We start from the raw sequence: 84,679 nt of genomic DNA on the forward strand, positions 1-84,679 counted from the left end.
CTTCCATGTCGAACCGAACAAAGCTGTAGCGTTTTCCCGGACTTACCTCCACAATCGGAAGCTCATCGACGGGCAATCCACCCGACACGTTGCTGTAGATCGGCATGGCGGGTAGTTTGCCGTTGTCTTTCGCTACGTAGCCCGCGTCCTGCGCCACTTTTTTAGCCAGTTCCTTACTATCCGAAATCGTGTTCCAGCGCCGGACAAACCGGGTGGTTGGTACACGAAATTGCCCCGATTCGCCGATTTTCGACAGGAAACCAATCAGATTGACAAACTCCTGCTTATCCAAACCAGCCGTTAAGCCGGGAGGCATCAGCGAACCAGGCGTTTTTTCAACGGTCGTAATCTGATTTTTCGGGATAGCGATTTCCGTACCCGATACGTCACGTACCACCAATTCCGACGTACCGTTGCTAACCAGATACGCCATCATTTCGGTGCCATCTTTTTTCACGATACGTTGCAACTCGTAGCCTTCTTTGATCGACACCGTGGGGTACAGCACCGACCGAATGATGGTTTCGATGGGCGAACTAGTACCCAAACTGCTTAAATCCGGCCCGATACGTCCGCCCGCTCCGCCAATGGCGTGGCAAGTTTGACAAATCAATTCCTGCTTCCGAAATACTTTTTCGCCCAGCATCGGATCGGCCGATTGCCGAACCTGCGTAGCTAGCGACGTAATTTCGTTATCGTTCAGTTGCTGCGGCATTCGCTCCATTGGCAACGTACCACCGGAGTTTTCGAGTGCTTTTTGCAGCGCTAATGTTTCGTCGGTTTTCTGCCGATTCCAGGGCATTCCCCGCACCATCAGTTGTCGGCCGGTTTTAGCAAATGACTCCGAAATCTTTTTGGCTGCTATGGCATCGGCCAACGCCTGCGTACCATTTTTCGACGCAAAAAACGCCTGAAATAGCTCAGTAGCGTCGGTTTCAGCGGGCACCGTACGTAGCAAATCCGAGCCGATACGGGCCGCTTCCGTTGCATCTGCCGACACCAGTTGGGCCGTTGCCAGCATCCGCAAATCGGCTGGGTTTTTCGGACCGCTCATGTCGACCAGCAGCTTGCGCGTTTTGTCGGTACCGATAGATGCCAGCGCGCTCAAGGCCGCTTTTTTGACGGGCTTTTCGCCTTGCCGAACCAACGTAACAAGTCGGTCGTTCAACTCTTCCATCTTCCACAAACCCACCAGTCGAATCGCGTTGGTAGCCACTTCCTGATCGCTGCTACTCAAAAAATTATCAATACGGTTCAGGTCGTTCGATGGTTTCAGTTTCCGTTGACGAGCGGCATCGGCCAGCGCACTCAACCGAGCAGCCGTTTGCTTATCCTGCGCGTTTTGAACGGTCATATCGAATACCGTATTCAGTTCAGCGACCTTGCCCCATTTCGCAATCGACGCCAGCACATCTTTCTGATATTCTTCGGGCACCTGCCCTTTCTGATAAAGTTGCGTCAACTGAGCAATGGCGTCGGCACTGCTCACCGATTTCAGCGCAAAAACGGTCTTTTTGCCGTCGCCCAAAAAGTTCGGTTCGCTTTTTAGCTTGCTGGCCCATTTCGGCTCCAGTTCGCGAACGGTTTCCCAGAGCGCAAAGTCCAGAAATTCATCCATCGGCTGATCGAGGGCTGTTAGTGCAGACTTAGCCGCTTCCGCCGAATTAACTTTCCGCAGAGCCACCACTGCTTCCAGACGAACGCGTGGGTGCGGGTCCTGAACCGCTTTCGAAATCAACGCAGCTTCGTCCTTGATTTTTCCGTGCCACAACTGGAAGGCACGTAACGCAGCGGCCCGCGCATTATGGTCTTTGGCATTGAGCAGCGAACGTAATACCGATTCATTGACGGCGTCGAGCGTTTGATACGTCCAAAGCCCTTCAAGCAATAAGTGTTCGTAATCAGCCGCGTTTTTGTCCAGATCACTCACCCATTTATCCAGCGCCGGAATAACCTCCTGCCAGGGCCGACGTTTCAGCGTTTGTTTGGCCTGCAAACGCGTCCAGTCTTCGGGCTGACGTAGTGCGTCGAGCAGTTCAGTAACGGATGCTTTTGCCAGATCTGGCTTTTTCACCAGTGGGCGGTTTTTCGCCACAATCCGCCAGATACGACCGTGCTGCTGGTCGCGACGTGGATCGTGGAAATCGACTTCGCCGTGCTGAATGATTGGGTTGTACCAGTCTGCTACGTAGATAGCGCCATCGGGTCCCATCGAAATATCGACCGGGCGAAACGCTACGTGGTTGGTCCACAGCAGATCGTCCTGCTGTTTCGAGACAAAGCCACTCCCCTGTTCTTCGAGCTTGAAACTATTGATGCGGTTGGCCCGGAAATCGTTAGTGATCAAGCGTTCCTGCCACGCATCCGGCATGTGTTTTCCGGTGATAATGTCTAGTCCGCTGTGCTTGGGCTGGCCGGGATTCAGACCACGAAGAATGCGCTCAGCATTGGGTGCGGTTACGAACGTAGCACCGGGAAACGCGTAGTTAATTCCCTCGCCACCAGCACCATCGGTCAGGAACGAACTGCCCCAGCGCGAAAACTGCAAACCCCACGGATTAATCAGCCCTTTGGCGTAGACATCGAGTTCAAGTTCTTTAGGCCGTAACTGCCAGACACCACCGCCCTCCAGCCGTTTGATACCCGACGGTGTTTCGACGTGGCTGTAGATGTAAATCGACTGGTTGAAATACAGACTACCTTCTGGCCCCCACCGGAATGTGTGAATCAGGTGGTGCGTATCGGCAGTCCCAAAACCGCTTAGAATCCGGCGTTTTTTGTCGGCTTTTCCGTCGCCGTCCGTATCCGCGAAATGCAGAATTTCGGTCGAGTTTGCTACGTATACACCCCCATCGCCGGGCAAAATTCCCGTTGGCGTGAGCAGACCTTCGGCAAAAATGGTCGACTTATCCGCCTTGCCGTCGCCGTTGGTATCTTCCAGTACAAAAATCTTATCGTTCGCCTGCTCGCCCGTTTTCAGGTGCGGATAGGCCGTACTGCTCACCACCCACAACCGACCTTCGGCGTCCCAGTTCATCTGAATGGGTTTAGCCACCAGCGGTTCGGCGGCAAACAACGTCACTTCAAACCCGTCGGCAATCTTGAACGATTCGAGTTCTTTCTGCACGTCAGGATCGGGCACGTCGGCCTTTTTGTCCTGATTGACCAGTGCCGTTGTGAGAACGAGCGCCGGAACGATCAGACTTTTGCGAAGAAAGGATAAGCTTTTTTTGAAACGGATGCGTTGCATAACGGTGGGTTACTTTAGCTGGGTAAGTTGATACGTTGCGGCTTTGGGTTGGTTGGTGGCGGCAATCTGCCCTTCGAGCCACGTAATGATGTAGCTCTGTTCTTCCAGCCCTTTTTTATGACGCCCCTGTTCGTAGGAGCGAAAACCGATTATATAAGTCTGATTCAACGGGCGATACTGAAAGAAATGCAGTTCGTTCTTTTTCTGAATGAGTGTCTGCAATTCGGCCGACCGCGTAAACGAAGGCCCCTGCCGGAGCGTAACCCCGTAGGCCCATTGTTTGGCCGATGCAGTCACTACTTCGTCGTTATCGACGGTCAGCGTATAAAATCCCTTTTTCAAACCCGTTATCGTCAGTTTTCGACCGTTATCAACTGGTATGACTTTTCCATCCTGCTCCGGCGCTGTCAGCGGCAGATACGATTCATCGACTACGAAACTCACGTTGTCAACCGCTTTGTCAACGTTCAGCAACTTCGTCGGCGTGGCCGATTCAGCCGTCTTTTTTGCTACGTCGATGGTAATCCCGGCGTTACGTGGTGACAATCCTAACCCTTTCTCCATCGCCGTAGCCAGGTAATAGTAACCCGTTCCGTTGAGGTGAATACCATCGTCGGTAATCACCGCCAGTTTAGCTGCTTCCTGAATCGGCTTAAACAGATCGACGTAGCGCTTTTTCCGTTCAGCCGCCGTTTGCGCAATAGCCGATGCGTAGGTCGCTAAAGCCGCGTTCCGTTGATTTACGTTGTCTGATATGGGCATTAACACCGGAATTGGCGAGACCAGCACCGTTTTAGCGCCCAGCGAATCAATCTTGTCCAGCAACCGGTTTAGCCCTTGTTTGAACCGACCCAATCCGGCTTCGCCATCCTGCGCTTCAACGCCACCATAGGCCAGAAAAACCACCGTTGGCCTGGCGTTGGCGATTTGCTGAATGAGCAGCTCATATGGCGAAGGTGGCGTTGTTACGTAGCTACGCGCTTCGCCAAATACGTTATCGCCCGACCAGCCAATGTTGCGAAATGTTACGTTCCGATTCGGGAAACGGGTGGTTAAGGCCAGTTCCAGATACCCGAACTGTACGTCATCTTCCATCAGCGAATTACCCAGGAAAATCAACCGATCACCCGATTTCAACTCAAATGCTTCGGCATTCTGGCCCAGCGCCATTCTGCTTAATACACTCGTTAGCAAAAAGAAAAGTAAGCCTAATGTGGTCGGTTTTCGCATGGGTAATTCGCTTGTGTGCTGTTGGTTTAGTAGCCCGGATTCTGCTTCACGACGGTTGGGTTCAGATCAACTTCGTTTTGCGGAATCGGGAAAATTAGTTCAAAATCATCCAGTTTGAACGAGAGCTTCAGGTTCGCGTAGTGCGCATTCATGACTGCCTGTGCCCGTCCGGTCCGAACCAGGTCGAACCAGCGATGGCCTTCGTACAGAAACTCAACCTGCCGTTCTTTTTCGAGTGCCAATCGGACATCGGCCTGACTGGAACTGGCCAGATTTGGGAGTTTTGCCCGCGTTCTTACCAAATTGATATAAGGCAAAGCATCGGCAGTTTTACCCTGTTCGTTGAGCACTTCGGCATACATTAACAACACATCGGCATACCGTAGTGGAATAAACGTAACGCTACCGTCGGACAGATCGATAGCTCTGAAATCGACAAACTTCAGGCCGTAGCGACTGTAGGATTTCCGTCCGCCAATCAACGTAACGGAATCATTGACCGAAACCGCCTTGCGGGCATCGCTGGTTTCGTAGGCCCTGAACAGATCGAGCGTGGGCGTAATCCGTCCCGACCCTTGCAGGTTGTTCGTGAAAATGGCCATGCTGGTGATAGCGGGCGTAAAAATGGCCGAATAGTTATTGCCCATGCTACGTCCCGATACGTACTGAATCTCGAAAATCGACTCGGCGAGGTTATTATTTCCGTTCGTAAACAGCGTCTGGTAGTTTGGTACCAGCGAATACGATTTGGCGTCGATCACTTCTTTCAATTTCGTAGCGGCCAGGTCGTAATTCTTCTGGGTCAGATACACTTTTCCAAGCAACGCTTTTACGGTTGCGGCCGAAGCACGGGTTTTGTCCGTATTTACCGTAGCGGGCAGCAGGGTTTCGGCTTCGGTCAGATCGGCCAATATAGCTTTATACACGTCGGCGGCTGGCTTCAAGGCCAAATCGGCCGACGATACCTGGGCCGGGCTGCTAAACGTCTGGGTAATGATGGGCACATTGCCGTACAGCCGAACCAGGTAAAAATAAGCGTAGGCCCGCAGGAATTTCGCTTCCCCTTTGATCCGATTTTTAGCGGTCTGGTCGAAATTGATAGCATCGATCCGATTCAGAATGGCGTTGCTGCGCGAAATAGTATAGAGGCAGTTGCTCCACACGCTCTGTACGAATCCGTTGGTCGACGTAACGGCATTCTGGTCCATCTGCATCTCATCGGTAGAGGGCGACGACCACTGAATTTCGGTATTATCGGTCGTGAGTTCAGTCATGTACAGCACGGGACTCGTACTGAACAATCCCCGGAACGTAGCGTACACCCCGGTGAGGGCGGTTTCAAAATCATTCTGGCTTTTGTAGAACGTTTGGTCACTGATCTGATAGTCGGGCGTCAATGCCAGAAAATCTTTACAGGAAAACGCTGACGTAGCCAGTAGCAGGAATAGAACTAGTTTCTTTTTCATGGCAATAGTCGATAATTATCGGGCAGTTATAGCGTTACGCGCAGGCCAAGCGTGAATGTTCGTGGGTTCGGATAAGCGAAGAAATCGATACCGCTACGGGCTACGTTATCGCCGGTTGTGCTTCCTTCTGGATCATAACCGGGATATTTCGTGAACGTATACAGATTCGTTACGTCGGCATAGACCGAAAGCGCCTGTAATTTCAGCTTGCTTGCCAATGGCTGCGGGAATGCGTACGACAGGTTGACGTTACGTATCCGGACGAACGAACCATCGAACAGATACTTGGTTGTTACGGAGCTAAAGCCGAATGCGTAATCGTTCCGAATTGCCCGCGAATACAAACCCGCTCCGGGATTTTCGACCGACCGCCAGCGATCGTTCATCGATGCCAGCTGATTTTGTACGCCCGCGCCGTTTAACGATACCTCGCCACCCTGGAAATAGATTTCGTTCCCCTGCGATCCGTTCAGGCTGATGTTCAGACTCAGGTTTTTGTAGGAGAAACGGTTGCCCAACCCCCAGGTAAAATCAGGCCAGGGGCTGCCAACAATGGTCCGGTCGGCAGCCGTGATGGTGCCATCACCGTTGACATCCTGATAGCGAAAATCGCCTGGTTGAACGCGTGGGTGCTGTTTGGGGCTGCTGTTCACTTCTTCCTGCGTCTGGAATACGCCCAGAATGTTCAGCAACCGGAAGCTCGAAATAGGCTGACCCACCTGGGCTACCTGAAAATCAGACGTTTGAATCCGCGACGATTCAGAGTTGAGCGCCAGGACTTTGTTCCGGTTCCAGCTAATGTTGAAGTCGGTGCTCCACTGGAACGGTCCTTTGGCGATGTTCTGCGAGTTGATGGTCAGCTCAAGTCCTTTGTTTTCCACTTCACCAATGTTCTGAACGGAGCTACCAAAACCCGATGCGGCTGGTAAGATGACATTCAGCAGCAGGTTCTTTTTGTAGGTGCGATACGCATCGAACACTAACGACAGCCGATTCTGAAACAATGACAAGTCGAGGCCGAGGTTGGTCTGCACCGATTGTTCCCAGGTCAGTACGTCGTTGGCCAGACTGTTTGGTACGACACCCGACACCACCTGTCCGCCCTGCACATTACGCAGAATGCCCAGCAATCCCTGACTGGCGTAGTTCGGAATCAGGTTGTTTCCGGCAATACCGTAGCTGGCCCGGATTTTCATATCGCTGATGAAACTCGCGGGCTTCATGAACGACTCATCCGACAACCGATACGCGACCGAAAACGACGGGAACGTACCCCAGCGATTCTGCGCGCCAAACCGTGAGCTTCCGTCGGACCGAACCGTAGCGGTAAACAAATATTTACCAGCCAGCGTATAATTGACCCGCGCCAGCCACGACATCATCGACCATTCACTCTTGTAGTTCGTTCCCGACGTAACGGCGCCAGCGGCCAGATACGGTACGTCGTCGGTAGGGAAATCGGTAGCTCCGGCCTGTAAAATCTCGTCGGTATTTTTCTGGATCGTGTAACCCACCAGCGCGTCCAGATCGTGCAGAGAACCGTATTTGTGGCGATAATTTAACGTGTTCTCATTCAACCAGTTCAGGCTTTTTATTTCGGTAACACCCGCCGTTGCGGCACCCGTGCGGCTGGTGGCTAACCCCACTTTCGAGGATTTCCACAACCGGGTAATGTTGTTCGAATAATTGACGCCGATCGACGATTTGAAGAGCAGTCCCGGTGCAAATTCGTATTGCAGGTAATTGTTCGTAAATACGTTGGTGTTGTTTCGTTTATCCGAAAACTCAGCGGCAATAACAACCGGGTTTTCTACCGGAATACCCGTCGGGCTGGAGAACTCCGAATAAGGCGTTCCGTCGGGGTTGTAGACCGGAATGGTTGGGTCGCTGGCGAGGGCTGCCGAAATCAGTCCCCGGAATTGCAGGTGACCTTCCGCGCGGGCAAAATCGCCGTAGGAATGCGCCCCCGAAAACGAAGCACCCAGTTTCAACCGCTCGGTCAGTTGCGCGTCGATGTTGGTACGTAGCGTGAATTTTTTAAAGTTCGACCCAATGATGATCCCTTTCTGATCGTAGAAACCGCCCGATACGTAGTACCCCACGTCTTTGCTGGTTCCAGCCGCCGACAACTGGTAATTCTGCACCAGGCCCTGCCGAAAAATAACGTCCTGCCAGTCGGTTCCCTGATTGGCAAACTGGGCTGGATTCCGAAATTCAGGTTTCACCTGCGTAGCGGTGCTACGTATGTTATTGGGATCGGTGGCTTTTCCGCCCGCAAAAATCCAGGCGTTATCGCGGCCTTCTGCTACGTATTCGGCATACTGCTGGGGCGAAAGCAGTTTGATTTTTTTCGCCAGCTCCTGAATACCTGTCGAATGCTCAAAACTGATGGTTGGCTTGCCCTGCTTACCGCGCTTGGTGGTGATAATGACAACGCCGTTCGCACCACGCGACCCATAAATAGCCGTTGCCGACGCATCTTTCAGAACCTGAATCGACTCAATATCAGCCGGATTGATCGTACTCAGCGGATTAATCCGGTTCGTGCTACTGCTATTGGCAATGCCGCTAGCCGAATACGAATTAGAAGCAAACGTCGACAGATCAGAACCGCCACCACCCGTACCAATGGCGTAACCGTCCACGACGTAAAGCGGTGAATTACCACCCGTAATGGAGCTAATACCGCGAATCACGACGTTGACGTTACCACCGGGAGCACCCGACGTTTGGGAGATTTGTACGCCCGCCACTTTTCCCTGCATCATCTGATCGACACTCGTTGCCGACGGAACCGGCACCAGATCTTTGCTGGTCAGGTTGACAATCGAGCCCGTGAGGTCTTTTTTACGTTGCGTTCCGTAACCGACAACCACTACGTCCTGTAGTTGCTGCTGGTCGGATTTCAGCGCTACGTTAATCGTTTTCCGATTGTTAACCGGTATTTCCTGGGCAGTATAGCCGATAAAACTGACAACCAGCGTAGCATTGCCCACTACGTTTAGCTTGAAGTTGCCATCGGCATCGGTTGTGGTTCCGTTGGTGGTTCCTTTTTCCGATACGGTGGCCCCCACCAGTGCTTCTCCATCGTCGGCCGTAGTGATTTTACCGCCAACTGGCCCTCGGGCCGACTGCGCCAGTACAACCTGAATACTGATGAGCAGCGTAAACAGGCTGCCAATCAGCCCGTGTCGTAGGCGATGCATTAAAAAAGGGTTCATACATACAGTAGGTTTAAGGAATTGGTAAACAGTTTATTATCAGCGAACAATAACAGATTCGACTTTGAGGTAGTCGGCAATCTGCTGTATCGTTTCGGCATGGTGACCCACGCCAAGCGCAAAATGGTGCGTTGGTCCTTCGCTGATCCAGCGTTTCAGGAATGTCCGCACATCGGGTTTGAAGAAGCCGCGCGTGTTGGTGTTGCCCGTTGGTGGAATTGGTCCCGCAATCGACTCCCCTTCGGCAATGACGAATTTCATTTTACCGTCGAAAGTTGAACTGATGCTTAGCATCGTTATCGGCCCTTCCTTGATTTTGAACTCCACCCCTGCCCCAAAACCGGGTTTGCCGTGGTATTTTTTCAGACTACGTAGCACCGGTTGTCCTTCGGCAATGGCGATGTTATGCGGGCCATCGTGCCCAACCAGCACAAAACCTTCTTTAAAATCGACCGGATGGAATTCAGCGAAACTGCCGCCGATACCCAGTCGTTCCATAATGAGCATGGCAATACAGGTTTTCAGATCCGACTCGCCACACATCGGAAAACCCGCACCCTGTAGCAAGGAGTTGCCCACAATCAGGTTCGACATCACGACGCGTGTGTCGCTGTTGTCAGGACCGTCGTAGTAATACGCCAGGCCGTCCAGTTTTTTGGCTTTGATGAATCGTTCCAGTGCCACAGCCGCCTGAGCCGCAATGTGCAGATCCGAATCCCGCAGTTTCTCCGAAATTGGATCAGAAACCGGGTCGGGCGTATCGAAATAAGCCAGAATCCGTTCTTTTACGGCGTCAATTTCTTCGTTGGTTGCCTGCTGGTACTGGGTCACAATTTCGTGCGCTTCGCACTGAACAATGTGCGCCCCAAAATGGGCCGTGAGCATGGTCGAATCGGAGTGCATGTCGAGCATGGCCTCGATGGGGTGGCCAATGTGGCCGATCCTCGACGTTTTCAGATCGTGCAATACAGCCGCAATCCGGCAGAATTTTTCGATTTCGGCATCAGCCGCTGGGTCGTCCTGCAACGTACCGATGATGGTTTCCGGTACTTTTTTACCCATCCGAACGGCTACACCCGCAAACTCAGGCAGCGAACAAATATCATCGTTGTACAACTGCATGTAGGTCGACGCCCGGCTGTAATCCATCGCCTGATCGGGCTGAAGGGCTACCAGCACAATCGGCACGTCGATGCTTTTGATGATGATGCCGAACGTACTGGACGTAGCGTAAGTGAGCATATCGCAGAAAATCAGGTCGAGGTTGGCCGCGTTGAGTTTTGGCACCATCTCGTAGGCTTTCGTTACGTCATCGACCAACCCAAAATCAACAATTTCGGCCGAATCCAGTGCTTCGATTTTCTGGATAAAAACAGCCTGTTTCTGCAGCATATCGTCAAGTAGCCCATCGAACTGTCCCCAGTATTTAAAATACCCTACGCCAAACACACCGATTCGAGGTCTTGTTTTTTTTCGTTTTACGGGATTGACCTGCTGATCGGCTAACCCATTTAGGGATTGATTTTCCATGTACGTATAGTTTATGTCTTATAGCAATTCAGTTAGTGCACTAAGTCAATTTTAGTACAAAAAAAATAGAACGCGGATTTGTATGATGGTTTATGCTTAATCCGTCAAATCATACTCATCCGTGTTCTATACTATCGGTAACCGGCTTCGGATCGCCTTCTAAATTCAGGGCTTTAATTCTGGGAATCAGCAGAATAAGAATCACGAAAGCAAGCGGATACAACAGGCCAGAAGCAATCCAGAGCGGTCGATAGGAATAATTTTGAATCACTACGCCCATCAACGGATTGAGTAACAGTCCAGAAACCGCCCCCGCCGTTCCCGATAATCCGACCACGGTCGATGTCGCTTTCTGGCCAAACATATCCGAGATCGACGTAATGTAATTGGTAATCCAGAAGCCGTGCGCGAACATAAATACAGCCATCAGCGCCACCGCTACGTTCACCGACGACACCCACTCAATGGCCGGAGCTGCCAGCGTCAACGCAGCCGCAATACCCATTACTGTTTTACGTGCTTTGTCGATGCTGAACTTTCGCGCAATCAGCTGACCGGAGAACCAGCCACCCACTACGTTGGCAATACCCAACGCCAGAAACGGTATCCAGAACAGATTTCCGATCTGCTCGAATGATACGTTACGTACTGAACTGAGGTATTTCGGAATCCAGAACATCATGAAATAGAAGACCGGATCGAGCAGAAACCGGATTATGATGAATACCCACGTAGCACGCTGTTTGAGCAACGTCAGAAACGGAACCGTTGCTTTTTCGGCCGACGCTTCTACTAAAAGATTTTCTTTTTCCCAGGGAATAACTAACCAGACAACAACCCAGGCAATGCCGATGAGGCCCGGAATCAGGAATCCACCACGCCAGCCATAATTCGCCGATAACCAGATGGTTAACGGTGGAGCAACAACCGCCCCGATTGCTGAGCCACCAATAGCAATACCATTGGCAAGTGCCCGCTCTTCTTTGTCGAACCACCGATAAACCGTCCAGGCAGCACCGGGAAAACAGCCCCCTTCGCCAATGCCCAGAAAAAAGCGAAACGTAACGAGTTGGGTAAAGTTCGTGATGATAGCGTGCAGACTATTGGCCACCGACCAGACACCCACCGAAAGAGCCAGTCCCAGTTTTCCCCCTACCCGATCAATCAGCCAGCCGCCCAGCGTAAACATCAGCGCGTAACTAATCAGAAAGCTGGTGTTTACCATACCGTATTGCACGTCGGTAATATGAAACTCTTCCTGAATCCGAATAATGGCTATCGATAGCACCTGCCGATCCAGAAAGCTCAGCCCTGTGGCAATGAAAAGCAGAAAAACAATGAACCAGCGTAAGGGTGTTCGCATAGTACTTAACGCACTAAGTTAGGATACGCAAAGATATAAGCATAGAAAACAGAAAAGCAACAGATTTGGTATTTTTTTCTAATAAAATTGAAATAAATCACCAGTACGCGTAGATAGCTATACTTCTCCGTACGAGATCAAGTATCAGCTCGTCAAAACCTACTGCATAGGTGTTTTTAAAAATCTTTCCAGAGTGGATTCCTTCTACAAACGCATGCTGCGGAGCTACGATGAAGTCTGAAGCTGTTAGGGCTGGCTACGGCTTTGTCATAAGATAAATAGATCACCGAAAACACATTAGGTCATTTTTGTCATGATGACGAAGCCGGGCGGTCGGTGCCGAAGCATGACAAAAAGGCCCTTGTAGGATACTCTATAATTTTTTTGCCTGAATACTTAACATTGTCAAGTTGTCTCGGCTGGGACTGTTGTGTTTCAGTAAATCAGTGTTGCCGATCTGGATCTTAAGGGCACTTTTCAAGCACCTGGCGGGGCTCATCCAGGACTAACTCGGTTGCTGTTATGGAACGGATGGGTCGTCGTCTGTCAGGCCGTGGAAATAAACCATTCGTAATTCCTGCGTATCGCATCACCAGTATATCGCCTTCTAACCAGTATGTAAAGAAATATGTGCTATTAACTGGCTGGCAAGCCTTTACGGTATCGTCTACTGTGTACACATACTCGGCATCGAATGTCCAGCGTATAAACGGTTTTCCAGTGGCTGAGGCCGACGCCGACAGGCTGTTCCAGGTACCCACCAATTGGCCAGGCCGAACGGATACTTCAGGTTCCTGATGACATCCGACCAACACCAGTAAGAATATCCCTAGAATCTTTTTCATGATCCAGCTTTCGAGAATAAACGATCTCTTTTTTGTTGCTGAAAGGACTCCCTTTCACCGGAAAAGGTTGTATTGGATCGAGTGACACGTATCACGACTACAAAAAACCCAGGCTCGTCCGCCCTCCTGGTGCGACCGAGCCTGGGTTTACCCTGTTAAAAGGAATTGTTCTCCTGGGCAGTGATCAGCGTTTACTGACGTTATAAATCTATGCCGTTTCAGGTAAGAAAACAGACTTATCCCGTAGGAACGTAGCCACCCAGATAAGAATCATTGGTAGCAGCGCGTTGAATGGTGTACCGTGGGAAAGTTCAGTAGCCAGCGCACCAGCAAAATAGCAACACAGGAGGATGAAGCCAATCTTCATGGTTTTAGAATAGAGAAAGAGAGCCGCGAAGCCGATTTCCATCAGCCCCAGAAACACTATGTAGTCGCCCACCCCCACTTTGCTTAACGTATCAACTATTTCTGGCGACTGGCTCAGCTTCATAATACCACTCAAAATGGTCATGCCAGCCGCGAGGGCTGTAAATATGATGGTAACGATACGCTTTGTTTTCGCATTCATTTTCGTAAACGGATTAAGTTCTCCCGAGATTTATTGACGGGACAAACGTACACGAACTTACTATCCATTTGGTAGCAGTTTCCCAAAGGATACCACTATCCTTTAGGAAATCGCATGGCTGATTCCGTGGCACCTAGTATCTTTATACTTAGTTAGTGTATGTAAGCTAACAGGCATACCAATATGGTCATCGACGAACCGAAAACTGTCTGGCGAAGACATGAGACTATTCAGGAGTGCACATCCAGCCTCAGGGGCGTACAGGATGCACTGTACGTACTGAATGGCAAATGGAAATTACTCATTATTATTTCCCTGAATGAAGGGCCAAAGCGATTTCGGGAGTTGCAGCGCCAGGTAAACGGCATCACGGCTAAAGTGCTGAGCAAAGAGCTGAAAGAACTGGAAATAAATGAATTCATTACCCGAAATGTCTATTTAACCACACCCGTTACTATTGAATACGAGTTGACTGAATACAGCGCGACTCTGCAGCCGGTGATCGATGCACTAAGTAACTGGGGGAATCAGCACCGGAAACGTATTACAGGAAAGGACTCGACAAAGAAAGAGGACGAAGTAGAAGTCAGTATGAGTATGTAATGCAAACGGTCCGAAACCTCATGGTTTCGGACCGTTTGCATTATGCACAATTAACAATGGCTTATGCCACCGGCTCCGACTCGTTTGGTTCCAGATTAACAGGTTGCATTTTGGGTGTAAGCAGGTGCATAACCACCCAGGCTACCAGGTAGGCAAATCCGCAAATCAGAAAGATAATACCATACCCAGTCTGCAAATCGCCCGCCTTTTTATAGCTATCCAGAATCCGTCCAACAATCTCGGGGAATATAATACTTCCAACTGACCCGGCCATACCGCCAATCCCGACAATGGAGCTAACCGTTCGCTTAGGGAACATATCTGAAGCCGTGGTGAAAATATTAGCACTCCAGGCCTGGTGAGCAGCGCCCGCCAACCCGATCAGCGCAACAGCCGTCCAGATACCGGGTCCAAACCGGACCGCAATCACCGGAAGCACCAGAATAGCAAACATCAGCATAGCGCCTTTCCGCGCTTTCCAGACGCTCCACCCTCGCCCTATCAACCAGGAAGACAGATAACCGCCACCAATACTACCGATGCTCACCAGCGTGTAGAGAACGGCCAGATATAGGTTTGGTTTCTTGGTATCGAGATTGAACGTAGTCGAGAAGTAATCCTGTAACCAGAACAGGAAGAACCACCAGATCGGATCGGTCAGCATTTTTCCGAATACAAACGCCCAGGTTTGACGGAAACTGAGCAGTTTACCCCAGGATACCGGCTTGCCGTGGTCGGCCACCTCATCGGGAGTGTGTTCGTTATCGCTGTGGATATAATCGTATTCTTCTTTCGAGAGTTTGCGTTGCTTCGACGGTATTTCGTAGCCAACGTACCAGAAGACCAACCAGATAAACCCAACCGCTCCCGTCGCCAGAAAGGCCATTTCCCAGCCGTACAGACCCAGAATCCAGGGCACAACGATGGGAGCAATTACGGCACCGATGTTAGCTCCTGAATTAAAAATACCGGTAGCCAGTGCCCGTTCTTTCTTTGGAAACCATTCGGCAACGGTTTTAATGGCTGCCGGGAAGTTACCAGCCTCCCCCAACCCCAGCCCGACTCGGGCAACAATAAAGCCTAACGTACTGGTAGCCAGCGCATGGGCCATAGCAGCAATGCTCCAGAAAATAATGGCAATGGTATACCCCATTTTGGTCCCTATCCGATCAATAAACCGCCCAAACAGGAGCAGGCCAATGGCATAGGCTGCCGAAAAAAACTGAACAATACGACTGTAATCCAGCTCCGACCAGTTAAACTCTTTTTCGAGGGTTGGTTTTAATAAACCGACAACCTGCCGGTCGAGATAGTTAATGGTGGTAGCAAAAAAGAGGAGTGCTACAATAGTCCAGCGGTAATTTCCAATGGGTTTGTTCATGCGAATTGGGTAAGAAATGCAGCAATGGTCGGGCTAAAAGAAGAAGCGTTTTCAGGTGGTTTACTTTTTCCTGACATACAGCTCAACAATCGCCAGTAGAAAGAGTCGAAAAGCACCGTTTCATACCCATCTACGGTCCTAAAAAACCGTTTTTTTGTCATGAATGGCCTTCACACCGTCTCTATACCGGATGGCGGCTAGTTCGATCGTCCTCTATCCGACCTTGGCACAGTAACCCTATCACACGGAATCCATACGGTATAACTGCGAATTCAGGCCCCAATTCCAGCAGTTCAGTATCAAACCCATAGCCTCCGGTTCGGCAGCGACCTAGGTTTGTTCTGACAACGTATACTAAACCAATACAGATCATGAATAAATTGCTGTACAGTACGGTGCTGAGCGTGTTGATGCTGGGATTTTCAAGCTGTAAGAAAACAGAAACCATCGATCCTCCACTGGGCACGACCTGCAAACTGACACAAATTGACCGGGGCAATGGTAACAAACATAGTTATGAATACAACGCCGATGGTTCTATAGCCAAAATGACCATTCATTTTAGGGGAGCTACCGCTACCGAGCCCGAAGAAGTCTATGAATACACTTTCTCCTACAATACGAACAAGCAGATTACCGGTGCTACGATCAAGCTCAATGGCCAGAAACCGACTCAGTTAACGAACTGGGGGGTGGGCGATGCCGTAAGCTTCACCTGGTCGAGTGGAAGGCAGCTGACCAAAGTAACCGACCTCCTCGGTTCGAAAGCCATGCTGACCACAACCGTTACGTATGATAGCCAAGGTCGAGTAACCAGTCTTAAAGGGACACCTGATCCAGAATGGGGAGAACCGTTTGAAAAAACGTTTACATACGACGCTCAAAATAATCTACGGTACGTATTTCTGGAAAACGATTCGCCGGTCTACTACGAAGATGTAACCGTCGATAACACCCTGAAAAGTGCGGAATCGCTGTTGATGGAACGTGGTCTACCTTACGATATTTTCAATACGGCAGCCTGGCGCACCCACGTAACCCGTGAATTGAAAGGCTATGAGGTTGATGAGGCAGGAAAAGCGACCCTCACCCGTACGCTTAAAGCAACCAATACAGTTACCAATTCACAGAAAATTGCCATCGAGCAAGTGTCTGACGACAATGGCAAACAGCGTACCATGACGTTTACGCTAACGGATTGCCAGTAGCAGTGTACGAGCATGATTTACAACGTTGAACAGGAAACGTCTCCGGCTTTTTTACAGCCGAAATGGCCAAAAGAATACTAATTGGCCCGGACAAAGGGAGCTACAGCACTTGATTACTCAAGTATTAATACTTATCTTTCTAAGATTTCTCTCATGTGTTTTCAATCCCTGCTGACTATGTCGGCAGGGATTATTTATTATGCTATGGGGGTGACGCTACGTCTATATCGGCAGTTCAACGGTTTTATGACCAGTGATGGCTATACGGTCTGTTCAATGATATGTTATCTACGGCAAGGCCCTCCCAATTAAGAATGAGTTACATTGGCAGTTGGTTGGATCATATCAACAAAAAACAATACAAAAGCACCATTGTAGCCAATTCGAGGTTATATCATCAAGCTCGTACTACAATCTCCGTTATTTTTGTCTAGCTGACCAGTTGCTACTGACGATTCATGAAGTCACAAAGGAAACATAGCTCGTTTATTCACAGGTTGTTTTGCCTGTTGATGGCGCTGCATGTCCTGAACGTCAGTATCGACTCGCCCGACCGAAACAGCTCGGTAACGCTGATCAGCAACCAATCGGAGGATCTGTCGATCAATGACATTGAAAGTCTGGGTGAGCTGTTGCTAGAAGAGTGTTTAGGTATTACCGTTCCTGAGCACGACGACCCCGACGAAGATTCTACCATTACCAAATTAGGGCAGGATTACTACTTCACGGCTACGTTTGTTTTTGCCCCGCTTCTCCCGCTTATTCGCTTTCTGCTGCCAGAATTTATGCTGTTCAACACAGTACGGATTCCCGCCCATGTGCTGGATATTCTATCTCCCCCTCCCCAACAGCTTGGTTAATAGCGCGACACGCATTGTGTTAAGCAAGTGATCAGGCGTTTTTTCACTGCCTGAGCAACTCCATTATTACTTCATTTTTTGCAGGTACGCTACCGAAGCCTTCCTAAAGGTTTCGTAATGGCCACTATTCGCCCTATTTCGCCCTTTTGGTCTGGTGGGGCGAATAGCTGCACGTTCACCTCTACTCCAACAGGTTATTTCTTAACCGCCTATGTTTAGCATATTCATCAAGCGACCGCTATTGTCGGCGGTCATATCTGTCCTTATAACATTACTGGGATTACTGGCGCTTAGTGGCCTGCCCGTTACGCAGTTTCCCGATATTGTGCCGCCTTCGGTCACGGTTACGGCTACCTACACGGGAGCGAACGCTGAAGTGTGTACGAAAGCTGTTGCCACACCCCTCGAACGGGCCATCAACGGCGTACCGGGCATGACCTACATGAACACGGTATCCAGTAACGACGGCACCACCCTAATTCAGGTCTTTTTTAACGTCGGGACCGACCCCGACCTGGCCGCCATGAACGTTCAGAACCGCGTTACGTCGGTGCTGGATGAATTGCCCGCGGAGGTCATTAAAGCGGGGGTCATTACCGAAAAAGAGGTAAACAGTATGCTGCTGTACCTCAATCTGGTCAGTAACGATCCCGATATGGACGAGAAGTTCATCTATAACTTCGCGGATATCAATATTCTGGCCGAATTGAAACGGATCGAAGGGGTCGGTTTTGCCGATATTATGGGCGCTCGGGAGTACTCGATGCGGGTCTGGCTCAAACCCGACCGCATGGCCTCGTACAATATATCGGCCGAAGAAGTGGTGGAAGCCATTCAGAAACAGAATGTCGAAGCAGCCCCCGGTAAAGCGGGCGAAAGTGCGGATCGTAGCCCCCAAGTTCTTCAGTACGTAATGCGCTATACGGGCAAATTCAACCAGCCCCAGCAGTACGAGAATCTGGTTTTACGGGCCAACCCGGATGGGTCGATGCTACGGCTCAAAGATGTGGCCACGGTCGAATTTGGGTCCGCCGATTATAGCGTTACGTCCAAAACGGATGGTAAGCCCTCGGCGTCCATTATGCTGAAGCAGCGACCTGGCTCTAATGCCCGCGACATCATCAATAACGTAAAGAAACGAATGGCCGAAATCAAGGAAACATCGTTTCCGCCCGGCATGACCTACAATTTTGCCTATGATGTTTCCCGCTTTCTGGATGCCTCTATTCATGAAGTTGTCAGAACCCTGCTGGAAGCATTCGTACTAGTGTTTCTCGTGGTGTTCCTATTCCTGCAGGATTGGCGGTCTACGCTGATTTGTGCGCTGGTGGTACCGGTAGCCCTGGTCGGCGCCTTTGGGTTTATGAGCCTGATTGGTTTCTCGATCAACCTGCTTACACTGTTTGCGCTGGTACTGGCGATTGGTATTGTGGTGGATGATGGCATTGTGGTGGTCGAAGCTGTTCACGCCAAAATGACGGAAGAAAATCTACCACCCGCTCAGGCGACCGTAGTGGCGATGCAGGAAATCAGCAGCGCACTAATTGCTATTACGTTGGTTATGTCGGCGGTGTTTGTCCCGGTAGCCTTTCTGTCGGGGCCCGTTGGCATATTTTACCGTCAGTTCTCCCTAACGCTGGCGGTGGCCATTCTGATCTCTGGTGTCAACGCGCTGACCCTAACACCCGCCCTTTGTGCCTTGCTGCTACGTCCAAATCATGACCACGCCCCTACAGGATTCCTGGGACGTTTTTTTGCGCGTTTTAACCACGCCTTCGACGCCATGACCGGTCGTTATCAGCGTGTACTTCGGCGCATTGCCCGACGTAGTGCCGTGACGATTGTCCTGTTGCTGGCGTTCTCGGCGGGCATCTGGGGCATCAATACCATGCTGCCCAGTGGTTTCATTCCTACTGAAGACCAGGGCATGATTTATGCCAACGTAACGACCCCGGCGGGTGCCACCGTCCAGCGCACCGAAAACGTACTGGATAAAATCGAACGCGTAGCATCGGGAATTGAGGGCGTTGAGAACGTATCGACCCTGTCCGGATTTAGCCTGATGACCGACGGGGCGGGTGCCTCCTACGGTATGGCCATGATCAACCTGAAAGACTGGAAAGATCGGAACGTATCGGTCGATGATGTAATTGGTCAGTTGGAGCAGAAAACGCGGACCATTCAGGATGCCAGCATCCAGTTCTTTTCGCCCCCAACCGTACCGGGGTTTGGTAATTCCAGCGGTTTCGAACTCCGAATGCTGGATCGAACCGGTTCGGGGGATTTACAGAAGACCAAGAAAGTGGCCGACACATTCATCGAAGCACTCAAAAAGCGGCCTGAAATTGGCGATGCCTTCACCAGCTTCAACCCCGACTATCCGCAGTATATGCTGCACGTCGATCAGGAGAAGGCGGCTCAGAAAGGCGTATCAATCGAGAATGCCATGAATACGTTACAGACGCTGATGGGTAGCCTATACGCCACCAACTTTATTCGTTTTGGGCAGATGTACCGGGTTTTTGTACAGGCTTCTCCCGAATACCGGGCTAAGCCGGAAGACGTACTGACGCTGCATGTCAAAAACGATAAGGGGGAAATGGTGCCGTATTCCAACTTTGTCAGGCTGGAGCGGGTATATGGGCCGGAGCAGTTGACTCGCTATAACATGTACACCTCGGCCCTCATCAACGGCGAAGCGGCCAAAGGATTTAGTAGTGGCGATGCCTTACGGGTTGTAGAGGAAGTAGCAAAACAAACCCTCCCTCGTGGCTACACCTACGAATGGTCGGGTATGTCGCGGGAAGAGGTGCTTTCGGGCGATCAGGCAATCTACATTTTTGCCATATGTCTGGTTTTCGTGTATCTGCTGCTGGTGGCTCAGTACGAAAGCTTATTCCTGCCCTTACCCGTATTACTGTCACTCCCGGCGGGTATTTTCGGTTCGTTCCTGTGTCTGCAACTAGCTGGCCTTCAGAACAACATTTATGCGCAGGTAGCGCTGGTTATGCTGATCGGCCTATTGGGTAAGAACGCCATTCTGATTGTGGAGTTTGCCAATCAGCGGCAGCAGGAAGGCTTATCGATCGTTAAAGCAGCCATCGAAGGGGCCGTCACGCGGCTACGTCCCATACTGATGACCTCCCTGGCCTTCATTGCCGGTTTGATTCCGCTTTGTATCGCTTCTGGCGCGGGGGCCCTGGGCAACCGATCGATCGGAACGGCCGCTGCGGGCGGTATGCTGATTGGCACCGTGTTCGGGCTATTTCTGGTACCCGGGCTTTACGTCATCTTCGCTAAACTAGCCCAACGCTTCCAATCCAAACGGCTCAAACTCGACGATGATCTGATTCTGAATGCCTTGTCGAAAAAAGTAAAAACCAGCGACTCGAACAACTAAGTAAACAGCCGCATCAATCTGCCATCTGGTGAAATCCATTGGGTGGCAGATTTTTATACAACAACTCTACCTTAATTAGCATAGACTCATCTGCTCATGGAGCTCCTTATCATTTTATTACTTACACTGCTCAATGGTATCTTTTCGATGTCGGAAATTGCCCTGGTTTCCGCCCGTAAATCGAGACTGGAAGTAGCCGCCAACAACGGCGACAAATCGGCCAGAGCCGCTTTGGAACTGGCTCGCTCTCCAAACCGGTTTTTATCGACCGTACAGATCGGCATTACGTTGATCGGTATTTTGCTTGGTATTTTCAGTGGCCAAAACCTAACCGACAACGTTCAGTCTATCCTTAACCAAATTCCTCTCCTTCAACCCTATAGCCACAGCATTGCCGTAGTAGCCATGCTTTTTGTGATAACGTACCTATCGCTGGTTCTGGGCGAACTGGTTCCTAAACAAATTGGTCTGCGTTATCCCGAAACAATCGCCAAGCTGGTCGTTACGCCCATGAGCTGGCTTTCCCGGCTAACATCGCCGTTTATCTGGTTATTAACGGTTTCGAGCGATGCGTTAATCAAACTGCTGGGTATCAGTTCAGCCCAGGAGCAGGTAACCGAAGATGAAATTAAGTCGGTAGTGCGCGAAGGAGCATCCGGCGGTGCTATCGACGCCATTGAGGAAGATATTGTCCAGAACGTATTTAGCCTCGGCGACCGTCGCATTGCCTCGTTGATGACGCATCGCGCCGATATTGACTGGCTGAATGCATTGTCTTCTGAAGAAGAAATTCGGGCAGAAATCACTACGTCCCATCATTCGGTCTATCCATTATGTCATGGTTCACTCGATACTGTGCTGGGATTGCTGCATGTGAAGGACTACTGGAGTGCGAAGCAAACCAATCCCAATGCCGATTTGCGTGCGTTAACGCGTAGGGGGCTAACCGTACATGAAAATACGCGTGCTTATCCCGTACTGGAGAAATTTAAGGAAAGCCGGATTCATATGGCCGTTGTGGTGGATGAATATGGCAATGTGGTTGGCGTGGTAACGATTAATGATATTCTGGATGCGCTGATTGGGGAATTTTCGCAGGAAGAAGACGATAAAGAGTTGGTTAAACAACCGGATGGAACTTACCTGGCTGATGCGCAATGGCCTTTTGACGAGTTTGTTCGTCAGTTCAATATTACACCTTCGGATCGGGGAAGTTACGCGAATTTCAATAGCATTGGCGGTTTTGCGCTTCAGATCCTGGAAGATATTCCGGTAGCCGGACAGGCGTTCGAGTGGCACGGTTTTCAGTTCAAAATTATCAGTATGGACAGAAATCGAATCGACAAAATCCTGATTCGTCCCTTGGGTCGTTAACCGTAGTGTTTATCGTCCTGCTTGCTGCGTTACTGTAGAACGTTTCAAATGAGGATTGGCAAATTGCGGGTTACGGATAAACGTAGTGTCGGTGAACAGCTGCATAAACGCGACGATGTCTGCCTTTTCCGTTTTCGTGAATTGAAAGCCTTGATGCTCCGACGCCAGTTCATGACTGAGCGTTGGAGCAGGCTGAATATGATCGCTGTAATGATCCAGTACGTCGCGCAGGTGCATAAAACCAGCAAAATTACACTCCAGCTACGCATCATTGGTTTATGGTCTATGGTTTATGGTTTGTAGAGCTTCGCGTTAGCCAACCATAAACCGAAAACAATGAACTATACACTACTTCTATTTCCCAAAACGAATCTCGATGGATTTTACCTCCCGAATCCAGCGGGCAGGCTTCTTTTCGCCGGGAACAACCAGTCGGTATGGCCCAACGCCTTGCGCCAGTGGTGCTCCATCGACGCTATCGGCCAGTAAAATAGTCTTTGTGGCAAAGTCAGGATCGATCTCTGGTAAAGCGAATAAGACCTCATAGCCGTCAATGGCTTTTACAACTACGTACTTCATCAGATTCTCTCCCCGCAGTTCTCCACTTAACGTAGTGCCTGCCTGTTTCAGCAGCTCAACGAGCGGCACACCCGAGTAGGTACGTTCTTTTCCGTCGCGGTCTTTACCCACAACCTGCGAATGAGGCATCGCTTTCAACTCAGCAGCCTGTAATGTCAATGGTTTTGTGACTTCGCCGGAGACGGTCAAAACGGTTTGTGCGCTGCTACTGACCGAAACGAGAACACTAGAAAATGCCAAAGCCAATACGAGCCGCTTGTGTGTGATAACTTTTTGCTTTAACCTGTCCATGAAAAAAGAGTGGTAAAGTGTAAATGGTTGAGATTATTTTGAAAGGCTTTCCTGTCGGCCTACGTATATAAAGTACTGATAATCACATTACCTAGGCAATTACGGCCCGGTTCGGGGAAACCTAACGTATTGGGGCCATACGTAACGGACGAGAACCCTTTCGCTACGTTCACCTCCGCCAGATCGAACGTCGTAAAACGCCCTAAATCGACATAGCCATCGTAGGGCACGTAAACGGGTATGCCATCAATAAACACGGGCACCTGCCGAAGATCGAAGCCACGAACGTACACCATCGTTTCATTACGGGCGCCGACGCTCGACAACGTAACGCCGGGCAATACATTCAGAGCACGGCCCACATCCAGGCGATTGAAAGCTTCAATCTGGCGACTAAACGCCGTGTTTGTTGAATCGACTCCCCTCCGCCCCAGTACCGTCACCTCCCCTAAACTAAACACCCGTGCTGAGTCAGCAGAAGCCGTTTGTTGGGCAAAAACAGGATTGATTGAATACGTAATGACTCCAAAAAGTACTAGTAATTGATACCGGGTAGTTGTTTTCATCAAAGGAAGAATCGTTATTTCCGTTCAAATATAACGCCTACTCAATAATACCGAATACTCAGAACTGAATTATTCGCTTTGTGTCTTGTTATTGGCTTGTTTTTCTGAAAAAACTCCGGTTTGGCGGTTTCTTTCACCTACCGTTTAATAAATAAATTGTCTACTCCCCAACAAACGAAGTCATAAGAATAGAACTCAATCAAAACTCTGCGTTGTGATGAACAACTTCTTTCTATTACTGGGAATTTGCTGCCAATTTCTCCTCGCTATTTATTTCGTAAGCCAGGCCATTTCGAACCAAACGACCAGCCGGTTACGTATCCAATACGCCACTACGGCCCTGTTTTTTGGGCTATTTGGTTCGTTTCTTGTCTATGGATGGCAAACGCTGGGCCTTGCAAAAACGCACCCGGAAAGCCAGGAGGCAATCACCAAACCAGTTAATTCGACCATCCAGAAGTCGGATAGCCTTGCTGCCTACAACGCGAAAGGTGAACTACTCGCCAGCGTTAATGAAGAGCCTGTTCTATTAAAATAACCCGTATTCAATTGCTTCTTATCTTTCAGCTTATCTGTTGAAAGCATATGAACGCACAGGACCTATACCAGCGGGCAATTCGGTTTGCCGCTGAAAAGCATCAGGAGCATCATCAGTATATACCCGGCACGAACCTCCCCTATGTTGTTCACCTGAGCAACGTAGCCATGGAGCTGTTGGTAGCCGCGCCCCATACTAAAGATTTTGATATCAATCTGGCTATCCATGTAGCTCTCCTCCACGATACGTTAGAGGATACAAGCACTACGACCGACGAACTCACCGAACAGTTTGGTCCTCAGATAAGTGATGCCGTTCTGGCCTTAACTAAAAATAAGCATCTGCCCAAAGAGGAACAGATGCCTGACTGTTTGTCCCGGATTAAAGAGCAACCAATGGAAGTATGGGCGGTTAAGCTCGCCGATCGAATCACGAATCTACAGGCCCCTCCTGCCCATTGGACTCTCCAGAAAAAGATCAGCTATCACCAGGAAGCGAACGTGATTCTGGAAACGCTGCAAGGAGCCAATGCGTATTTGGAACACCGATTGACCAATAAACTACTAGCGTACGAAGGTTATCTGGCAAGTTGATTCCTTAGGTCGTTTATTCCCCATTCCTGCATAACAGCAATAACCGGCATCAACGATTGCCCATACTCCGTAATCCTGTATTCAACACGCGGAGGAATTTCAGCGTAAATGATCCGGTCAATGATTTTATGCTCCTCCAGTTCCCGAAGCTGATTGACAAGCATTTGTTTGCTAATGTCGGGAATTGCCCGTTGAAGCGCACTGAAGCGGTTGCACTGTTTACTAATGGCATACATGATCAGGATTTTCCACTTCCCGCCAATCCTATTCAGGCAATGAGTAACGGGGCAATTGTTTGGGTTGAAATCTTTGTTTTTGCGCAAACTGGCCATTAGTCTAGAAAATTGTACTAGTACGCTTATTGGTGACTACTTTCAGAATCTGGACAAAGGTAACAACTTTGCCTTACCCAAATTCGAGAACAATGACACTAGACCAACTTAAACAACAACTAGCGGGCGAATGGATTAGCATCGCTCCCGAGCTACGTCCGAGCGGTAGCAAAAACGCGGATGGAAGCCTAAAGCCTTTCTACCTGACCAGGCGATTTACGTACTCAGCCGAGGATATATTTGCCCTGGAAATCATCAATTTTGCAGATGCCTATGGACAAATACCTTTGGCCAACATTAAACTCAAAGGCCATATAAGCTGGCAAGGTGAGCATCCAATCATAATGGGAGCGCAGCAGGTTGATTTTACAGCCAGCCAAGCCTACGATGTAACTCCCTTACATCCAGCGTTTATCGATATCCTGAACAAGGTAGCCACCGACGGTTACGACGCCTGGCAGTTGAACACGTCCCAGTCTGTTTTCCAAAAAGCATTTCTTCCTTTTGGGCTCACTCAGGGGCAGCTCTTTAAAGAGTATGATTTAATCTTTGTACAGAATAATCTGATGTTCTGGGGTGCCCGCCACGTTGATGGTCGTGGTTTCGATACGCCCGAAAACCGGCCAACTAACCTACAAATCCCATTAATCAGACGAGCTTAATTGGTTACAGAGTAACGTAACGTCCATTTGCCGATACGTTACGTTATTCTGCTACGTTTAGAAAGCTGTTTAGGTAGCATTCTATTGAACAGCCCTATTTTTTTGCCAGTATCCACTCCCGAATGGAGGGTTGGTTGGGTTGCCAGCCTAATAAACGTCTGGCATGTAAGGCATTCACGCGGCTGTTGGATCCCCAGGCAAACCGTGCCCAATCACCCAACTCGGCTATAGCTTCGGTACCATTCCACGAAACGGTTTTGCCGTTATAACCCAGTACGTCACTGACATACTCCGCCAGTTCTTTATACGATGCTTCGCCGTTTTCGACGTAGTAATACGAAGCCGAGGGTGCTTTCTCCAAGGCCAACTCATACAGTTCTACCAGATCGGCAATGTGTACGTTACTCCAGCGATTGATTCCCTTCCCTAAGTAAACACCCGCGCCCAACTCGCGGGATTTTTTAAACACTTTCGGTAACTGGTCACTCTCAACGGGCAGACCCAAACTATCGCCATAGATCATCGACGGCACCATAACAATGGTTCGTATGCCTTTGGTAATGCCCGCAATACGCACATCGTTGTTGATGTTTACCCGCTCCTGTCTTACATCCATCGGGCGGAAAAGTGTTTCTTCATCGTAGAGATTCGGATTTTCAATCTCGCCCAGCACATCATCGCTCACGACGCTGGACCCCGACGAATGGATAAAGACTTTTCCAGTCCCTTTAATTGCATCAATGATCGTTTCTACTGCCCGACGCTGGTCGGAGTCAGCGGTGTTAATAATGGCATCGGCTATTCTGGCATAGTCAGTAAGCGTCGCTACGTTGTCCAAGTCACCCAATACGGGTATTATTCCCAGTTTACGCAGATCGGCTTCTTTTGCTACGTTCCGATATAGTCCGTAAACCGTATGGCCTTTTTTAATGAGATGTGCGGCTAGTGAGCTACCGATGTAGCCGGTAGCCCCCGTAATAAATAGTTTCATAAAAAAATGAATCGTTAACTGGTTACCAATTAGTTGCTACGTTCTTTACTGAGCTACTGCGGCAAAACTTTCCGCATCAGTGAACGGATAATCGGTATATCCTGCCGCACCACCTCCAAAGAATTTTTCCCGAATCGGTTCATTTAAAGGTAGATCATGCTCAAGACGATAGGGCAAATCGGGGTTGGCAATAAACGGACGGCCAAAGGCGATTAAATCAGCCCAACCGTTTTGTAACGCTTCTTCAGCGCGCTCTTTTGTGTATTTTCCGGCATAGATCAACGTACCGCTGAAAGCCCGGCGATAGGCTTCTTTGAAAGCGATGTGCATAACGGGTGCATTCTCCCAGTCGGCTTCGGCAATGTGGATATAGGCAATCCCACTATCGTTCAGGAATTTAGCAGCTTCGATATAGGTTGTTTCCGGATCATCATCAATTGCGCCCATGAGCGTGGTTAAGGGTGCCTGTCGCACGCCAACCCGGTCTTTTCCGACCGCGTCAACAACCGCCGTCACAACGTCTCTCAGAAACCGTAGTCGGTTTTCCAGAGTCCCCCCGTATTCATCCGTGCGTCGGTTGGTCTGAGAATCCATGAACTGCTCAATCAAATAGCCGTTCGCTCCGTGTAATTCCACCCCGTCAAAACCGGCCGCGATGGCATTTTTAGCCGCCTGAGCATACTCCTGAATGATTTGTTTGATTTCGGGAATTGTCAGTTCCCGAGGCATTGAATGCTGAATCATTTCGCCAACACCGTCCTCCGGTCCCTTACCCGTCGGGTCAACAAACACCTTTACACCGTCGGCCAGAATGGCGGAAGCGGAAACCGGCGAAGCCCTATTTTCCTGGAGCAATACGTGCGAAACGCGACCCACATGCCAGAGTTGCGCAAAGATAACGCCACCCGATGCATGAACCGCGTCGGTAACTTTACGCCATCCGTCAATTTGTTCCTGCGAAAAAATGCCCGGTGTCCAGGCGTACCCCTGCCCCTGCCGACTAATCTGGGTGCCTTCCGAAATGATCAGCCCTGCACTGGCCCGCTGACCGTAATAGTCGGCCATTAGTTCCGTAGCCACTTCGCCTTTGGCCGCCCGAGAACGTGTCATGGGAGGCATGACAATACGATTTTTCAGGGATAAACCACCTAATTGATACGATTGAAACAACATGATTTTACTTTTTTTGAGTTACAGTTTTATGGTTCCAGCAGGCTTATTGAGGCAGTTGTTCCACGTAATGTCCTTATCCAGAAACACTACGTAGCCTGATCGGCCTCGCTTATGTACGCCTGATTACGTTCCAAGGCGCTCGGCTCATCTGCTTGACGGAGACAAAATTCAGGGGAAAAATATTATCTAAAAAATAATATAACTAATACCTTTGTATCAGAAATATTATAGATCATGATACTAAATCTGGAATGGTTCCGCACATTCAAGGCTATCTATGAAGCGGGTACCTTATCAGCCGCTGCAGACGTATTGTTTATTTCCCAACCCGGCGTGAGTCTGCATCTAAACTCGCTGGAGGCTTATACGGGCTATAAATTATTTGACCGGTCGGCCCGGAAAATGGTACCGACGGAACGGGGAAAAGTGCTCTATAACTTTATTGTAGAGCCTCTCTCGAAACTACAAACAGCCGAACAGCTTTTCCATAAGAGCTCAAAAGCGGATCGTCCGACGATTAGCGTGGGCATGTGTTTCGAAACATTTCAGTACACTCTTGAGGAACACATTGCCAAATTACCCTTCAATCTGATTATCAAATTTGGCGAGTACCCGCAAATGCAGCACGATTTAGATACGGGCTTACTCGACCTGATTATCACGCCCAGTAAAGGCGATCAAACGAATCTGGAGTATCGTCCTTTCTCAACGGAAAAGATTGTTCTGATTGCCGGGAGCCGGACCGATACCCGCCAGCTCAGTCAGCTACTGAAAGACCAGAAAATTGACGAAACCCGCGACTGGCTCAAACAGCAGATCTGGTATAGTACGGCCGCTGATATGGAGCATCTGAAAAATTTCTGGCTCAGGAATTTCAGAAAACATCCTGACTTTAAACCGAATTACATTGTTCCAAATATCAGTTCCATTGTCCGGTGCCTGAGCGACGGGGAAGGTTTCTCCATTATTCCCGATTTTTTATGCCGGGACTCCATTGAAGATGGCACCATTAAACTGGTATGGGAGGGCAGCCCTAAGCTGGAAAATACGCTGTATTTCGGCACCCGAAAAAAAACGATTTACGCCAACGAAATCGAAACCCTCGAAAAGATCTTTCGTCAGAAATGGGTTTAATCTCGAATGACTATCGCTAACCTGGGCCTGCTTTAACCTGGTTTACCGCCGAATCAACGTACCGGGTCGGACTCCTGTTGCTTTCTGATCTTGATAGACCATTTTTCCCGCGACCCAAACCGCATCGATTCCCGTCGAAAGCGCCTTATTGTTCCCAATACGGGCATTGTCCTGAACCGTGTCGGGGTTGAATAGTACCAGATCGGCATAATAACCCGGTGCAATCAGGCCACGGTTTTTCAAGCCCAGATGCTCAGCCGACAAGCTGGTCATTTTCTGGATAGCAGTTTCCAGTGGCATCAGTTTCTGATCACGAACGTAGCGGCCTAGCACCCGTGTAAAAGCACCGTATCCCCGAGGATGTCCTTCATCGGCTCCGTCGGAGCAAATATTGGTATGTGGCCAGGCCAGAAAATTCTTTACGTCGGCATCGTCCATCGATTTAGCCACAATCCCTTCCACACCATCAGCATCTGGATTTTTGGTGGAATAATCCGATGCCTCGGCGACCAATCCCATGAGCGTTTTGGCCGGACTTTCCCGGCGCATTGTTGCAATGTCGCCAACCGTTTTACCGGCATAGGCCGGGTTAGCCGCAAACCGTACCAATACCGATTGCGACGGATCAAACAATTGATTCACCGCAAACTCCGCACTGGCGGGATTGGTATAATCGCGTTTCGGGAATAGCACCCGAATCGTGGACATCCAGTACTCGTACGGATAGCAGTCGGCGGTTATGTTCACGCCTTCGGCACGAGCGCGTTCCAGTTGAGCCAGCATAGTAGCCGACTGCCCCCATTTATCCCTCAGGGCAATTTTCAGGTGCGAAATCTGTACCGGCATTTTCGTTGCCCGACCAATCTCGATGATTTCGTCGATAGCATCATCCAGCATGACGTCCTCGCTTCGTATATGGCTGATATAACGCCCGCCCGAATCAGCGGCAACCTGGGCCAGCTGCAGCACTTCATCCCGATTGGAGAAGAAAGCCGACTCATATTCTAAGCCCGTAGCCAGGCCCAGCGATCCATTCGCCAATTCAGTACGTAGCAGTTGTTTCATCCGCTCCACTTCTTCGGGTTTGGCGGTTCGATACAGCCCGTTGGCTCCCATTACCCGGTGACGTAGCATCGCATGGCCCGTATAGCTCGCCAGATTTACCGCCACAGGCTCCTGTTTTAACCGGGCCTGAATAGTATCCATCGGTACGCCACCCCCATCCTGTCCCACAACAATCGTCGTAATCCCCTGATTGACCATAGCCAGCGCTTCAGGGTGTTCGCGTAAACTCCAGTCGTGGTGGCTATGGCTATCGATGAAGCCAGGCGCCAGCACCCGACCTTTGCCATCCAGTACCGATTCATTGGGAAAAGGACTTAATTCGCCAATCTCCCAGATTTTATCCCCGCGCATCCGAACAGCGGCTGTACGAGCGGGTGTCCCCGTTCCATCAACCAACCGCACATTGGTAATTAGCTGGGTCTTGGGCAGTGAAACCGGATTACCTTCCAGCGTTCGACGTATCACCTGCCCGTTTCCATTCGATCCATTGGTAAGCACAATCAGCGTCTGCTTTTTATCGACGTAGCGAATAATAAGCGTCCGAAAGCCTACCCAACTGCCTGTATGCATCAGCACCTTGCCGTCCTCTTCCAGCATCCACCCAAAACCATACGGATACGTAGCGCCGGAATTAAGCCGGGCCGGTGTAAATGCCTCTCTTAACGTAGTGGCTTTAACCAGCTTTTCGGTATACAGCGCCTGGTCCCAGGTCAGCAGATCCTCCGCCGATGAGTACACATTACCATCGCCAATGACACCATCGATACGTATCAGATCGTTCGGTTTGTTTTTCCCATTTTCCCGCTGAAACCCATACACCCGATTCCAGGGCTTGGTCAGACTATGGTGGTAATAGATATACGTGTTCTTCAAGTTGAGCGGCCGAACGATGTTCTGCTCAAAAAAAGTCTCTACTGGCATACCGCTCACGTTGGTAATGACAGAGCCAAGCAGTACGTATCCCGTATTACAATATTCCCATTTCTCGCCCGGCTGAAACAGCAGCTTCGGTTTGTGATCGTGTACTAATTGAAGCATTCCCTCATTCGATAACGTATCGAGTGGCCCCAGGTATTTCTGCGCCAGATCAAAATACTCAGGCAAGCCCGACGTATGCGTCAGCAGGTGTCGCACCGTAATACCTGGATATGGAAAATCGGGCAGATAGGTTTGTACAGGTTCATCGTAACGCAGTTTGCTCCGTTCCTGCAACTGCATGATCATCATGGCGATAAACTGTTTCGAAACCGATGCCAGATTAAACGCGGAACTGGTCGACAAAAGCCCATTGGTTTCGCTACTACTGATTCCCAACGCTTTTTTATAGCTGATTTTCCCCCGATCAGCCACCAGCACTACCCCGCTAAACACGGCCTGATTATGAAGCACCGTCAGCGTGGAGTCCAGCGCTTTCAACCGGTTTTCGAACGAACCAGCAGCCGATTGAGCATTAACGACATAAGATACGATCAACTGGATCAATAGTAGCGTAAACGGTACTGGCTTCATAAAGATGTGATATGGCTATTGGTTGGCACAACGGTGGACTGTTTTACGGCATAGAGCGCAATGGCACTGCTGTGGACACGTACCATAGGCAGTTTAGCGATCAATTGCAGAAAGTTCGTATATTCTTTAATATCTTTCACCAACACTTTGAGCTGATAATCAATGGTCCCGGCCAGATGGTAAGCCTCCAGAACATCGGGCATTGTACGTATCGTTTCTTCAAATGCCGTAATATTTTCGGGGGTGTAGTCGGGCATGGCTACATTGCAGAAGACCACCTGAGGACGCCCGATTTTCTCCGCATTCACGATGGCTACGTAAGCCTGAATGATCCCCTCTCGCTCCAGCTTTTTAATTCGTTCAAAAACGGGCGTCGTCGTCATGTTCAACTGCTCGGCTAATTCTTTCATCGTTAGCTTAGCGTTCTGCTGTAGTAAGTTCAGCAACTGCAAATCAATGTCATCAGGCATAGTTTATTCCAGGACGGTTTTCTGATTATTGCCAGGCATATACAGCAAAAAAGAATATTATTCTAAAATAATAACAAAATTATAGATCTATGCATCTTTCAGTTCAATTATAAGAATTTATCAATAGTTTTATCGATAAAAATAGAACATTTTACGAATGGATAATCGAGCGCTGTTACTCACAGACGGTTTTCTTGCTACTCCGAATGCCAAAACTGCACACGGCTTAATTCGGGGATCAGAACGCTATACGGTTGTTGGGGTTCTCGACAAACCAACTGCCGGGCAGGACGCTGGCGTGGTATTAGACGGCCATAACCGAGGTATTCCTATTGTTGCTTCCGTGAGTGAAGCGCTCAACCAGCTGGCCCCGTTACAGTACGCCGTTGTCGCCATTGCTACCAATGGAGGAGTTTTGCCAGCCAGTATGCTCAACGACATAAAAGAATGCATCGAGCATGGACTCTCCATTGTCAACGGACTCCATGAATTTCTGAACGACAAACCCGACATCGTTACGTTAGCCCAGCGATATGGCGTTGAGTTGATCGATGTCCGACGCCCCAAACCCCGAAACGAGCTCCATTTCTGGACGGGCGAAGTAAACCAGATTACCGCCCCGATCATTGCCGTTATGGGCACCGATTGTGCGCTCGGAAAACGGACCACTGCCCGACTGATTCGGGAGGCCTGTCATCAACAACAGATCAATGCCCAGATGATTTATACGGGCCAAACAGGATGGCTGCAAGGCGGCCAATACGGCTTTGTGTTCGATTCGACGCTCAATGATTTCGTCTCTGGCGAATTGGAGCACGCTTTAGTGTCGTGTTGGCGCGAAACCAGCGCTGACGTCTTGTTGATTGAAGGGCAGGCCGCTCTTCGCAATCCCAGTGGCCCTTGTGGCTCTGAATTTCTGGTATCCGGGAATGCCCGCTACGTAGTGCTGGTACACGCTCCGAAACGAACGTATTATGACTACGACCAGGCCTGGGGAGCGATTCCATCCGTCGAGTCGGAGATTGCACTAATCAATGCATACAATTCAGAGGTAATAGCCCTGGCGATCAATACAGAAGACTGCACCGACGAAGAAGCCCTGGCCTACCAGAACGAGTATTCAGAACGCCTTGGCATTCCTGTTCTGCTTCCGTTGCAGCAAGGTGTTGCCGCCGTTGTTCCCATCATCCAGTCCTTACTCCAGAAAAACTAATGCGTATCAAATTAATCCGGCCTTATCTGCGCAATCTAGCCCTGACTAAGCCCTATACCATTGCCTATCAAACCACGTCCGACGTGGAGAATGTCTTCCTGGAAATCGAACTCGATAATGGCATCATCGGCATTGGTGCTGCCAATCCCTCACCCGACGTAGTAGGCGAATCGCCGGAACAAGCATTAGACAATCTGCAAAGCGACTGGATGACTAGACTAATCGGTCAGGATATTCGTCAGTTCAACGGGATACTTAACAGTGTTAATCAGCAATTTTCAGCCAGTCCGGGCACATTGGCAGCGGTCGACATTGCGTTACACGATGCCTTTGGTCAGTATCTGGATATACCTATTGTTGCATTTTATGGTCAGGCCATTCAGTCGTTACCAACCTCCGTGACGATTGGGATCATGGACGTAGCGGCTACGTTAGACGAAGCCGCCGAGTATTATAAACAGGGATTCCGCGTGCTGAAAGTCAAAACCGGCTTGAATGTTGAGGAAGATATTGAGCGTATTGTGAAGCTAAGAGAACTATACGGCCACGATCTAACGATTCGAGTCGATGCCAATCAAGGCTATTCTCTCCCTGATCTACAGCGCTTTTACTCAGTCTCAGATAAAGCTACGGTTGAACTGATCGAACAACCCCTTCCCGAAGGACAGGACTCAGACTTATTAACGTTACCTATTGAAACACGACGTATTTTAGCCGCCGATGAATCCCTGAAAGGGCCGAAAGCCGCGCTGGAACTGGCCAGTCAGCCGCAGCCCTTTGGCATTTATAACATAAAATTGATGAAATGTGGCGGTATTCGTTCCGCCCTGAACATTGCCACAATAGCCGAGCCTGCGGGAATTTCGCTATTCTGGGGTTGCAACGACGAAAGCCGGGTCAGCATTACGGCAGCTCTTCATGCTGCGTTTGCCTGTCGGCACACCCGCTATATCGATCTGGATGGTAGTTTTGATCTGGCCGAGGATATTGTTTCCGGGGGCTTTGTAGTCGAAAATGGCTATATGCGCCCGACGGGCGGCAGCGGCCTGGGTTTAGTTCGTCATCCGTAAACGCTACGTAGCATGCTCCCTTACTTCCCATTCGGCCAGCAATTCAACGACAAAATGGGCACAATGCCGTTGACCAATAGGGACCGCTTCATTGATGTTGACGACCATTATCAATCGGAAGTAGCCCTGAAACGGCAATTGCTACAAGAGCTGCCTGCTTATTATTTTCAATCAGCACCGGTTCAGGATCTGGCCCAATGGGAAGTGGTAGACTTAATTCTGAACAATCTGGCATCAGCTTATCCTGATACGTTCCGACTACAGTGCGAAGGCGATCAGTGGCTATGGCAAAATTCGTTACTGAACGAAGAGACTAGCTTTACGTTTGGTGATTCGGCTACACTTCCCTACGCACCGCTCGATTGGGTTGGTCGTCAGTTACAGGAAGACCTATTGCTACTGTCGGGCGATTCCGCCAATCTGGTGGCGGGCCAGCTCTGCTTCGGCAACGGCTGGTCGCTCGATGAAAAAATGGGGCTTCCTTTCTGGGAAATCCACGCCCCAATTAATCCGATTGTAGAGCCGATGATGCGGTCGGCGCAGAAACTCATGGAACGGTTGCCAGCGGGCAAACCAATCTGGCGCTTAAACTGGAGTATAAAAGCGTCCGATCAACTCGATATGACCAGTCGGCACACGCCAGCCCTGAACCAGCACCTGAACGATTGTTTACCGGATATAAACGCAGAGAACGCTGGCGACCATCTTTTTATCCGCATTGAACGGCAGATTCTTAGCCGTTTACGTGAGTCTAAAGCCATTTTATTCAGCATCCACACGTATCAAAATTTAGTGTCACGTGAACGTAGTGAACGTCCACAAAGTGCCAGCCTGATAAGCCAGGTATTACGTACTACGCCAGAAGCTATGTTAGCTTATAAAGGCATCACGCCTTATTTTAACCACTTAATCAACTACTTAAACACCGGTACAATAACCAATTAATAGTCAATATATTAACAAAATAAAATAAGTACAGACACACGACCAAACCTCCTTTTCTGATGACAGGATTCGCTCGCACTATATCCCTTCGCTCAGCTGTTTTACTAGTTGTAAGTGGCATTATTGGCTCAGGGGTATTCAAGAAAATAGCCCCCATGTCAGAACAGCTAGGTTCGCCGGTTTTAGTACTGGCTTGCTGGATACTGGCGGGATTGGTTAGCCTGGCCGGTGCGTTGACGTATGCGGAAATGGCAGGCATGTTTCCAGAATCGGGTGGCGAATATGTGTACTTCAAAAAAACATACGGTCGATTATTTGCCTTTCTGTATGGCTGGGGGGCTTTTACCGTTATGCGTACGGCAACCATTGCGGCCTTGGCCCATATTTTCGGACAATCGCTGGTCTCGTTACTCAACCCGATTGACGAAACGGCAGACACGCTGGTACAGTACATAGCCACGGCACTTATAGTCGTGTTAAGTGGAATCAATTACCGGGGGGTATCCTTCGCCGAAGGCGTTAGCCGGGCTTTAATTTATGTTACATTCGTGGCCATAGCCATCATTGTTTATCTGGGTTTCCAATCCGATTCAGGATCAATACGTCATTTGACCCAGTCCTTGCCAGCAACCAAAACGATAACCCAAAATGGTCTGCTGGGGGCTTTGGTGGCCGCATCGCTCGGTGCCTTCTGGGGTTATGAAGGCTGGAACCAGATCGGTTATATTGGTGAAGAAATCAAAAACCCTCAGCGTAACCTCCCCATCGCTTTGAGTGTGGGGACAAGCATTGTAGTGGCGATCTACGTACTGCTTAATGTGGTTTATTTGTACGTCTTACCCATTGACTCATTCGTTAAGCTAGCTAGTTATCCCAATCAGATAGCCGCCGTAGAAGTAATCCGGAACGTAGCAGGCTGGGCGGGTGCTACGTTTATTTCGGTTCTAATTTTGATCACTACGTCTAACTCCACCAATGCGTCGATTCTGATGCCCGCTCGTGTGTTCTACGCGATGGCTCGCGATGGTTTATTTTTTAAAGCAGCGGCTACCATTCATCCCCGCTACCAAACGCCCTCGGTTGCCATTCTTTTGCAGGCTGGCTGGTCAATTGCACTAGTCTGGTCAGGGAGTTTTGATCAGTTAACCGATATGCTGGTGTTTGCCTCGTTCATCTTTTATGGCGCTACAGCCCTAGGCGTTATTATTCTCCGACGCCAACAGCCTGACCTTTCCCGACCGTATCGCGTTATTGGTTATCCGTTCATTCCCGCTTTCTTTTGCGGCTGCTGTGCGTTACTGGTGATGATGACATTCATCAATCAACCTCGTGAAGCCCTAACGGGCCTGTTCCTGATCAGCACCGGACTTCCTTTCTATTGGTTCTGGCGTAAAAAGATGTAATGGCTAAACCAACTGAGCCACCCTCTGAAGAAGGTGGCTCAGTTGGTGCTTTTAATCAGTGTCGAAGTCTTTAGAGCGTTCTAAAAATCATTGGTTTGCTCCAGAACCTGATCCCTCCTGAATTGGCAATAAAAGCCCAAACTTTATAATTTGTGTTGGATTTCAGCCCGGTAATGGTGCCATTATAAGGACCTGGCAATGCGCCTGTATAAGGCCCCAGGCGGAGGGACTTATAGTCGGCAGATGGCCCTGCTGCTATGAATTTCCCATCTTCGCTTAATAAATCCTTGGAAGTACCTTCCAGATACACAAAGCCATGCTGTAAAATATCCGCACCTCCGTTGTTGTCAATCAGTGCCCCTACTTTTATCTGGTTGGCGGTCACTTCGGGTATAGCGGGGAACGCTGTTTCATAGGGAGGTTGGGGAAATGATGGTAACGCTACGTCTATACGTACTTGTATAGTTTTCCCATACACCGTATTAGTACCGTACGTAGCATAGGGTCTGATATAATAGGTTTTCCCCCGTTCCAGATTAGGAACCGTGCTGACGTAAATCTTAAGAGAGTCCCCACAATATTTCCCTAACTGCGATTTATTATCTGAGCTTTGTAGCGTAGGGTCTGGATTAGAAACGCTCCACGCATGCCCATGCTGATCAGCACAGACACCAGACTTTCCGGTTAATGTACTGGCAACCTGGGCCGATCCAGTACTTCCTGAACCAGAGCTGCCAGGATTGGTCACCGCTCGGACGTAGGATTGATTGGCAGGCGTCGTCGTATCGAACTGCGGCAACGTAGTGATGTCTGGCTCCGGCGTTTCCTTGCTGGAACTACTGCTGCATCCCCAAAAGGTCAACAGCGACAGGATTACGATAAAGAGGTTTTTCATGAATGGATTTTTTCTTTCAATTATAAACTGGTCCTAAGCTTTTTCTATCGCATCCCCGATTCAGGCATATAATAAAACGTTCCTTCCCTGGTTACTACGGAAAACGTTGTAGGCTCAGCCATACCAGCTCGACTAATTGACGACCGCCAAAGTTTATTACCTGTTGCGATATCATAGGTATTCATTTCTCCATCCCAGGCATAAACTTTATTGCCAGCGATCAGAATACCCGAAAGAGATGATTTAAGAAGCGGCTGTTTCCAGATAAGCTTGCCCGTTGTATTATCAACGACATGAACGGTTGCATCGCCCCCAAATGCACTGGTTCGTTTAACGACCATCATAGCTGCATAGCGACCCGATGCGCTCCAGGAACTGCTTTGAATATCGCCTTCAGCAGGTACATACTCCCACACTTTCACACCAGTTGACCGATTCAGTCCTCTCAGCGACTTACTTGTTGGATGAAATCCAATAACCAGGTTATTGCTTACCGTTACCGAGCCAGCAACTTCTTTATTTTTCCATAATAGCGTAGGCGACGGTCTTAGCGTCAATGCTTTCTGATCACCCGACCCGCTGTTATATATAAGCAGATTATCCTCAAAATAGGGATTAGAGATAGAGGACAAATAGTCGTTGTCTAGCACCGACACTCCTTTTCCTGTGGCCGGGTTATCGATTACATAAAGATTGGACAGACTGTTCGATGTAAAGTTGACCGTTGCTACCGCCAGCTTGTTTTGATTAGTTACACTCAGGCTTAACCCCTGAAAAACGTTTCTCCCCTGCACTAAACTGCTGGCCGTTAAGGACCATCTCAAAATTCCTGATTTCGCATCGATTGCATACAATGTCGACTCGGTCAGGTAATAAACGAGTTCACCAATTGTCACTAATCGCGCTATAGCACCGCTCACATCACTTTTCCGGAATACCCATTTTTCGGCTCCTGTCGATGCATCAACGCCGGTCAGTTGTGTATCGCCAAAGACATACATACCATTCGTATAGACTCCCCCTCGACCGCTATATGAATTAGTTGTCCTTTTCGACTGCCAGAGCAACGTTCCTGATTCAGCATTGAACCCATACGCAAAATCACCGCTGTCAAAAAACAGCGTATTTTGTTTCAAGGCACCGGTAGAACCACCCCGATTATTTAACACAATACGCATCGTATCGCCGTATACGGTCCCCGAAATAGTCTGCGCATAGGCTCTGTACCATACGGTATCAGCCGCCAGTTGCAGGGTTAGTTCGATAGGATAAGGCACTCGTTCGATTCCTTCTGTCCGAACACTTGATTTTACGTCAGGAAGGCTCCGAACATTCGAGACACAAAAGCCAATGCCTTGGATAGGCGCATCGCCAAGGCTAGTAATTCGTCCCGAGAAGGTGATTTTGCCATCACTTTCCAGCTTGGCTCCAACGGTCTGTACTTGTGGCGGTGTCCATATATTCTTGTCATCAACCACCATAACATAAGCCTCCCGGACTACTTCAGCGATAATATCATAAGAGAACCAGATAGACCCCTTATTAGCCCACGATTGGCCCCATGAATTTTGGACTTTAAATGCTTTTCGGCCATCGTCATACCCAACAATAACCATAGCATGCCCACTTGTACCATCGTTAGCAGTTTCTTTCCAGATATATTCATTTTGGGCATCTTTTTGCGTTAGCTGCTTAAAATTCCGATCGGGTATGATGCCGATGATTACTGGATGATCATAATACAGAAACTTTTTAATGGTAGTGGTATTGATATTTATCCTTCCCCAATCCTTAATCTTGAAATTACTGGCATTTTGTTTCTGGACTGCCGTTGGTTGCGTTAGAAAATCAGTTGCTTTATAGACCATATCAGCCATTGTGCATACCCCCATAGTTTTTATCAGATCCAGCGCCTTGTAGGTATATGATCCCTTGTCCTGCCCTCCATTCAGTTGATTATACACAAAAGCAGGACTAAAAACGCTGGACGGAAGCAATTGTCCATTGCTCCCTAGATAATTGCTCCTGGTCGATAGCGTATTGAAATAGCTACGGGCTGCATAAGCCGTGGCCCAGGCTGTGCAGGAACTCTGTTGGCCCTGGTTCTGTACTGGCGGCATTTTTGCAGAAAGATCATACGTAGCAGTCAACACAGGGTCCTTGGCAATCCGTCCATTTTTGGATGGAATCACAATCGGCTCCGCAATTAACGGCAATTTTTCGTAGGCGGACTGTTCCAGAAGCTCAACCCCGTAGCCAACGGTCTTTCCGGGTATCACTTCTTCGTCAACAGGCACCGTTGGCGTAACAGGCGTATCTTCCGCCTTTTTACACCCCCAAACTATCAACCAGACGAAACTTAGGACAACAAGCGATTTGAGTAGCGAGGAAACGTTTATGTTCATAGAGGTTATTAGGAAAATGAGGACATACGTAGCAAACCACTACGAATTACCTACCTCTACAGCTTGCATTCAACCTATATCCAATCAACAGCGCTTTTTTTCTAACCAGCTGGCTGATTTGTCTAACGATGAAGTGACCTTGGCTCAGGATCAAACTTTTATATATCCAGTAACGGCTACAGAGCCGAACATTTTGTTATTTTTGATTGTGAATGCCTTCCTCCACAACGTATGAAATGCCTGCTCTTTCCTCTTTTGATCGTTTTATGTTCCTATTCCGTTTTTGCGCAACCCCTTCCCGTCAATCAGCAGCGATTGGCAAAAGCCAGAAAAATGGAAGCGCAGGCCATTACTGCCAGTGACTCTGTTCTTTTAGCCCACTCCTATTATCAGTACGGCCGTACGTATTCATTTGCGGGTGATAATGTACAAGCAAAGCGATATTACGTCAAAGCCTTAAAAATTCTGGAGAATCGACCTGCTTCCTACGATTTAGGGCATCTCTATGTTCGTATTTGTGAATACAACAACGTCAGTATTGACTCAAGAGAAGACGTTGAGTACCTCAACAAGGCCATTGCTATTTTTAAAGAAATAAACTCTCCACAAGGGCTGGCCACAGCATACGGGATGTTACAGGGAGCTTATGGCTGGCGATGGGTCGGTACGTTTACGGAAGACAGCCCCCGTTTTGACTCATTGTTGGCGATTAACGATCTGGAGTTGAAATACGCTCAACTTGCCCGGGATACGTCCTTTATTGTTGATGCCTATGTCCGGTATGGAGGCCTTTATAACATAGTCCATAATACAAATGCCTCGCTCGCCAATCTTCAAAAAGCGCTTACGATTGCCAATAAATCCCAAAACGACACCTTACGAATCCGGTCATTGTTAGGCTTTTCAGACACATACATTGGTCTTAGGAAACCCGATCAGGCCCGACCGTATATTGCTGAGGTAGAGGCTATTTATAAACGGAACAACTACCAGCAATTTTTCATCCTGCGTCATCTGCTCTATAGCTGGAGAGATTATTACCAACAAAAGGGATACTGGAAACAGGCTTTTGAAAAACTCAACATCGTCAACCAACTGCTAAACGATTCTGAGCTGGCTAATTTCGACAAAACAACGAGTATTGTCAATCAGGAGCTGGACGCCCAAAAAACAGCGCTTGTGATGACAGCTCAAAAGAAAGAAATCGAGCTAACTAACCGACTTGTCAACACCCAACGAACCTTCATAATCGTCACCATTACGTTGCTGGCGGGCGCTCTGACGCTAAGTGCCTTCTTCTTCCGGCTATACCGAAAGCACCAGCGGATCAGTAAAGAAAACGCCCTAATCAGCTACAAAAATGAGCAGCTTGTCCGGGAGCAGAATCATCGGGTAAAAAATAATCTTCAGATGGTTTCCAGCCTGCTGAATATGCAGGCCCGGCAACTCGCCGATACCGATGCCCGACAGGCTATTCTGGAAAGCAAGCTACGGGTGCAGGCAATGGCTATTATTCAGCGAAAACTATATGATTCAACCCACCTGACAACGCTCAACCTGGCCGATTTTATACCTGAAATAGCCGAAAACGCCCTGGCGGCCTGTGGTTTTGCGGGAATTACAAAACGATTCGACATTGCCCCGATCCGGCTCAACGTCGATCAAACTATACCGGTGGGGCTGATCATTACGGAACTGATTGTCAATGCGTCTAAATATGCATTCCCCAACAATCACGCACCCATCCTGACAATTGACTGTACACAATCGGAACAGACTATTCGCTTACAGCTGGCCGACAACGGAAGCGAAGACTTCATGGAAGAGGGTCAGTTTGGACTGGCGATACGTCAACATCAACAAAACAGTACGTCGTTCGGCAGTCAATTAATTGCCCTTCAGGTACAGCAGTTATATGGAACTTACCAGTATAAACACCGTGAAAGTGGAACCGAATTTAGCATGGAATTCAGTGTTTAGTACGTATGACCAACCTCAACATCCTGTTAATTGAAGACGACTTAGTCATTGCTACCGATTTAAAAGCAGATCTGGAAGATGCTGGTCATCAGGTAATTGGCATAGCTCGTAATGCGACCGAGGCAATGAAACTTATCAAGGCGAATCCGCCCGATATTGCGGTTGTCGACATTACGTTAGGCCATATTGAGGACGGCGGCATTCAACTTGTCAGTGAGTTGTTAAATCACCATTGGATGCCAATCATTTATCTGACAGCTCACTCCGATGCGGTTATGGTTGACAAGGCATTTGCTACGTCGCCAGCGGCCTACATGCTCAAGCCTTTCAGAGTGACGGAGCTATTGGTTCAGATTAAACTGGCCTATGAGAATTTCAAAAAGAATGAATCAGGTAACGTAAACCGTCCATTTACACTTGGTGAAAATTTTTATTTTCCCAATAAGACCGGGCATGATCGTGTGAACACGAATGATATACTCTTCATGAAAGCTCAGGGTCACTGCACCGATCTTTACCTGAATGGCGAAAAAAAGCCCCGGATGATTGGTACGAATCTGGGGCATCTGGCCGACTATTTCACAACCAGTAACTTCTTACGCCTGTCTAAATCATTATTTATCAATCTGGATCATCTGGTCCAGATTGAACGTACCTGCATTTACCTGGGCCAGGAACGCTTTCAGGTAGACATTTCTGAAGCTAATCGGAAGGAACTGATGAAAAAGCTAAAAGTGATTCGAACCAAATAAACCTGACTGCTACGTCAATCAATAGCCGGGTAGCCTTTATCCAACCAATCTGTTTTAAGATTATTGGAAACGTTTAGCAGCTTATGATTGGTGAAACCCATCTCATTCAACTTCGTAAAGGCGGGGCGAACATTGGGGCATTTTTTGAATGGGCAGCACCCACAATAGATGACAATATCCCGGTTTTTAGGTTCTTTCTTCAGCAATTCTTCCAGCTTTACCAGATTTTCGGCTTCGCTGGCAGGTCCTACGCCTACTGACGTTTTGATAGTAGCTGCCGGCCCAATACTGATGATCAATGGCTTCTTCGCCCCATCGTCGGCAATGGTTGCGGCCAGTGCCGATGGCTCAAGTAGCTGTTCTGGCGTCCAGGGTTCAGCATTTTTCCAGCTGGTCTGAAAAATAGCCGCTACTATACATAAGGCCAGAATGGCAATCGAAAAAAGACCCGTTTTCTTCGTCATAATAAAAGTAAAAGTTCAGTTCGTACGCGTTCAATATGCTCATTCAGCTCCGCCCAAAAATGCTGAAAATGAGCATCAATCTCCTTGTAATACGTCACCAGATCCTCAACAGCCGAGTCAAGGCCCGACGGATACGTAGTACGTCTGGACAGGCCATTTAGCGACCGATCAATGCCTTCCAGATACTGGTAATTCGTTAACCAGTCCTGCCGAATCATATAATCGGCCATCCGTACTGCGTCAACAGGCAGGCTATTCTGTCGTAAGCGAATCGTGCGGTAAAAATACTGTATAAAATCGCCCAGTGGCTCGGTCGTTAGTGCTTCAAAGCCGACGGCCAGGAAATGATCAAAAAAAACATCGACCGCTACTCCCGCGTATTTATGGCATCTGGGCCTTAACAGCTCCCGAACAGCCGCTACATCGGGATGCGTATCGGTAAACGTATCGATAGCCCGATGCAGCCGGACCCCAGCAATGACACCCGCCAGCAGCTTGTGCCGTGGATGATCGGGGTCGCCCTTAATGAAATCGCCGATAAAGTTTCCAATCAATAAATCATCATTCCGCCCCGACAGATACCCATGCGCTAGAATATTCATGGTCTAGCGGTCAGGAATGTTGATTCTTGATTGGTCCCGCTAACGGAGGGTCAGCTAATAACGTAACACCATCACCGGGTTCATACCGCTCAACCGTAACCCCAAATCGGCGCAGGAACTCAACGCCTTCGTCGGTCGGAATGCCTTTGTATTCGGCATAGGAATGCAGATAAATGACCCGGGCAATTTTCATACTATAAATGATCCGGGCGCAGGCAATACAGGGTGAGAGTGTTACGTAGATGGTTGCTCCTTCAATTTCCGACCCATTTTTAGCTGCGTACAGAATAGCGTTTTCCTCAGCGTGCAACGCCAGCGAGCACGACCCTTTCGAATCGCGAGGGCAACCAACCCCCGGATATTCTTCGTCGCAGTTATGCGTGCCAGCCGGTGGTCCGTTATAGCCAATGGAAATGATCCGGGTGTCGCGCGTTAGCACAGCACCCACCTGCGCCTTAATACAGTGGGAACGCCGAGCCAGATTAACCGCCAGCTCCATAAAAATATCGTCGAAGCGGGGTTTAGGATATGGTTCAGGCGTATTCGTTGTCAGTAACATGAGCAATAACCGCTGCGCGGCATAATGAGATACCTATGATTACGCAAAGATTACCGATTTTATTTTGACAAATGGTATCGACGGAAGGCATCAAGACTACGCAACAACCTTTTTCGACCGCAACCAATCGGGCTTGGTGGTTGTTACGCGGGCCTTCAGTTCGTTAAGCATCGCATACAGACCGTAGTACGTTCGGTTCACATACAGGCCATCCTGTGAGCCACGGGCGACCTTTGAGTTTTTTATTTCGTCAACTTTCCCTAATCCTTCGGCAAAGGCATAGACTTTGCTAAAATACGCATCATCGCCAAAATCGAACGTATCGACAGCAAATGGTTCGGCCAGCATCAGCGTCATTTCTTTGAACAGGTCGGTGAAAAACTGGCGATCTTTAAGCGAATCGGCTGGTGTTAAAAACTCCAGATTCGTAAAAACCTCTTCCGTCAGAACGGGGTCTTCCAACGTATCGGGGTTGATGAGCCGGAAATAATTGTTGTAATAAAACTCCGGAATCACCTTCACGCAGCCAAAGTCAATAACACCCATCGTACCATCGTTCCGCATCAGAAAATTTCCCGGATGCGGATCGGCGTGGACCTGACGTAGCGTATGAATCTGATAATCATAAAAGTCCCACAACGCCTGGCCAATACGATCACGCACATCCTGCGAGGGGTTTGTTTTCAGAAAATCTTTTAAATGTAACCCGTCGAGCCAATCCATAGTCAGGATGCGCTTGGACGACAATTCTGGGTAATACGCTGGAAAGACAAGGCCCGGAATATGGGCGCAGGCCTCCGAAATTTCGATGGAGCGCTTCAACTCAAGCTCGTAATCTGTTTCTTCCAGCAACTTGGTTTCTACTTCGCCCATGTACCGATCAATATCGCGCTCGTTCAGGTTCAGCAACCGAACCGCCAAAGGCTTGGCAATCTTCAGATCCGAACTCACCGCGTCGGCCACACCCGGATATTGTACTTTTACGGCCAGTTTTTTCCCATTTTTCCAGGCTTGGTGCACCTGCCCGATACTGGCCGCATTGACCGAGTTGATGTCGAATTTATCGAACAGTTCCGACGGCGATTTACCGAAATAGGTCTTAAAGGTCTTCACAACCAGCGGACCCGATAGCGGTGGAGCTGAATACTGCGCCATCGTAAATTTATCGGTATACGCCACGGGCAATAAACCACGATCCATACTCAGCATCTGCGCCATTTTCAAGGCAGAACCTTTCAACTCGCTCAGGGCGTCATAAATATCGGCCGCATTGTCTTTATGAAGCTCTTCTTTCGACAGGCTGGGATCAATGAGCTTTTTACTGTAATGCTTAATATAATTCCCGCCGACTTTCACCCCCGCTTTCACAAACTGACTGGCGCGGGCCACTTTTGTCGTTGGAACAGAATTCTGGGTCTTCATCGATCAATGACTAAAACTTATTGAATGACAGAACGATTGACGTAACAACTGTTATTCTACCGCACGGGCGATAGTCAATCAATCCATCATCTATTCTGATAGATAAACTTGGCAAAATCAAACAACGTATCGAGTGGCGACCGCCCAATCAGATCAAAAGACGTATTGACTGCTTTTTCGATAGCCGTATCCGTCTTTTCAAAATTCTTACTGACATCGCGTACCCAGAAGTCGAGCAAATACAGCGTTTGGGCCCAAAGAGCATTCGGATACCGATCAGTCACAAAGGGACGCGGCTCAACCTCCTTACTTTCACGGCCTTCAGCCAGTAAATCGCGGGCGAAATCCATAAAAGCGTCTTTGAAGGGCGTTAAGATCGGGGGAGTTGCCCCCATACCCGCTACTTTCGCCTGAACACTACGTTCCCTGTGTTCGGTCCGCAGCCGTCCAAAACTGTAGACCACGAAACTACGCTGCGCTTTCAGCAGCTCAATCCAGGTGTAATAAAAAGCCAGTACTTTTTCACGTACCGAATAGGTCTGATACGTATCGTCGTTTTCGACAGTCGTTTTAGCATCGTTAAAAAATGCCAGCCACACATCGGCTTCAATGGCATCAAATGAACCGTAATAGGTATAAAATTCGGCTTCTGCTAGTTTTAACTTCTTGGCAAACTGGAATACCGAGGTGGGCTGTTTCCCATTGTCAAGGACGTATTCAGTGTAGGCCTTGCGGATTTTTTCGAGCGTTTCCATATAGCTTGCTAACGGTATGTAGAGGATAAAAGTTTATTGGTTTTAATGGTATACTAATCCATTTTTCAACGGACAAACTGTTAATTTTGCAGGATGCGTCATTGGCCAACAGGCTAGTCGTTTTACAGTTTTGACGCACTTCGTCGTTAAACGGAGAGACGTACTAACTACATCGTATTCATGAAAACCCGCTTTTCTCCCTTACTCCTTGCCTTCTGTCTGATAGCCGGTCTTCTGTCAGTCAATTCGTCCTTTGGTCAGTATTACCCAGGCGGTATGGGCTATGGCCGTGGTTACGGCGGTTATGGCCGAGGCATGAGCCAGGATATGACCAGTACACCACGTTCGATTCCGAACATTGCGGGTGATCTGGCGAATAAAGAAACGAAATGGCTGAAAGAAAACCTTTCATTGTCGAAAGATCAGCTGAAGGAAGTCAAAAATCTTAATAATGAGTACGCCCATCAACAGCAGGATGCCATTAAAGACATTCTGGGTAAAGGCGAAGGCCGCCCATCGCCCGAGCAGGTAAAATCGATTCAGGAAATGATGCTGATGCTGAACGAAGAAAAAGAAGATAAGCTAAAGCCGATCCTGACGGCTGACCAATGGAATCTGTATCAGTCAAAGAAAGAAGCCATGCAGAAGGAAGTCGGCGGCTTCCGGCCACCCGCTCCCAAAAAAGACTCCACCGCGAAAGCAACGAATTAAGCTTATAGTGCTTTTCCGGCAGGTTTTTTATGACAGGATTTACAGAATATGTTAATCCTGTCCTGAAAAACTACTTTCCATCCGACAACGTAACGGGTTTCATGGCCGGGGCAAACAGATGAATACATAACCAGGCCAATACGTAGGCGCTCCCGCACAGAATAAACAGGTAGTTGTAGCCGGTTGTGATATCGCCCAGTGCTTTATAATTGTCGAGCAGCGCCCCCACCACCATTGGGAATAGAAGCCCCCCAACAGACCCGGCCATCCCTCCTAATCCAACGACCGAGCTAACCGCATTTTTAGGGAACATATCGGACACCAAAGTAAATAGATTGGCGCTCCAGGCCTGATGGGCCGCTACAGCCAGACTCAACAAACCAACCACCTCCCAGATCGACGTAGCGTAGCGTGTTAACATGATCGGAACAATACATAACGCATAGAGCATCATAGCCGTCTTTCTCGACCGATTGATCGTCCAACCGCGACGGATGAAATAACCCGACAAATAGCCGCCCCCTACACTGCCGATGGTAGCGGCCGTGTAGACAACAATGAGCGGCATACTCGGCTTTTTCAGATCAAGATTAAACGACGACGCAAAATAAGACGGTAACCAGAACAGAAAAAACCACCATACCGGATCAGTTAGCAGTTTTCCCAGGATAAACGCCCAGGTCTGGCGAATCCGAATCAGATCAATCCAGCGTATCGCACCAGCGGCAGAAGCGTCATTATCATGCATGATATGAGCCAGTTCCTGAGCCGATACGTGTTTGTGTCGTTGTGGACTTTCGTAGCCCCACCACCAGAAAATCAGCCAGATAAATCCAACCATACCCGTGAGAATAAAAGCTACCTGCCAGCCGTAAGCGCCCAGCACCCAGGGCACCATGATTGGCGCGACAACCGCTCCGATATTGGTGCCAGAGTTGAAGATTCCGGTGGCCAGCGCCCGTTCCTGACGAGGAAACCACTCTGCTACTGATTTTACCGCTGCCGGGAAATTACCTCCCTCGCCAAGTCCTAACAGGGCACGATAGATGCCAAATCCGAACGTACTGGTGGCAACAGCATGAAGTACGGCCGCTACGCTCCAGAAACTAACGGCCACCAGATAGCCCACCTTAGCCCCGATTTTATCGATCAGCCGCCCAAACACGACGTAGCTGAGCGCATAGGCCGCCTGAAAAGCCATTACGATATGACTATAATCGGTTTCCGTCCAGTCGAAAACGGTTTCCAGGGTGGGTTTTAACAGACTGATTACCTGCCGATCCAGATAGTTAATGGTGGTGGCAACAAAGAGTAAGCCAACAATTCGCCAGCGGTAATTGGTCATAATTAATAGGTCAAGGTACGCTGAGATTGACTGCTTTCCTGGGCCAGATCGATCACGCGGGCCAGTCGCTGAATATCGGCGGGCGTTACGTATGGCGTTGCTCCATTGACGATTACGTCGTACAGATTATCGTAAAAAGGGGTATAATTTCCAGCTTCGCTGGCTATTACGTCAGTCTGGCCACTCCGATACAACGTTCCCCATCGATCCTGCGGTTCTGCTCCCCACTCAGCCTGATCGGGTAGTTCATTGATTCGAAGTCGCTCTTCCTGAACATCCAGGCCTCCTTTAATAAACGATCCGTCGGTTCCATGCAGGCTATACCGCAATTGGTTTTGATAAACCATCAGACTGGATTCCAGCCGAACGTTTTTATCGGCGTAGCCTAGCTTAATGTCAAAATAATCATGGACCTGACTACCTGGACGTATCATGCGCACGCTGGCCTGAACGGTTTCGGGCGTACCAAATAAATGCAGCGCCTGATCAAGAATATGCGGCCCCAGATTATACAAGTTTCCCCGACCAACCCCAGCCTGTTCTTTCCAGCTACGGGCATTTGGGTCGATGGGCGAAAACCGATCGTAACGGCCTTCATAATCGATCAGCGTACCGAGTACTCCCTCGGCCAACAATCGTTTAATGGTCAGAAAGTCCGAATCCCACCGTCGGTTCTGAAAGGCCGTTGCCAGTAAATGCTTATCCTCAGCCAACTGTAGCAGTTCCACGGCCTCTTTTTCAGTGAGCGCGAATGGTTTTTCGACAACCACGTTTTTACCCGCCCGCAGTGCCTTTCGGGCATAGTCTACATGGGTATCGTTGGGCGAACAGATAAAAACAAGGTCAATATCCGGATCGGCGAATAGTTCTTCGGCCGTTGCTACCCACTCAATCGATGGATCAAACGCCTGTACAGCTTCGGGCCGACTACTGGCAATTTTCTTCAGGTTAAACTTCGGATTGACTGATAGAAACGGTGTATGAAAATACCGACCCGACAACCCAAATCCCACAATACCGACATGTACGACTTTAGACATTCTTACTGTTTATAGTTTTCAATTATAGTTTTCAGTTTGTGTGGTATTACGCTATGAATCTCTCCCCTCTCCTGAATCTAATCTTGTATGGTTTTGACCTTACCACCCTCAACCCCTCCTAAAACAGGAGGGGTTGAGGGTGGTAAATAGCGTAAACACAAACCATATTTACCATCTACCAGAAACCCCAACCAAATTAGCTATTGAATGAAGAGATAGATTGTGGATTTACCTTTAGGGCAACGCAAACGCTACGTATTTATCACTCGATTTGGTGTTCAATTTACCTCCACCACAGGCGATTACTACGTACTGTTTACCACGTACTGAGTACGTACTGGGCGACGCATAGCCGGCCGCCGGAAGTTGCGTTTGCCAGATAATGTTGCCTGTTTTAGTGTCCATTACCCGGAACTGCTCATCCTTACTGGCGGCAATAAACAACAAGCCACTTCCAGTCACCAGGGGCCCGCCATAATTATCCGTTCCGGTCGGCGGGATTCCCTTAGCGGTCAATTCTTTATATTCGCCCAGCGGCACCTGCCAGCGGTGTTCTCCCGTATTCAGATCAATAGCTGTCAATGTTCCCCAGGGCGGATTACTCACGGGGTAGCCTTTGCTATCGTACCACCGATTATAACCCGTATGCTGATACGGCAATCCGCCCTTTTGCACACTTACGGTCTGTGGGGCAACGGTTTTGTTAAACAGGAAATCGACAATGGCGTTACGCTCCTTATCGGGCAGGTGCGAGAATGATGGCATCATGCCTCTTCCTTTTTGCAAGACCTGATGAACAGCACTGGCCGACAAGCGCTTGTCGATGGCCAACAGGGATGGATACGAGCCGTCGTGATTACCCCGGCGGTCGGCACCATGACAGGCCGCACATCGGAGGTTATACAGTTGCGCCCCCGTTACCGATGCATCACCAGTTGGTTGTTCTTTCTTCACTAATGACGAAAAGCAGGGGTTCTGTTTAGCCGGAATATACATCACCCCCGACGGGTCGGTAGCCGAACCGCCCCACTGCGCTCCGCCATCCGTACCCGGAAAAAAGATCGTCATCTCGGACGTAAGCGGAATATAGGCACTACCGGTGCGGGCTTTTTTTAACGTAGCAACCAGTTCCTCCCGGTTCGATGCCCACGTATTGATATCCGGTTCAGTAAATGTCTGTTTGGTAAACGGAGCGGGTTTCTGCGGAATGGGTTGTGTCTGACTTGGGAACTCGCCCGCGATTCCGTCGGTCGGAAATTTGGTTTCGACAATCGGGAACAGCGGTTTTCCCGTAACCCGATCAAACACAAAAACATGTCCCTGTTTGGTTGTCTGAGCTACCGCGTCGATCCGTTGAGGCCGACCATCAGGGCCTTTATGCGTAACGGTTAGCAGGTTGGGTGGAGCGGGTGGATCACGATCCCAGATGTCGTGATGCACAAACTGAAAATGCCAGAGTCGTTTACCGGTATTCGCATCCAGCGCGATGAGGCAATTGGCAAACAGATTATCACCTTTGCGATTACCGCCGTAAAAATCATAAGCTGCTGATCCGGTTGGTGCAAACACGATTCCCCGCTCGCGGTCGATCGCCATACCCATCCAGGCATTAGCCCCCCCCAGCCGTTCGCGCGGTTTGGCAGGAGCCCAGGTGTTGTACCCAAACTCACCCGGCTGTGGAATCGTGTGAAATGCCCACACCAGGCGACCCGTCCGAACGTCATACGCCCGAATATCGCCCAGCAACGCGGTTTCGCCTTCGGCCAGCCGTGCGCCTACAATGAGCAGGTTTTTGTAAATCGTATTGGGTGTATTGGGCTGTACGTAGTTATCGCCACCGGGCCGTTCGATACCTACTTTAAGATCGATACGTCCGTGCTGGCCGAAACTGTCGATCAACTGCCCAGTACGGGCATCGAGCGCATAAAGCCATTTACCCGCACCAAATAGTATTCGCGGGTTCGATTGGGCGCCCTGACTCTCATCGACCCAGTACGTCACCCCCCGGCTGGTGGTGCCCCCATTATCGGTCAAGTGAGTTTTCCAGATTTCTTTTCCCGTAGCGGCATCGACAGCAAACGCCTGTGTATTAGCCGATACGCCGTAAAGGACTCCGTTAATAACAATCGGATTGCATTGCATCTGGGTCCGGTTGTTGACAGTATCGGCCCCGCCCGACGAATACGTCCAGGCTACTGTCAACTGATTAATATTGTCGGCCGTAATCTGGTTTAACGGCGAATAATGACTCCGGGAACCGTCGCCGTTATATTCCGCCCAGTTCACATCAGCCGGAGTCGACAATTGCGAAAAGCCCAATCCTGCTAACAGACTCAATGTCCCTAACCCTATCAAATACTTCATCCTAAAACAATCCGTTACGTTAGGCAACGTATTTCATACTATCGGAAAAGTATTTGACCTGATCTTCATACTATTCAATAACTGACAAATGATACGTCAGGGCTCATTTTCTGACTATCAACGGATCAGAAAACGAGCCCTGACTGGGTAATCCGGTGCTTTGGAGAAACCTCAGTAGGCTACTTCTAGTAGCACATCCAGATGACAAGTCAACCTTGTCAATCCAGTTTTCGGTGGCAATTTATGGGTGAAGGCCTTTCGATGTTAACAACGTCAGCCACAGCGCTGGCTCATCGGTCTGGATTACATTGGCTCCATTAGCCAGTAGTTTTGTCATCACTTCCTGGCTCTGCCCCCTTTTCAGTAATTGATCGGGTTCGCCCAACGCGTTGATCCAGACTCGGGATCGGTGCTGTCTGATGAGCTGCGTAACGGCTGGGTTATAAAAGGTGAAATCAATATGGACAATGGCGGGGCTGAACCAACGCAGCAGCGAATCGGCATTAGCGTACGAATGAGCCCGTGGCATTAACCGATACGTAGCATCACGCTGTTGGATACGCTTCAGCATGGCAACGTCGTCATCGAAGAAAATGATCTGATCTTTCGTACCCGTTTTTCGGATTACGTCCAGCACCGGCTCGACATGGTCTGTTTTCATGTCCAGATCGATAAGGATTTTCCCTTTCGTGAGCCGAAGCAGTTCTTCGAGCGTCGGTATTTTTTCAGTGGTTAACTGGCCACTGGCATCTTTTAGAAAAAACTGACGTAGTTCGGCCAATGTTTGTTCCTCCGGGTTGCCCGTTCCGTTCGTGGTCCGGTTGATCGTTTTATCATGCATCAGCACCGGAATACCATCCTTTGTTACCTTGACGTCGGTTTCGATGATATCGACGCCTAAATCCAGGGCCGCCTGAAACGCAGGTATTGAATTCTCGGGATGCAGGTGATGAACGGAACGATGGGCGGCCACCAGAATGGTGGTTGAATCGGCCAGGTACTGATGCAGGGTTTGCAGTCGCTGCTGACCAAATGAAGGCAAAAAGGACCCACAGAGTAGTCCTGCTAATACTAGTACGGTACGCATTCGCTTAAAAATTCCAGCTACGCTAGACATAGCATTTACTGACTATTGGGGTGTTAATCACCTATGCCATGTCTTGAAGACATAGGTGAAAACGGTAAATTCTTATTTCAGTTGATGCGCGTCGGTCATAAACATCCGCGTACTTTCGGTATACGTACCGCCAGTCGGCGATTTATACTTGAGATCGACATAAAACGCACGATAACCCGATGCCGGAAAGGCTTCCGTAACGGTAAACTTGTTTTTATTCTTTATGCCGAGGCTTTTACCTTCCCACTTCTCATCCTGAAAAATCATATCGGTTGAATTCGCCGACCAAACCGTTACGTCCTCCAGTTTATCGGACGTAGCATTGATGGCAATGTCAAGTCCTTTTTTGGTAGACGTTACGTTCCATTTACAGGCCGGATACGGCTGTTTGGTCAGTGTGGCGCCGAAGAAGGCATTTAGCGCTTCCAGTGCCTGGCGTTTATCGCCAAGATCATGCCCTACGTTTGGTACGTAGTGGACGTAGTTGTCGCCCGGAATATCGCCGATGTAGTTTTTGATCGCATCAACTGTCCAGTACGGATCATTCGTCCCCATGAACAGCATTTTGGGCATGGTCAGCTTTTTCCGATACGAATACGGATCAATCATTTCCGTAATGGCATTGCCACCTTCGCTATGAACCGTCTGCGGAATACCCAGCTTCACGTAGTCGTCAATTTCGACGCTGTATTTATTCCAGCTTTTCATCTGGTAATCCAGATTGACGGGCATGTTCAGCACATCGATCACCATTGGCGCGATGGCTACAGCCCGTTTGTCGCTGGCCCCCGTCAGCCAGGTTGTCCAGCCCCGTTTTGACGCGCCCGACACTACAAATCGATTGATGTCTTTATGCAACGTTTGCTTTCCCAGCTCCTGAACAGCGTCCATCGCCCGAACCGCACTTTTCACCATTGGAAACAGCAACGGCCATGTATAGTCGCCGTCTTTCTTGAATTGATGCAGGGTGTACGAAATCAGCGCGTCTTCTTTCAGATCACCGTAGAGCGGTTGGTTGGGCGTTTGTCGAAGTACCGCAACAACGGCCTTATTTTTAGAAGCCAATGCACTGATCGCCTTGTTGAACGTATCATCGTGACCATTCCAGTTTGGCTCACCATTCTTCACCGATCCACCCGTTATAAAGAGCAGAGCACCATCGGTGTTGATCTCTTTCGGAACCAGCACCGTCAGCTGGTGCTTCCAGATGTGGTTTCGCCAGGTCTGCGACGTCAGTAACACCTCATGGGCCGTAATATCGCCAAAGCTATGCGTGTCTTTCACTTCCCACTTGAACGACTTATCATCGTTATGGAGGTAACTTTCCAGGGCGGTAGATGGCGTGACGCCATCCGTCTTCGGCTCATGCACCTCAAAGGCAAACAGGGCGCTTACCAACGTAGCAGCCACCATACCTTTCCAAACATATCGTTTCATACGTAGTGTATTTTTAGTGCATAGTTTATGGTTTGTGGTTTATGGCGCATCAGCAAGTCTCGCGCCAGCCACCATAAACAATAAACCACAAACCATAAACTATACACTCTAAATTAAAAACTTACCAAGGTTTACCTGTTCCCTGAACCAGCCAGCCTTTCGACCAGGCACTGTTCTTACCATCCGACTGCGAATTGGCGGTCGTTTCCAGCTTCTCGATGGCGGCTCCTGAGTTGGTTTTATTCAGATTCAACTCGTCGCGCATGTAATAGAAACGTAGCGGCAACGCCTTACGCTTGGCAGCCGGACCAGGCGTCAGCACCGGCAAACCCGTCCGACGATAATCGAACCAGGCTTCCGTAGCATTTGTCCAGCTGGCTATCCACTTCTGACCGATGAGCTGCGCTAGTGTTCCGTCATAAGCAACCCCTTTCTGAGCGATAAATGTATTGTAGCTACTAGTTAATCCCCAGGCCGTTAGCGACGCTTTGATAGCCGCTTCGTAATGTGTTTTGGCGTCGCCAGCCGCCCAACCTTTTTGTGCGGCTTCGGCCAGAATAAAATGAACCTCCGCTGCCGACATCAATCGTGCCTTCAGCAAAGTTCCTTTCGCCTGCATATAGATTTCGTTCAGGTACGAAACGTGCGGGTTGTACGATGTCTGTCCCGGTGTTGGGTTGAAATTGTACCCGGAAGGCAACTGCGACACACTCGGCGGCAGACCGACGTAGTTCGGATCGGTATCAATGGCTGTTGTACCTACTTTATCGGGCGACAAATAGCGGATTCCGTTCACAATTTTATCGGTTCCGGCGGGTAACGTAGCATCGACCGCCAACGGAATTTCGACTTTCTTGGCCCAGACTGCCAAACGAGGATCATTGGTAGCCTGCATCGGTTTAACCAACGTAGTACACATTTTAAGGCGTCGATAGTTACTACCACTCACGTCATAAACCGTATTCGACGGCCAGGAGTCGCCGGAATTATTGCCCGCATACGCCATCGTTGCATCGGCTGACGCATCGTCAATAATGGGGTATTGCGTTGGGTTGGCCATAATTTTTTCGATACCGGCTTTCGCCACGTCGGGCTGCTTGGCCGAAATACGCATCAGGTAGCGCAACTTCAATGAGTTAGCCAGCTTCTGCCATTTTGCCGGATCGCCGTTGTAGTAAAAATCAGTGTTTTCGACAATACTGGAATACGACGCTTTGGGCTTCGAGAGCAACGTAGCCGCTTTGTCCAGGTCCGACAGAATACCGGTGTAAATTGTCTGCTGATCATCGTATTTAGGCGTAATGAAGTCGGCTCCTCCCTGCTCTCCTTTCAGCCCATTCGTGTAAGGAGCATCGCCCCATATATCGGTTATGAGTCCAAAAATCATGGATTTCATCACCAGTGCAACCCCCTGATGGTATTCCAGATTCATCGCTACGGCCCGCTGATAGAGCAAGTCGTTGTTACGCAGCAGATCGTAATACGGCGTCCAGCTCTGATCGCCACCCCAATCGTAATCGTTATGACTACTAAACCAGGCATCTTTCTGCGTGTGCTGCACCACACCCGCAATATCCTGAAAACCCAGGTTAACGACGGCTTTGCCCGTTTCGCTGAGCACGGTAGGCAACACCAGATTCGGATTCACCAGCTCGGGCTGAACCCCATTCGGGTTTACATTTAATTCCGTCAGATCTTTACAGGAAAAGAACGAGAAAACCAGAACGGTCAGCACTGCGCTCTTTTTGAGTATATTGTTCATAGCTGAATAGTTTATGTTTCACCCCACGGCATCGTCGGACGTTGCCGTGGGTTTATGACTTTTTAAAACGTGAGACCAAGTTTGAAACCAACCGGAATAACCCAGGGCATTACGTTATAGCGCTCAATACCCTGTTTGAACTGCGTTCCGGCCTGCGGGCTAGACTGAGGCTGGAATGCCATTTCAGGGTCCACATTAATTTTAGCCTTTGTCCACAGAATGATATTCCGGCTGTAGACCGAGAAATTGGCGCTCTGCAACCCAATCGACTTAACGAACCTGGCCGGAATTTCGTAGCCCAGCGAAATCTCGCGAAGTTTCACAAAATCGGCATCGAACGTAGCAGCCCGTGTGAAACTCCACGGATAATTATCACCGTACGGAATGATCTTCGTACCAGAGCCGCCCAGATTTTCGGTGTACCCGGTAATGTTCCCCTGCGCATCATATTGCGCAATCACGCCTGGATTAAATACGCCATAGGCATAGGATTTACCCCCGAATTCGTAAGGAAATCCGCCGTATTCGGCCGTTGGGCCACCCACAATCGGGAAGCGGTTTCCGCTAATTTTGATATTTTCGTCGGCATTGGCGACCAGCCAGTTGCGAAGCTCATCACCCGAACGCCCACCCGGATTAATCAGGTTATCCAGGAATCGCTGTGAGCGCAGATCCGATTCCATATACCGATACGTCTGCGACACAAACTGACCACCCGACCGCCAGTCGAGGGAGAAGTTTAGCGTAAAGCCTTTATAAGAAAGTGTGCTCTGCGCGCCCAGCATGAAGTTCGGGTTGAAGTTTCCGATTTTGTTCTTCGAATTGGTGGCGCTTTTGCTCTGCCAGGACCCATCGTTGTCCAGGATCGGGTAACCGAAGTATTTAGACGATGGATCAGTTACCGTAATGATTTCGGCATCGTAAATATCACCAACCTTATCGCCAACGTAGGTCCACGCGCCCCCTTTGGCATCTGTCCACAACGTATAGAATGGAAGCCCATCGGCAAGCTCTTTGATCCGCGTTACGTTCTTGGTGAAGTTCCCGGTCAGGTCCCAACGGAGTCCGCCTTTGTCAACAATCGTTCCGCCCAGCGACAACTCAACACCCCGGCTTTCGAGCAATCCGGCGTTAATATTTTTGGTTGTAAATCCGGTAGATGGTGCAATCTGCGTTGGTAAAATCTGGTTGCGGTTTTCCGATACGTAGTACGTGCCTGAGAACCGAAGCCGATTTCGGAACATATTGTAGTCGATACCGACCTCGTAAGACGTAGCAATTTCAGGTTTTAGATTCGGCAGTAAGATACTGCCTGTCTTAGATAAGCGTGTTATACCGTTCCAGGCACCCGCATCGGCCAGCGTAGGATACAGGCTGTATGGATTAGCATCATTACCAACCTGCGCCCATCCGGCCCGGACCTTGAATAAATCGACCTGCTTCGGTAAATGAAACATTTCATTCAGCAGTACGCTCAACGATGCCGACGGATAGAAATAAGAACGGTTGTTGGCAGGTAACGTACTCGACCAATCGTTACGGGCCGTCAGATCCAGGTAAATCATGTCCTTATAGTCCAGATTTGCCGTACCGTATACGCTGTAGATAGCTCGTTTATAGAGATAGTTGTTATAAACCAGATTGTTAGGGGCAATATTCTGGATCGTATATAAACCAGGGATGATCAATCCTGCGCCATTTTTACTGCTGGTGCTAATATCGCTCGATTGCGAGTAGCGATTATTGCCGCCCGCCGAAATCACGACGCCCACGGCATTAAAACGCTTGGTATACGTAGCCAGGAAGTCGGCGTTACGTTCGTATCGTTTCAGATTAATTAACCCGTAAGCGCCGTTTGGTTCACCCGTGTAACTCTTGGCAATTTTCGTTTCGCGCTGCTCCTGATACGTATCGAGCGCGTAGCGTCCCATCAGTTTAATCTCAGGAGTTATCTGCCAATCAGCTTTCAGATTGCCAAACACCCGATCCCGCACAAAGCTGTTATTGACCTCATACGCCAGAAACCAGGGGTTGTTGTAATTACCAATACTTTGTGATTGTTGCTGCAAGCCTTCTTTACCCGGCACCCAATAGTTGCGTAAGTCATTGATATCGATGTGCGGGCTCACGGCATAAGCCCACTGCATTGGGTTGGTTCCGCGCTCGCCAGCAGGTCGGTTGTTTGAGTTGTTGCGGCTAAAATCGAGGTTGGTACTTAACGATAATTTGTCATTCACGCGAAGCAGCGTATTGATACCCAGCGTATTTTTAAACAAATCGGAGTTTGGAATAATACCCCGGCTGCTCATGTTCGAGTAGGATACCCGATACGTTATTTTGTCCGAATTGTTCGAAATAGAAACGCCGTTGGTGCTCGTAATGCCCGTACGGACAAAATCGCTGACGTTGTTGGGGTGCGACACCAGGGGTGTAGCTATTTTATTGCCGTTTGCATCAGTTGGGCTATTCCACTGGATGGCATTATAGCCTTTATCAAGTTCAGGGCCAACCCCACCGGACGAGCTTTCATTGATCTGTAAAATGCCGCCCGGATAAGGGTTATTGTCGGGTGTAAACGGCAGTTCGCCGGTAGCAAATTTTTTGTGCATTTTCAGGTAGCGATACGGCTGATCGAACACGGTATTCGACGTAACGGATACCGTCATACGTTGCGACCGGGAGCCGCTTTTTGTTGTAATCAGCACGACACCATTACCCGCGCGCGAACCATAGAGAGCCGCAGCACTGGGGCCTTTCAGAATGGAAATATTTTCGATGTCTTCCGGGTTAATATCCGAAATAGCGTTCCCGTAATCGACCCGGTTATCGCTACCGATCTGACTCACGTTATTCAACGTATTGGCAATAGGAACGCCATCGACCACAAATAATGGCTGATTATCGGTATTGAGCGATTTGGCACCGCGAATAATCATACTAACCGACGAACCCGTTGGGCCAGTCGTACTGATCTGAACACCTGGTACTCGGCCTGCCAGCGAGTTCAGTACGTTCTCCTGTGCCACCCGGCTCAGGTCTTTGCCCTGAACTTCGCCGACCGCGTAACCCAGCGAACGCGCTTCACGCTTGATTCCCAGCGCCGTAACCACCACTTCGTTCAGGACTTCATTATTTTCTTCCAGCGTTACGTTGATTATGGATTTAGTACCAACCACAACCTCCTGTGTTTTATGACCAATAAAGGAAAACACCAGCACCGCGTCGTTGTCGTTAACAGAAATGGAATAGGCTCCCCGTTTATCGGTAATAGCGCCCGTTTGTGTGCCTTTTATCAGGACGTTAGCGCCCGCAATGGGTTGCCCATCGGTTGCCAGCGTAACGGTGCCGGTGATGGTTCGGGGAGGTTTAGCATACGCGAGTCCTCCGGCTAGCAGATTCGTCAGGCACAGACCAACCAGCAGAGCCAGGGCCCGGGTGTGCTTGACCAGTAAGTGTTTGGTAGACATTGTGTTCATTCTCGCTAATAGTAAGCTGTACAACAGAGATTGACTTGAAATGGGTATTAGCATTGATCAGGGTCTGAACTTGATCTCGTTCAACAACCTCGATACGTTTTCTTCTGTGTTGAGTGGTGGTTGGTTTTGCTTCAGTAGTTCGTTGAAGTACGCTTCCAGACGATCGGAATAAGCCTGTAACTCGGCCTCCTGATGTAGTCCGGCCAGAAATTCGTCCAGCTCTTCCTGCGTCAGTCGACGATTGATCAGTTGATCGATTAAATACTTGCTGCGATGCATTGCCATCACATCTATCGTTTAGGCAGTTCGCATATAGTACGATTGAGCCCCAGAAAAGGACTATCACGTAACATTTATTTTATATTGGAAATGAGTGCCGTAGCGATTGGCTGACCGAAGGCTGGCCAGCCAAAGAATTCGATCAGAAAGAGGTTAAGCAAGTGTCAAATCGACTTTTTCGCGCAGCAGTTGTTTGGCTTTGACGAGTTGATTCTTAACCGTATTTTTTGAAATTCGCAGGAGTTCAGCAATTTCCTGGTACGACTTCCCACCTTCAATGCTCAATAATAGGATGAGCTTGCGCTTTTCAGACAACGTATTGATGGCCAGTTGCAGGCGTTCCATTCTGACTTCCTGATCGTCTTCTTCCTCTGGCTGTATGGGGTCGATACGTTCCAGATACCGCTGCCGTAACTGCTGATTTTTCTCCAGCTGTTTTAAATAATCAAAGGCCGTGTTGCGAAGACAGGTAAACAGATAGGAGCTAAAATTAAGCGTCGGATTAATCTGAGCTCGTTTATCCCATATTTTAATAAATACGTCGTGTACCATGTTCTCCGCGTCCTCCTGATCTTTCAGCAGATAGATACAAAATTTAAGCGCTGGCGTACGATAGTGCCTGTACAATGTACCAAAAGCCTCCTGATCGCCCTGAACAACTTTAGTAAGAATACTGTCGATTGAGTAGTTGATAGTCATACGTAAAAGGAGTGAGGTACGAAAAGTGGTGAGCAATTAAATTTTTCATTTAGTACAATACCAAGAATAATTATTGATATTGTGCCGCAAAAACCAAATATTATTTTTAAACCATGATTCAAAAAAATATTTGGCTCAACCCGGTTATTATATATATATAAGGAAGGACATGGCTATATAGCAAAATTTTATTCCGATATATCTACCATACAGAGACAAATTTAACTAGCTTATTTTCGAATTAATTTCGCACTTTGCGTAAAATAACCGTCAATTTGCGCAAAACGGTTGAATTTAATAATCAGGTAACCGGGATGAATAGTCCATGTCAATTGTGGGCTAACTATCAGTCAGTTACTAGAGCCAAGATTTTATCGATTTCACAATTACATAATACAATCTTGATCATTTATTAATCGTCAAACGGCTTGTCTTAGGTCTAACTACTAAATTTTACCCAACCCCGAATAGCCTGATCGCTTCTGAATGGCGTATATGAACTAAACACATGATGAGAACCGACAGCCAGCGTCGACCTTATCATGCTCCCGCCACTGACTTTTGAGTCCCTAACTGACTTTATAGGCTATGTCTCTTTTGCAACGAATACCCTGGCTGCTTTTCTGGCTCGTATATACCAGTACGTTAGTATCTGGTCAATCTCCGGAAAAGGCCAGTCTGCAAACACAATTAATTTTTCCGGTTCAGGAAAAACACGTCCATGGCAGCAGCCTTGTTCATTTGCCAAACGGCGATTTTCTGGCAGCCTGGTTTTGCGGTAGCGGAGAACGTAACGCCGACGATGTAAAAATTATGGGGGCCCGATTGAAAAAAGGCGACAAATCCTGGAGTGAGCCGTTTCTGATGGCCGATACCCCTGGCATTCCCGACTGCAACCCGGTTTTGTTTCTGAACCATTCCGGTAAGTTATTCCTGGTCTGGATTGCTGTTCAGGCCAATCGATGGGAGTCGTCGATACTACGGGTAAGAACCTCAACGGATTATCTGAAAACCGGGGCTCCCGTCTGGAACTGGCAGGACAATATTTTGCTTAAACCCGACAATCGGTTTGCCGAGGAACTAGCGGCCAAGTTAAAAAAATTACCCGACCATTCCGTTGGCTGGGCTGGCTACGCACCACGCTATGACGACCAGATCAAAGAAGCCAGCCTTGACCCGATGAAACGTAGTATTGGCTGGATGACACGAATCAAACCGATACTCCTGGGGACCAGCCGAATTGTTTTGCCCCTGTATTCGGATGGGTTCAATCTGTCGTTGATGGCCATTTCAGACGACGATGGCGCTACGTGGCACCCTGGTTTACCGGTAGTTGGTCGCGGGCCTATCCAACCAGCACTGGTCCAGAAAAAGAACGGTCATCTGGTCGCCTACATGCGCGACAGTGGCGACGGCCCCACCCGCGTCCACCAAAGCGAATCCAGCGATCAGGGCGAAACCTGGACAGCTACCATCAAGACCGATATTCCTAACACTGCCAGCGTAGAAGCGCTGGTTCTGCGGGATGGCCGATGGGCTTTTTTAGGCAACGACGTTGATGATGGCCGCTATCGTCTTAGTCTCTATGTATCGGACGATGAAGGCAAAACGTGGCCCTGGAAAACCCGTATTGAAGACCATTCGCCCGATCAGGGGGGCTACTCCTATCCGTCGTTGATTCAAACGCCCGACGGGCTGCTGCACATGACTTATTCGTACCATCCCAGCTCAACACAGAAATCGATTAACTACGTGGTCGTTGACCCGCGTAAACTCACCCGGAACTGAACATTCACCCCTATGCTACGTATTCGTACCTCATTCATTTGTGCTTTACTTTCGTTTTCCCTTAGTGCTGGGCAATTGGCGTTAGCTCAAACGGTTCATCAGGACAAGCCTTTTTTACAGGACTATAGCGTTAAATACTATCTCAACAAACCGAACGTAACACTTTCCGGCCTGGCATCCGACCGAAATGGTACGATTCAGCTACTGTCAAGCGAAGGGTTACTGCATCCATCCAGCGGGCAGTTTCTGGAGCCGGGCACGCTGGTTGCTGACCGTTCCTACCGACCCATGCAGGATATGCGGATTACAGCCATCGACAGCTACGACAATCAGCTTGTTTATCTCGACAATCGTGCCGTCCTGAGCAATGCCTGGGCCGGGAAACTATTTATCGAACACCAGCTACCGCAGGCCCGACTGCTGGCCACGGGCAACCAGTTTACTTTTCTGGTGTCGGATGGCAAGGCAATTCATTTTCTAAAAGACAACAAAATTGCCTGGAAAGGCGATTTCTCAGGCGACGAACTACTCGCTATCCGTTTCCAGCCCGAGGCTAATCAGTTCTGGTTGCTGGGCAAACAGTCACTACATACGTTTTCTCCGAAAGACAAAAAACTGACGAAGGTTATCAGCGGCTCAGGGTTTACGTCGTTTGCCTTAAGCCCTAGCCCGCAGAAAGTCATTATTGGTACGAACGATGGTTATCTGGAAGTTGATCCAGCCAGCAAAAAACAGGTTGGCAGTATCCATCAAAAACTACCCAGTACGGACATCACGACCGTAGCGACCGTTAATGGAAGACTATGGTTTGGCTCGTCGAAAGGGGCCTTTGCGCTACGTACTGATGGTAAGTTCGATTTCTACAACGGCGAACGCTGGTTACCGGGCAATCAAGTTGTACAGATTGTGGCTGGCCCCGAGAAAAGTGTGTTGGTACTCACTACCTCCGGACTTGCCCGGATCGAATATAAATCTATGACGCTGGCCGAAAAAGCAGCATTCTACGACAAACAGGTCCGTAGCCGCCATATCCGAAACGGATTTAACGCAACACTGAGCCAGATGACCAAAGGCGATCTGGCCACCGGCTACCTGGAAGATTCCGATAACGATGGTCTCTGGACATCCATGTACCTGGCCGGAGAAATATTCCGATACGCCGTTACAAAAGATAAAGACGCCCTGCAAAACTGCCGCGAATCGCTGGACGCGATGGAACGACTTTATAGCATTACGCCCGTTCCGGGTTTTCCGGCGCGCTCGTTCGAACGAGCGGGTTATATTGCCAAACTTAGCGACCCAGAGCGCTGGCAGCCCTCGCCACAACCGGGCTGGGACTGGAAATCGACTACCAGCAGCGACGAAGTTATTGGTCATGTCTTTGCCTACGGAGCCATGGCCGAACTGGTCGATGATACCGATTTAAAACGGCGGGCCGTTACGCTGATCGATACGCTGATGAGCCACATCATCACGCATGATATGTATTTAATTGATTTTGATGGCAAGCCAACCATGTGGGGTAAGTGGAATCCGACCTATGTCAATGCCTTCCCCATTAACGTGGGCGATCGGAAACTGAACTCGTCCAACATTATCGCCATGCTCCAGACGGCTTATCATTTTACCAAAAAAGAGAAGTATAAGGCGAAAGCGTACGAACTCATGAACAAACACGGCTATCTGGAAAACCTGATGCGCCCAATGAGTGTGATTGGGAAGGCGCCGGACGATGCCGACGAACACAGCAAACACATGTCGGACGGCTGGAACCACTCCGACGATGAGATGTATTTTGTGGGCTATTGGGGGCTGTATCGCTATGCCTTTACGCCCGAACTAAAAGCTAAATTCAAACAGGCGATTCTTGACCATTGGGAAGCCGAACGCCCCGAAAAAGAAGGTGCCTGGAATATTTTCACGGCACTGACGGGCACCAAAACGTTTGATCTACCCGAGGCTATCTGGTATTTGCAGGAACATCCGCTCGATTTGATCGACTGGGAGATTATCAACAGCGACCGGGAAGACATTGAGTTAGTACCGGAAAATTTCCGGAAGCAGACCACGAAAAACGTACTTCCGCCCGACGAAACACCAATCCAGCGACACAATGGCAATCGGTTCAGCTTAGACCGCAAAAAGGGCAACGGAACCTCAGAGCATAGTGCGGGTGATATATGGTTACTCCCCTACTGGATGGGTCGCTATCTGGGCGTCATCGGCGCACCCGTTGGTAAATGATAGCTTAACAACATACGTTTTTCGACAGGATTAATAGGATTATTGATGCGGGAACAAGTTTGTAAAGTCGGCTATCACCTTTACAAACTTGTTCCCGCATCAATAATCATGTTGATCATGTAAATCCTGTCGAAAAAGAAACCTCTATGACTTTTCTATCGCGATTGGGCTCTTATTGGCTAGTTGCCCTGTTGGTATGTTCCGTTGCTTCGGCTCAGTCGACAGTGTACCGGGACGTACCATACCTACAGGATTATAGCGTTAAATACTATTCGCCAGACACTACGTCTGCCCTCACAAATGCCGTTTCTGATCGAAATGGGCGGATTCAGATTCTTTCATCAACGGGATTATGGCGAACGAGTGGCGGCCAGCTTCAGTATCCCGGCACCCTCGTCCCGGATCAATCCTATCGACCCATGGCCGACCGGGTCATTAAGGTGATCAGACGCGTCGATAATCAATTCGTTTACCTCGACAACGTAGCCATTTTCAGCAATGCCTGGGCCGGAAAACTGTTTATTCAACACGGCATGCCCGACGCTACGTTGTTTTGTGAAACAACCAGCTCGACAGCCTTCGCGGTTTCCAATGGAACACAACTAAAGGCTTTTCAGGATGAGAAGGTATTATGGGAACTTTCACTACGTGATGATCAGGTCCGCATGCTACGTTTCGATAAGGTTCATAACCGCCTTTGGGTGCTGGGCAATCATTCATTGAATATCGTAAATTGGACCGATGGCAAACTCGACACCGTTTTTCGAGGAACTGACCTTACCTGCTTTGAACTTACTGGCCAACAAGCAATTATCGGCACAAAAAATGGCTATTACGTACTGGATACCAATTCATTCACACCCATTGGCGGTATCCAGCAAAAGTTACCGTGTCCACAGATAACAGCCATAGCATCCGTACATGGGAACTTGTGGTTTGGCTCCACGCAGGGCGCATTTATGCTACGTCCCGGTGGTAAATTCAACTACTATTACGGTGAGCGGTGGCTGCCCGGTAATACTGTCACGTCTATTTCGGACGGTCCAGACGGTTCTGTTTTACTTCTGACAAACAAAGGCTTGGGTTGTATTCAATTCGAGTTAATGACCCTTGAAGGAAAAGCGTTCCGGTATGAGCAGCAGGTACGTCAACGACATATCCGCTACGGCTTCAACTGCGACGAAGTGATGATACGTAACGGCGATTTATCCACCACTCAGCTAGGTATACGCGAGAGCGACAACCTCTGGACGTCTATGTATCTGGTCAGTCAGTTGTTTCGCTATAAAGTCACGGGCGATCAGCAAGCGCGGCAAAACTGCCTGGAATCCTTCGACGCGATGGAGCGGTTGTTCACGATTACAAGTATGGATGGCTTTTTTGGCCGGGGCATTGAACGCCGGGGGTATCAGAACAGTAAGAACGGTGGCCTGAACAAAGGCTGGAATCATGCCAACGACCCGGCCTGGGACTGGCGGGGCACTACCAGCAGCGACCAGACGGTGGGGCAGATGTTTACCCTCACGCTGATCGCCGAGTTGCTGGATGGCGACATCAGAAAACGGGCTATTACCCTGATGGACAAGCTCATGACCAACATCATAACGAATGACTGGTACCTGATCGATACTGACGGCAAACCAACACTCTGGGGAAAATGGAATCCCAGCTACGTGAATGGATTCCCGATTAATGTGGGCGACCGAAAGCTCAGTTCGTCCAATATCATCGGATTTCTACAGGCCGCTTACCATTTCACGAAAAAACCTATTTACAAACAGAAGGCTTATGAGCTGATGGAAAAACATGGTTATCTCGATAATCTGTTACGTCCAATGAAGGCGATTGGCTACGCCCCTACCGACGCCGACGCACACAGCAAGGAACTATCGGATGGCTGGAATCACTCCGACGATGAAATGTATTTTCTGGGCTATTGGTGCCTATATCCCTATGCGTTCACGCCCGAACTGAAAGCAAAGTATGCTGAAGCCATCAACGATCACTGGCAATTCGAGCGCCCCGAAAAAAACGGGCTCTGGAATCTTTGCTATGCTATGACAGGAGCTAAATCGTTCGACTTATCAGAAACAATCTGGTACCTACAGGAATTTCCGCTGGACATGATCGAATGGCCAGTCCTGAACAGCCACCGGCAGGACCTTGTCTTCATTCCCGACAATTTTCGAAGGCAAACCACTCAGGAAGTGCTTCCACCCGATGAACGCCCCGAGCTGAAACACAACCGGAATTTATTCAGACTGGATCGTCCCGACAAGGTCGTCAGCGAATTAAGTGCCGGTGATACGTTCCTGTTACCCTACTGGATGGGACGATATCTAGGCGTAATCAGCGCCCCAATTGTGAGATGATGTAACGATACTCCAAAAAATATATAAATGTAGGAGAGCGGCTGATTTCGCGGTAGTTTTGGCCATAGTTTTTCCTGTCGTTTATGCGCTTTCTTTACTGTTTTTTGGCCGTTTCCCTGACGGTTGTGTCTTCTATTTTTGGTCAATCGTACCCATCTTATTTTGCCCTTAACTCGAATAGTCCCGTGTGCGACGGGCAAACATTTAATTTCTCGGCGGCTTATACAGTCCCTCCATCCGGCACCCAGGTAAGTTTCCGATGGTCTGGCCCCAACGGACTAATCAACACGAGCGGTAATGCTTTAACGGTTCCTGCATCGGCAACTTCGACAGGTGTCTACTCAGTAACCATGACATTTACGGGCACGACTCAAGGTTCAGTGACTGCCTCAAAAACAGCTAGTCTTGGTACATCCAAACCAATGGCCCTTGTTTATGATGGTCAATACACGTACCCAAGTCGCTCAATTTGTGGTCCTACCAGTTTATCACTTGTCGCTTACCCGGATGAAGCCTATAGCGGGAATCAGGCAACTTATTTCTGGACAGGGCCTAATGGATTCACCAGTACCGAGCGTAATCCAGTCGTGTCGCAAGGGGCCACAGGACTGTATATACTCGAAGCCACTTATCCCAACAATTGTGGTGTTGGTAGGGACACAGTACGTATCTATGACACCTCACTCTTTGTTTATACTTCAGCCTCTTCGATAGGACCAAATCCTCAGATAGTTGGTTCTATTTGTCTGGGTGAGAGTATAGCAATACAGGCGATAACCTCCCTTCCAACAGGCACCTCCGCTACGTATCAATGGAGTGGGCCCAATGGGTTTACCAGTACAGCTCAAAGCTTCACGCTGGCCAATGCCACAACCAGCATGCAGGGCAGTTACACTGTAACAGCTACCTTTTCCGGCAATTGTACGGGTACGGCTACAGCAACGCAATTAATTAATGTTGGCTCACCATCCCTTTTTGCCTACAGTTCAGAACCGAATAGCTCGGGAGGCAGCTCCGTCAATACATTCTGTCCAGGCAGCGGCTTTCGAGTGGCTGTTTCAAGCGGTGGCGCCCCCACGAGTTACCAATGGAGTGGCCCCAACGGTTTCACCAGCCAGGCATCAAGTGTTACGTTTACCAATGCCACCTCAGCCATGACAGGCGCTTATAGCGTTACAGCTACGTTTTCTGGTGGATGCTCCAATACAGCTACCGCTCAGGTGACGATTGGCTTGCCTACTGCCTCCATAACAGCCTATGCCGCTGAAACCAACTCGCCAGGAAGCAGTTTTTGTCCTGGCACAGCAATCCGGATGGAGGCCTTTACACTTAACTCCACAAATGCTACGTATCAGTGGAGTGGCCCCAATGGATTTACCAGTTCAACCAAGAGCTTTACGCTTACCAGCGTAACTCCAGCCATGGCCGGAATCTATAGTGTTACCGTTACGTTATCAGGTAGTTGTACAAGCCCAATAATAGCCTCACAAACCATATCGGTTGGCACACCCTCCCTCTTTGTGTACAGCACCGACATAACTGGTTTGAGTGGTAACTCATTTAATACCTATTGCCCTGGCAGTAGTTTCCGACTTGTTGCATCCTCTTCTGCAGCAGGTATTAGTTACCAATGGAGTGGCCCCAACGGTTTCACCAGCCAGGCATCAAGTGTTACGTTTACCAATGCCACCTCAGCCATGACAGGTACTTACAGCGTAACGGCCACCTTTCCCGGAGGTTGCTCCAATATTGCCACCGCACAGGTAACGATTGGTAATGCTACAGTAGCGATAGGCAGTTATAATCTGGAAAATAACCAGCCAGCCCTTGCATTCTGTCCGGGGAATACCGTTCGGATGGCAATCCTTTCTTCCCCTCCCCCCTCTACTTCTTATCAGTGGCGTGGCCCGAATGGATTCACAAGTAATGCCGAAAGCTTTACGCTAACCAATGTAATACCCAGTATGGCTGGCACTTATAGTGTTACGGCCACGACGCCAACAGGCTGTTTGGCAACCGGCTCCCGAACCATAGCGATAGGTCCGCCATCGGTTTTTATATCAAGCGGCACATACGCCTGCGAAGGCGGCCAGCTTTCCTTAGAAGCTAGTCCAACTATTAATTACACGATTATAAACGTATACGCTACGTATCAGTGGAGTGGGCCCAACGGTTTCACCAGTTCAGCTAAGAGCTTTACCTTAACGAACGTAACACCCGCTTCAGCTGGTCTCTACAGCGTAACCGCAACGTTTTCAGGCGGATGCAGCGGTACGGTTACGGCAAGTAAGCAGATTCGACTTAGGAAACCGTCATTGAGTGTATTTAGCCAATCAACCGATCAGTCTATTCGGGGTGAATCGTACTGTCCAGGTACATCATTTGAGGTTTATCCACTTTTCTTCCAAAATCCAACCGATTTCCCCTCCAATCGATCCGCTGTTTCCTACCAATGGAGTGGCCCCAACGGTTTTACCAGCACAGAACAAAAGCCAACAATACCAACGGCTACATCATTAGCGTCAGGACTCTATAGTCTGACAGCAACCGCAACAGGGGAATGCAGTGGCGTATATACCGCCACACGAGAAATCAACGTCGGCTCCCCGTTTAGCTATGTCTCAGCTAGTCCAATCAGTGGCATTGCTCAAAACGAGACGTATTGTCCGGGCGCCAGTGTTCGAATAGCCGCGTCGAATAATCCGGCCAATGCTAACGTGGTTTCCTATCAATGGCGTGGCCCGAATGGTTTTACCAGTTCCGCTTCCAGTTTCACGCTTGATCATGTTTCAGCGGCAACCGCTGGCGTTTATAGTCTAACAACAATTTATGGCGGGAATTGCGCAGGAAAGCGCGTTAGTTTTGCGAACATCAAGGCCGAAACGCCACCCGTGTACATAGGCGTTTACCCAGTTATTGGTGGTGGTAGCGGAGGCCCTACGAATCCTCCCCCGCTGTGTCAGGGCAACGGTTATACCCTTAGCCCTAGTTGGTCTCCTTATAATACCGACTCGCTGGGCCTCAACACTACGTATGAATGGACATTACCAGACGGCTCCGTATCAAACGCTACGTCGCTATCCATCACCAACGCCAGTCAGGCCAATGCAGGGCGCTATATATTAACAACAACCCTGGGTGGCGTTTGTGCATCCGGCATATCCCGCGATACGGTTGACTTGGTCGTGGGAATTCCTGCTCCACGAGTCTGGTCCAGCAATTTATTCATAACGAACGGAGGCTCTACAACGTTGTTTGCGGATGAATGTGCCGGGCCTACAGTCCGATGGTCGGATGGACAGACGGGGCGTTCCATTGTCGTCAGTCCTGCTCAAACGACTCTTTATACGGCAACCTGTGAAAATTCGGAAGGATGCCTAAGCCCTCCATCAGCCTCCCTGACTGTTCGAGTGAGCAACCAGCCCGAAGCTGACCTTAGTCTACACATAGCGGTTAGTAACCGCACTCCCGTGTTGGGACAGCCCGTTTCGGTAACACTATCGGTAAAAAATGCCAGCAAACAGGAGGCCCGTAACATACAGCTTGAAAGTCGATTACCTAATTTCTTAGCGGTAGTTGATGGTGGAAATTTCCAGAACAATAGCGGGGTACTAACGACTACCTTGTCCAGCATCCCAGCCAGTGGTAGTGTCAATCAAACGATTCAGCTCGTTGCTACCTCTGAAGGTGTTTTTCGGTTGTCGGCTCAGATCATGGCCTCCGATAACCCCGATCCCGATTCGTATCCGGGAAGTGGTACTAATGACGGGCAGGACGATATGAGCTGGGTCGATCTTCGAACTACGAAATCGGGCATGTTGATCAATACGTCTCCGGAGCCTAACCCTGCCGTTCTACCCAATCCGACTACGGAAAAAATCGTTTTGCCATTTGATAAGGTTGATCTAAGTCTTAATCTGTCCGCCAGCAACGTAGCACCAACCCTAAACGAAGTAATTACGATAACGGTACAACTTGGTAACTACGACGATCGGCGCTTACTAAGCCCTGAAGTAACCTGCCAGTTGCCCTCCGGTTTGACCTTTGTGAGCGGCACAAATTTCGTAGCGGACGGCCAGACTATTGTGCTGACCGGTGGTCGCTACTACGAGTGTTGGCCACAATCGTTCAGTTTTCAGGCACGGGTTACGGGAGCTGTAGACGAACCGGTTAAAGCCCGAATCACCTACTGCGACTGGGAGGATGTCGATTCTGACCCAGGCAACGGCTTTGATACGGGCGAAGATGATACGGCTCAGATAAGCTTACGAGTTCGATAAACGTTGATCAAATACGCCGTACATTACGGCCAGTTAATTCAAATAAATTATGGACAATCGAAAATTTCCGATAGGCCCATTTGTCTGTCAGGACACCTATTCAAGGGACGAACTCGCCAAACTCATCGCTACAATCGAAACAAGTCCGGCAACGTACCGGCAAGTTGTTGAAAAACTATCGCCAGACGAACTAGCCAGAACGTATCGCGAAGGAAGCTGGAGTGTTCAGCAATTGGTACACCACGTAGCTGATATTCAGTTGCTGCATTTTTTCCGTATGAAGAAAGCACTGACAGAACCCGATTATGAAACCGTTACGCTCATCAACATGGACGGCTGGGCCGCAACTCCCGATGCGAATCAGGCCCCTATTGAGGATTCATTAGTTTTATTCGAAGGAGTGACCCAACGCTACGTTCGGTTAGGAAAATCCCTTACTGACGACCAGTTGGCCATTCGTTATTATCATCCCGTTCGGCAACGTAACTATACCCAGGCGCAGGCATTGGCTATGTCGGCCTGGCACGTACAGCATCATCTGGCCCATATCCGACTTGCGCTGGAATAATTCGGTACGTAGCCAATTAATCAGCGGCTCAATAGCCTGAAAAGGGAACTAGTCCGTACTACATACGGTGTCTAGTTCCCTTTTTTCATGATACGTTTGTTAGGTAGTATTTTATTCGTGTGTTGCATGACTCAATCCAATGCGCAAGGTCAGCCAGGCCACTCTCCGGATTCCATTGCCTATTACCGAAAACAACTACAATCCCATCATCAGCTCAGGGTGTCGGCTCACCGGGGCTCATCTGACCTGGCCCCGGAAAATACGCTCGCTACGTATCGCCGGGCACTGGCCATGCAGGTTGACTATATCGAAATCGATGTACGAACAACAAACGACGGAAAACTTGTTATTCTGCACGACGGTACGGTAAACCGGACAACCAACGGAACCGGCCCCGTGCGAAACCTGGCGCTGGCCGACGTCAAGAAACTGTCGGCCGGGAAGGGATTTAGCGGGACTTTCGCCCACGAATTAATTCCAACACTAGAGGAGGTCTGTCAACTGCTGGCCGACTGGAACGTCAATCATCCGGTTGCGTCCAATTTATACATCGACTGTAAAGACGTAGCGCCCGAACCGTTGGTTGCTACGCTAACGCACTACGGCTTGTTAACGAATGCTGTATTTTATGGCAGTGATACGTATCTAGCTGCCTTACAGAAGGTGGCTCCATCGGCAAGGCTTATGCCCGCTTTACAGAAGGCCGACGATATAGCCAACAAAATCCGTACGCTGCATCCATACGCGTTTGATGTAAACTATTCAGCGCTGAATGAGTCGCTTATCCAGCGGATTCATCAGCAGGGTATCCAGGTTTTCAGCGATTTGCTGGATACACTCGATCAACCTGTTCACTACAAACGGGCCGCCCGCATGGGTGTCGATGTGATTCAAACCGATCACGTCATGTCGGTCTACCGGACGCTCAGCACACAGAACTAATTATCTCCCAAACGATTCTCCTCTATGAGCCGGTTACTCTATACCCTCTTTTGCTCGCTAGTTGTCCTCGCCACAAAAGCCCAGACTCACAAAGAATACCCACCGTCGGTCTACCCTGATCGGGTTATTCTTGGCTGGCAGGGTAATCCATCTACGTCACAATCGGTCAACTGGCGCACCGACTCCACCGTGACGAGTGCCATTGGGGCCATTGCCGAAGCCGATCCATCACCCGATTTTGTCAGCAAGGCCAGTATGGTCCAGGCAACCACTGAACGCGTTGTACTGGATGGCAAAACCGTACATTACCACTCGGTGCACTTTACGAATCTGAAACCAGCCACCCAATATAGTTATCGCGTAGGCGATGGTACGCACTGGACCGAGTGGTTTCATTTTAAAACCGCAAAGGATCAACCGGCTCCTTTTTCATTCCTGTATTTTGGCGACGCTCAGAACGACATTCGTTCACTGTGGTCGCGGGCCATTCGTGGTGCTTATTCGACCATGCCAACCGCCAATCTGATCATTCACGCGGGCGACCTGATCACGACGTCAAACGCGGACTGGCAATGGGCTGAATGGTTTGAAGCGGGTGGCTGGATCAACGGTATGGTGCCAACGCTGGCCACGCCGGGCAATCATGAATACGCCAAAAATGCCCAGGGAAAGCCCAGACTATCCAACCACTGGCGTCCTTCATTCGTACTGCCCGAAAATGGACCAAAAGGATTGGAAGAAACGGCTTACTCCCTCGATTACCAGGGAACGCGATTTATTTCGTTGAATTCGCAGGCCGCTTTGCTGGATTCTGCTATATTGAATGCGCAAGCGGTATGGCTTGAAAAAACGCTCAGCAACAACCCCAACCGATGGACGGTCATTACGCACCACCATCCGATTTACTCAACAGCGAAAGGACGGAATAATGACGAATGGCAGGATAAAATGGAACCGATTTATAAAAAATTCAATGTCGATCTGGTCCTGCAGGGCCACGACCATACGTATGGTCGTGGATTAAATATGCCCGTGGGCAAGAGTCGTAAACACCCAGACGGGCCGATCTATGTCGTATCGGTCAGTGGACCAAAAATGTACGATATTGGCCTACAGGACTGGATGGACCGGGCGGCATCCAACACCCAATTGTATCAGACCGTAACGATCAACGGCGACAAGCTAACGTATCAGGCTTACACCGTAACGGGCGAGAAATATGACTCGTTCGACCTGATCAAAAACAGCAAAGGCAAGAATACGCTGATTGATCAGGCTCCTCTGCTGGCTCCCGAGCGCCTTGAGTTACCCGCCGATTACCAGAAACGGTATAAACCAGAGCAAATGCAGGAATACCGGAATCGCTTCCAGGAATACAAAGCCCGCAAACAGGCACAAAACGAATAACAACCCTGACTAGATGCAGACACCACTACTCTCAACTACAACGACGGGGGCCGATCCTGCTGTAGCACAGCCAGCTCCCATCAAACGGCTACTCTCGCTCGATACCCTGCGCGGTTTCGATATGTTCTGGATTATGGGTGGCGAGGAGATTTTTCAGGCCCTGGTCAAAACAACCAGTTGGTCCTGGGCTGTTGTGCTGGCCGATCAGTTTACACATCCCAAGTGGAATGGCTTCCGGGCCTACGACCTCATTTTTCCGCTGTTTCTGTTTATGGCGGGGGTTTCTACTCCATTTTCGGTCGGCTCCCGTATCGATAAAGGACATGACAAAACCCAGATTGCCCGCAAAATCATCGCACGTGGCCTTATTCTGGTTATTCTTGGCATCATTTACAACAATGGACTTTTTGTCAAAGCCTTTGAAGACACACGTTTCCCCAGTGTGCTAGGCCGAATCGGTCTGGCGGGCATGTTTGCTCAGCTGATTTACCTCTATACCCGTCCCCGTGGTCAATACATCTGGTTCGTGGGGTTGTTGCTAGGCTATTGGGCCGCCATGATGCTGATTCCCGTACCGGGTTGTGGAGCGGGTGTTTTAACCATGGAGTGCAATCTGGCCAGCTATATCGATCGCCAACTGGTGCCTGGCCATCTTTATAAAACCATCCACGACCCCGAGGGGCTATTTTCTACGATACCAGCTATCTGTAATGCCCTGCTTGGCATATTTGCCGGTACGTATCTACGAACGCAGCACAAACCGGGCAATAAAAAAGCGCTGCAGCTGCTTGGTGTAGGCGTTACGTTCGTGGTGCTGGGCTGGTTATGGAACTTCGTTTTCCCGGTTAACAAAAACCTGTGGACCAGCTCGTTCGTACTGGTTACCGGCGGACTAAGCCTGACGCTGCTCGCTACGTTCTATTGGATCATCGACGTAAAAGGATTTAAAGGCTGGACGTTCTTCTTCACCATTATTGGTATGAATTCCATTCTGATTTATCTGGCGGGCGAATTCATTGATTTTGGTTATGCAGGCCGGTTCTTCTTCGGTGGACTGCTCCATCTATCCTCGTCCGAAGCGGTGCATGAAGTGGGAGCCGTATTGGCCATGTTGGCGGCTAAATGGGCATTCCTGTATTTCCTCTATAAAAAGAAGACGTTTTTACGCGTTTGATACCCAACGTACTGAACGATCAACTCTGACAACGTTCAGTACGTTGGGTAGTTCTGTGGAAAGGGACGGTGCTGATTCGCCATATTCATAGTAACTCTTTCAACTCGGCTGACACATATTGGCCCCCTCGGTCGGAATGGATAATCAGGCCTGTAACCGGTTGACGCCACTGCAAAGCACGACGCAAGGGAAGGATAACCAGTTCGTCTTCCATAGTTTTACCTACCTGCCAACCGACCACTTTTCGCGAGTAAAGATCCATCCAAGTAGCCAGGTAGGTCCGTTCGCCATTGACCAGTGGCAGGTACGTAATGTCGCTGACCTAGACCAAATTAGGGGCTTGAGGTAGAGGCTGACTTAACAAAAAAATGGGCCAATATCCTCTGGCATGAGTGCTTTTAGTTGTAAGAGACGGTCGGCCGCTGCCGCACAAACGATTTGGGTTGAATAGCTTGTAGATCAGGTGCTTTCATCAACGCTCGTACTTGATGGCGTCCGATCAAATACCTTTCTGCTGTAACTCACTCGTAATCCGTCGACTGCCATAGCATCGTCTATGCTCAGCAAAGACCTGTTCCACTACGCGTTGGCAGGTTGTTTTCTCTGGCGTTAGTTGATAGCTGTCGCCCCGCAGATACCGATAATAGGCGGAACGACTCACCCCGATCACCAAACATAGTGTTTCAACGGCAAACTCATTGGCTAGTTATTGAATTAGCTCGTACCGTAATTGAAGGTTTGTCGCGGTTCCCCGCCGGGCCTGATAATGCTCAACGCTTTTTTTAAGATCTCGCGCTCAGTTTCCAACTGGCTGATCCGTTTTAGCAGCTGCTTGTTCTCAATCATCACATCAGAAGCCTAGCTCAAAAAGTGTTTTTTTTCTTCACTTGTACTGCACTGCTTCCAACGGTCTGCCGTCGCGGTTATAGATCAGCACTTCACTAATACCCAGTGTCTGAGCTACGTAAATCACGCTTTTCCCATTCGCAATCATTTTCAGCACATCAGTTTTGAAGGCTGTATCGTATTTGCGACGTTTAAGAGCTTTGTTTTTTGGCTGCATGTTCTTGCAAGTTAAGCAAGTTCAGTGTGCCGATTTATTAAACCATCTCAAACAACCACCTTATCTACCTATCAGTTTTTTCCAATCATATTGGGCTTTGGAGGCCGTGTTGCGTTTAGACAATTCTCTCAGCATTGCATGCAATTTAGTTTGAGGCAACCATTGGCCATTCACAAAGACACCCGAAATTTTCCGAGTATTGGCTACATCTTCTAGGGGATTGGCATTCAGCAAAACTAGGTCCGCTACTTTTCCGACTTCAATCGTACCTACTTCGCTAGCCATACCTAACCAAGTGGCTGATAAACGAGTCGTCGAAACTAATACTTCCTCAGGAGTCAATCCGGCTTTGGCTAACAGGGCTAGTTCATCATGCAACGAAAAACCCCAAACCACGCCCGAAACCCCCGCATCCGTACCGGCCACTATCGGAACACCAATCTCCTTGAAAGAACGTACTAATTGAAAATGAAACTGAACTAACTTATCAAAATAATCGACTCGTTCCGGGCTAGCGTTTTTGTTATAGCTATTAGCTGTTAGCCATTTACTTTGTAGCAAGGGGGGCACATATTGGAGCGTAGATAGGGCTTTTAGACTATCTAAAGACCGCACCTGCTCGGCAATACGAACGCTAGCAATCAAGGTAGGCGACAACCAGGTGCCGTTTTGTTTAGCTAGCTGAGCAAATCGCTGAGCCTCCTGTTCACTGAAATCCTTAGCGTGCTTTGAAAATTCTTCGGCATGGGCTACCATATCAAAATGAGGGATAAAGGCTTGCTCTAGTTTTCCTTGAAATGCGTTAGGGATGTGGCCAATTGTCTTTAGGCCCAGTTTATTAGCTTCATCAATGATGGCTACAAACGTTTCAACATTCAGTTGCGAATAGAGTTTGATGAATTCATAGCCTTCGTTTTTGGCATCCTGAACAGCTTGACGCCCTTCTTCCGCCGTATTCGCCGTTCGACCAGGTCCCACGCCCCCATTAATCAACGCAGCCATCGCTATACGAGGCCCAATTACGTAGCCTTTCTGAATCTCTTTTCGTTGGCAAAAGGCTTCCATGTTGGCATTCAGGTTAACGATTGTTGTCACGCCATTGGCAACATAAGGGGTCATCAGATCTTGGGTATTGAAGGTCACACTAGGTGGCTGGGTTGGCATACCCGGACGAAGCGATAAATCGGTTGGTGGATGGACATGCACATCAATAAGACCGGGAATAAGCCATTTATCGGTTCCATCAATGATGATCGCGTCCTTTTGTACCGCGCCGCTGAGTGATTCTATACGCCCGTTTCTGACGATTACGGTAGTATGATACAAAACTTTATTAGGTGAAGTCATGGCAATGACATTCACGTTTTTAATAATGAACGGGTGTTGTTGAACAGCCTGTTTAGGCGGATAACTAATCGGCAACATAGCAACTGCGTGGGACATGCAGGCCAGGAAAAGAGTTACCAGAAAAAAAAATGAAAGAAAGTTATTGCGCATAGCTGATAGCGTGCTGAATAGTCGAGACTTGTACTAATCCCAATAATAATGCCATTACCCTACAGCTCTTATCGTCAGCATATTAGACTAACTGTTATTTGTCCGAAATCGTACCCTAAGTGTCCGTTATCTAACTAGCCCCGTTTTACCGTAGAGACTGATTCTTATTTGGCAGCAAACGTTTGTTGTCTTTATCTCATTAATTGCTTCCAAATGAGAGGAGGTAGTATCTATAATTCGCGGGTAGTAATGACCTCATCAAAATGTCCGATTTGTCCAATTTATACCGATGTCATAAGACCAATTTTGTGGCACCATTTAATGACAAATCACATGAAACTCAATCATATCAATATTGTCGTCACCGACATTCCTGCGGCAATCAACTTGTTTGAAAAGCACTTTGGGTTTATCTGTATTCAGAATCGGAAAGATGTTATTGCGGTTTTAACTAATTCCGATGAATTTGCTTTAGTACTCTGGTCGTCAAAACTCAATAAGGACCACACCGCTCGCTATCCTGAAAATTTCCATATTGGTTTTTATCAACCTGATCGTGAATCGGTAGTGGCAATCTATGATAAGCTTCAGAGGGAAGAGGTAGTCTTTGAGAGTGAGCCCAGGAAAATAAGAAATACGTTTGGTTTCTATTTTCACGTGGGTAGCCTGATGATTGAAATTAGCGTTATTCCTGCTTCATTCGAATAAGTAGCAATCACAGTTTGCGTTTACACTGACCTCAAAACTGAGCCTAGTGTAGGAATCCATCACAAGCACTTACTGCCAGAGGTAATGTTGGCTCTTTCAAGCAAAATTACTCCTTGGCGTAGTGGCCTAATTGGACAAACCGGACAGCTCGTTGTTGATAGAGTTGCTTAGGCGTACTGTCGGTATGCTTTTTAATCTGGCGGATAAAATGGGATTGATCGTAGTAATTCTCCTGCGGGTAAAAATTACCTTCACTAATCTGTGGTAAAGACGAAAAAAAGCGGAGCTGTTCTAAGTACTCTTTCAGCGGTAAGCCAAACGTAGTGCTGAAATACCGATTGATCTGTCGAGCAGCCCAACCCGTTTCAAGAGCTAAGGAATGGACGGAAATAGCCCCCTTGGTGGTGTAGACGATATTCAAAAGCGTTCGTTTTCTTGGGTCAACTGTCATTGAATTGATTTGTGCATATAAATATGCATTCAGTGAATCAACAAAGACAGTCAGTGGCGTTTCAGCTTGCAGCTTGACACCCCCAAAACTGGTGGGCAGTTCCTGGATCGAATTGGTTGGGAGCGCGGTTTTCAGGAGGTACTCAACGGCTAAGAGTTTAAATCGAATACCGAATAAGACGGCCCCTGCCGGAATGGTGATATTGACGATATGAGTGGCAAGGCCGAACAAATGCGTTTGGGATGGTTTACCCGGCAAGATGGCAATGATCAATTCGATACCCGCATCGGGCATAACGGAGTAGTGGCATTCGGATACAGAGTTATTTTGCGTCTTCCAAAACGTAAAGATGAAGTCATTCAGTGGCTCGCTGGGAGGTTGCTGGTAATACTTGATGGCCATAAATGCTAGTTGGGTTGGGTTGCTTCATTCATCTCTTTGAGGGCTATTCTACTACAAAACCGTAATGGCGTAATAAACTCCCGCACGGCCAGATCTGCAACAGTCGTTTCTAGCTTGTTACTCTATGATATTTCGGCTCAACGAACACTCCCTCCTGAGACGTGGGAGTGTATATAATTCGGGCGTTTTTTTATCAGTATTCAACTCTTTAGAAAAGTACAAGTTAAGAAGCGTTGAAGATAAGAGTGACTGTAGTTCCTACATTGACCTTGCTTTGTATGTCGATCTTTCCCTGTTGTGCGGCCATTAGCTCATGGCTCAGCTTAAGGCCCAGGCCACTACCTTTTTCTCCCATTGTACCCTTGCGGCTGTTATAGTTTAAAAAAAGAGTATTCAGCTGAGCCTCTGTCATACCGATGCCATTATCCTGAATCTGAAGAATTAATTCGTCCTTTTCTATTCTGGATGATAGACTGATGGCTCCATGAACGGGAGTAAATTTGATTGCATTCGTAAGAATATTTCGGATAACAATCTCGGTCAAATTTCCATCAGCCAATACATAATCTTCCTCGACAGAAACGTTTACAGAAATAGATTTATAGTGAATTACGTGGCTTGACAACTCAAGAATATGCTCGACGGCTTCCAGTATATTTACTTTCTGAATTCTTGGTTTTATCCCCCCCATCTGGTTGATGGACCAGTTTAATAAATTATCTAAGGTATTACTAACTACACCAACTTGTACTTCCAAATTGGAAAATGTCTCAACTACTCTTTCCGGGTTTTTAGTCCTGTTTATACTTCCCAGAAAAGTTTGTAGGCTGACTACCGGGCTACGTAAATCATGACTAATTATGCCAAAAAGCTTGTTCTGCATATCATTTAACTTTTTCAATTCAATAGACTGTCCTTTTATTTTCCTTGTTTGAACAACTACAAAAAGAATAATAAAAACCAAAGAAATAATAATTAAGACCGAGAGCCATTGAATTTTTTTAGACTGCTCCAGACTTTCTCCTCTATATTGATTTTCCAGCTTTTGCAAATGAATTTGCTGAGTTAAACTATCCTCCTTCGTTTGAGTCTCAAATTGTACCTGACTGGCAGCTAACTCAAAGATGCGCTGATTTGCGTTGATACTATCTTTAAGAGCAGCTAACTTTTTGGAGGCTACCAAAGCTTCATGAAGGTTACCTTCGTGTTCTGACAAATCTATTTTAATTTTCAATAATTCGATGCTCAAATAAGAGGATATTTTTGTTTTTGATTCTAGCTCAAATTCGTTAGCAAAAGCTATACTTTTTAAGTAATCTTGTTTAGCTTGTTTATATTGATGCTCATGCAGATATGCATCAGATAGATAAGCAAAAAAAATAGACTTATCAAGCCTAGACATGCCTGACATAATTTCGGGCTTTTCCTGGACCTCACTGCCTACTCCAATCGCTTTCGAAAAAAAGCCGAATTTTACGAAAGTCATAATTATCGCTAAATGAGTAAAATAATTATAGGTTGTTGATTCCGCTCTGATTTTATCGAGCTCTCGTAAGTTACTATCAGCTTCTGCAAAATTTTTAAAAAAGAAATTAGTCTCAAGTTTTGTATGGACTATGTCAGGAGAATGGATATTAAGACTTTTGCCTTTATCGAATAAAGACATTTGCTTTTTTAAGAGTAAATATCCAAGGGAATCATTACCATTCAACTGGTAGAAATTAACTAAATGGCTGTAATTGGCAACTTCGTGACGTAGTAAATTGTGCTTATTTGCAAAGTGAATATTTTCATATATTTTCCGTAAAGCATCAGCAAGATCTAGCTTATTATTACTCCCTAGCGCTTTGTCTGAATAAAGCGTAGCTAAATGATAGTCAATGGTTGCAATTTGCCTTATCTGCTTATTTTTCAGTGCCCAGTATCTAGCTTTGTTAAAATAGTTTAAGGCTAATTCCGGCTGTTCTTTATTATTAAAAAATCGCCCACATAGTTTATAGAATTCTGCATGATAAGTTGTATTTTTAGTTCTTTTTACCAATTCTAGTCCTTGATTGATATATAATAAACAGCTATCCTTCTTAAGCGAGGTCTTATAGAATTGAATTAGCTTAATGCAGGCAGCTAAACGAGCGGTATCACTTTTTGCGTTATCGAATTGATATTTTAATGACGGAGATGCATAACTCGCAATAATAGGACAGCTTAGCAATATTATTAAAAAAAATAATGCCGACTTGAGACTCATAATTTACTAGTTTACCGTAAAAGAGGATTAAAGTGAAATACGCTAAAGAGCAGTAATTGTCAAACAAGTAGATTTCGTATTGCACATATTCATAAATTGCTATACTACATTGAAATAACTCAGCACGGCTTGTACCAAGCTATTTCAATGTAATATGATCTCATTAAAGCGCCCAACTGAGACGCACCAATGCTCATCATTCTGCTTTTCAAACAGGGCGTTTCATATCTAGGAAATACAAAGATAATTCCTATACAAAACGTCTCAATGGTAAATTCTAAGAAGGTTAGAAAGGCGTCCGAACCAAACCAATTTATAGGCAACATCACTTTATCATAAGAAGCGAAGAACTGGATGGTACCGTTGATAAACAGATTAGCTAATTCAGGGTACATCCAAATCAGAACTTACAGCTTGCTTCAAAATCGCATCCCGCAAATGGTCTTCGTGTTCATCGGCCCATTGCCCTAATGCGGCAATCAAAGGGATTAACGTCTTCCCAAATTCGGTAAGGCTGTATTCTACTTTGGGTGGTACAACCGCATAAATTTTTCTCCTAACCAGTTCGTGTTCTTCCAATTCTTTCAACTGAATATTCAAAACCCTGCGTGATGCATCCGGTATTTTACGTTGCAACTCACTGGGTCTTTTATAGCCCTCGTTAATAAACCAAAGCAAACGTATTTTCCATTTGCCGTACAGTACTTCACCGATTAGATCAAGGCCACAAGTTAAGTTCGGTATTGTTTTTCTCTCGTACATATTGCAAACTTAAACGTATGTTCCATTTTGTGCAATAGGGGAAAAATTTATCCCTATATGAATCGTAATACCGTACTTGTCTAAACTTCTTTTACACGCCAATTTTGCCCTATAGTTAATTCTCAAAAGTAGGGTAATAAAATGGACCAGTTTAATTTCAACAATGAGTTATCAGGCAAAATTGCCTTGGTAACAGGAGGTACAAAAGGAGCCGGAAGAGCCATTGCAGAAAGGCTTTTACTAGCAGGGGCAACGGTTATTATTACCGCAAGAAACGCACCGGAAACTGAAAACCACCATCTGCATTTTATCTCCGCCGATCTCAGCAAAGCAGAAGGCACCAAGAAAGTAATCAGCGAGGTGTTATCAACGTATGGGAGACTAGACATCCTGGTCAACAACCTCGGTGGATCATCTACACCTGCTGGCGGTTTTGTCGCTTCAACGGATGACGATTGGGAATCGACGCTACAGGCTAACCTGCTGGCTCCTGTCCGACTGGACAGAGGATTTCTGCCACAGATGATCAATCGAAAAAGTGGTGTCATCATTCATATCGCTTCGATCCAGGGCATATTACCGCTTTACGATTCTACGTTGCCGTATGCAGCTGCCAAAGCCGGATTGAGAAACTACAGTAAAAGTTTATCGAACGAAGTTACTCCTAAGGGTATCCGGGTGCTGACTGTTTCGCCAGGATGGATTAATACAACAGCATCAAAAGCGTGGCTGGGCGAAATTGCCAGAAACGCGAACAGTACTGTAGAAGAAGCGCAACAAGGTGTAATGGATGCCTTGGGTGGTATACCTTATGGCAGGCCTGCCGAATCGGAAGAAGTTGCTGAGTTAGTAGGTTTTCTTGTTTCACCAAGAGCCAGTTATTTAACAGGGACCGAATTTGTAATCGATGGCGGTACGGTACCAACAATTTAATAATCTTTAAAATTTAAACGAATGAACTTACCGAAAGTAATAGCCGATTTAGCGATAGCACAAAATAACTTTGATAGTGTCGCGTACGCCAATTGTTTTTCTGAAACCGCCGTAGTTTTCGATGAGGGAAAAACCCACCATGGACGAAAAGAAATACAGGATTGGATTACCGATTCCAATGAGCGATACCAGGCGACAATGCAGCCCGTTAGCTTTGAAGAAAAAGAAACGGAAAGTCTTTTAAAGGCGGAAACTTCAGGGAATTTTCCCGGAAGCCCTATTCTACTGAGTTATCATTTAGAAATAGCGGATGAATTAATACAGTCATTGAAAATTACAGGATAAATAGGGTTGACTACTTTAAACCATTCTCACAGGAACGACTACTTTTAGCCGTTCCTTTTTTCGCTCATATTAAAAAAAGGTAGCTAAAGGATGTCATATTTTGTGGCTATAAAAACCAGGCAATCCGAAGAGGCTTTGCTCAAAAACGATCTTGATGATACATCGGATCGGCCAACTTTTCAGAAAGGCTCAACAGCCAGGAAATCGGATCGTTTTCGGAGAGGACCCGCCAGTGATGCCCTACTAAAACAGTCTATAACTGACAAAAAAGGCACTATTCTGATTGTAGACATCAGCGGCTAATCCAGTTTGTACAACAAGCCGATAATACCGCAGGCGCTTGTGTGATAGCAAGCCTATTAGGCGCCATTATCAGGAATAATACACTTGATTTTCACATTTCAGAAATAGAAGGTGATGCCATTTTATTTTATAAATACGGGACAGCTCTACCGGTAACGGCGGTGCTATTGCAGTTTGAGCAGAGCATTTAACGAGCAAATTGGGCGACTAAAGATCAATTGTCCTCAGGTAGCGATGTTATCGATAAAAAATGGTCACCCCACTCACCTACCTATGCGCTAGTTACCCAACAATA

69 protein-coding genes (1 of these 69 only partly in view) are annotated in these 84,679 nt (G+C 48.4%); 29 read left to right on the plus strand and 40 right to left on the minus strand.

What is annotated here, in order from left to right:
• The 8 genes from GK108_RS20550 to GK108_RS20585 form a co-directional block, all read right to left on the minus strand.
• Positions 1 to 3,250, minus strand: partial view of a PVC-type heme-binding CxxCH protein gene (locus GK108_RS20550; RefSeq protein ID WP_163952591.1) — the 5' portion only. It extends 236 nt beyond the left edge of the window; the window shows 3,250 of its 3,486 coding nt (coding positions 1-3,250); it begins with the start codon at positions 3,248 to 3,250; the stop codon falls past the left edge of the window.
• 9 nt (positions 3,251 to 3,259) lie between these two features.
• A complete protein-coding gene (locus GK108_RS20555) occupies positions 3,260 to 4,480 on the minus strand; it encodes a GDSL-type esterase/lipase family protein (protein WP_163952593.1) in 1,221 nt (406 codons plus the stop codon).
• 26 nt (positions 4,481 to 4,506) lie between these two features.
• A complete protein-coding gene (locus GK108_RS20560) occupies positions 4,507 to 5,946 on the minus strand; it encodes a RagB/SusD family nutrient uptake outer membrane protein (protein WP_163952595.1) in 1,440 nt (479 codons plus the stop codon).
• A gap of 26 nt (positions 5,947 to 5,972) precedes the next feature.
• Positions 5,973 to 9,167 carry a SusC/RagA family TonB-linked outer membrane protein gene (locus GK108_RS20565; protein WP_163952597.1) on the minus strand — a complete coding sequence of 1,065 codons (3,195 nt, stop codon included), beginning with the start codon at positions 9,165 to 9,167 and terminating at the stop codon, positions 5,973 to 5,975.
• Positions 9,168 to 9,206: 39 nt separating this feature from the next.
• Positions 9,207 to 10,697, minus strand: coding sequence for an L-fucose/L-arabinose isomerase family protein (locus GK108_RS20570; RefSeq protein WP_163952599.1), 1,491 nt, complete (start codon positions 10,695 to 10,697; stop codon positions 9,207 to 9,209).
• Between the two features lie 115 nt (positions 10,698 to 10,812).
• Entirely contained in the window at positions 10,813 to 12,060 is a 1,248-nt protein-coding gene (locus GK108_RS20575) for an MFS transporter (protein ID WP_163952601.1), read from the minus strand.
• A 464-nt stretch (positions 12,061 to 12,524) separates the two neighbouring features.
• On the minus strand, positions 12,525 to 12,905 hold the full coding sequence (locus GK108_RS20580; RefSeq protein ID WP_163952603.1) for a lipocalin family protein: 381 nt from the start codon (positions 12,903 to 12,905) through the stop codon (positions 12,525 to 12,527).
• 208 nt (positions 12,906 to 13,113) lie between these two features.
• Positions 13,114 to 13,473, minus strand: a complete 360-nt coding sequence (locus GK108_RS20585; RefSeq protein WP_163952605.1) for a DoxX family protein — start codon at positions 13,471 to 13,473, stop codon at positions 13,114 to 13,116.
• Positions 13,474 to 13,656: 183 nt separating this feature from the next.
• Between GK108_RS20585 and GK108_RS20590 the strand changes: the two genes are divergently transcribed.
• Entirely contained in the window at positions 13,657 to 14,076 is a 420-nt protein-coding gene (locus GK108_RS20590; RefSeq protein WP_163952607.1) for a winged helix-turn-helix transcriptional regulator, read from the plus strand.
• A 61-nt stretch (positions 14,077 to 14,137) separates the two neighbouring features.
• Here GK108_RS20590 and GK108_RS20595 read toward each other — a convergent pair whose 3' ends face one another.
• A complete protein-coding gene (locus GK108_RS20595) occupies positions 14,138 to 15,457 on the minus strand; it encodes an MFS transporter (protein WP_163952609.1) in 1,320 nt (439 codons plus the stop codon).
• Between the two features lie 371 nt (positions 15,458 to 15,828).
• On the opposite strand from GK108_RS20595, the gene GK108_RS20600 reads away from it, so the two are divergent.
• The 4 genes from GK108_RS20600 to GK108_RS20615 all read left to right on the plus strand — a co-directional run bounded on the left by GK108_RS20600 (position 15,829) and on the right by GK108_RS20615 (position 22,299).
• On the plus strand, positions 15,829 to 16,665 hold the full coding sequence (locus GK108_RS20600) for a hypothetical protein (protein WP_163952611.1): 837 nt from the start codon (positions 15,829 to 15,831) through the stop codon (positions 16,663 to 16,665).
• 458 nt (positions 16,666 to 17,123) lie between these two features.
• Positions 17,124 to 17,525 carry a hypothetical protein gene (locus tag GK108_RS20605; protein WP_163952613.1) on the plus strand — a complete coding sequence of 134 codons (402 nt, stop codon included), beginning with the start codon at positions 17,124 to 17,126 and terminating at the stop codon, positions 17,523 to 17,525.
• A gap of 211 nt (positions 17,526 to 17,736) precedes the next feature.
• Positions 17,737 to 20,925, plus strand: coding sequence for an efflux RND transporter permease subunit (locus GK108_RS20610; RefSeq protein WP_163952615.1), 3,189 nt, complete (start codon positions 17,737 to 17,739; stop codon positions 20,923 to 20,925).
• A 96-nt stretch (positions 20,926 to 21,021) separates the two neighbouring features.
• Complete coding sequence (locus GK108_RS20615; protein WP_163952617.1) at positions 21,022 to 22,299, plus strand: hemolysin family protein; 1,278 nt, start codon at positions 21,022 to 21,024, stop codon at positions 22,297 to 22,299.
• Positions 22,300 to 22,308: 9 nt separating this feature from the next.
• Here the strand turns inward: GK108_RS20615 and GK108_RS20620 are convergent, their stop codons facing one another.
• From GK108_RS20620 to GK108_RS20630, 3 genes are all read right to left on the minus strand, one after another.
• Positions 22,309 to 22,536: a hypothetical protein gene (locus tag GK108_RS20620; protein WP_163952620.1), complete on the minus strand. Its 228-nt coding sequence runs from the start codon at positions 22,534 to 22,536 to the stop codon at positions 22,309 to 22,311.
• A gap of 117 nt (positions 22,537 to 22,653) precedes the next feature.
• Positions 22,654 to 23,169: a molybdopterin-dependent oxidoreductase gene (locus tag GK108_RS20625; protein WP_163952621.1), complete on the minus strand. Its 516-nt coding sequence runs from the start codon at positions 23,167 to 23,169 to the stop codon at positions 22,654 to 22,656.
• A 59-nt stretch (positions 23,170 to 23,228) separates the two neighbouring features.
• Positions 23,229 to 23,735 carry a TonB-dependent receptor plug domain-containing protein gene (locus GK108_RS20630; protein WP_163952623.1) on the minus strand — a complete coding sequence of 169 codons (507 nt, stop codon included), beginning with the start codon at positions 23,733 to 23,735 and terminating at the stop codon, positions 23,229 to 23,231.
• Positions 23,736 to 23,952: 217 nt separating this feature from the next.
• On the opposite strand from GK108_RS20630, the gene GK108_RS20635 reads away from it, so the two are divergent.
• Positions 23,953 to 24,273: a hypothetical protein gene (locus GK108_RS20635; protein WP_163952625.1), complete on the plus strand. Its 321-nt coding sequence runs from the start codon at positions 23,953 to 23,955 to the stop codon at positions 24,271 to 24,273.
• Positions 24,274 to 24,320: 47 nt separating this feature from the next.
• On the plus strand, positions 24,321 to 24,866 hold the full coding sequence (locus tag GK108_RS20640; protein WP_163952627.1) for an HD domain-containing protein: 546 nt from the start codon (positions 24,321 to 24,323) through the stop codon (positions 24,864 to 24,866).
• Here GK108_RS20640 and GK108_RS20645 read toward each other — a convergent pair.
• Positions 24,851 to 25,198 (minus strand): winged helix-turn-helix transcriptional regulator, encoded by a 348-nt coding sequence (locus tag GK108_RS20645; protein WP_163952629.1) that lies wholly within the window; start codon positions 25,196 to 25,198, stop codon positions 24,851 to 24,853. The two genes, GK108_RS20640 and GK108_RS20645, sit on opposite strands and share 16 nt — an antisense overlap.
• A 92-nt stretch (positions 25,199 to 25,290) precedes the next feature.
• Here GK108_RS20645 and GK108_RS20650 point away from each other — a divergent pair, with 92 nt between their 5' ends.
• A complete protein-coding gene (locus GK108_RS20650) occupies positions 25,291 to 25,860 on the plus strand; it encodes a hypothetical protein (protein ID WP_163952631.1) in 570 nt (189 codons plus the stop codon).
• 94 nt (positions 25,861 to 25,954) lie between these two features.
• Here the strand turns inward: GK108_RS20650 and GK108_RS20655 are convergent, their stop codons facing one another.
• Together GK108_RS20655 and GK108_RS20660 are read right to left on the minus strand one after the other, a co-directional pair.
• The gene (locus GK108_RS20655) at positions 25,955 to 26,851 is read right to left on the minus strand and encodes an NAD-dependent epimerase/dehydratase family protein (RefSeq protein ID WP_163952633.1); all 897 of its coding nucleotides are present in this window, start codon (positions 26,849 to 26,851) and stop codon (positions 25,955 to 25,957) included.
• A 45-nt stretch (positions 26,852 to 26,896) separates the two neighbouring features.
• Positions 26,897 to 28,024: an alkene reductase gene (locus GK108_RS20660; protein ID WP_163952635.1), complete on the minus strand. Its 1,128-nt coding sequence runs from the start codon at positions 28,022 to 28,024 to the stop codon at positions 26,897 to 26,899.
• 234 nt (positions 28,025 to 28,258) lie between these two features.
• Between GK108_RS20660 and GK108_RS20665 the strand changes: the two genes are divergently transcribed.
• On the plus strand, positions 28,259 to 29,158 hold the full coding sequence (locus GK108_RS20665) for a LysR family transcriptional regulator (protein ID WP_163952637.1): 900 nt from the start codon (positions 28,259 to 28,261) through the stop codon (positions 29,156 to 29,158).
• A gap of 42 nt (positions 29,159 to 29,200) precedes the next feature.
• On the opposite strand, the gene GK108_RS20670 is transcribed toward GK108_RS20665, so the two are convergent.
• Together GK108_RS20670 and GK108_RS20675 are read right to left on the minus strand one after the other, a co-directional pair.
• A complete protein-coding gene (locus GK108_RS20670) occupies positions 29,201 to 31,732 on the minus strand; it encodes a serine hydrolase (RefSeq protein WP_163952639.1) in 2,532 nt (843 codons plus the stop codon).
• Positions 31,729 to 32,202: an Lrp/AsnC family transcriptional regulator gene (locus GK108_RS20675; protein WP_163952641.1), complete on the minus strand. Its 474-nt coding sequence runs from the start codon at positions 32,200 to 32,202 to the stop codon at positions 31,729 to 31,731. The genes GK108_RS20670 and GK108_RS20675 overlap by 4 nt, the downstream gene beginning before the upstream one ends.
• Positions 32,203 to 32,359: 157 nt before the next feature.
• Between GK108_RS20675 and GK108_RS20680 the strand changes: the two genes are divergently transcribed.
• From GK108_RS20680 to GK108_RS20695, 4 genes are read left to right on the plus strand one after another with little or no spacing between them, the layout of a single operon-like run.
• Positions 32,360 to 33,415: a DUF1611 domain-containing protein gene (locus tag GK108_RS20680; RefSeq protein WP_163952643.1), complete on the plus strand. Its 1,056-nt coding sequence runs from the start codon at positions 32,360 to 32,362 to the stop codon at positions 33,413 to 33,415.
• Positions 33,415 to 34,485 carry a dipeptide epimerase gene (locus tag GK108_RS20685; protein WP_163952645.1) on the plus strand — a complete coding sequence of 357 codons (1,071 nt, stop codon included), beginning with the start codon at positions 33,415 to 33,417 and terminating at the stop codon, positions 34,483 to 34,485. The genes GK108_RS20680 and GK108_RS20685 overlap by 1 nt, the downstream gene beginning before the upstream one ends.
• Before the next feature lie 12 nt (positions 34,486 to 34,497).
• Complete coding sequence (locus GK108_RS20690) at positions 34,498 to 35,430, plus strand: heme-dependent oxidative N-demethylase family protein (RefSeq protein ID WP_163952647.1); 933 nt, start codon at positions 34,498 to 34,500, stop codon at positions 35,428 to 35,430.
• 59 nt (positions 35,431 to 35,489) lie between these two features.
• Positions 35,490 to 36,833, plus strand: coding sequence for an APC family permease (locus GK108_RS20695; RefSeq protein WP_163952649.1), 1,344 nt, complete (start codon positions 35,490 to 35,492; stop codon positions 36,831 to 36,833).
• Positions 36,834 to 36,903: 70 nt separating this feature from the next.
• On the opposite strand, the gene GK108_RS20700 is transcribed toward GK108_RS20695, so the two are convergent.
• Both GK108_RS20700 and GK108_RS20705 read right to left on the minus strand, forming a co-directional pair.
• Positions 36,904 to 37,728, minus strand: coding sequence for a hypothetical protein (locus GK108_RS20700; protein ID WP_163952651.1), 825 nt, complete (start codon positions 37,726 to 37,728; stop codon positions 36,904 to 36,906).
• A gap of 44 nt (positions 37,729 to 37,772) precedes the next feature.
• Complete coding sequence (locus tag GK108_RS20705) at positions 37,773 to 40,133, minus strand: outer membrane protein assembly factor BamB family protein (RefSeq protein ID WP_163952652.1); 2,361 nt, start codon at positions 40,131 to 40,133, stop codon at positions 37,773 to 37,775.
• 231 nt (positions 40,134 to 40,364) lie between these two features.
• Here GK108_RS20705 and GK108_RS20710 point away from each other — a divergent pair, with 231 nt between their 5' ends.
• Positions 40,365 to 42,113: a sensor histidine kinase gene (locus GK108_RS20710; RefSeq protein WP_163952654.1), complete on the plus strand. Its 1,749-nt coding sequence runs from the start codon at positions 40,365 to 40,367 to the stop codon at positions 42,111 to 42,113.
• Positions 42,114 to 42,118: 5 nt separating this feature from the next.
• Positions 42,119 to 42,865 (plus strand): response regulator transcription factor, encoded by a 747-nt coding sequence (locus tag GK108_RS20715; RefSeq protein ID WP_163952656.1) that lies wholly within the window; start codon positions 42,119 to 42,121, stop codon positions 42,863 to 42,865.
• A 14-nt stretch (positions 42,866 to 42,879) separates the two neighbouring features.
• Here GK108_RS20715 and GK108_RS20720 read toward each other — a convergent pair whose 3' ends face one another.
• From GK108_RS20720 to GK108_RS20740, 5 genes are all read right to left on the minus strand, one after another.
• A complete protein-coding gene (locus GK108_RS20720; RefSeq protein WP_163952658.1) occupies positions 42,880 to 43,329 on the minus strand; it encodes a rhodanese-like domain-containing protein in 450 nt (149 codons plus the stop codon).
• Positions 43,326 to 43,931 carry an acyl carrier protein phosphodiesterase gene (locus GK108_RS20725; protein WP_163952660.1) on the minus strand — a complete coding sequence of 202 codons (606 nt, stop codon included), beginning with the start codon at positions 43,929 to 43,931 and terminating at the stop codon, positions 43,326 to 43,328. Before GK108_RS20725 ends, GK108_RS20720 begins: the two co-directional genes overlap by 4 nt.
• A gap of 10 nt (positions 43,932 to 43,941) precedes the next feature.
• Positions 43,942 to 44,490, minus strand: a complete 549-nt coding sequence (locus tag GK108_RS20730) for a deoxycytidylate deaminase (protein WP_163952662.1) — start codon at positions 44,488 to 44,490, stop codon at positions 43,942 to 43,944.
• A 96-nt stretch (positions 44,491 to 44,586) separates the two neighbouring features.
• On the minus strand, positions 44,587 to 45,912 hold the full coding sequence (locus tag GK108_RS20735; protein ID WP_163952664.1) for an ABC1 kinase family protein: 1,326 nt from the start codon (positions 45,910 to 45,912) through the stop codon (positions 44,587 to 44,589).
• Positions 45,913 to 45,998: 86 nt separating this feature from the next.
• On the minus strand, positions 45,999 to 46,667 hold the full coding sequence (locus GK108_RS20740; protein ID WP_163952666.1) for a TetR/AcrR family transcriptional regulator: 669 nt from the start codon (positions 46,665 to 46,667) through the stop codon (positions 45,999 to 46,001).
• A 180-nt stretch (positions 46,668 to 46,847) separates the two neighbouring features.
• On the opposite strand from GK108_RS20740, the gene GK108_RS20745 reads away from it, so the two are divergent.
• The gene (locus tag GK108_RS20745; protein WP_163952668.1) at positions 46,848 to 47,378 is read left to right on the plus strand and encodes a hypothetical protein; all 531 of its coding nucleotides are present in this window, start codon (positions 46,848 to 46,850) and stop codon (positions 47,376 to 47,378) included.
• A 70-nt stretch (positions 47,379 to 47,448) separates the two neighbouring features.
• Here the strand turns inward: GK108_RS20745 and GK108_RS20750 are convergent, their stop codons facing one another.
• From GK108_RS20750 to GK108_RS20790, 9 genes are all read right to left on the minus strand, one after another.
• On the minus strand, positions 47,449 to 48,723 hold the full coding sequence (locus GK108_RS20750; RefSeq protein ID WP_163952670.1) for an MFS transporter: 1,275 nt from the start codon (positions 48,721 to 48,723) through the stop codon (positions 47,449 to 47,451).
• A 2-nt stretch (positions 48,724 to 48,725) separates the two neighbouring features.
• Positions 48,726 to 49,763, minus strand: coding sequence for a Gfo/Idh/MocA family oxidoreductase (locus tag GK108_RS20755; protein ID WP_163952672.1), 1,038 nt, complete (start codon positions 49,761 to 49,763; stop codon positions 48,726 to 48,728).
• A 234-nt stretch (positions 49,764 to 49,997) separates the two neighbouring features.
• Positions 49,998 to 52,127, minus strand: coding sequence for an outer membrane protein assembly factor BamB family protein (locus GK108_RS20760; protein WP_163952674.1), 2,130 nt, complete (start codon positions 52,125 to 52,127; stop codon positions 49,998 to 50,000).
• A 241-nt stretch (positions 52,128 to 52,368) separates the two neighbouring features.
• Positions 52,369 to 53,214, minus strand: a complete 846-nt coding sequence (locus GK108_RS20765; protein WP_163952676.1) for a glycerophosphodiester phosphodiesterase family protein — start codon at positions 53,212 to 53,214, stop codon at positions 52,369 to 52,371.
• 102 nt (positions 53,215 to 53,316) lie between these two features.
• Positions 53,317 to 54,681 (minus strand): PhoPQ-activated pathogenicity-related family protein, encoded by a 1,365-nt coding sequence (locus GK108_RS20770; protein WP_163952678.1) that lies wholly within the window; start codon positions 54,679 to 54,681, stop codon positions 53,317 to 53,319.
• A 121-nt stretch (positions 54,682 to 54,802) separates the two neighbouring features.
• Positions 54,803 to 56,443 (minus strand): SusD/RagB family nutrient-binding outer membrane lipoprotein, encoded by a 1,641-nt coding sequence (locus GK108_RS20775; RefSeq protein ID WP_163952680.1) that lies wholly within the window; start codon positions 56,441 to 56,443, stop codon positions 54,803 to 54,805.
• 62 nt (positions 56,444 to 56,505) lie between these two features.
• Complete coding sequence (locus GK108_RS20780; protein ID WP_394366284.1) at positions 56,506 to 59,910, minus strand: SusC/RagA family TonB-linked outer membrane protein; 3,405 nt, start codon at positions 59,908 to 59,910, stop codon at positions 56,506 to 56,508.
• Positions 59,911 to 59,976: 66 nt separating this feature from the next.
• Entirely contained in the window at positions 59,977 to 60,204 is a 228-nt protein-coding gene (locus GK108_RS20785) for an aminoacyltransferase (protein ID WP_163952684.1), read from the minus strand.
• Between the two features lie 147 nt (positions 60,205 to 60,351).
• The gene (locus GK108_RS20790; RefSeq protein ID WP_212592851.1) at positions 60,352 to 60,897 is read right to left on the minus strand and encodes an RNA polymerase sigma factor; all 546 of its coding nucleotides are present in this window, start codon (positions 60,895 to 60,897) and stop codon (positions 60,352 to 60,354) included.
• Positions 60,898 to 61,485: 588 nt separating this feature from the next.
• Between GK108_RS20790 and GK108_RS20795 the strand changes: the two genes are divergently transcribed.
• The 8 genes from GK108_RS20795 to GK108_RS20830 all read left to right on the plus strand — a co-directional run bounded on the left by GK108_RS20795 (position 61,486) and on the right by GK108_RS20830 (position 75,672).
• Positions 61,486 to 62,685 carry a sialidase family protein gene (locus GK108_RS20795; protein ID WP_163952686.1) on the plus strand — a complete coding sequence of 400 codons (1,200 nt, stop codon included), beginning with the start codon at positions 61,486 to 61,488 and terminating at the stop codon, positions 62,683 to 62,685.
• A 12-nt stretch (positions 62,686 to 62,697) separates the two neighbouring features.
• Positions 62,698 to 64,929, plus strand: coding sequence for a hypothetical protein (locus GK108_RS20800; protein ID WP_163952688.1), 2,232 nt, complete (start codon positions 62,698 to 62,700; stop codon positions 64,927 to 64,929).
• A gap of 146 nt (positions 64,930 to 65,075) precedes the next feature.
• The gene (locus tag GK108_RS20805) at positions 65,076 to 67,301 is read left to right on the plus strand and encodes a hypothetical protein (RefSeq protein ID WP_163952690.1); all 2,226 of its coding nucleotides are present in this window, start codon (positions 65,076 to 65,078) and stop codon (positions 67,299 to 67,301) included.
• Positions 67,302 to 67,384: 83 nt separating this feature from the next.
• A complete protein-coding gene (locus tag GK108_RS20810) occupies positions 67,385 to 71,581 on the plus strand; it encodes a DUF11 domain-containing protein (RefSeq protein WP_163952692.1) in 4,197 nt (1,398 codons plus the stop codon).
• A gap of 49 nt (positions 71,582 to 71,630) precedes the next feature.
• On the plus strand, positions 71,631 to 72,149 hold the full coding sequence (locus tag GK108_RS20815) for a YfiT family bacillithiol transferase (protein WP_163952694.1): 519 nt from the start codon (positions 71,631 to 71,633) through the stop codon (positions 72,147 to 72,149).
• Between the two features lie 87 nt (positions 72,150 to 72,236).
• Positions 72,237 to 73,091: a glycerophosphodiester phosphodiesterase gene (locus GK108_RS20820; protein WP_163952696.1), complete on the plus strand. Its 855-nt coding sequence runs from the start codon at positions 72,237 to 72,239 to the stop codon at positions 73,089 to 73,091.
• 24 nt (positions 73,092 to 73,115) lie between these two features.
• The gene (locus tag GK108_RS20825) at positions 73,116 to 74,498 is read left to right on the plus strand and encodes a purple acid phosphatase family protein (RefSeq protein WP_163952698.1); all 1,383 of its coding nucleotides are present in this window, start codon (positions 73,116 to 73,118) and stop codon (positions 74,496 to 74,498) included.
• Positions 74,499 to 74,511: 13 nt separating this feature from the next.
• Positions 74,512 to 75,672 (plus strand): acyltransferase family protein, encoded by a 1,161-nt coding sequence (locus tag GK108_RS20830; RefSeq protein ID WP_163952700.1) that lies wholly within the window; start codon positions 74,512 to 74,514, stop codon positions 75,670 to 75,672.
• 85 nt (positions 75,673 to 75,757) lie between these two features.
• Here GK108_RS20830 and GK108_RS20835 read toward each other — a convergent pair whose 3' ends face one another.
• The 4 genes from GK108_RS20835 to GK108_RS20845 form a co-directional block, all read right to left on the minus strand.
• Positions 75,758 to 75,985 (minus strand): DDE-type integrase/transposase/recombinase, encoded by a 228-nt coding sequence (locus GK108_RS20835; protein WP_163952735.1) that lies wholly within the window; start codon positions 75,983 to 75,985, stop codon positions 75,758 to 75,760.
• A gap of 186 nt (positions 75,986 to 76,171) precedes the next feature.
• Positions 76,172 to 76,342: an IS3 family transposase gene (locus tag GK108_RS31565; RefSeq protein ID WP_394366285.1), complete on the minus strand. Its 171-nt coding sequence runs from the start codon at positions 76,340 to 76,342 to the stop codon at positions 76,172 to 76,174.
• A 213-nt stretch (positions 76,343 to 76,555) separates the two neighbouring features.
• Complete coding sequence (locus GK108_RS20840) at positions 76,556 to 76,735, minus strand: transposase (RefSeq protein ID WP_163952702.1); 180 nt, start codon at positions 76,733 to 76,735, stop codon at positions 76,556 to 76,558.
• Between the two features lie 60 nt (positions 76,736 to 76,795).
• A complete protein-coding gene (locus GK108_RS20845; RefSeq protein ID WP_163952704.1) occupies positions 76,796 to 78,232 on the minus strand; it encodes an amidohydrolase family protein in 1,437 nt (478 codons plus the stop codon).
• A gap of 333 nt (positions 78,233 to 78,565) precedes the next feature.
• On the opposite strand from GK108_RS20845, the gene GK108_RS20850 reads away from it, so the two are divergent.
• Complete coding sequence (locus GK108_RS20850; RefSeq protein ID WP_163952706.1) at positions 78,566 to 78,940, plus strand: VOC family protein; 375 nt, start codon at positions 78,566 to 78,568, stop codon at positions 78,938 to 78,940.
• Between the two features lie 106 nt (positions 78,941 to 79,046).
• On the opposite strand, the gene GK108_RS20855 is transcribed toward GK108_RS20850, so the two are convergent.
• From GK108_RS20855 to GK108_RS20865, 3 genes are all read right to left on the minus strand, one after another.
• Positions 79,047 to 79,793 (minus strand): helix-turn-helix domain-containing protein, encoded by a 747-nt coding sequence (locus GK108_RS20855; RefSeq protein WP_163952707.1) that lies wholly within the window; start codon positions 79,791 to 79,793, stop codon positions 79,047 to 79,049.
• 223 nt (positions 79,794 to 80,016) lie between these two features.
• Entirely contained in the window at positions 80,017 to 82,041 is a 2,025-nt protein-coding gene (locus GK108_RS20860) for a sensor histidine kinase (RefSeq protein ID WP_163952709.1), read from the minus strand.
• 384 nt (positions 82,042 to 82,425) lie between these two features.
• A complete protein-coding gene (locus GK108_RS20865) occupies positions 82,426 to 82,803 on the minus strand; it encodes a winged helix-turn-helix transcriptional regulator (protein WP_163952711.1) in 378 nt (125 codons plus the stop codon).
• Positions 82,804 to 82,944: 141 nt separating this feature from the next.
• On the opposite strand from GK108_RS20865, the gene GK108_RS20870 reads away from it, so the two are divergent.
• The 4 genes from GK108_RS20870 (at position 82,945) to GK108_RS31570 (ending at position 84,575) form a co-directional block, all read left to right on the plus strand.
• Positions 82,945 to 83,736 (plus strand): SDR family oxidoreductase, encoded by a 792-nt coding sequence (locus tag GK108_RS20870; RefSeq protein ID WP_163952713.1) that lies wholly within the window; start codon positions 82,945 to 82,947, stop codon positions 83,734 to 83,736.
• Between the two features lie 21 nt (positions 83,737 to 83,757).
• Positions 83,758 to 84,081, plus strand: coding sequence for a cupin domain-containing protein (locus GK108_RS20875; protein WP_163952715.1), 324 nt, complete (start codon positions 83,758 to 83,760; stop codon positions 84,079 to 84,081).
• Positions 84,082 to 84,171: 90 nt separating this feature from the next.
• Positions 84,172 to 84,384, plus strand: a complete 213-nt coding sequence (locus tag GK108_RS20880) for a hypothetical protein (protein ID WP_163952717.1) — start codon at positions 84,172 to 84,174, stop codon at positions 84,382 to 84,384.
• 41 nt (positions 84,385 to 84,425) lie between these two features.
• Positions 84,426 to 84,575 carry a DUF2652 domain-containing protein gene (locus tag GK108_RS31570; RefSeq protein ID WP_163952719.1) on the plus strand — a complete coding sequence of 50 codons (150 nt, stop codon included), beginning with the start codon at positions 84,426 to 84,428 and terminating at the stop codon, positions 84,573 to 84,575.
• The last annotated feature ends 104 nt before the right edge of the window (positions 84,576 to 84,679 follow it).

The sequence above is a fragment of the Spirosoma terrae genome (assembly GCF_010435915.1).
GTDB lineage: Bacteria > Bacteroidota > Bacteroidia > Cytophagales > Spirosomataceae > Spirosoma > Spirosoma terrae.

What these genes read in the sequence shown, in the direction of transcription:
- GK108_RS20555 (WP_163952593.1), bottom strand. Translation starts at nt 4,480, where the DNA reads ATGCGAAAACCGACCACATTAGGCTTACTTTTCTTTTTGCTAACGAGT.
- GK108_RS20560 (WP_163952595.1), bottom strand. Translation starts at nt 5,946, where the DNA reads ATGAAAAAGAAACTAGTTCTATTCCTGCTACTGGCTACGTCAGCGTTT.
- GK108_RS20565 (WP_163952597.1), bottom strand. Translation starts at nt 9,167, where the DNA reads ATGAACCCTTTTTTAATGCATCGCCTACGACACGGGCTGATTGGCAGC.
- GK108_RS20570 (WP_163952599.1), bottom strand. Translation starts at nt 10,697, where the DNA reads ATGGAAAATCAATCCCTAAATGGGTTAGCCGATCAGCAGGTCAATCCC.
- GK108_RS20575 (WP_163952601.1), bottom strand. Translation starts at nt 12,060, where the DNA reads ATGCGAACACCCTTACGCTGGTTCATTGTTTTTCTGCTTTTCATTGCC.
- GK108_RS20580 (WP_163952603.1), bottom strand. Translation starts at nt 12,905, where the DNA reads ATGAAAAAGATTCTAGGGATATTCTTACTGGTGTTGGTCGGATGTCAT.
- GK108_RS20585 (WP_163952605.1), bottom strand. Translation starts at nt 13,473, where the DNA reads ATGAATGCGAAAACAAAGCGTATCGTTACCATCATATTTACAGCCCTC.
- GK108_RS20590 (WP_163952607.1), top strand. Translation starts at nt 13,657, where the DNA reads ATGGTCATCGACGAACCGAAAACTGTCTGGCGAAGACATGAGACTATT.
- GK108_RS20595 (WP_163952609.1), bottom strand. Translation starts at nt 15,457, where the DNA reads ATGAACAAACCCATTGGAAATTACCGCTGGACTATTGTAGCACTCCTC.
- GK108_RS20600 (WP_163952611.1), top strand. Translation starts at nt 15,829, where the DNA reads ATGAATAAATTGCTGTACAGTACGGTGCTGAGCGTGTTGATGCTGGGA.
- GK108_RS20605 (WP_163952613.1), top strand. Translation starts at nt 17,124, where the DNA reads ATGAAGTCACAAAGGAAACATAGCTCGTTTATTCACAGGTTGTTTTGC.
- GK108_RS20610 (WP_163952615.1), top strand. Translation starts at nt 17,737, where the DNA reads ATGTTTAGCATATTCATCAAGCGACCGCTATTGTCGGCGGTCATATCT.
- GK108_RS20615 (WP_163952617.1), top strand. Translation starts at nt 21,022, where the DNA reads ATGGAGCTCCTTATCATTTTATTACTTACACTGCTCAATGGTATCTTT.
- GK108_RS20620 (WP_163952620.1), bottom strand. Translation starts at nt 22,536, where the DNA reads ATGCACCTGCGCGACGTACTGGATCATTACAGCGATCATATTCAGCCT.
- GK108_RS20625 (WP_163952621.1), bottom strand. Translation starts at nt 23,169, where the DNA reads ATGGACAGGTTAAAGCAAAAAGTTATCACACACAAGCGGCTCGTATTG.
- GK108_RS20630 (WP_163952623.1), bottom strand. Translation starts at nt 23,735, where the DNA reads ATGAAAACAACTACCCGGTATCAATTACTAGTACTTTTTGGAGTCATT.
- GK108_RS20635 (WP_163952625.1), top strand. Translation starts at nt 23,953, where the DNA reads ATGAACAACTTCTTTCTATTACTGGGAATTTGCTGCCAATTTCTCCTC.
- GK108_RS20640 (WP_163952627.1), top strand. Translation starts at nt 24,321, where the DNA reads ATGAACGCACAGGACCTATACCAGCGGGCAATTCGGTTTGCCGCTGAA.
- GK108_RS20645 (WP_163952629.1), bottom strand. Translation starts at nt 25,198, where the DNA reads ATGGCCAGTTTGCGCAAAAACAAAGATTTCAACCCAAACAATTGCCCC.
- GK108_RS20650 (WP_163952631.1), top strand. Translation starts at nt 25,291, where the DNA reads ATGACACTAGACCAACTTAAACAACAACTAGCGGGCGAATGGATTAGC.
- GK108_RS20655 (WP_163952633.1), bottom strand. Translation starts at nt 26,851, where the DNA reads ATGAAACTATTTATTACGGGGGCTACCGGCTACATCGGTAGCTCACTA.
- GK108_RS20660 (WP_163952635.1), bottom strand. Translation starts at nt 28,024, where the DNA reads ATGTTGTTTCAATCGTATCAATTAGGTGGTTTATCCCTGAAAAATCGT.
- GK108_RS20665 (WP_163952637.1), top strand. Translation starts at nt 28,259, where the DNA reads ATGATACTAAATCTGGAATGGTTCCGCACATTCAAGGCTATCTATGAA.
- GK108_RS20670 (WP_163952639.1), bottom strand. Translation starts at nt 31,732, where the DNA reads ATGAAGCCAGTACCGTTTACGCTACTATTGATCCAGTTGATCGTATCT.
- GK108_RS20675 (WP_163952641.1), bottom strand. Translation starts at nt 32,202, where the DNA reads ATGCCTGATGACATTGATTTGCAGTTGCTGAACTTACTACAGCAGAAC.
- GK108_RS20680 (WP_163952643.1), top strand. Translation starts at nt 32,360, where the DNA reads ATGGATAATCGAGCGCTGTTACTCACAGACGGTTTTCTTGCTACTCCG.
- GK108_RS20685 (WP_163952645.1), top strand. Translation starts at nt 33,415, where the DNA reads ATGCGTATCAAATTAATCCGGCCTTATCTGCGCAATCTAGCCCTGACT.
- GK108_RS20690 (WP_163952647.1), top strand. Translation starts at nt 34,498, where the DNA reads ATGCTCCCTTACTTCCCATTCGGCCAGCAATTCAACGACAAAATGGGC.
- GK108_RS20695 (WP_163952649.1), top strand. Translation starts at nt 35,490, where the DNA reads ATGACAGGATTCGCTCGCACTATATCCCTTCGCTCAGCTGTTTTACTA.
- GK108_RS20700 (WP_163952651.1), bottom strand. Translation starts at nt 37,728, where the DNA reads ATGAAAAACCTCTTTATCGTAATCCTGTCGCTGTTGACCTTTTGGGGA.
- GK108_RS20705 (WP_163952652.1), bottom strand. Translation starts at nt 40,133, where the DNA reads ATGAACATAAACGTTTCCTCGCTACTCAAATCGCTTGTTGTCCTAAGT.
- GK108_RS20710 (WP_163952654.1), top strand. Translation starts at nt 40,365, where the DNA reads ATGAAATGCCTGCTCTTTCCTCTTTTGATCGTTTTATGTTCCTATTCC.
- GK108_RS20715 (WP_163952656.1), top strand. Translation starts at nt 42,119, where the DNA reads ATGACCAACCTCAACATCCTGTTAATTGAAGACGACTTAGTCATTGCT.
- GK108_RS20720 (WP_163952658.1), bottom strand. Translation starts at nt 43,329, where the DNA reads ATGACGAAGAAAACGGGTCTTTTTTCGATTGCCATTCTGGCCTTATGT.
- GK108_RS20725 (WP_163952660.1), bottom strand. Translation starts at nt 43,931, where the DNA reads ATGAATATTCTAGCGCATGGGTATCTGTCGGGGCGGAATGATGATTTA.
- GK108_RS20730 (WP_163952662.1), bottom strand. Translation starts at nt 44,490, where the DNA reads ATGTTACTGACAACGAATACGCCTGAACCATATCCTAAACCCCGCTTC.
- GK108_RS20735 (WP_163952664.1), bottom strand. Translation starts at nt 45,912, where the DNA reads ATGAAGACCCAGAATTCTGTTCCAACGACAAAAGTGGCCCGCGCCAGT.
- GK108_RS20740 (WP_163952666.1), bottom strand. Translation starts at nt 46,667, where the DNA reads ATGGAAACGCTCGAAAAAATCCGCAAGGCCTACACTGAATACGTCCTT.
- GK108_RS20745 (WP_163952668.1), top strand. Translation starts at nt 46,848, where the DNA reads ATGAAAACCCGCTTTTCTCCCTTACTCCTTGCCTTCTGTCTGATAGCC.
- GK108_RS20750 (WP_163952670.1), bottom strand. Translation starts at nt 48,723, where the DNA reads ATGACCAATTACCGCTGGCGAATTGTTGGCTTACTCTTTGTTGCCACC.
- GK108_RS20755 (WP_163952672.1), bottom strand. Translation starts at nt 49,763, where the DNA reads ATGTCTAAAGTCGTACATGTCGGTATTGTGGGATTTGGGTTGTCGGGT.
- GK108_RS20760 (WP_163952674.1), bottom strand. Translation starts at nt 52,127, where the DNA reads ATGAAGTATTTGATAGGGTTAGGGACATTGAGTCTGTTAGCAGGATTG.
- GK108_RS20765 (WP_163952676.1), bottom strand. Translation starts at nt 53,214, where the DNA reads ATGCGTACCGTACTAGTATTAGCAGGACTACTCTGTGGGTCCTTTTTG.
- GK108_RS20770 (WP_163952678.1), bottom strand. Translation starts at nt 54,681, where the DNA reads ATGAAACGATATGTTTGGAAAGGTATGGTGGCTGCTACGTTGGTAAGC.
- GK108_RS20775 (WP_163952680.1), bottom strand. Translation starts at nt 56,443, where the DNA reads ATGAACAATATACTCAAAAAGAGCGCAGTGCTGACCGTTCTGGTTTTC.
- GK108_RS20780 (WP_394366284.1), bottom strand. Translation starts at nt 59,910, where the DNA reads ATGTCTACCAAACACTTACTGGTCAAGCACACCCGGGCCCTGGCTCTG.
- GK108_RS20785 (WP_163952684.1), bottom strand. Translation starts at nt 60,204, where the DNA reads ATGGCAATGCATCGCAGCAAGTATTTAATCGATCAACTGATCAATCGT.
- GK108_RS20790 (WP_212592851.1), bottom strand. Translation starts at nt 60,897, where the DNA reads ATGACTATCAACTACTCAATCGACAGTATTCTTACTAAAGTTGTTCAG.
- GK108_RS20795 (WP_163952686.1), top strand. Translation starts at nt 61,486, where the DNA reads ATGTCTCTTTTGCAACGAATACCCTGGCTGCTTTTCTGGCTCGTATAT.
- GK108_RS20800 (WP_163952688.1), top strand. Translation starts at nt 62,698, where the DNA reads ATGCTACGTATTCGTACCTCATTCATTTGTGCTTTACTTTCGTTTTCC.
- GK108_RS20805 (WP_163952690.1), top strand. Translation starts at nt 65,076, where the DNA reads ATGACTTTTCTATCGCGATTGGGCTCTTATTGGCTAGTTGCCCTGTTG.
- GK108_RS20810 (WP_163952692.1), top strand. Translation starts at nt 67,385, where the DNA reads ATGCGCTTTCTTTACTGTTTTTTGGCCGTTTCCCTGACGGTTGTGTCT.
- GK108_RS20815 (WP_163952694.1), top strand. Translation starts at nt 71,631, where the DNA reads ATGGACAATCGAAAATTTCCGATAGGCCCATTTGTCTGTCAGGACACC.
- GK108_RS20820 (WP_163952696.1), top strand. Translation starts at nt 72,237, where the DNA reads ATGATACGTTTGTTAGGTAGTATTTTATTCGTGTGTTGCATGACTCAA.
- GK108_RS20825 (WP_163952698.1), top strand. Translation starts at nt 73,116, where the DNA reads ATGAGCCGGTTACTCTATACCCTCTTTTGCTCGCTAGTTGTCCTCGCC.
- GK108_RS20830 (WP_163952700.1), top strand. Translation starts at nt 74,512, where the DNA reads ATGCAGACACCACTACTCTCAACTACAACGACGGGGGCCGATCCTGCT.
- GK108_RS20840 (WP_163952702.1), bottom strand. Translation starts at nt 76,735, where the DNA reads ATGCAGCCAAAAAACAAAGCTCTTAAACGTCGCAAATACGATACAGCC.
- GK108_RS20845 (WP_163952704.1), bottom strand. Translation starts at nt 78,232, where the DNA reads ATGCGCAATAACTTTCTTTCATTTTTTTTTCTGGTAACTCTTTTCCTG.
- GK108_RS20850 (WP_163952706.1), top strand. Translation starts at nt 78,566, where the DNA reads ATGAAACTCAATCATATCAATATTGTCGTCACCGACATTCCTGCGGCA.
- GK108_RS20855 (WP_163952707.1), bottom strand. Translation starts at nt 79,793, where the DNA reads ATGGCCATCAAGTATTACCAGCAACCTCCCAGCGAGCCACTGAATGAC.
- GK108_RS20860 (WP_163952709.1), bottom strand. Translation starts at nt 82,041, where the DNA reads ATGAGTCTCAAGTCGGCATTATTTTTTTTAATAATATTGCTAAGCTGT.
- GK108_RS20865 (WP_163952711.1), bottom strand. Translation starts at nt 82,803, where the DNA reads ATGTACGAGAGAAAAACAATACCGAACTTAACTTGTGGCCTTGATCTA.
- GK108_RS20870 (WP_163952713.1), top strand. Translation starts at nt 82,945, where the DNA reads ATGGACCAGTTTAATTTCAACAATGAGTTATCAGGCAAAATTGCCTTG.
- GK108_RS20875 (WP_163952715.1), top strand. Translation starts at nt 83,758, where the DNA reads ATGAACTTACCGAAAGTAATAGCCGATTTAGCGATAGCACAAAATAAC.
- GK108_RS20880 (WP_163952717.1), top strand. Translation starts at nt 84,172, where the DNA reads ATGTCATATTTTGTGGCTATAAAAACCAGGCAATCCGAAGAGGCTTTG.